Annotated in this window: 97 protein-coding genes, 7 tRNA genes, 1 pseudogene and 1 riboswitch (1 of these 106 running past the window's edge); of the genes and pseudogenes, 58 read left to right on the plus strand and 47 right to left on the minus strand. The window is 66.3% G+C overall.

What is annotated here, in order from left to right; all coding sequences use genetic code 11:
• The first annotated feature begins 57 nt into the window (after positions 1 to 57).
• From CVV68_RS08905 to CVV68_RS08915, 3 genes are all read left to right on the plus strand, one after another.
• On the plus strand, positions 58 to 780 hold the full coding sequence (locus CVV68_RS08905; RefSeq protein ID WP_110500661.1) for a transposase: 723 nt from the start codon (positions 58 to 60) through the stop codon (positions 778 to 780).
• A 64-nt stretch (positions 781 to 844) separates the two neighbouring features.
• Positions 845 to 1588, plus strand: a complete 744-nt coding sequence (locus CVV68_RS08910) for a DUF4192 family protein (protein WP_110500662.1) — start codon at positions 845 to 847, stop codon at positions 1586 to 1588.
• Positions 1589 to 1845: 257 nt separating this feature from the next.
• The gene (locus CVV68_RS08915) at positions 1846 to 3099 is read left to right on the plus strand and encodes an RNA polymerase sigma factor (protein ID WP_110500663.1); all 1254 of its coding nucleotides are present in this window, start codon (positions 1846 to 1848) and stop codon (positions 3097 to 3099) included.
• A 64-nt stretch (positions 3100 to 3163) separates the two neighbouring features.
• Here the strand turns inward: CVV68_RS08915 and CVV68_RS24590 are convergent, their stop codons facing one another.
• Positions 3164 to 3550, minus strand: a complete 387-nt coding sequence (locus CVV68_RS24590) for a helix-turn-helix domain-containing protein (protein WP_281268281.1) — start codon at positions 3548 to 3550, stop codon at positions 3164 to 3166.
• 247 nt (positions 3551 to 3797) lie between these two features.
• Positions 3798 to 4022 (minus strand): DUF7455 domain-containing protein, encoded by a 225-nt coding sequence (locus tag CVV68_RS08925; RefSeq protein ID WP_211320770.1) that lies wholly within the window; start codon positions 4020 to 4022, stop codon positions 3798 to 3800.
• A 228-nt stretch (positions 4023 to 4250) separates the two neighbouring features.
• Here CVV68_RS08925 and CVV68_RS08930 point away from each other — a divergent pair, with 228 nt between their 5' ends.
• Complete coding sequence (locus tag CVV68_RS08930) at positions 4251 to 6353, plus strand: DNA gyrase/topoisomerase IV subunit B (RefSeq protein ID WP_110500666.1); 2103 nt, start codon at positions 4251 to 4253, stop codon at positions 6351 to 6353.
• Between the two features lie 108 nt (positions 6354 to 6461).
• Here the strand turns inward: CVV68_RS08930 and CVV68_RS08935 are convergent, their stop codons facing one another.
• Together CVV68_RS08935 and CVV68_RS08940 are read right to left on the minus strand one after the other, a co-directional pair.
• Positions 6462 to 7412 carry a M56 family metallopeptidase gene (locus tag CVV68_RS08935; protein WP_110500667.1) on the minus strand — a complete coding sequence of 317 codons (951 nt, stop codon included), beginning with the start codon at positions 7410 to 7412 and terminating at the stop codon, positions 6462 to 6464.
• Between the two features lie 67 nt (positions 7413 to 7479).
• Positions 7480 to 7848, minus strand: coding sequence for a BlaI/MecI/CopY family transcriptional regulator (locus tag CVV68_RS08940; RefSeq protein ID WP_110500668.1), 369 nt, complete (start codon positions 7846 to 7848; stop codon positions 7480 to 7482).
• Between the two features lie 158 nt (positions 7849 to 8006).
• Between CVV68_RS08940 and CVV68_RS08945 the strand changes: the two genes are divergently transcribed.
• Genes CVV68_RS08945 through CVV68_RS08960 form a run of 4 tightly spaced genes read left to right on the plus strand, consistent with a single transcriptional unit; the run spans position 8007 to position 15295 of the window.
• On the plus strand, positions 8007 to 9611 hold the full coding sequence (locus CVV68_RS08945; protein ID WP_110500669.1) for a cytochrome ubiquinol oxidase subunit I: 1605 nt from the start codon (positions 8007 to 8009) through the stop codon (positions 9609 to 9611).
• Between the two features lie 58 nt (positions 9612 to 9669).
• Positions 9670 to 10737: a cytochrome d ubiquinol oxidase subunit II gene (cydB, locus tag CVV68_RS08950; protein ID WP_110500670.1), complete on the plus strand. Its 1068-nt coding sequence runs from the start codon at positions 9670 to 9672 to the stop codon at positions 10735 to 10737.
• Between the two features lies 1 nt (position 10738).
• Entirely contained in the window at positions 10739 to 14302 is a 3564-nt protein-coding gene (gene cydC / locus CVV68_RS08955) for a thiol reductant ABC exporter subunit CydC (protein ID WP_170133132.1), read from the plus strand.
• 9 nt (positions 14303 to 14311) lie between these two features.
• A complete protein-coding gene (locus CVV68_RS08960) occupies positions 14312 to 15295 on the plus strand; it encodes a GNAT family N-acetyltransferase (RefSeq protein ID WP_110500672.1) in 984 nt (327 codons plus the stop codon).
• Between the two features lie 4 nt (positions 15296 to 15299).
• Here the strand turns inward: CVV68_RS08960 and CVV68_RS08965 are convergent, their stop codons facing one another.
• Both CVV68_RS08965 and CVV68_RS08970 read right to left on the minus strand, forming a co-directional pair.
• The gene (locus CVV68_RS08965; RefSeq protein WP_110500673.1) at positions 15300 to 15818 is read right to left on the minus strand and encodes a DinB family protein; all 519 of its coding nucleotides are present in this window, start codon (positions 15816 to 15818) and stop codon (positions 15300 to 15302) included.
• Between the two features lie 339 nt (positions 15819 to 16157).
• A complete protein-coding gene (locus CVV68_RS08970) occupies positions 16158 to 18797 on the minus strand; it encodes a DNA gyrase/topoisomerase IV subunit A (protein ID WP_110500674.1) in 2640 nt (879 codons plus the stop codon).
• Between the two features lie 82 nt (positions 18798 to 18879).
• Here CVV68_RS08970 and CVV68_RS08975 point away from each other — a divergent pair, with 82 nt between their 5' ends.
• Genes CVV68_RS08975 through CVV68_RS08985 form a run of 3 tightly spaced genes read left to right on the plus strand, consistent with a single transcriptional unit; the run spans position 18880 to position 23568 of the window.
• Entirely contained in the window at positions 18880 to 21555 is a 2676-nt protein-coding gene (locus tag CVV68_RS08975) for a bifunctional acetate--CoA ligase family protein/GNAT family N-acetyltransferase (protein ID WP_110500675.1), read from the plus strand.
• A 40-nt stretch (positions 21556 to 21595) separates the two neighbouring features.
• Positions 21596 to 22270 carry a DUF5998 family protein gene (locus tag CVV68_RS08980; RefSeq protein ID WP_110500676.1) on the plus strand — a complete coding sequence of 225 codons (675 nt, stop codon included), beginning with the start codon at positions 21596 to 21598 and terminating at the stop codon, positions 22268 to 22270.
• A 5-nt stretch (positions 22271 to 22275) separates the two neighbouring features.
• Positions 22276 to 23568 (plus strand): alkaline phosphatase family protein, encoded by a 1293-nt coding sequence (locus CVV68_RS08985; protein WP_438502625.1) that lies wholly within the window; start codon positions 22276 to 22278, stop codon positions 23566 to 23568.
• A gap of 755 nt (positions 23569 to 24323) precedes the next feature.
• Here CVV68_RS08985 and sepH read toward each other — a convergent pair.
• Positions 24324 to 25757, minus strand: a complete 1434-nt coding sequence (sepH, locus tag CVV68_RS08990) for a septation protein SepH (RefSeq protein ID WP_110500677.1) — start codon at positions 25755 to 25757, stop codon at positions 24324 to 24326.
• A gap of 334 nt (positions 25758 to 26091) precedes the next feature.
• Here sepH and CVV68_RS08995 point away from each other — a divergent pair, with 334 nt between their 5' ends.
• Positions 26092 to 26391 carry a DUF4193 domain-containing protein gene (locus CVV68_RS08995; RefSeq protein WP_110500678.1) on the plus strand — a complete coding sequence of 100 codons (300 nt, stop codon included), beginning with the start codon at positions 26092 to 26094 and terminating at the stop codon, positions 26389 to 26391.
• A gap of 49 nt (positions 26392 to 26440) precedes the next feature.
• Here CVV68_RS08995 and CVV68_RS09000 read toward each other — a convergent pair whose 3' ends face one another.
• On the minus strand, positions 26441 to 26920 hold the full coding sequence (locus CVV68_RS09000) for a DUF3093 domain-containing protein (protein WP_110500679.1): 480 nt from the start codon (positions 26918 to 26920) through the stop codon (positions 26441 to 26443).
• A 95-nt stretch (positions 26921 to 27015) separates the two neighbouring features.
• Between CVV68_RS09000 and dut the strand changes: the two genes are divergently transcribed.
• The 4 genes from dut to CVV68_RS09020 all read left to right on the plus strand — a co-directional run bounded on the left by dut (position 27016) and on the right by CVV68_RS09020 (position 29450).
• Positions 27016 to 27534, plus strand: a complete 519-nt coding sequence (dut, locus tag CVV68_RS09005; protein WP_110500680.1) for a dUTP diphosphatase — start codon at positions 27016 to 27018, stop codon at positions 27532 to 27534.
• Positions 27535 to 27598: 64 nt separating this feature from the next.
• Complete coding sequence (locus CVV68_RS09010) at positions 27599 to 28372, plus strand: DUF3710 domain-containing protein (RefSeq protein WP_110500681.1); 774 nt, start codon at positions 27599 to 27601, stop codon at positions 28370 to 28372.
• 4 nt (positions 28373 to 28376) lie between these two features.
• Positions 28377 to 28712 carry a single stranded DNA-binding domain-containing protein gene (locus tag CVV68_RS09015; RefSeq protein WP_245933432.1) on the plus strand — a complete coding sequence of 112 codons (336 nt, stop codon included), beginning with the start codon at positions 28377 to 28379 and terminating at the stop codon, positions 28710 to 28712.
• The gene (locus tag CVV68_RS09020) at positions 28713 to 29450 is read left to right on the plus strand and encodes a DUF3159 domain-containing protein (protein WP_438502626.1); all 738 of its coding nucleotides are present in this window, start codon (positions 28713 to 28715) and stop codon (positions 29448 to 29450) included.
• Positions 29451 to 29458: 8 nt separating this feature from the next.
• Here CVV68_RS09020 and CVV68_RS09025 read toward each other — a convergent pair whose 3' ends face one another.
• Both CVV68_RS09025 and CVV68_RS09030 read right to left on the minus strand, forming a co-directional pair.
• Positions 29459 to 30166 carry a potassium channel family protein gene (locus CVV68_RS09025; RefSeq protein ID WP_110500682.1) on the minus strand — a complete coding sequence of 236 codons (708 nt, stop codon included), beginning with the start codon at positions 30164 to 30166 and terminating at the stop codon, positions 29459 to 29461.
• A 1-nt stretch (position 30167) separates the two neighbouring features.
• Entirely contained in the window at positions 30168 to 30839 is a 672-nt protein-coding gene (locus CVV68_RS09030) for a potassium channel family protein (RefSeq protein ID WP_110500683.1), read from the minus strand.
• 131 nt (positions 30840 to 30970) lie between these two features.
• Here CVV68_RS09030 and CVV68_RS09035 point away from each other — a divergent pair, with 131 nt between their 5' ends.
• The 8 genes from CVV68_RS09035 (at position 30971) to CVV68_RS09070 (ending at position 44401) form a co-directional block, all read left to right on the plus strand.
• Positions 30971 to 32977 (plus strand): APC family permease, encoded by a 2007-nt coding sequence (locus tag CVV68_RS09035; RefSeq protein ID WP_110500810.1) that lies wholly within the window; start codon positions 30971 to 30973, stop codon positions 32975 to 32977.
• A 12-nt stretch (positions 32978 to 32989) separates the two neighbouring features.
• Complete coding sequence (locus CVV68_RS09040; RefSeq protein ID WP_110500684.1) at positions 32990 to 34507, plus strand: class I SAM-dependent RNA methyltransferase; 1518 nt, start codon at positions 32990 to 32992, stop codon at positions 34505 to 34507.
• 8 nt (positions 34508 to 34515) lie between these two features.
• Entirely contained in the window at positions 34516 to 37107 is a 2592-nt protein-coding gene (locus tag CVV68_RS09045) for an HAD-IC family P-type ATPase (RefSeq protein WP_306415687.1), read from the plus strand.
• A gap of 68 nt (positions 37108 to 37175) precedes the next feature.
• Positions 37176 to 40004 (plus strand): aconitate hydratase, encoded by a 2829-nt coding sequence (locus CVV68_RS09050; protein WP_110500685.1) that lies wholly within the window; start codon positions 37176 to 37178, stop codon positions 40002 to 40004.
• Between the two features lie 179 nt (positions 40005 to 40183).
• Positions 40184 to 42175 carry a 1-deoxy-D-xylulose-5-phosphate synthase gene (dxs, locus tag CVV68_RS09055; protein ID WP_110500686.1) on the plus strand — a complete coding sequence of 664 codons (1992 nt, stop codon included), beginning with the start codon at positions 40184 to 40186 and terminating at the stop codon, positions 42173 to 42175.
• A gap of 44 nt (positions 42176 to 42219) precedes the next feature.
• On the plus strand, positions 42220 to 42771 hold the full coding sequence (locus CVV68_RS09060; protein WP_110500687.1) for a DUF402 domain-containing protein: 552 nt from the start codon (positions 42220 to 42222) through the stop codon (positions 42769 to 42771).
• Positions 42768 to 43394 carry a hypothetical protein gene (locus tag CVV68_RS09065; RefSeq protein ID WP_110500688.1) on the plus strand — a complete coding sequence of 209 codons (627 nt, stop codon included), beginning with the start codon at positions 42768 to 42770 and terminating at the stop codon, positions 43392 to 43394. The genes CVV68_RS09060 and CVV68_RS09065 overlap by 4 nt, the downstream gene beginning before the upstream one ends.
• Positions 43395 to 43423: 29 nt before the next feature.
• Positions 43424 to 44401 carry an aldo/keto reductase gene (locus CVV68_RS09070; RefSeq protein WP_110500689.1) on the plus strand — a complete coding sequence of 326 codons (978 nt, stop codon included), beginning with the start codon at positions 43424 to 43426 and terminating at the stop codon, positions 44399 to 44401.
• Positions 44402 to 44463: 62 nt separating this feature from the next.
• On the opposite strand, the gene CVV68_RS09075 is transcribed toward CVV68_RS09070, so the two are convergent.
• The 17 genes from CVV68_RS09075 to CVV68_RS09155 all read right to left on the minus strand — a co-directional run bounded on the left by CVV68_RS09075 (position 44464) and on the right by CVV68_RS09155 (position 64475).
• Positions 44464 to 44997 (minus strand): GNAT family N-acetyltransferase, encoded by a 534-nt coding sequence (locus tag CVV68_RS09075; protein WP_110500690.1) that lies wholly within the window; start codon positions 44995 to 44997, stop codon positions 44464 to 44466.
• Positions 44998 to 45079: 82 nt separating this feature from the next.
• Positions 45080 to 45901 (minus strand): SDR family oxidoreductase, encoded by an 822-nt coding sequence (locus CVV68_RS09080; RefSeq protein WP_110500691.1) that lies wholly within the window; start codon positions 45899 to 45901, stop codon positions 45080 to 45082.
• On the minus strand, positions 45898 to 47103 hold the full coding sequence (locus CVV68_RS09085; RefSeq protein ID WP_110500692.1) for an acyl-CoA dehydrogenase family protein: 1206 nt from the start codon (positions 47101 to 47103) through the stop codon (positions 45898 to 45900). The genes CVV68_RS09080 and CVV68_RS09085 overlap by 4 nt, the downstream gene beginning before the upstream one ends.
• Positions 47093 to 50206 (minus strand): 3-phosphoshikimate 1-carboxyvinyltransferase, encoded by a 3114-nt coding sequence (aroA, locus tag CVV68_RS09090; RefSeq protein ID WP_110500812.1) that lies wholly within the window; start codon positions 50204 to 50206, stop codon positions 47093 to 47095. Before aroA ends, CVV68_RS09085 begins: the two co-directional genes overlap by 11 nt.
• A 106-nt stretch (positions 50207 to 50312) precedes the next feature.
• Positions 50313 to 51905, minus strand: a complete 1593-nt coding sequence (locus CVV68_RS09095) for a Na+/H+ antiporter (protein ID WP_245933433.1) — start codon at positions 51903 to 51905, stop codon at positions 50313 to 50315.
• 77 nt (positions 51906 to 51982) lie between these two features.
• Positions 51983 to 53038, minus strand: coding sequence for an NAD(P)-dependent oxidoreductase (locus tag CVV68_RS09100; protein WP_245933434.1), 1056 nt, complete (start codon positions 53036 to 53038; stop codon positions 51983 to 51985).
• Between the two features lie 97 nt (positions 53039 to 53135).
• Positions 53136 to 53498 carry a TraR/DksA family transcriptional regulator gene (locus tag CVV68_RS09105; protein WP_110500694.1) on the minus strand — a complete coding sequence of 121 codons (363 nt, stop codon included), beginning with the start codon at positions 53496 to 53498 and terminating at the stop codon, positions 53136 to 53138.
• A gap of 56 nt (positions 53499 to 53554) precedes the next feature.
• A complete protein-coding gene (locus CVV68_RS09110) occupies positions 53555 to 54031 on the minus strand; it encodes a QcrA and Rieske domain-containing protein (RefSeq protein WP_110500695.1) in 477 nt (158 codons plus the stop codon).
• A gap of 111 nt (positions 54032 to 54142) precedes the next feature.
• On the minus strand, positions 54143 to 56284 hold the full coding sequence (locus tag CVV68_RS09115) for a 3-hydroxyacyl-CoA dehydrogenase NAD-binding domain-containing protein (protein WP_110500696.1): 2142 nt from the start codon (positions 56282 to 56284) through the stop codon (positions 54143 to 54145).
• Entirely contained in the window at positions 56281 to 57534 is a 1254-nt protein-coding gene (locus CVV68_RS09120) for a thiolase family protein (RefSeq protein WP_110500697.1), read from the minus strand. The genes CVV68_RS09115 and CVV68_RS09120 overlap by 4 nt, the downstream gene beginning before the upstream one ends.
• Before the next feature lie 365 nt (positions 57535 to 57899).
• The gene (locus CVV68_RS09125; RefSeq protein WP_110500698.1) at positions 57900 to 59324 is read right to left on the minus strand and encodes an HRDC domain-containing protein; all 1425 of its coding nucleotides are present in this window, start codon (positions 59322 to 59324) and stop codon (positions 57900 to 57902) included.
• A 59-nt stretch (positions 59325 to 59383) separates the two neighbouring features.
• The gene (locus CVV68_RS09130; protein WP_110500699.1) at positions 59384 to 59956 is read right to left on the minus strand and encodes a DUF3000 domain-containing protein; all 573 of its coding nucleotides are present in this window, start codon (positions 59954 to 59956) and stop codon (positions 59384 to 59386) included.
• A gap of 103 nt (positions 59957 to 60059) precedes the next feature.
• Positions 60060 to 61133, minus strand: coding sequence for a threonine aldolase family protein (locus tag CVV68_RS09135; protein WP_245933435.1), 1074 nt, complete (start codon positions 61131 to 61133; stop codon positions 60060 to 60062).
• A 10-nt stretch (positions 61134 to 61143) separates the two neighbouring features.
• Complete coding sequence (locus CVV68_RS09140; protein ID WP_110500701.1) at positions 61144 to 61944, minus strand: SDR family NAD(P)-dependent oxidoreductase; 801 nt, start codon at positions 61942 to 61944, stop codon at positions 61144 to 61146.
• Positions 61945 to 61962: 18 nt separating this feature from the next.
• Positions 61963 to 63348, minus strand: a complete 1386-nt coding sequence (locus tag CVV68_RS09145; protein ID WP_245933436.1) for a DUF6421 family protein — start codon at positions 63346 to 63348, stop codon at positions 61963 to 61965.
• Positions 63349 to 63543: 195 nt separating this feature from the next.
• Entirely contained in the window at positions 63544 to 63969 is a 426-nt protein-coding gene (gene msrB, locus CVV68_RS09150) for a peptide-methionine (R)-S-oxide reductase MsrB (RefSeq protein WP_110500702.1), read from the minus strand.
• Positions 63970 to 63983: 14 nt separating this feature from the next.
• Positions 63984 to 64475, minus strand: a complete 492-nt coding sequence (locus tag CVV68_RS09155) for a hypothetical protein (RefSeq protein WP_110500703.1) — start codon at positions 64473 to 64475, stop codon at positions 63984 to 63986.
• A gap of 123 nt (positions 64476 to 64598) precedes the next feature.
• On the opposite strand from CVV68_RS09155, the gene CVV68_RS09160 reads away from it, so the two are divergent.
• Positions 64599 to 65816: an alpha/beta hydrolase family protein gene (locus CVV68_RS09160; protein WP_110500704.1), complete on the plus strand. Its 1218-nt coding sequence runs from the start codon at positions 64599 to 64601 to the stop codon at positions 65814 to 65816.
• A 394-nt stretch (positions 65817 to 66210) separates the two neighbouring features.
• Here the strand turns inward: CVV68_RS09160 and ybaK are convergent, their stop codons facing one another.
• From ybaK to CVV68_RS09175, 3 genes are all read right to left on the minus strand, one after another.
• A complete protein-coding gene (gene ybaK / locus CVV68_RS09165; protein ID WP_110500705.1) occupies positions 66211 to 66711 on the minus strand; it encodes a Cys-tRNA(Pro) deacylase in 501 nt (166 codons plus the stop codon).
• A gap of 222 nt (positions 66712 to 66933) precedes the next feature.
• Positions 66934 to 67392 carry a SufE family protein gene (locus CVV68_RS09170; protein ID WP_110500706.1) on the minus strand — a complete coding sequence of 153 codons (459 nt, stop codon included), beginning with the start codon at positions 67390 to 67392 and terminating at the stop codon, positions 66934 to 66936.
• 121 nt (positions 67393 to 67513) lie between these two features.
• The gene (locus CVV68_RS09175; RefSeq protein ID WP_110500707.1) at positions 67514 to 68434 is read right to left on the minus strand and encodes a sulfurtransferase; all 921 of its coding nucleotides are present in this window, start codon (positions 68432 to 68434) and stop codon (positions 67514 to 67516) included.
• Between the two features lie 253 nt (positions 68435 to 68687).
• Between CVV68_RS09175 and zapE the strand changes: the two genes are divergently transcribed.
• Positions 68688 to 69770: a cell division protein ZapE gene (zapE, locus tag CVV68_RS09180; protein ID WP_110500708.1), complete on the plus strand. Its 1083-nt coding sequence runs from the start codon at positions 68688 to 68690 to the stop codon at positions 69768 to 69770.
• A 77-nt stretch (positions 69771 to 69847) separates the two neighbouring features.
• On the opposite strand, the gene CVV68_RS09185 is transcribed toward zapE, so the two are convergent.
• The gene (locus CVV68_RS09185) at positions 69848 to 70042 is read right to left on the minus strand and encodes an antitoxin (protein WP_110500709.1); all 195 of its coding nucleotides are present in this window, start codon (positions 70040 to 70042) and stop codon (positions 69848 to 69850) included.
• 82 nt (positions 70043 to 70124) lie between these two features.
• A complete protein-coding gene (locus tag CVV68_RS09190) occupies positions 70125 to 72284 on the minus strand; it encodes an MMPL family transporter (RefSeq protein ID WP_110500710.1) in 2160 nt (719 codons plus the stop codon).
• 32 nt (positions 72285 to 72316) lie between these two features.
• Between CVV68_RS09190 and CVV68_RS09195 the strand changes: the two genes are divergently transcribed.
• The gene (locus tag CVV68_RS09195; RefSeq protein ID WP_245933437.1) at positions 72317 to 72712 is read left to right on the plus strand and encodes a MarR family winged helix-turn-helix transcriptional regulator; all 396 of its coding nucleotides are present in this window, start codon (positions 72317 to 72319) and stop codon (positions 72710 to 72712) included.
• Between the two features lie 80 nt (positions 72713 to 72792).
• Here the strand turns inward: CVV68_RS09195 and CVV68_RS09200 are convergent.
• From CVV68_RS09200 to CVV68_RS09220, 5 genes are all read right to left on the minus strand, one after another.
• A tRNA-Val gene (locus CVV68_RS09200) sits at positions 72793 to 72864 on the minus strand.
• A gap of 67 nt (positions 72865 to 72931) precedes the next feature.
• Positions 72932 to 73004: transfer RNA gene (locus tag CVV68_RS09205), tRNA-Gly, on the minus strand.
• A 62-nt stretch (positions 73005 to 73066) separates the two neighbouring features.
• Positions 73067 to 73138: transfer RNA gene (locus CVV68_RS09210), tRNA-Val, on the minus strand.
• Positions 73139 to 73188: 50 nt separating this feature from the next.
• Positions 73189 to 73262 (minus strand) — tRNA-Cys (locus CVV68_RS09215).
• Positions 73263 to 73286: 24 nt separating this feature from the next.
• Positions 73287 to 73359, minus strand: a tRNA-Gly gene (locus CVV68_RS09220).
• 407 nt (positions 73360 to 73766) lie between these two features.
• Here CVV68_RS09220 and CVV68_RS09225 point away from each other — a divergent pair.
• The 15 genes from CVV68_RS09225 to hisF all read left to right on the plus strand — a co-directional run bounded on the left by CVV68_RS09225 (position 73767) and on the right by hisF (position 85797).
• Positions 73767 to 73838: transfer RNA gene (locus CVV68_RS09225), tRNA-Val, on the plus strand.
• A 125-nt stretch (positions 73839 to 73963) separates the two neighbouring features.
• Positions 73964 to 74806: a cytochrome gene (locus CVV68_RS09230; RefSeq protein ID WP_110500714.1), complete on the plus strand. Its 843-nt coding sequence runs from the start codon at positions 73964 to 73966 to the stop codon at positions 74804 to 74806.
• An 80-nt stretch (positions 74807 to 74886) separates the two neighbouring features.
• Positions 74887 to 75450, plus strand: coding sequence for a peptide deformylase (gene def / locus CVV68_RS09235; RefSeq protein WP_110500716.1), 564 nt, complete (start codon positions 74887 to 74889; stop codon positions 75448 to 75450).
• A complete protein-coding gene (locus CVV68_RS09240) occupies positions 75447 to 76367 on the plus strand; it encodes a methionyl-tRNA formyltransferase (protein ID WP_110500717.1) in 921 nt (306 codons plus the stop codon). The genes def and CVV68_RS09240 overlap by 4 nt, the downstream gene beginning before the upstream one ends.
• Positions 76364 to 77953: an RsmB/NOP family class I SAM-dependent RNA methyltransferase gene (locus CVV68_RS09245; protein WP_110500719.1), complete on the plus strand. Its 1590-nt coding sequence runs from the start codon at positions 76364 to 76366 to the stop codon at positions 77951 to 77953. The genes CVV68_RS09240 and CVV68_RS09245 overlap by 4 nt, the downstream gene beginning before the upstream one ends.
• A 21-nt stretch (positions 77954 to 77974) precedes the next feature.
• Positions 77975 to 78652, plus strand: a complete 678-nt coding sequence (gene rpe, locus CVV68_RS09250; protein WP_110500721.1) for a ribulose-phosphate 3-epimerase — start codon at positions 77975 to 77977, stop codon at positions 78650 to 78652.
• Between the two features lie 169 nt (positions 78653 to 78821).
• Positions 78822 to 78966: riboswitch (FMN riboswitch) on the plus strand.
• 108 nt (positions 78967 to 79074) lie between these two features.
• Entirely contained in the window at positions 79075 to 79854 is a 780-nt protein-coding gene (gene pnuC, locus CVV68_RS09255; RefSeq protein ID WP_110500723.1) for a nicotinamide riboside transporter PnuC, read from the plus strand.
• Entirely contained in the window at positions 79851 to 80954 is a 1104-nt protein-coding gene (ribD, locus tag CVV68_RS09260) for a bifunctional diaminohydroxyphosphoribosylaminopyrimidine deaminase/5-amino-6-(5-phosphoribosylamino)uracil reductase RibD (protein WP_110500725.1), read from the plus strand. The genes pnuC and ribD overlap by 4 nt, the downstream gene beginning before the upstream one ends.
• Positions 80955 to 80956: 2 nt before the next feature.
• Entirely contained in the window at positions 80957 to 81631 is a 675-nt protein-coding gene (locus CVV68_RS09265) for a riboflavin synthase (RefSeq protein ID WP_110500727.1), read from the plus strand.
• Positions 81628 to 82326 carry a 3,4-dihydroxy-2-butanone-4-phosphate synthase gene (ribB, locus tag CVV68_RS09270; protein WP_110500729.1) on the plus strand — a complete coding sequence of 233 codons (699 nt, stop codon included), beginning with the start codon at positions 81628 to 81630 and terminating at the stop codon, positions 82324 to 82326. The genes CVV68_RS09265 and ribB overlap by 4 nt, the downstream gene beginning before the upstream one ends.
• Positions 82319 to 83008, plus strand: a complete 690-nt coding sequence (gene ribA / locus CVV68_RS09275) for a GTP cyclohydrolase II (RefSeq protein WP_110500730.1) — start codon at positions 82319 to 82321, stop codon at positions 83006 to 83008. Before ribB ends, ribA begins: the two co-directional genes overlap by 8 nt.
• Complete coding sequence (gene ribH / locus CVV68_RS09280; RefSeq protein WP_110500731.1) at positions 83005 to 83493, plus strand: 6,7-dimethyl-8-ribityllumazine synthase; 489 nt, start codon at positions 83005 to 83007, stop codon at positions 83491 to 83493. The genes ribA and ribH overlap by 4 nt, the downstream gene beginning before the upstream one ends.
• Before the next feature lie 329 nt (positions 83494 to 83822).
• Positions 83823 to 84086 carry a phosphoribosyl-ATP diphosphatase gene (locus CVV68_RS09285; protein WP_110500732.1) on the plus strand — a complete coding sequence of 88 codons (264 nt, stop codon included), beginning with the start codon at positions 83823 to 83825 and terminating at the stop codon, positions 84084 to 84086.
• A gap of 82 nt (positions 84087 to 84168) precedes the next feature.
• Positions 84169 to 85014: an ATP phosphoribosyltransferase gene (gene hisG, locus CVV68_RS09290; RefSeq protein ID WP_110500733.1), complete on the plus strand. Its 846-nt coding sequence runs from the start codon at positions 84169 to 84171 to the stop codon at positions 85012 to 85014.
• A 12-nt stretch (positions 85015 to 85026) separates the two neighbouring features.
• A complete protein-coding gene (hisF, locus tag CVV68_RS09295; RefSeq protein ID WP_110500734.1) occupies positions 85027 to 85797 on the plus strand; it encodes an imidazole glycerol phosphate synthase subunit HisF in 771 nt (256 codons plus the stop codon).
• 102 nt (positions 85798 to 85899) lie between these two features.
• On the opposite strand, the gene CVV68_RS09300 is transcribed toward hisF, so the two are convergent.
• Positions 85900 to 86544, minus strand: a complete 645-nt coding sequence (locus tag CVV68_RS09300) for a TIGR03085 family metal-binding protein (RefSeq protein WP_110500735.1) — start codon at positions 86542 to 86544, stop codon at positions 85900 to 85902.
• 136 nt (positions 86545 to 86680) lie between these two features.
• Between CVV68_RS09300 and hisI the strand changes: the two genes are divergently transcribed.
• The 11 genes from hisI (at position 86681) to pyk (ending at position 102644) form a co-directional block, all read left to right on the plus strand.
• Entirely contained in the window at positions 86681 to 87121 is a 441-nt protein-coding gene (gene hisI / locus CVV68_RS09305) for a phosphoribosyl-AMP cyclohydrolase (protein ID WP_110500736.1), read from the plus strand.
• A 48-nt stretch (positions 87122 to 87169) separates the two neighbouring features.
• A complete protein-coding gene (locus tag CVV68_RS09310; RefSeq protein WP_110500737.1) occupies positions 87170 to 88855 on the plus strand; it encodes an anthranilate synthase component I in 1686 nt (561 codons plus the stop codon).
• On the plus strand, positions 88852 to 89448 hold the full coding sequence (locus CVV68_RS09315; RefSeq protein ID WP_110500738.1) for a Trp biosynthesis-associated membrane protein: 597 nt from the start codon (positions 88852 to 88854) through the stop codon (positions 89446 to 89448). Before CVV68_RS09310 ends, CVV68_RS09315 begins: the two co-directional genes overlap by 4 nt.
• A 95-nt stretch (positions 89449 to 89543) precedes the next feature.
• Positions 89544 to 89828, plus strand: a complete 285-nt coding sequence (locus CVV68_RS09320) for an HGxxPAAW family protein (RefSeq protein ID WP_110500739.1) — start codon at positions 89544 to 89546, stop codon at positions 89826 to 89828.
• A gap of 2 nt (positions 89829 to 89830) precedes the next feature.
• Positions 89831 to 90661 carry an indole-3-glycerol phosphate synthase TrpC gene (trpC, locus tag CVV68_RS09325; protein WP_110500740.1) on the plus strand — a complete coding sequence of 277 codons (831 nt, stop codon included), beginning with the start codon at positions 89831 to 89833 and terminating at the stop codon, positions 90659 to 90661.
• A 90-nt stretch (positions 90662 to 90751) separates the two neighbouring features.
• Entirely contained in the window at positions 90752 to 92185 is a 1434-nt protein-coding gene (gene trpB / locus CVV68_RS09330) for a tryptophan synthase subunit beta (protein ID WP_211320771.1), read from the plus strand.
• Entirely contained in the window at positions 92178 to 93035 is an 858-nt protein-coding gene (gene trpA / locus CVV68_RS09335) for a tryptophan synthase subunit alpha (RefSeq protein WP_110500742.1), read from the plus strand. Before trpB ends, trpA begins: the two co-directional genes overlap by 8 nt.
• A gap of 6 nt (positions 93036 to 93041) precedes the next feature.
• Positions 93042 to 94301 (plus strand): prolipoprotein diacylglyceryl transferase, encoded by a 1260-nt coding sequence (gene lgt / locus CVV68_RS09340; RefSeq protein ID WP_211320772.1) that lies wholly within the window; start codon positions 93042 to 93044, stop codon positions 94299 to 94301.
• Between the two features lie 703 nt (positions 94302 to 95004).
• Positions 95005 to 99642 carry a glutamate synthase large subunit gene (gene gltB / locus CVV68_RS09345; RefSeq protein WP_110500816.1) on the plus strand — a complete coding sequence of 1546 codons (4638 nt, stop codon included), beginning with the start codon at positions 95005 to 95007 and terminating at the stop codon, positions 99640 to 99642.
• Positions 99635 to 101089, plus strand: a complete 1455-nt coding sequence (locus tag CVV68_RS09350; RefSeq protein ID WP_110500743.1) for a glutamate synthase subunit beta — start codon at positions 99635 to 99637, stop codon at positions 101087 to 101089. The genes gltB and CVV68_RS09350 overlap by 8 nt, the downstream gene beginning before the upstream one ends.
• A 70-nt stretch (positions 101090 to 101159) precedes the next feature.
• Positions 101160 to 102644: a pyruvate kinase gene (gene pyk / locus CVV68_RS09355; RefSeq protein ID WP_110500744.1), complete on the plus strand. Its 1485-nt coding sequence runs from the start codon at positions 101160 to 101162 to the stop codon at positions 102642 to 102644.
• 163 nt (positions 102645 to 102807) lie between these two features.
• Here pyk and CVV68_RS09360 read toward each other — a convergent pair whose 3' ends face one another.
• Complete coding sequence (locus CVV68_RS09360; protein WP_110500745.1) at positions 102808 to 103407, minus strand: ANTAR domain-containing response regulator; 600 nt, start codon at positions 103405 to 103407, stop codon at positions 102808 to 102810.
• 187 nt (positions 103408 to 103594) lie between these two features.
• Here CVV68_RS09360 and CVV68_RS09365 point away from each other — a divergent pair.
• A tRNA-Leu gene (locus tag CVV68_RS09365) sits at positions 103595 to 103675 on the plus strand.
• A 487-nt stretch (positions 103676 to 104162) separates the two neighbouring features.
• Here CVV68_RS09365 and CVV68_RS09370 read toward each other — a convergent pair.
• From CVV68_RS09370 to CVV68_RS09385, 4 genes are all read right to left on the minus strand, one after another.
• Complete coding sequence (locus CVV68_RS09370) at positions 104163 to 104867, minus strand: GntR family transcriptional regulator (RefSeq protein WP_110500746.1); 705 nt, start codon at positions 104865 to 104867, stop codon at positions 104163 to 104165.
• Between the two features lie 65 nt (positions 104868 to 104932).
• Positions 104933 to 106084 carry a CaiB/BaiF CoA transferase family protein gene (locus tag CVV68_RS09375; RefSeq protein WP_110500747.1) on the minus strand — a complete coding sequence of 384 codons (1152 nt, stop codon included), beginning with the start codon at positions 106082 to 106084 and terminating at the stop codon, positions 104933 to 104935.
• Positions 106081 to 106953, minus strand: coding sequence for an HpcH/HpaI aldolase/citrate lyase family protein (locus tag CVV68_RS09380; protein ID WP_110500748.1), 873 nt, complete (start codon positions 106951 to 106953; stop codon positions 106081 to 106083). Before CVV68_RS09380 ends, CVV68_RS09375 begins: the two co-directional genes overlap by 4 nt.
• Positions 106950 to 107528 (minus strand): MaoC family dehydratase, encoded by a 579-nt coding sequence (locus CVV68_RS09385; protein WP_110500749.1) that lies wholly within the window; start codon positions 107526 to 107528, stop codon positions 106950 to 106952. Before CVV68_RS09385 ends, CVV68_RS09380 begins: the two co-directional genes overlap by 4 nt.
• Positions 107529 to 107750: 222 nt before the next feature.
• On the opposite strand from CVV68_RS09385, the gene CVV68_RS09390 reads away from it, so the two are divergent.
• Positions 107751 to 108914: an acyl-CoA dehydrogenase family protein gene (locus CVV68_RS09390; RefSeq protein ID WP_110500750.1), complete on the plus strand. Its 1164-nt coding sequence runs from the start codon at positions 107751 to 107753 to the stop codon at positions 108912 to 108914.
• A 667-nt stretch (positions 108915 to 109581) separates the two neighbouring features.
• A complete protein-coding gene (locus CVV68_RS09395; RefSeq protein ID WP_170133134.1) occupies positions 109582 to 110250 on the plus strand; it encodes a GntR family transcriptional regulator in 669 nt (222 codons plus the stop codon).
• Between the two features lie 120 nt (positions 110251 to 110370).
• Here the strand turns inward: CVV68_RS09395 and CVV68_RS09400 are convergent, their stop codons facing one another.
• Together CVV68_RS09400 and CVV68_RS24915 are read right to left on the minus strand one after the other, a co-directional pair.
• Positions 110371 to 110916 carry an acyl-CoA dehydrogenase family protein gene (locus tag CVV68_RS09400; RefSeq protein WP_110500752.1) on the minus strand — a complete coding sequence of 182 codons (546 nt, stop codon included), beginning with the start codon at positions 110914 to 110916 and terminating at the stop codon, positions 110371 to 110373.
• A 76-nt stretch (positions 110917 to 110992) separates the two neighbouring features.
• Positions 110993 to 111223 (minus strand): annotated as a pseudogene (locus CVV68_RS24915) (acyl-CoA dehydrogenase family protein); the annotation flags it as partial.
• 318 nt (positions 111224 to 111541) lie between these two features.
• On the opposite strand from CVV68_RS24915, the gene CVV68_RS23450 reads away from it, so the two are divergent.
• Entirely contained in the window at positions 111542 to 111700 is a 159-nt protein-coding gene (locus tag CVV68_RS23450; RefSeq protein ID WP_170133135.1) for a hypothetical protein, read from the plus strand.
• A 136-nt stretch (positions 111701 to 111836) separates the two neighbouring features.
• Here CVV68_RS23450 and CVV68_RS09410 read toward each other — a convergent pair whose 3' ends face one another.
• Together CVV68_RS09410 and CVV68_RS23145 are read right to left on the minus strand one after the other, a co-directional pair.
• Positions 111837 to 113363, minus strand: coding sequence for an APC family permease (locus tag CVV68_RS09410; protein ID WP_110500753.1), 1527 nt, complete (start codon positions 113361 to 113363; stop codon positions 111837 to 111839).
• 76 nt (positions 113364 to 113439) lie between these two features.
• Positions 113440 to 114396: an alcohol dehydrogenase catalytic domain-containing protein gene (locus tag CVV68_RS23145; RefSeq protein WP_245933449.1), complete on the minus strand. Its 957-nt coding sequence runs from the start codon at positions 114394 to 114396 to the stop codon at positions 113440 to 113442.
• Between the two features lie 126 nt (positions 114397 to 114522).
• Here CVV68_RS23145 and CVV68_RS09425 point away from each other — a divergent pair, with 126 nt between their 5' ends.
• Positions 114523 to 115343, plus strand: the 5' portion of a protein-coding gene (locus CVV68_RS09425; RefSeq protein WP_110500755.1) for a glutamine synthetase family protein. 523 nt of this gene lie beyond the right edge of the window; the window shows 821 of its 1344 coding nt (coding positions 1–821); the start codon lies at positions 114523 to 114525; its stop codon lies beyond the right edge, outside the window.

A 115343-nucleotide genomic window follows, 5' to 3' on the forward strand; every position in this document is an offset into this window, starting at 1 on the left:
CGGCCCCCACGCAGGACCTCCCGGAGGGGGAGGGGAAAGTCCGATGCCATTGATGCGGTGGCAGCAGCGCAGTCCGTCCTTGGTATCGAGGTCGCTTCCCTGCTCGAGCCCCGCGCCGATGGGGAGAGGAACGCCCTGCGGATACTGCTGGATGCCCGCCGGCTCATGGATCGCCAACGCACAGCTGACCGGCTGGCACTGACAGCGATTATCCGCACTACCGCGCTGGGTGTTGATGGCCGCCAGGCACTAACAGATGCCCAAATCCGTGCCATCGCTGCATGGCGGACACGCTCCCGGGACGATAGGGCCGACAAGGTCGCGCGGGAGGAAGCACGCCGGCTGGCCAGAGCAGTCCTTGCCTTTGCCACCGAGCTGGAAACTAACAGGACCCACATATCTGACATCGTCCAGGACATGGCGCCGGGCTTGATGGACTTGCCGGGGCTGGGCCCGGTCAGTTCAGCTGTCGTGCTCGTCGCCTACTCCCACCACGGAAGGATCCATTCCGAGGCAGCCTTCGCGGCCATCGCCGGAGTCAACCCCATCCCCGCCTCTTCGGGCAACACCATCCGGCACCGCCTCAACCGCCAAGGCGATCGGCAACTGAACAAGGCACTGCACACGATCGCCCGGACGCGTATGCAGTTCGACGCCGCAACGAAGGAATACGTTCAAAGGCGCACCGCTGAAGGTAAGACCCTCAGAGAGATCCGTCGGTGCCTCAAGCGATCTATTGCCCGGCAACTATTCAGGAAATTACAAACGCTTATGGCTTGACTCGAAGCATAGAAGGGTCAGGGGAAGCACGGTAGGGGGCAGCCCGCGGGAGCTTATTCCCGTGATGACGGCCGTCCAGGATCCAGGACGGGCTTCCAAGGTGGTGCAGGCTGCGGAATCGTTCCTGGCCAGGCTGGGGGAGCACGGGACTGCGGAAAATCAGCTCTGCGTGACGCTGGGGGCGTGGGAACGCGCACTGGCCCACTGGCCCGAACACCCCGACACGCCAATGTGCGGGTACCTGGTGGCCAGCCTGTGCAACACGCCCGTGCGCGACGCCGTCCTGGTGTCCCTGGCCACCACCCCCGAAATGTCGTTGGCAGGCATGGTGGGCACGGGCTACCTGCAGCCGGACACCCTGGCGCCCGCGGTTCCCCCGAACTGGTACGGGGGCAGCCAGGCCGCAGGCTACGACATCGAGGTCCTCGACGAGTCCGACGACGCCATCGCTGCGGCGGCGGAGCTCTTCGGCGACGTCCTGCTCGGCGGCAGCGCCGGGGACGGCCGGCCTTCGCGGGCGCCGAACTGGACCCGGATGGACCTGGCCGAGGAACTTCTGTTGTTCCTGACCGGCTCCGTGGATGGGCCGGGGAAGGCGCCCCTGCTTTGCATGTTGGGCTGGGTCCAGTGGTGCCGCGGACGGGGAACATGGGCAGGAATGTATTTCCAGGCCTCCCAGGAATTTATTCCCGGTTACAAGCTGGCCAACCTGCTGGAGCGGCTTCTGGATGTGGGTTACATCGCGGCGTGGGCCAAGGACCATGAGACCGCCTGGCCCGGCCAGCGGCGGCAGGGAGAAGCGGCCTGAAATGCGTTGGACGGCGGCGAAAACATGAGACAATAAGAGCCGAGACCCGGTTGGGTCCGTGTTTTGCGCGGCACTTCGTGTTGGTGGCTTCATGGAATACACCTTGTGCGTAACGGCGGGAACAATGCCGCTGCGTGGGGAGTTATACATGCAGACCCTCCAAGCGGACGTGATGCGTGAATGCAACACGGACTTGACAGGGTCATAGTGGTGTTGCCCGAAGGTGACTCCACAGACCGCCGCAAGAAAGGTTTTCTGTGTCTGCTACTTCCAAGAGCAAAGACTCCACAACAATCGAACTTAGAGATACCGCCGTCGCGCCGCTGACGCCGGCCCAGAAGCGGGCCTCTACCATCGCCGCCAAGAAGGCTGCCGCAGCCGGCGACGGCGCACCCGCAAAGGCGGCACCGAAGGCCCCCTCGGCCCGCCGAGCCAAGGCGGCCGCCCACGAGGAGCCGACGGAAGCCACAGCCGAAGATGACGATCCGGAAGCAGGCGCAGAGAAGCCTGAAAAGCCGGTGGCCACCGGCTCGGGCTTTGTGTACTCGGACTCCGACGACGACGACGCTCCCGTCCAGCAGGTCATGTCGGCCGGCGCCACGGCAGACCCCGTCAAGGACTACCTGAAGCAGATTGGCAAGGTCGCGCTGCTCAATGCCGCGCAGGAGGTGGACCTGGCCCTGCGCATCGAGGCTGGACTGTTTGCCAACGAGAAGCTTAATTCACCCGACGCCGAGAAGATGGACGTCCAGCTCAAGCGCGACTTGCAGCGCATTGTGCACGACGGCAAACGGGCCAAGAACCACCTGCTGGAAGCGAACCTGCGCCTCGTCGTCTCCCTGGCCAAGCGCTACACCGGCCGCGGCATGCTGTTCCTGGACCTGATCCAGGAAGGCAACCTGGGCCTGATTCGCGCCGTCGAGAAGTTCGACTACACCAAGGGTTTCAAGTTCTCCACCTATGCCACCTGGTGGATCCGCCAGGCCATTACCCGCGCCATGGCCGATCAGGCCCGCACCATCCGCATCCCCGTACACATGGTGGAAGTCATCAACAAGCTGGCCCGCGTTCAGCGGCAGATGCTTCAGGACCTGGGCCGCGAACCCACGCCGGAAGAGCTGGCCAAGGAACTGGACATGACGCCGGAAAAGGTTGTCGAGGTCCAAAAGTACGGCCGCGAGCCCATCTCGCTGCACACCCCGCTGGGTGAAGACGGCGACTCCGAGTTCGGGGACCTCATTGAAGACTCCGAAGCCGTGGTCCCCGCCGATGCCGTCTCCTTCACGCTCCTGCAGGAACAGCTGCATTCCGTGCTGGACACCCTGTCCGAGCGTGAGGCCGGCGTGGTGGCCATGAGGTTTGGCCTGACCGACGGCCAGCCGAAGACTTTAGATGAAATCGGCAAGGTTTATGGGGTCACCCGTGAGCGCATCCGCCAGATTGAGTCCAAGACCATGTCGAAGTTGCGGCACCCGTCGCGCTCACAGGTTTTGCGCGACTACTTGGACTGAGCCCCACTCGAAGCTGACCCGCAGCGGGTGCTGAAATCCTGACATTTTCAGCACTCGTTGCGGGTCACTTTTTTGTGAGGGGACGGGCGGCCACCCCGGTCCGGCTCGACACGCCAAGCTTGCGCATGATGGCGGAGACATGGACGCTGGCCGTCTTGGCACTGATGAACAGCCGCCCGCCTATTAGACGGTTGGTCAGCCCGCCGGCAACCAGGGCAAGCACCTGGCGTTCCCTGACCGTCAGTTCGTCGGTGTTGGGGCGCTGTCCCGGGCCGGCCAGTGCCAGCCCCGACTGCGTGGCAAAGTCGCGGCCCAACCGGGCCACCAGAGAGGCACCCAGTCCTTGTGCACCGGCGACTGCGGTGCCGAGCGCGGCGGCGTTCCGTTCCAGCGCCGCCGCGAGTTCGCGTTCGTTTTGCCGTGCCACGAGTAAAGCCATGAAGTCGTTCATCGCCGTTCCCTTTACGTGAAGGTCTTTGTCTGATGACTCCATCCTTCGCCGACCGGCCCGCAGGAACGTCGGGCAGTTGCCATATTTGTGGTGCCGGAACGGGCGCGCCAGGCACCTAAGGCACCTTAGGCCGAGGCGGGGGCAAGGTGCGGGGCAAGCGGGGCCGGGACCGGCGTCGTGCTTTCCATGGGCATAAAAATGAGGGCCCCGAAATGATCGGGACCCTCATGACAAACGTTCGTACATGTTAGTCGACGGAAACGGTGGCCTTCTCGTTGAGGCGGCTGGTCTCGTCCTGCCACTGGGAGGACATCGGCTTCAACGTCGCTTCCACGGAGCGGGCGTGGTGCCCGCAAAAGAGCAGTTCGCCCCCGGAGGATTCCAGCACCACCCGTACATAAGCTTGTGCGCCACAACGGTCGCAACGGTCCATCGTATTCAGCTCTCGGCTGGCAATGGCGGTGGTAGTCATCATGGCCTCCTTCATTAGTTCCTGTACTTCATACAACCACCTATCGGGCCGACTTCATGCCAGCCACGGTGCACTTTCGCTAACCGCGTAGCCTGGGCATGTGCGGCATGCCTGTCCGGGAAGGGGTCAATCACGCGTTAACCTTGAGTGGGCGCGCCTTCCCCCATACGGCGCACATCCGCACCAGTTACAGTCACAGTCCCAAGGAGCACGCCAGCCGTGGCACGAATGAATTCCGATTACAGCGCCCGTCACCTCTCCGTGCTGGAGGGGCTGGAGGCCGTTCGGAAGCGCCCCGGCATGTACATCGGCTCCACCGACTCCCGCGGACTCATGCACTGCCTGTGGGAGATCATTGACAACTCCGTGGATGAGGCTCTGGCCGGGTACGGGCAGAACATTCTGGTCATCCTGCACAGGGACACTTCCGTTGAAGTGCACGACGACGGCCGCGGCATCCCCGTGGACGTGGAGCCCAAGACCGGGCTCACCGGCCTGGAAGTGGTGCTGACCAAGCTCCACGCCGGTGGCAAGTTCGGCGGCACCTCCTACGCGGCATCGGGTGGCCTCCACGGCGTCGGTGCCAGCGTGGTGAACGCCCTGTCCGCCCGCATGGACGCCCAAGTGGACCGCGGCGGCAAGACGTACCAGATGAGCTTTCGGCGCGGCGAACCGGGCCACTTCAAGGACACCGGCAAGGCACTGAGCCCCGATGTGGGCTTTGAACCGTTCACGGAGAAGTCCAGCCTGGATATTGTCGGCAGCACCAAGCGCGGCGTGACCGGTACCCGGATCCGGTATTGGGCAGACCGTCAGATCTTCACGGCGGACGCCAAGTTCTCCTACGAGGAACTCGTCTCCCGAGCCCGCCAGACCTCCTTTCTGGTCCCGGGGCTGAAAATCACGGTCCGCGACGACCGCCGCCTGCCCGGCACACCTGGCGAGTTTGCCTCCCATGAAGAAGTGTTCCACCACGATGGCGGCCTCTCCGAGTTTGTGGACTTCCTGTCCATTGGCGGCTCAGTGACCGATATTTGGCGACTGCAGGGGCACGGCAGCTTCACCGAAACAGTGCCGGTGCTCAATGCCTCCGGCCACCTGGAGAGCACGGCCGTGGAGCGGGACTGTGAAGTGGACATTGCCCTGCGCTGGGGGGTGGGGTACGACACCACCATGCGCAGCTTTGTGAACATCATCGCCACGCCCAAGGGCGGACGCCACCAGGAAGGTTTTGAACAGGCGCTGCTGAAAACCTTCCGGAAGGTCGTTGAGGCCAACGCCCGCAAGCTCAAGGCCGGTAATGACAAAATTGAAAAGGACGACGTCATGGCCGGGCTGACCGCCGTGCTGACCGTCCGCCTGGCCGAACCGCAGTTCGAGGGCCAGACGAAGGAAATCCTGGGTACCCCCGCCGTCAAGGCCATTGTGGCCAAGGTGGTGGAAAAGGAACTCAAGGCCAAGCTGGAATCCACGGCGCGCGGCGAGAAGATCCAGGCGGCCACCCTGCTGGAAAAAGTCGTTTCGGAAATGAAGTCGCGCATCTCGGCGCGGGTGCACAAGGAAACCCAGCGCCGCAAGAACGCACTGGAGACGTCATCGCTGCCCACAAAGCTGGCCGACTGCCGCAGCAACGACGTCAAGAAGAGCGAACTGTTCATCGTTGAGGGTGACAGCGCCCTGGGCACGGCCAAGCTGGCCCGGTCCTCGGACTTCCAGGCGCTGCTGCCGATCCGCGGCAAGATCCTCAACGTCCAAAAGGCGTCAGTGGGCGACATGCTGGCCAACGCCGAGTGCGCCGCTCTCATCCAGGTGGTGGGCGCCGGCTCCGGCCGCAGCTTCGACCTGGAAGCGGCCCGGTACGGCAAGGTGATCCTCATGACGGATGCCGACGTTGACGGCGCCCACATCCGCACCCTGCTGCTGACGCTGTTCTTCCGGTACATGCGTCCCATGATCGACGCCGGAAACGTGTACGCGGCCGTCCCGCCCCTGCACCGGGTGGAAATCATCCATGCCGGCTCCAAGGCCAATGAGATGGTCTACACCTATTCGGAAAAGGAACTGCACGCGCTGCTGGCCAAGCTGGAAAAGTCGGGCAAAAGCTACAAGAAGCCGATCCAGCGCTACAAGGGCCTGGGCGAGATGGATGCCGAACAGCTGGCGGAAACCACCATGGACCCCCGCCACCGCATGCTGCGTCGGGTGACCAGCGCCGACGCCGACCGCGCCGAGCACACCTTCGAGCTGCTCATGGGGGCCGAGGTGGCCCCGCGCAAGGAGTTCATTGTGGCCGGCAGCGAACACCTGGACGCGGACCGCATCGACGCCTAGCGCCATACAAACGCTCTCTCACTTTCGGTGCCAAATTCAGAAACGCTCCCTCACGTGCTGAGGGAGCGTCGGAGGAAAGTGCCCCGAAGCTGAGAGCGTCGGAGCCGGTCAGGCGAAGATGCCCGGCACCAGCAGCAGCGCCGTCGGTGCGGCCAGCAGCAGCACCGCGGCGGCAATCACCACCGCCTGCGGACCGGGGCCCAGCGCCGGGGCCGGGGCGAGCAGCCTGCCCAGCCGGGCCGACGTCGTTGCCGGCGTGTCAATCTGCTCAGCTCCGCCGCCCACCAGAGACGCGGCGGGCAGCCGAGCCGGGCCGCTGGCCACCAGCGCGATGGCCGTGACCAGGGTGGACTTGCCCACGGAACGCAGGGCGACGTCGTCGGCCATGATCTCGATCAGGGAGGAGACTGCGCGCTGGGCCAGCTTCGAGGTGGGCAGCCAGGGCAGCGCCGACCGCCAGGCCGCAAAGGCCCACAACAGCAGGTGGTGGCGCTGCGCCAGGTGCGTCTGCTCGTGGAGGAGCACACCGCGCAGTTCCTCAGGGGAGAGGAGCGTCATGAGACCGTCGGAGAGCACCGTCACCGAGCGCGAGCCGCCGGGGAGGCAGTAGGCGACGGGGGCCTCGTGGTTGATGACCAGCGTGTCGGGGCGGTCGCTGGAGGGGGAGCTGAGCAGGTTCAGCAGGTCCCGGTGGCGGTTGCGCTGGCGGTTGATGCGGAAGTAGCTCAGCCACAGGGTAAACACCAGGTGTGCGGACAGCAGTGCGGCGGCGCTCAGGGCGAAGGCATGGACCAGGCCCAGCGTGTCCAGCGACTCCCGGCCGGTGACCACCCGCAGCAGCCCGTGCAGCCCGGATGCCAGGCTGTCGCCCAGCGGCACCAGGCCGTAGCAGAGCATGGCACCAATCATGGACAACCCGCCGGCCAGTGCTATCGACTGCCAGAGAACCATGGCGGCAAACGGTGCCCGCGCCGGCCATTTGGCGCGCGACAAGATAACGGGCACCGGCCACGCCAATGCGATGGCCAGGCCGGCAAGGATCCACGAGGTCCAGAACATAGTCCCAATTTACCGCCCGCCGCCGGTCCGCTGGGTCACGGGGGCCGGAGGACGGCGGCGAAGCCTGTTAGTCGCGGCCCAGCAGCTTGCGCAGGGTTTCCGCCTCGCCGTCGCTGACGGTGCCGATGAAGCGCGCCAGTACGGCTTCGCGGTCCGGCGCGGAGCCCAAGACTTCGAGCATGAGCTCGGCCGTGTGGTCGGCGCGGCTCGTCACGGCACGGTAGCGGTGCGGGCGGACGGAGCGTTCCCGCTCCACCAGGCCCTTCTTCTCCAGCCGGGACAGCACCGTAAGGACTGTGGTGACCGCCAGCGGGCGCGAATCAGCTTCCGTCGTCCGCTGTGAGAGCAGGTCCCGCAGTGTGTTGGCGGTGATGGCTTCGGGGTGTTCCCACAAAAGATCCATCACGGCCCGTTCCAGGTCCCCAAGTGTCGCCATGCAAGATCCTTCTTTAACAAGTTGTTCGAAAAGTAGTATGTCAAGTTCTAATGTACAGCTTTTGACAGCAATGTTCTACACAGGGTAGAACTTGTACTTCTACGGGTTGTAGAATTGGCTCCATCGGTGTGGCACAAGTCTTGAATTGAGGGAAGTTGATGGAAGCTCTGGACATTGCCAGGTGGCAGTTTGGGATCGTCACGGTCTACCACTTTTTGATGGTGCCGCTGACCATCGGGCTGGGGCTGCTGGTGGCCGTGCTGCAAACCTCTTGGCACCGCACCGGGAAGGAAGAGTACCTGCGCGCCACGAAGTTCTGGGGCAAACTGTTCCTGATCAACTTCATCATGGGCGTGGCCACGGGGATCGTCCAGGAATTCCAGTTCGGCATGGCCTGGAGCGAATACAGCCGCTTCGTGGGGGACGTCTTCGGCGCTCCGCTTGCCATGGAATCGCTGCTGGCGTTCTTCGTTGAATCCACGTTCCTGGGCCTGTGGATCTTCGGGTGGAAGAAGCTGCCCGCCAAGATCCACCTCGCCTGTCTTTGGATCGCCGTGTCCGGCTCCGTTGTCTCCGCCTACTTCATCCTGGTGGCCAATTCCTGGATGCAGCACCCCGTCGGCGTGCAGATAGTGGACGGCTACCCGCACATGGTCGATGCCTGGGCGGTCTTCACCAACAACACCGCGCTGGTGGCGTTCTTCCACACCATCACCGGCGCCCTTGCCGTGGCCGGCAGCTTCCTGCTCGGCATTTCCTGGTACCACCTGTGGAGGCGGCGCCACGACGGCATTGACACCGTCGACGCGACGGGGCGCGTGGTGGTCGGCGAATCGGACTCCATCCCCGGCAGGGACAAGAAGGACCACTCCCTGTGGATCAAGTCCCTGCGCTTTGGCGCCGTGGTGGCCATGATCGCCTTTGCCGGATCCGCAGTTTCCGGTGACTTGTCGGGCAAGCTCATGTTCGAGCAGCAGCCCATGAAGATGGCCGCCGCCGAGGCCGCCTGCCACGACGGCACCAGCTTCTCCATTCTGTCCATCGGCGACCTGAGCAGCCGCGACTGCTCCAAGGTGGTGGCCGTGATGGAGGTCCCCGGCATTCTGTCCTTCCTGGCGCACAGCGACTTCACCACCGACATCAAGGGCGTGAACACGCTTGTGCCCGAATACCAGGCCAAGTACGGCACCAACCTGCCGGACAATCCCATCTACGGGGACCGCGCAGGGCAGCCCATCAACTACGTGCCCGTCATGCCCGTCACCTACTGGGGATTCCGGATGATGATCGGTTTTGGTGGCCTGGCGGCCATGGCCGCGGCCGTGGCACTATGGGCCACCCGCAAGGGCACCGTCCCGCGGCCGCGGTGGCTCATGCGGCTGGCCCTGGTGGGCATCCTGGCCCCGTTTGGCGCGAACGCCGCTGGCTGGATCTTCACCGAAATGGGCCGGCAGCCGTTTGTGGTGGCGCCCAATCCGTCCATGTCCGGCATCGACCAGGTGTTCATGTTCACCGCTGCCGCCGTGTCCCCGGGTGTCTCGGCGGGGGAGATGATCTTCTCCCTGGTGGCCCTGGGCACCGTGTACGCCGTGTTGCTGGTGGTGGAGGTGGTGCTGCTGACCAAGTACGTCCGCGGCGGCGTGCCGTCCGCCATGCCCGAGCTTGGCCATCCAGGAGGCTCCGGCGGAAAGGACGAGGACGACGCCGGGACGCACCCCGACGGGGAGGGGGACGGGGACGATGTGCTTGCGTTTGCCTACTAGCGTCACCGCCCCTTCCCAATGGCTTTCACTATCCATGCCTGGAACTAAGGACTAAACGATGGATTTTCTTCCCACCCTGTGGTTTGTTCTCATTGCCGTGCTGTGGACCGGATACCTCTTCCTGGAGGGGTTCGACCTCGGCGTGGGCATGCTCATGAAGGTCTTTGCCCGGGACGAAAAGGAGCGGCGCCTGCTGCTGAACACCGTCGGCCCCGTCTGGGACGGCAACGAGGTCTGGCTGATCACCGCCGGCGGCGCCACCTTTGCGGCCTTCCCATTCTGGTACGCATCGCTCTTCTCCAGCCTGTACATCCCGCTGGTGTTTGTCCTGCTCGCACTGATCTTCCGGGCAGTGGCCTTTGAATACCGTGGCAAGGTCCACCGTGATTCGTGGCGCCGCACCTGGGACTGGGCCATCGCGATCGGTTCCTTCACGGCTGCGTTCGGCATCGGTGCCATGCTGGCCCTGACCACCACTGGCCTGCCGCTGAACACCAACGGCGACCGCGTGGGCGGGCCCTTTGCCTGGTTCACCTGGCCGGGCATGCTGGGCGGCGCGGCCGTGGTGGGCTTCTGCCTGATCCAGGCCTCGGCCTTCCTGGCCCTGAAGACCGACGGCGAGATCCGCCACCGTGCGCGCGCCGCGGTCCGCCGCTGGATGCCGCTTGGGCTGCTTCCGCTGGCCGCCTGGGCGATCCTGGTGTCCGCGCAAAACGGCAAGTGGTTCAGCTGGCTCCTGATTGCCCTGGCCGTCATTGGCGCGGTAGTGTCCTGGCTGGCCAACCGGGCTGGCCGCGAAGGCGTGAGCTTCCTGGCCATGGGCGGGTTCCTTCTGGCCGGCAGCGCCGCAATCTTCAGCGGCGTTTTCCCGGTTGTCCTGCCGTCAACGCTTGACGCCGCCTGGAATCTGACGGTGGCCAACGCGTCGTCGTCGCCCTACACGCTGGGGCTGATGTCCATCGTGGCGGCCGTGGGCCTGCCGCTGGTGCTGGCCTACCAGGCATGGACCTATTGGATCTTCCGCAAGCGCATCAGCGTGGCCCACCTGCCCGAACCGCATGACTTTGCCCCCGCCGTCGGGCTGGGGGAGACGGCGTCAGCCGGGTCAGCGGCAGGGGCGCTCTAGCATGGCCCGCCCCCAACTGCCCCCGGGAAAGAACACACGCACGGCCCTCGCCAGCCTGGCGGGGATGGCGGCACTGAAGGCCGTGGCACTGGTGCTGCTCATGGCTGCCCTGGCGCACGCACTGGCCCGCTGGGCTGGGGGCACCCAGCCCGACCTGGCACGGCTGGCCGTGCAGGGATCGTTGGGGGCAGTCCTCCTGGGGGCTGCGGCATGGGGCCAACAGGTCCTGGCCCGCCGGGCCGCCATGGGCACCAAGGAAGAACTGCGCGCCAAGCTCATGACACACCGGCTGGGCGGAGCTAAAGGGAGCGGGAACGGGAGCGCGGGCACGGGCGCGGACGGGATGCTGGCAAGCCGCGGCCTGGACGGACTGGACAGCTACTTCACCGCCTACCTGCCAGCCCTTGTCGGCTGCGCCGTCCTGCCCGCCGTGGTGGGGCTGCAAATCCTCCTCACCGACTGGGTCAGTGCGCTCATTGTGGCCCTGACCGTGCCGCTGGTGCCGGTATTCATGATCCTGATCGGCTTTCACACCCAGGACCGGGTGGAACTGGCCGCCCGCGGCCTCGACCGGCTCTCCAACCACCTGCTGGAGCTGGCCCGCGGCCTGCCCGTGCTGGTGGGCCTGCGCCGTGCCGGGGCGCAGCGCCAGGCACTTGCCGACGTCTCGGAGAAGTACCGCAAGTCCACCATGGCCACGCTGCGCACGGCATTCCTGTCCTCCATGGCACTGGAATTGATCAGCACCATCTCCGTGGCCCTCGTGGCGGTGTTCATTGGCGTCAGGCTCGTCGCCGGTGACATGACGCTCGAGGCGGGCCTGCTGGCCCTCATGCTGGCGCCGGAGTGCTTCCGGCCGCTGCGCGACGTCGGCGCCGCCCACCACGGCAGCGAGGACGGTGTGGAGGCCCTGCGCCGCGTCAATGAAATCCTTTACGCCGGAACAGGTGCCGTGCCTGCCGGGGCCGTGCCCGACGCCGCGACTGCCATGCCTGCCGGCGCACTGCGCGACGCCGCCTTGGGCGCTGGGGCAGGGCACGACGGCGGTGGTCCCGCCCTGCGCGCTGCCGCGCTGCACGCTGAAGCAGGGCACGACGCCGGAGTCCCCGTCCTGCGCGCCGCACGCCTTACCGTGGCGTACCCGGGGCGGAGGGAGCCGGCGCTGTCGGCCTTTACAGCCAGCATCCCCCGCGGCGGCGTCCTGGTTCTGGACGGCCCCAGCGGCACGGGCAAGTCCACGGCCCTGGCCGCCATGGCCGGGCTGCTGGGAGAAGCGGAGGTCGGCGGCGGGCTGCATCGTCCGGCGGCCGACGCCATCGTGTGGGTTCCGCAGCACCCCGTGTTCACGGAGGATACCGTGGCGGAAGAGGTGGCCCTCTATGCCGGGGGCCCGTCCGGCGTGCCGGTTCCCGCTGCCGCCGTTGCCGCCGCACTGTGGCGGGTCAACGCCGGACACTTGTCCGGGCGGTCGCCGCTGGACTGCAGCCCGGGTGAGCTGCGGCGCGTGGCCGTGGCCCGGGCCCTGGCCCGGATTGCCGGGGATCCCGCCGTGGAACTGGCCCTGCTGGACGAACCCACCGCCCACCTGGACCCGGTGTCTGCCCGGGCCGTCCAACAGGCGCTTGCGTCACTGCGCGGGACCGTGGCCCTGGTGGTGGCCACGCACGACCCCCTGCTCGCGACCCTGCTGCGCGGCCCGGAGATTGATCCTGCAGACATCATCGATCCCACCGATGCCGACCGGGCCCGGGCAGCCTCGCCCTTCGCGGCTGCAGCTGCCACTGCTTCAGCCCTGCCGGCGCCAGGCCAGTTGCCAGGTTCAGCGCCTGGTCTGACGCCCGGCCCTGCTCCCAAGCTGACATACGACTCAGCACCCGTGCGGTTTCAATGGCGGTGGCTGCGGCACCTGCCCTGGCGCTCCCCGCGTTTTGCGGCCGGGGTGCTGGTGTCCGTGCTCGCCACCTTGAGCGCCGCGGCGCTGTCCGGCATTTCCGGCTGGCTGATTGTATGGGCCGCAGCCCAGCCGCCCATCATGTACCTGATGGTGCTGATCGTGGGCGTGCGTGCCTTTGGCGTGGGCCGCTCCGTGCTGCGCTACAGCGAACGGCTGCTGACCCACGACGCGGTATTCCGCTGGGCCGCGGAACTGCGCCTGAAATTGTGGGACGCGCTGGGCTCCGACGTGCGGCACTGGGGACGGTTGACGCGCTCGGGCGGGTCGCTGGGCACGCTCATCTCCGATGTGGACGAACTCCGCGACGCCCTGCCGCGGGCCGTGGTCCCCATTCCGTCCGCCGTTTTGTCGTTCCTGGCCGTGCTTGCCGCGACGCTGTGGCTGGTGCCGCAGGCCGCCGGCGTCGTGGCGGTGCTTGGAGTGCTGGGGCTGCTGGTGCTGCCCGTGGCGGTTTACGCAGCGCAGCGCAAGGCCTCGGCGGCGGCGGCCGTACACCGTTCCTGGCTGGCCAGCCGGGCCACCACACTGTTTGCCGCCGCCGGACAACTGTCCGCCAACGGGGTGGGCGGGGTGCAGGCGCGCACGTTTGCCGCCCGGGACCTCACCGTCTCCGCGCCGCTGCGCCGGTTGGCCTGGGCCAACGGTCTGGGGCAATCGGCCGTTGCAGCCCTGACCTCCCTGGCCGCGGTCGCCGTGGCTGCCACCGCCATTGGCTCCGGGGCCGACCCCCGCGCCGCCGCCGTTGCCGCGCTGCTCATGCTGGCCCTGACGGAACCGCTGGGACAGTATGTGGAAGCGGTGGAGCAGTTGCCCGTGCTCGGTGCCATGCTGGCCCGGACCATGCCGATGCTGGACGGTGCGCCCGCCGGCATGGCGGACACGCCTGCCACCGGGGCCGAGCCTGCCGGCGGACCATGCGGCCCGCCCGTTACGTCACTGCGCGTCGACAACGTCACGGCACGGTACCCGGACGCTCCGGAACCGGTGTTTGAACGCATCAGCGGAGGCACCGAACAAGGCAGGTGGTGGACCGTCAGCGGGCCGTCCGGCTCGGGCAAGTCGACCCTGCTCGCCGTGCTGCTGGGGTTCCTGAAGCCGGAACGGGGCAGCTACACGCTCAATGACGCCCACGCCACCACGGCGTCGCTGCGGCAGCTGGCGTGGTGCCCGCAGGAGCCGTACCTGTTCAACTCCACCCTGCGCTCCAACCTCGCCCTGGCCCGTCCCGCAACGGACGCGCCAGCGGACACCGAGTTGGAGGACGCCCTGGAGACGGTGGGCCTGGGCCCCTGGTACCGTGGCCTGCCCGACGGACTGGGCACGCGCGTCGGCCCGGGCGGCCACCACCTGTCCGGCGGGCAGCGGACCCGGGTGTCGGTGGCCCGCACGCTCGTGGCGGGGGCCGCCGTCGTGCTTCTCGATGAGCCAACGGCGCATCTGGGCGTGGACGAGTCCGCGGAACTCGTCGCGGACCTTCGCGGGGCGCTCTCCGGCGCCGCCGTGGTCCTGGTGACGCACGACGGCGAACTTGCCGCGGGCGGCGATTCCCACCTGGTGCTTTCGGCCGGGAGCGGCCGGGAAGGCATGGTGCGGCGGGAAGCGGGCGTCTAGGCTGGGGAAATGCCACTTGCACCGGATGATTCCTTGCCCACTGCCGACGGACTGGTGTTCCGTCCCCTGGCGCCAACCGACCTGGAGGCGTGGCTGGCGCTGATTGTGCGGATTGCCGCGGCCGAGCGCGCTCACTGGCACGAGACCCGATCCGAACTGGCCGTGTTCTTTGAAGACACGGTCAATCCCGCGGCGGAGAACACCCTTGCCGGGGTTGAGAGTTCCGGTGCCTTGCGGGCGTTCGCCCGGGTGTCAAAGAACCCCTCGGGCACCAAGGCCGCAGTATTTGGCGGCGTCGACCCGCAATGGCAGCGCCGGGGGATCGGGGCAGCCGTGCTGGCCTGGCAGGAAGCCCGGGTCCGGGCCAGGTTCGCCGCCGACGGCGTCCCGAACCCGCTGGTGCGTACCTACACGGAGGAGGACAACCCGTCCCACACGGCACTGTTGCGCCAGGGTGGCTACTCGGTGACCCGGTACTACTCCGAGATGCTGCGTCCGCTGGCGGAAATTCCCGTGGTGCCGGCCCCCGCGGGCCTCCGCATCGAGCCGTTCACTCCTGACTTGGCCGAGGCCGTGCGGCTGGCCCACAACGAAGCCTTTGCCGACCACTGGGGCTCGGAGCCGCGCAGCGTCCAGCAGTGGGGATTCCTGCTCCGGAACGAGGACCTCAGGACCGACTGGTCGGCGGTGGCGCTCGACGACGCGACGGGCGCGGTGGCTGGTTACCAGCTCTCCATGTACGACCCCGAACGGTTTGACAGGGAGGGCCGGTGGGAAGGCTACACGGAGCTGCTGGGCGTGCGCCGGGCCTGGCGCGGCCGCGGGATTGCCCCTGCGCTGCTGGCCGACGCCATGGCCAGGTACAAGGCCGCGGGGATGGATCACGCGTGCCTGGACGTCGACACCGAAAACCCGACCGGCGCCCTGGGGCTGTACCAAGGCATGGGCTACCGGCCGCTGCGGCGCACGCTGGCGTGGGACAAGCTCCTTTAGCGCGTCAGGCGTCGACGTCGTGGAGGTGGTGGATCACGTCATGGAGGAAGTAGCCGGACAGGGTAAGCACGGTAAACTCCGCGCCGTTGCTGCGCAGCCCGCTGCGCCCCCACAGTTCCGGCGGGACCGACGCAAACGCCGATGCGGCGTCCTCGCCGTTTTGGACCAATTCACGGGACACCTGGTCCGGGTCCAGCGAGGCGTAATTGCCGTCCAAGGCGGCCCGGTCCTGGTCCCAGTTGGCAAAGGTGGGGAAGTCCTGCGACAGCATTAGCTCCAGCCGGCCGTCGAACACGTCAAAGACGTCCCGTACATGGGCGGCGTATTCCAGCACCGACCACGTGGAATCGTTCGGGCGGACTTCCGCATCCGCACGCTTCAGTGCCTGCTCCCAGCGCGGCAGGACGGCCGGAATGGTGGTGGCAACTGTGGCGGGTGTGGTGCTTGAGGCGCTGAAACCGCACTCGGGACACGGCTTTTCCAGCACCCATGTCCAGTCTTTTTCGTCGGGAATGATCGGCATGGGGCCAGTCTATGCCGCCTCGGCAGTGGGAGGGCGTGGGTGGGCCCACGCGCCCGAGGGGCCCGCCTCGGCAGTGGGAGGGCGTGGGTGGGCCCACGCGCCCGAGGGGCCCGCCTCGGCAGTGGGAGGGCGTGGGTGGGCCCACGCGCCCGAGGGGCCCGCCTCGGCAGTGGGAGGGCGTGGGTGGGCCCACGCGCCCGAGGGGCCCGCCTCGGCAGTGGGAGGGCGTGGGTGGGCCCACGCGCCCGAGGGGCCCGCCTCGGCAGTGGGAGGGCGTGGGTGGGCCCACGCGCCCGAGGGGCCCGCCTCGAGCTTGCGAGTGGTGGGAGGGCGTGGGGACTAGTCCGTGGGCAGCTCGAAAGCCTCCTGCATGGCCTCGGGGATGGGGGCGGAATCGGTGGACGGTGCCGGGAGCGCGGCCGCAGCGGCAGATTCCGGGGCAGCGGAGCGGGCGCCAGGCACGGGCGCGGGGCCGTCCGGGGCGCCGCCGTCAAGGCTGGGCCCCACCAGGTCGATGGCGGCGGACAGGGCCACGCCGGAGCCGTCCCGGTGGCCGTGCTCCACGGGCAGGGCACGCACCACGCCGGTGGCGGTGGACGCCTTGGCGGGTCCGTGGCCGGCCCAGGCGACGGTCAGCCTGTCCTCGCCCTTGAGGAACCTGTGTGCCCGGACGCCTCCGGTCGCACGTCCCTTCGCCGGGTACTCGGAGAGCGCGGTGACCTTGGCACTGCCCGACGGCGTGCCGGGCAGGGCGTCCTGCCCGCCGGCAACGGTGACCACCACAGCCTCGGTGTCGGTGGGGGAGACCGCGGTGAAGCTGAGCACGGCGTCGCCGGCGCCCAGCTTGATTCCGGCCATGCCCCCGGCCGTCCGGCCCTGCGGGCGGACACCTCCGGCGCTGTAGCGCAGCAGCTGGGCGCGCTGGGTGATGAACACCAGGTCGTCGCTGTCCGCGGCAACCGCGGCGCCCACCACCGTGTCCCTGGGCTTGAGGGAGATGTACTCCCATTCGTCCCGGTTCAGGGGATATTCGGGCGTGACCCGCTTGACCACTCCGGCAGCGGTGCCCACCGCAAAAGTGGCGTTCAGCGGGACAAAGCCCACCAGGCTCTCTCCCTTGCCCAGCGTGATGAACTCCTTGGCGGCAACGCCGCCGGCCAGGTTGGGCAGGGCGTTGGTGGGCGGCAGCACGGGCATATCCACCACCTGCAGCCGCAGCATCCGGCCCAGCGACGTCAGCGCGCCAATTTCGGACCGCGCAGTGCTTTTCAGCACGGAGGAGAAGACATCGTGCCGCCCGCGCGCGCCGGTATCCGCCAGCGGTTCGGCGTTGGAGGTGCGGGCGATCTGGCCGGAGGAGCTCAGCAGCACCCAGCAGGGGTCGTCGGCAATTTCCAGGGCCAGCGGCGCCAGACCGCCCTTGCCCGCCGGACCGCCCGCGGCCAGGGCCTTCGCGACAGACGGGGCCATGGCCTCCGATTCCAGCAGCACGGTGCGGCGCGGGGTGGCGTACTTGGCCGCCACTTCACCGAGTTCATCGGAAACGAGCTGGTGCAGCAGCTCCTTCGAGGCCAGGATCGCTTCGAGGGCCGCGATGTCGCGGTGGAGTTCGTCGCGCTCGGCTTCCAGTTCCACCATGGAGAAGCGGGTGAGCCGGCGCAGCTGCAGGTCCAGAATGTAGTTGGCCTGGATTTCGGAGAGGTCGTATATGGCCATGAGGCGTTCGCGCGCGGCTGCCACCTCGTCGGAGGTGCGGATGACCTGGATGACCTCGTCGATGTCCACGATGGCCAGCAGCATGCCCTCCACAAGGTGCAGGCGGTCCTGCTTTTTGCCCAGGCGGAACGCCGTGCGGCGGCGCACCACGTCGATGCGGTGGGCAAGGAAGACCTGCAGCAGCTCCACCAGGCCCAGGGTTTGCGGCTGCCCGTCGACGAGGCAGACGTTGTTGATGCCGAAGGAGTCCTCCATGGGCGTGTAGCGGTACAGCTGGGCCATGACGGCGGCCGGGTTGAAGCCGTTCTTGACCTCGATGACCAACCGCAGCCCGTGCTTGCGGTCAGTCAGGTCCACCAGGTCGGAGATGCCGACAAGTTTCTTGGCGTTGATGGCGTCCTTGATCTTTTCAACCACCTTCTCCGGTCCCACCAGGTACGGCAGTTCCGTGACCACGAGTCCCACCCGCCGGGGGGAGAGCTGCTCGACGGCGATCTTGGCGCGTGTTTTGAAGGAGCCCCGGCCCGTGGCGTAGGCGTCGCGGATGCCCGCCAGTCCCACAATCCGGCCGCCGGAGGGCAGGTCCGGGCCCGGCACGTACGCCATGATGTCCTCGAGGGTGGCGTCCGGGTTGGTGATCAGGTGCCGGGTCGCGGCGATGACTTCCCCGAGGTTGTGCGGTGCCATGTTGGTGGCCATGCCCACGGCGATGCCGCTGGCGCCATTGACCAAAAGGTTCGGGAAGGCCGCGGGCAGCACGGACGGCTGCGTCATCTCGTTGTCGTAGCTGGGTACAAAGTCCACCACGTCTTCGCCCAGGTTGCCCGTCAGCTCCAGGGCCGCGGCGGCCATCCGGGCCTCGGTGTAACGGGGGGCCGCCGGGCCGTCGTCGAGGGAGCCAAAGTTTCCGTGGCCGTCAATGAGCGGCAGGCGCAGGGAGAAGTCCTGGGCCATGCGCACCATGGTGTCGTAGATGGCTGTGTCGCCGTGCGGGTGAAGCTTGCCCATGACCTCGCCCACCACCCGGGCGCTCTTGACGTGGCCCTTTTCGGGGCGCAGGCCCATCTCGCTCATCATGTACAGGATGCGCCGCTGCACCGGCTTGAGTCCGTCGCGGGCATCCGGCAGCGCACGCGAATAAATCACCGAATAGGCGTACTCCAGGAAGGAGCCTTCCATTTCACTGGAAACATCAATCTCAACAATATTTTCGGTGAAGTTGCCGGTGGTGTCATCGTCTACAGGGGGTTGGCGCTTGGCCATGGCGGCGAGGGTTCCTATTCGTGTGGCGGGTATTGCAGCACGGCACAGCCCGTGAAGGCGAACATGTCGGTACAGTGATTCTATGGTGAAGCCAGAGCCCGCACCCGTATATCCGGCACATTGGGAGGCCGATGTCGTGCTGCGTGACGGCGGAACCGGGCATTTGAGGCCCATGACCCCCGCCGACGCCGACGCCGTGCAGGTCTTCCACATGGCGCAGTCGCAAAACTCCATCTACCTCCGCTTTTTCACCTACAAGTCCAAGCTGACGCCCAAGGAGCTGCGCCGCTTCACGGAACTGGACTACCGGGACAGGGTGGCTTTCGTCATCACCCACCGGGAACGGATCATTGGCATTGGCCGCTACGACCGCCTGGACAACCCCGCCGAGGCCGAGGTGGCCTTCAACGTCTCCGACGCCGACCAGGGCCGCGGACTGGGCTCCATTCTGCTCGAACACCTCGCCGCGGCAGCCCGCGAAAACGGGATCGACAGGTTCACCGCCGAGGTGCTGCCGGAAAACCGCAAGATGATGCAGGTCTTCTCCGAGGCCGGCTATGAGGTCCACCGCCACTTCGACGACGGGGTGGTCTCCCTGGCCTTCGACATCGACCCCACCGAGAAGTCCCGCGCCGTCATGGCGTCCCGGGAACACCGGGCCGAGGCGCGCAGCGTTGCCGCACTGGTGGCGCCGGCCTCCGTGGCAGTCATCGGCGCCAGCCGTGTGTGGGGGAGCATCGGCCGGCAGCTGCTCGAACACGTGGTGGAAGGTGGTTTTGCCGGGGCTGTCCACGCCGTCAACAAGGAGGCACTGGAGGTCTCCGGCATGATGCCCTACGCCTCCATTGCCGAGGTGCCCGGCCCCGTGGACCTGGCAGTCATCGCCGTCTCCTACGAACAGCTTGCCTCCGTTGTAGCCGAATGTGGTGACGCTGGAGTGAAGGGACTGGTCATTGCCACTTCGGGCTTTGCCGACGACGGCGCCGCCGGCCTGGTGCGGCAGAGGGCGCTGGTGCGCCTGGCCCGGGCGAACGGCATGCGGCTGGTGGGCCCTGCGTCGCTCGGACTGGCCAATACCGATCCGTCGGTCTCGCTGAACGCGTCCATGGCCCCGGAACTGCCCCTGCGCGGAGGGCTCGGCGTCTTTAGCCAGTCCGCCGCCCTGGGAGTGTCGCTGTATGCGTCGCTGAACCGCCGGGAGGTGGGACTCTCCACCGTGCTGTCCGCAGGCAATCGGGCCGATGTCTCCGGCAACGACCTCATGCAGTTCTGGGAGGACGACCCCAACACCACTGCCTGCGGGCTGTACCTGGAATCCATTGGCAACCCCCGCAAGTTTTCACGCATCTCCCGCCGCCTGGCCCGCAACAAGCCGGTGATCGTCGCAAAGTCAGACACCATGGGGCTGCGCCTGCCACCTGGCCACGCCGTTCGCACGACGCAGGCACCGTCGGGTGCCCTGGACGCCATGCTCCGCCAGTCCGGCGTTATCCGGGTCAACACCCTTGAGGAACTGGCCGACGTCGCACAGATTGTGACGGGCCAGCCGCTGCCCCGGGGGCCCGGCCTGGCCATCTTCAGCAACTCCCTGGCCATGGGCGCAGTGGTGGCGGACTCCGCCGAACAGCAGGGACTCACGGTCGCCGCCGTGGCGGCTAATCTGGTCCTGGACATCGGCCAGTCCCGGGCCCTGCCCCTGCTCAGGCGCACGGTCGGCGAGGCCCTGGCCCGATCCGGCGTCGACTCCGCCATTGTCACGCTGCTTCCCGTTGCCGGGCTCACCGTGGACAGCATTGCCGCAACGCTCATGGCCTGCTCCGAGGAGGCCGGCAAGCCGGTGGTGGCGGCATTTACCGGGATCGTGGACACCCGCATCCGCGTTGACCGCCAGCTGGCGGGCGGGCTGCCGTGCTACTCCAGCCCCGGCACCGCCGTGGCCGCCCTGGCCGCCGTGACCCGCTACGCGCAGTGGCTGACCACGGAAGCAACCAGCTTCGACCCGCCGGCCGGCGTGGACACGGAAGCGGTGGAGGGGTTGTTGGACCTCTGGTTGGAGGACGTCTCCGGGGCGGAACTGCTCACCCTGGACCCCGCCCGCACCCGCGAGCTGCTGGGACACTACGGCATCAGCGTGCTTGAGTCCGCCCCTTTCACCACCGATGACGAGGCGGTGGCCGCCGCAGGGAGGCTGGGGTGGCCAGTTGCCATCAAGACCCTGGACAACGCGCTGCGGCACCGCCTGGACCTGGGCGGGGTGCGCATCAACATCGAAAATGACGCGTCCCTGCGCCGAAACATCGCCCAAATGCGCAAGCTGCTCGAACCCTACGGGACAAGCAGCCTGGAGGTGCAGAGCATGGCGGAAGTGGGCCAGTCCTGCACGCTGCGCGCCATCGAGGACCCGCTGCTTGGCCCGGTGGTCTCCTTCGGCCTCTCCGGCGACGCCGTGAACCTGCTGGACGACTGGGCGCACCGTGTGCCCCCTCTGTCCACGGGTGACGCGGCGGAACTCGTCCGGTCCCCGCGGGCGGCCGTGAAGCTGTTTGGCTATGCGGGCCTGCCCGCCGGAAACGTGGCGGCGCTCGAGGACCTGGTGGCCCGCGTGGGGCTGCTCAAGGACGAGCACCCGGAAATTGCGTGGCTGGAATTCAACCCGGTGCTGGTGGGGCCCACACAGGTGAGCGTGATCGCCGTCGAGCTGCGCATTGGCAACCCGGCCCAGCGCACCGACAGCGCGCGGCGGGCCATGATCTCCTAGCCGGTTCGCAACGCCTGCCCCAAAGTGCGAAAATGGGGGAATGAACACCTTCGGCGCCGGAGCCCCGGCCAACACCACAGGCCGCGATCTCGCATCCACACTTCAGCGGGCGGGTTTTTACCCGCGGCTGGTGCAGGACGTGGTCAACGACGCAATGGACGGGCAGGAATGCCTGGCCCACCTGGTTCATCTGGAAACCCACTTTGACCGCACCGAGGTGCACAGGCACATCACCGTTCTGGTGCTGACGGAGGAAATGCTGGTCATTACCCACGTCGATGACCAACAGCTGGACGACGCCGGTGAACAGGTGGTGGCGCAGGTCTCCACCGAGTCCGTGCCCGTGGGCCAGATCCGCTCGGTGGTGCTCAGTTACATTTACGCCCAGCCGCAAGACTACAAGCCCTCCGATCCCGCCCGTGAACTCACCGTGGCCATTGCCTGGTCCGGCGGGCAGCGCGTGGACGTGGGCCCGGCGGCGTGCGGGGACCCCAGCTGCGACGCCGACCACGGCTACACGGGCACCATCGCCCAGGAGGACATCGCCCTGCGCATCAGCGCTGAGGCGGAGGGGCTGCAGGCCGTGGCGGACGCCAAGGCGTTTGCCCGCGCGCTGCGCGCCGTTAGCACCGCCTCGCCCATGCACACGGCGCCCCAGGCCTCCAAGTTCCCGGTGCTGGGCCAGCGTCTGGGCCGCAACCACTACCGGCGCTGACGGCTGTGACGCCATCTGACATCACCGAGGCCGACACAACCGAGCCCGAGATCACCGAGGCCGCAGCGGCGAACCCGCTGTCCCTGCCGAACCAGCCGCCGCTCCCCGCCGCACCCGCCTACGGGAGCAACACGATCGCGGACGTGCTCACGAGTGCCGCTGCGACCATGGGTGACGCGCGGTTCGCCAATGTCCTCAGGCTGCCGGCCGCCAAGCGGGTGGTGGTGGTGCTGGTGGACGGCTTGGGCAAGGCGCTGCTGAAACAAAAGGCCGGTCACGCCCCCTTCCTGCGCGGCGTCATGGCCGGTGACACCGGTGGCGAACATCCCCGAACCCTCCACGCGGCTTTCCCCAGCACCACGGCGACGTCCCTGGCCAGCCTGGGCACCGGCGTCGTGCCCGGGCAGCACGGCATGCTCGGCTACGACGTCCTGGACCCCGGCCAGGACAAGGTGGTGAACCTGCTGGGCAACTGGGACCCCGGTGTGGACCCGCTGCGCTGGCAGCCGTTCCCCACCGTGTTCGAACAGCTGGCCGGCCACCTGCCCACGGCCACCGTCAGCCTGCCCAAGTTTGAGCACTCGCCCATGACGCTGGCGGCCCTGCGCGGCAGCCGCTTTCTCGGCGCCACGTCCCCGCAGGCCCGCATTGAGCTCGCGGCCGAAATACTTGCCGCCCATCCGGAGCTGCTCCTGTACCTGTACTGGAGCGAGCTGGACAAGGCCGGGCACGGGCACGGCGCCGATTCAGCCCAGTGGGAGCACCAGCTGGAGGAGCTCGATGCCGCCATGGGGCGCCTCGCCGCCACCGTCCCCGCGGACACCTTGATTCTGCTGACAGCCGACCACGGCATGGTGGATGTGCCCCGTTCCGCCCGCATCGACTATTCCCAATTCCCCGAGCTGGTGGCCGGCGTCCGCCACACCGCGGGGGAGCCTCGCATGGTCCACCTGTACCTGGAGCCCGACGCCGGGACCCCCGTCCGTGACGCCCTGGTGGCTGCGTGGCTGGACCGGTTTGGGACCAAGGCGTGGGTGCTCACCCGTGAACAGGCCGTGAACGCGGGCTGGTTTGGCGAGGTGCGCACCGAAGCGGCCGGACGGATTGGCGACGTGCTGGTCGTGGCCCGGGAGTCCGTCGCGTTTTACGACCTGCGGCGGGTGCGCCCGCAGGCCATCGACGTGGTGGGCCAGCACGGCTCCATCACGAAGGCTGAACGCGAGGTCCCGCTGCTGCGCATCCCGGTTTCTGCGCGTCCCGCCAATGCCCGCGGCGCGAAGGCCGGACAGCGGGGATAGCGCACCGTTGTCCGCCGGTGCGGGAGCAGCGTTGTGAAATACGAAAATTGTGCCTTTCACCCCGGCCCCAGTTACGGCAGCGACGTGGATGGCCGACCATCTCGAAGTCGCTATCCATGGTTCTGACGTGATGCAGGCGTTTTGCTTGGCCACGGTTGGCAGGTTCGCCGCCTGGTGGGCGTGCCGTGAAGCCGTCAGGGTGTGCGGCAGGGGGCATTGTGGTCATTCGCTGCCGTTGCGGGCACCCCTGGTGGTTGCGGGGGGTGGTTACCACCATTCGCGCACGGTGTACCGGGGGCGAATGACCACGGCTGCCCCCTGGTTCCAAAAAGAACGGCGTCTGATCGTTTTCTGGTCCGGATCCGGCGCCAATGGGGGGGTGTGGAACCAAGCCGGGGCCCCGTCATCACGACCGCTGCCTGGATAGCCATCTATCTCCCATCCCAGCAGGCCCCGGCACACGAGCATTACCGACAACCGGGAAGGGGCCGCCCCGGGTCCCGGGCTGCGGTTGAGCTGGTGTTAGCCGCGGCAGATGCGTTTCGGCTGGTGTCAGCCACCAAAAGGTCGTTGTAACTACCGATTCAACGTCCAACACCAGCCCCAACGTCAGCACACCCCGGAAGCCGCTGAGGCTGCCCCGGTGCGGTGCGGTGCGGTGCGGTGCGGTGCGGTGCGGTGCGTCGTGGTGTGCGGTGCCAGAGATGCGGTGCCCGACTGGTGGACAGCCCCTTGGCCCAAATTTCGGCTGTGGGTCAGTCGCCCTTCGTGCCGAACACGATCTCGTCCCAGCTGGGAACGCTTGAGCGCTTGGGCTTGCCGGAGGCCTTCCGTTCCAGGCGGGCGGCGACTTCACTGTCCGAGGGGCCCGGTTCTGCCGACTCTGTGGCGGGCTGCTGGGCGGCGGGTGCCTGCGGTGCGGCCGTATCCACACCGTGTTCGCGGGCGCTGCGGCGCAGGGACGGCGCCCCGGAGACGGTGATCTCACGGGTATCGGTGCTGACTTCGCCAACGCCCACGGCGTGCTGATCCTCATCGTCGCCGTGCAGCTTTGGTGCCAGCGACAGGAACGGGATGGCGCGCAGCCGGCTCCTGCCATGGGCGGCCCCCGTGACCGGCAGCCCGTTCGAGGCATCCGCGGTGGGGGCGTCAACGGCGTCGTCAGTGTCCTGTTCGGGCTCCCCGTCGGCAAGGCCGTCGGGGGCTTCCCCCGCGTCCGGGCCTTCGGTGCCGGGGTGGTCCTGCCCGTCGCGGGGGTGCGCGGCGGGAACGTGGGTGCCGAGCATGGCGGCGAGTTCGTCGTCGCCGTCCTCGTCAAGGCCCAGGCGCTGCCCGCGGCGCGAACGCAGCATGTCCAGCAGGCCTCCGCCCGCATTTTCTTCCCCGGAGTCGCCGTCTGCCCCGGCGTCCTCGTCGTTATCTGCCCCGGTGCCCTCGGCGTTAATGGAAGCGACCGAAGCAGTAGCGGGCGCCCCGTCACCGGTTTCCTCGTCGGAGGTATCGGCTTCAAAGTCAAAGGGGCGGTCCGCGACGGCGCTGAGCCGGCGCTCCGGCACGGGGCCGTCCACTGGCTCCATCTCACTGAGCTGCTGCGCCCAGCGGTTCGCGTTGTGGAGGGACTTTCGTCCCGTGTGGAAGGTCCACCGGGCGGGGGCCGGCTCGCCAATGCTGCTCGCGGCCCATTCATTGCCGGGTTCAAAATCCGCGGTTACGGTCCAGGTGCCGTCATGGACGCGCCAAGCGTCCCAGCGGAGCGTGCGGGGGTCGATCCCAAAGGCTGCCAGGCGGTGCATGACCATCTCGCCGAGGGTGGCCGGGTTGTCGCCAAAGGCCGAACGGTAGCCGTCGCTGGCGGGCGTTGCGGTGGATACCTCCACCTTGCGCGCCATCTGGGCCACGTGCTCGCGCTCGGCCAGCACCGGGCCTTCGTAGCGGCGGACCTGCTCCAACGACATTCCGGAGTGCTCGGCCACGTCGGCAGCGGTGGCGCCGCCACGGATCTGCGCCTGGATCTCGCGTGGGGACATCCTGGCCGGCGTCCCTCCACCCGGCGACGCCCTGCGGGCCGAACGGGTGGTTGCCATGCGCAGTGCTTCATCAATGGGCAGCAGGTAAATTTCGCCGCCGGGTCCACTGAGTAGCAGGTGTCCGCCATCGTCATGCACACCTACCAAACGTAGATCCGCCATGCTGCCCTCCAAAGTCGACTGGTTTCACTTCGAAACTGTGCCACCGAACGCAGGATTTTCCTACTACCCGGGCAGGCGTGGCGTGAATGCTTCACAAAATCATGTCAGGTTTTTTGTGCGGCAGTTGCGCGCTGCGGGGGACGCCACCCGGATGCGCTACGCCCACCGCGAACGCGGGCATATTTGGTCCCGGCCCTGACGTTCCCACCTTAGGGTGATTGGCAGTGTTTGGAGCTGGGGATCCGGGCACAATGCATGCCATCCCCCCGGCAAGGGTATGGCTGCAACGGTATGACTGCATGGGCATGACGAACGGGAATTGGTGAGGGAAAAAATGGCCACGGATTACGACGCGCCGCGCAAGAACGACGACGAACGTGACGGCAATGTGCTCGAAACACTGGAGGTACGGCCTTCCGGGCAGTCCGCAACAGTCATCGACCTGGACGAGGCGGAGCTGGCGGACAGCTATGAGCTCCCCGGTGGTGACCTGTCCGGGGAGGAACTGGCCGTGGAGGTGCTCCCGGCGCAGGCAGATGAATTTACCTGTTCATCCTGTTTCCTGGTCAGGCACCGCTCCCAGCTGGCCCGTGAAAACGACGGCCTGATGTATTGCCGGGACTGCGAGGGCTAGCACCCTGCGGTTCCCGCGGACGGTCCGGGCCGGCGAGCCGTGGTTGCAGCTACCTGCGTGCCGCGCCCAGGGCGGCTGCCAGGCGCTCGGGGTTGCGGGTGGAGGTGAGCCAGTAAGGCGTGGTGTCCTGCGGGTCGGTGATTTCGACCTTGACCACCGGCTGGATCCAGCCCCGGATGCACAGGTACGCCAGACCGTTGAGCCTGGTGCCGCGCTGGGCCGTCGCGTCGTCCCCAAGATAGGGCGTGACCTCGCCGACGTATTCGCGCTCGATCACGGCCCGGCCCACCCGCAGGGTGCCCGCCGTCACCTCGATCTTCGGGGTCCACAGCACCAGCACCACCGTCTGCAAAACCAGCAGGCCGGCAAAGGCCAGGTAGCCGGCCAGCGGGCTGATGGGGATGAAGATCAGGATGCCGGCCGCTGAAAGGCCGAGCACAATCACCCAGACGCCGAGATTGGGCCACAATTTTTCGGTGTACGTCGCTGTGGACAGGGGGGTGGCGCTGGCGGCCGGGATGGAAGACATGACCCCAGCTTTTCACCTTTTGGGCAGTATTTCACCTTCGCCGCGGTCCCCTCCCGTGGGAATGGGTGCCGTTGTTCGGGATAGAGTGAGTTGTTGTGACCAATCAGACCAATACCACATCAGCAGGCCACGGTGGGGCTCCGTCCCTGACGGTGCAGCTGCACATGCTCGACGACGGCATCGCCGCGCCGTCCTACGCCCACCCCGGCGACGCGGGTGCCGATCTGAGGAGCAGGATCGACGTCGTGCTGGCCCCGGGTGAGCGCGCGCTCGTCCCCACCGGTACCTCCATCGCCCTGCCTTCCGGCTTCGTGGCCCTGGTCCACCCGCGGTCGGGCCTGGCCACCAAGCACGGCTTGACCATTGTCAACAGCCCGGGCACCGTGGACGCGGGATACCGCGGGGAAATTTCGGTGACGCTTCTCAATACCGATTCCCACCACCCCATCTCCCTGTCGCGGGGCGATAGAATTGCGCAAATGGTGATCCAGCGCGTTGAGCACGCAACGTTTGAGGTGGTGGACCAGTTGCCGGACTCGGTGCGCGGAACAGGCGGGTTTGGTTCCACGGGCGGCTTTGGGCCAGCTGCCGGTGCCGGCACGGCGGGCCTGTAGAAAATCGGCCTGGAGAAACTGTAGAAAACGTTCCGTTCCAACATTCACAAGGAGTTTCCACCCCATGGCTTTTGGGTTCGGCAAGAAAAAGAAGAATGACGGCACCAGTGCCGATGAGCAGGGGAATACCGCGGACAACGGCACTATGTCGGAGGAAAACGGGATGTTGGCACTGCCGCCGGACCCGTCCGACACCGTCTACGACCGTGCCGTCCATGGCCCCCTCGATGCCGATGAGGTGTCCGGCACCGACGGCTACGTGGATCTGGGGGCCCTCCTGGTGACCCCGCGCGAGGGACTGGCGCTGCGCCTTGAAGTTGAGGAAAGCACCTCCCGGGTGATCGCGGTGACCCTGGACCTGAACGGATCCAGCCTGCAGCTGCAGGCCTTTGCCGCGTCCCGCTCCGAGAAGCTCTGGCGCGACATCCGCGAACAAATCGGCTTGTCGGTGGGGTCCCAGGGCGGGGAGATTGAGATCCTCGACGGCACCTTTGGCAAGGAAGTGCTCGCCAAGGTTCCGGCCCAGGCCTCTGACGGCAGCAGCGGCTACCGGGTGGCCCGCTTCATTGGCGTGGATGGCCCCCGCTGGTTCCTGCGCGGCGTGCTCGGCGGCGATGCCGCCCTGAATCCGGACGCGGCGCAGGAATTGGAAGACCTGTTCAGGGGAGTGGTGGTGGTGCGCGGGGAGACCCCGCTGCCGCCCCGCGACCTGTTGGTGCTGCGCCTGCCCAAGGATGCCGCGGCCAGCCCGGACGGTGTGGTGCCCGGCGACCACGCCACCACCGCCCAGGGCGGCGAACCGTTCCGCCGCGGCCCGGAAATCACGGCGATCGGCTAGCCACGTGCCCATTGAACAGGGTGCCTGGCCCGCGCCAGTGCCCATCAACGAGCTGCCCCTGCGCGGCCGGGCGGTGAGCAGCGGCGTGATCGACGCCGTGACCATCCAGCCGGCGTCGGCCTCCCCGGAATTCACGGCGATTCTCACGGACAGGGAGTTCCACCGGGTGGCCAGCGACGGCGGCAGCCACCGGCTGCGCCTGGTTTGGCTGGGACGACGCCGGGTCCCCGGCATTGTGGTGGGCACCCGCCTGCGCATTGAGGGCATGGTGTCCCTCCGGGACGGCCTGCCCACCATCTACAATCCACGCTACGAGATCATTGGAACGCAGGAGAGCTAGTTGGCCCAGCACACCCCCGAAGAAGACGCAGCCGAAGGAACATCGGCCTCCGCAGCCAAGCCGGTGTCGGAGAACGTCCAGCCCCCGGGAACGTTCGCCGGCCTGGCCCAGGAGATGGCGGAAAAATCCACCCTGGTACGCAAGGAAAACGGCGAAATCGACCTGCTGGCGGCAGCCGGCGGCATCCGTGGCATCGCAGAGAGCGTAGTTCCCGGGCTGGTGTTCCTGACGGTGTTCACCATCACCGGAAACCTCAGCTGGTCGCTGGGCGGCGCCGTTGCCTTTGCTGTCGTGTTCCTGGCGTTCCGGCTGGCACAGCGCACGCCGCTCACCCAGGCGCTGGCAGGGATCGCCGGTGTGGCGCTGTCCGCTTTCCTGGCCCTGAAAACGGGTAAGGCGGAGAACTTCTACACCATCGGCTTCTTCACCAATGCCGGCTACATCGCGGCCATGGTGGTCTCCATCGCCGTGCGCTGGCCCGTGCTTGGCCTGCTGTTCGGCTACGCCCGCAACGAGGGCGTGCAGTGGCGCAGGAAGCCCGAGCGGCTGCGCGCCTACCGGGTGGCAACCTGGATCATTGTTGGCGTGATGGCTGCCCGCCTGGCCGTCCAGCTGCCCCTGTATTTCGCCGGTGCGGTCGACGCGCTTGGTGCCATGCGCCTGATCATGGGCGTGCCGCTGTACGCCTTCGGCGTCTGGGTGGCGTGGCTGGTCAGCCGCCCCGTAAAGGCGGACTGAAGGCCCTCCTACTGGCCGTCTCCCAACTGCCCGCGGGCGCCAGCCCGGCCCGCGCCGCCGTCGTTCGACAGCAGTGCCCGCAGGTCATCCTCGGCGGCGATGGTGGAGATGAAAAACAGTTCGTCGCCCGCCTCCATGACGTCGTCGCCGCTTGGCGTGATGGGTGCCTCGTCGCGCAGGATGGCCACGAGTGTGGCGTCCTGCGGCCAGCTGACGGCCCCCACCGTCAGGCCGATGATGTGTGATTCCGCCGGCACCGTGAACTCCACGAGGGAGGCCACCCCGGTCTGGAGGGTCAGCAGGCGCACCAGGTCGCCGATCTCCACGGCCTCCTCCACCAGGGCGGTCATCAGGCGCGGCGTGTTGACGGCAACGTCCACGCCCCAGGAGTCGTCGAACATCCAGTCGTTCTTGGGGTTGTTCACCCGCCCCACGGTGCGGCCCACGCCAAATTCGGTCTTGGCCAGCAGCGACACCACCAGGTTGACCTTGTCGTCGCCGGTGGCGGAAACAACCACGTCGGCATTTTCCAGCTTTGCTTCGCGCAGCGTGCTGATCTCGCAGGCGTCGCCCACCAGCCAGCGGGCACCGCGCAGTCCACTCTTGCCGATGACCTCCGGCTTGGGGTCGATCAGCAGCAGCTCGTGGCCGTGGGAAAGCAGTTCCCGGGCAATGGAGCAGCCAACGCTGCCGGCCCCGACAATGACAACCAGCACCTTAGATCTCCTTTACTGGCGCGGCGGCTAAAAGACGGGCCACCTCGGCCGTGTCCTTGCCCTGCACCATGGCATGGACAGTGTCGCCCTGCTGGTAGCTTGTGTCCGGGCCCGGCAGCATGCCCTCGCCAAAGCGGGTCAGGTACGCGACGCGCAGCGTCGCGGCGTTTTCAATGTCCACAATGTGACGCCCAATCCACGCCGGGTGCAGCGCCAATTCGGTCAGGATCAGCCGGCCGGACGGCTCTCGGAAGTCGCCCTTGATGGCGGACTCGGGCAGGATCCGCCGCAGCACCTGGTCCGCGCTCCAGCGCACGGCCGCCACCGTGGGAATGCCCAGGCGCTGGTAGATCTCCGCCCGTCCGGGATCGTAAATGCGGGCCACCACGTGTTCGACATGGAAGGTCTCGCGCGCCACCCGGGTGGCCAGGATGTTGGAGTTGTCCCCGCTGGAAACGGCCGCGAAGGCGTACGCGTTTTCAATGTCCGCCTGGCGCAGCGTGTCCTGGTCAAAGCCGACGCCGGTGACCTTGCGTCCGCCGAATCCCGTCCGCAGGCGCCTGAACGCGCGTTCGTTCTGGTCGATGATGGCCACCGAATGGCCGGAATCTTCCAACGTGTGCGCCAAGGTGGCGCCAACCCGCCCGCAGCCCATGATCACAAAATGTGCCATCGATGCTCCTCGTGATGATTATGGGCACTGCAACGCAGTGCGGCTACCAATCTGACGCCATTGGAGGCCGCCGGTCAAGTCCGGTTCGGCCAACGTCATCCAAGGGAAGTCTGCCACGTGTGCGGGCCATCATGACTTTAGCCCCGCGAGCGACTAGCGTTACCCGCGTGCTGAACTTCTTCAACGCGTTCAAGCGGGTCCTTGTCGGGCGCCCCTTTCGCAACGACAAACTCGCCCACACGCTGCTGCCCAAACGCATCGCGCTGCCCGTTTTTGCCTCGGATGCCTTGTCCTCGGTGGCCTACGCGCCGGATGAAATCCTGCTCACCCTGGCCCTGGCTGGCGTTGCCTCGGTGGCGCTGGCGCCCTGGGTCGGCATTGCAGTCATGGTGGTCCTGCTCACAGTGGTCGCGTCGTACCGGCAAAACGTGCACGCCTACCCGTCCGGCGGTGGGGACTATGAGATCGCCACCGTCAACCTGGGCAGGACCGCCGGGCTGACGGTGGCTTCGGCCCTGATGGTCGACTACGTCCTCACGGTGGCCGTGTCCATGTCGTCGGCCGCAAACTACCTGGCCACGGCCGTGCCCGGCTGGCACGGCACCCAGACCGCGGTCGCCGTCGTCGGGGTCATTGTGCTGGCGCTGGTGAACCTGCGCGGCATCCGCGAAGCCGGCAGCGTGTTTGCCGTGCCCACCTACATCTTCATGTTCTGCATCTTCGCCATGACGGCGGCCGGCCTTTTCCAGGCGGCTACCGGCACGCTGGGCCGGGCGCCGTCCGCCGGCTTTGAGATCATCCCCGACGCGGCCTTCAGCCAGGGCCTGACGGGGCTGGCCGGGGCGTTCCTGCTCCTGCGCGCCTTCTCCTCCGGGGCCGCCGCACTGACCGGTGTCGAGGCCATCAGCAACGGCGTCCCCAACTTCCGCAAGCCCAAGAGCAAGAATGCCGCCACGACGCTGCTGCTGCTCGGCGCCATGGCCGCCGGCATGATGGCCGGCATCTTGTTCCTGGCCAATGCCACGGGCGTGCACATCGTGGCGGACCCTGCCACGGAATTCCTGCAAAACGGCCATCCGCTGCCGGCAGGGTATGTGCAGAATCCATCCATCAGCCAGATCGCCGGGACCATCTTTGGTGCCGGATCCATCCCGTTCTTCATCATCGTCGCCGCCACCGGCGTCATCCTGGTGTTCGCCTCCAACACCGCCTTCAACGGCTTCCCCGTACTGGCCTCCATCCTGGCCCGTGACGGCTACCTGCCCCGGCAGCTGCGCACCCGCGGGGACCGGCTGGCCTTCAGCAACGGCGTGATCCTGCTGGCCGTCGGGGCGCTGGTGCTGATCGTCGCCTTCAACGCGGACGTGACGCGGCTGATCCAGCTGTACATTGTTGGCGTGTTCATCTCCTTCACGGCCAGCCAGCTGGGCATGGTCCGGCACTGGACGCGGGAGCTTGGCGTGGTCAAGGACAAGTCCATCCGCTTCCGCATGATGCGCTCCCGCGTGATCAACTCCTTGGGATTCTGCATGACCCTGACGGTGCTGTTGATTGTGCTGGTCACCAAGTTTGAGCAGGGGGCCTGGATCGCGCTGCTGGCCATGGCCGTGTTGTTTGCCATCATGTGGAGCATCCGGGCGCACTACGACAACGTCGCGGCCGAACTCGCCGTGGAGGCCGACTCCTCCACGCGCGCCCTGCCGGCCCGCATCCACGCGGTGATCCTGGTCTCCCACGTGCGCAAGCCGGTCATGCGCGCCCTGGCGTTTGCCCGCGCGTCGCGCCCGTCATCGCTGGAGGCCATCACTGTCGATTTGGACCCGGCGGAGACCGAAGCCACCATCGCGGATTGGGACAGGCTCGCGATCCCGGTACCGTTGACAGTGTTGGCGAGTCCCTACCGGGAAACGCTGATGCCGTTGATCAACCACATCAGGGCCATGCGCCGGGATTCCCCGCGGGACCTGATTGTGGTGTACATCCCCGAATACGTGGTGGGCAAATGGTGGGAACAGCTGGTGCACAACCAGACGGCCCTGCGCATTAAGACGCGGCTGCATTTTGAACCGGGCGTGGTGGTGGCCAGTGTGCCCTGGCAGCTGAAGTCCTCCACCGACGCGAAAAAGTACCAAGACTAGGATCACACGTACATGAGCGAGCCCCGCACCAGCCCCGCCAGCCCCAATGGCACTGGCACCGATGGTACCGGCCTTGACGGCACTGTTCCCAACGGCACAGGCCTTGACGGCACAGGCCTTGACGGCGCAGGCCGGCTTACCGTCACCGTGGGGCCGGTGGCGCACGGCGGCCACTGCGTTGCCCGGCATGAGGGCCGGGTCATCTTTGTCCGCCACGCCATTCCCGGCGAGACAGTGGAGATCACCCTGACCGAGCACGACGACGACGCCAAGTTTTGGCGCGCCGACGTCACCGCCGTGGTAGTGCCGTCCCCCGACCGGGTGCCCCACTTTTGGCTGGAGGCGGATGCCCTGAGGGCTGCCGCCCGCGGTGCCGCGCCCATCGGCGGCGCCGAGTTCGGCCACATTTCCCGTCCCGGACAGCTGGCGTTGAAGACCGCCGTCGTCCGGGAACAGCTCGAACGCCTGGGCGGGCTGTCCGCCGAAAGGATCGACGCGCTGTTCAGCGCCGGTGTCGAAGACGTTGACGCCGACGGCACGGCGGCCCAGCGGGCCGGGTTCGGCTGGCGGACCCGCGTGGGCTTTGCCGTCACGTCCGCCGGCAAGCTGGGCATGCACGCCCACCGCTCCCACGATGTGCTGCCCGTCCAGGAAATGCCGCTGGCCCTGCCCGCCGTCGACGAGCTGCGGCTGTGGGAACTGGACTTCACCGGAATCGACCGTGTTGAGGTCGCCGCGCCCGCCAACGGCTCCGGTGTCCTGGTGCTGCTGGCGCCGGTCCACGGGCTGGGGGAGAAGGCCGCCGGGCATGCGCTCAAGCGGGTATCGCGGGCCCTGGCCGGGCGTGAGGTGCCGCCGTCCGTGGCCCGCTGGAACCCGGAAAACGGGGAGATCGCGGTCATCAATGGGCGCGGCTGGGTTAAGGAAACCACCGAAGACCACGAGTTCCGGGTCACCGGCGACGGCTTCTGGCAGATCCACCGCAAGGCGCCAAAGGTGCTCACCGACGCCGCCTTGGGCGCGCTGCTGGGCGGCGGCTACCTGAACGACGGCACAGACGTCGCCGACCTGTACGCCGGGGCCGGGCTGTTCACGGCGCCCCTGGCCGACGCGGTGGGACCCGACGGCAGCGTGCTGTCCGTCGAAGGATCCCCCGGCACCAGCCGCGACGCCAGAAAGAACCTGCACACAGCCGAACAGGTGGAAATCCTGCAGGGCCGCGTGGAGAAGATTCTGGGCACGCAGTCCCGGGCATCGCAGTCCGCAGCCGGACAGCGGCGCCGCTTCGACGCCGTCGTGCTTGACCCGCCGCGTGCCGGAGCCGGCAAGTCCGTGGTGCGGGCACTTGCCGCCACCAAGCCGAACGCCATCGCCTACGTCTCCTGCGACCCGGCGGCATTTGCGCGGGACGTGAAGTATTTTGCCAATGCCGGCTGGCAGGTGGAAAAGCTGCGCGCCTTTGACCTGTACCCCCACACCCACCACGTGGAAACGGTGGCGCTGCTTATCCCCGCCGCCAGGAAGAACTAGGGGCGTACTTGAGCGGCAAGGCCCCGCAGTCCCGGCCGGTACGGGATCCGGCCAAGGCGCGGGACCTGACGCGCAACAAGCCCAAGGGCACGGTCCTGGCGGAACGGCGCGACGAACACCGGCGCGCCGCCCTGGCGCAGGCGCGGGCCGGGCTGGCGCCCGTGGACCAGGCAATGCTGGAACGGCGCGGACTGGATGCGGCACAGGTTCGGGAGCGCCGGTCCGCCGAGCTCACGAACGCGGTGTCGCATGAAAGCAGCCGCAGCATTTGGGCCATTTTCCGCTCCAACGTGTTCACGCTCTTCAACGCCGTCCTGGGCAGCGCGCTGGTGCTGGTGCTGCTGGTGGGGGACCCGCGTGACGCCTTGTTCGGCTTCATCGTGCTGGCCAACGCCGCCATCGGCGTCGTGCAGGAATACCGTGCCAAGCGCACCCTGGACAGGCTGGCGGTGCTGCACGCGCCCAAGGCCCTGGTGCGCCGGGACGGTGCCGACCACGAGGTGGCCGTGGCCGATGTCCTGTATGACGATGTCCTTCTGCTGCGCACCGGCGACCAAATCCCCGCCGACGCCATAGTTTTCTCCGCCGAGTCCCTTGAAGTGGACGAGTCACTCCTGACGGGGGAGTCGGACCCGGTCATCAAGGAGGCCGGGGACACGGCCCTGTCCGGCTCGGCCGTCGTGGCCGGACACGGCGCCGCCCGCGTGCACCGGGTTGGCCCCGACTCCTACGCCAGCGCCCTGACGGCCGAGGCCAGGCGCTTCTCGCTGGTCAACTCCGAAATCCGCAACTCCATCAACCGGATCATTCTCTACATCGCCTGGGCCCTGATCCCCATCATCGCGCTGGTGGTCAACGGCCAGATGTACGCCAACGGCGGCTGGGCTGAATCCATCGCCAGCGGCAGGTGGCGCACCGCCGTGGTCAGCGCGGTTGCCAGCATCGTGGCCATGATCCCCGAAGGCCTGGTGCTGCTGACCAGCATTTCCTTTGGCATGGCCGCCGTGAAGCTGGCCAGGCGTCAGGTCCTGGTCCAGGAACTTCCAGCCGTGGAGGGGCTGGCCCGAGTGGACATGGTGTGCCTGGACAAGACCGGCACACTAACTCAGGGCCGCATGGAACTTGCCGGCACCACCATGTTTGACCCCGTTCCCGGGTGGGAGCGCGTTCTCGCCTGGTGCGCGGCACACCCCAACGCCAATGCGACGGCGGCGGCGCTCGCCACGGACTTCACCCGCACCCCTTCCGTGGAACCGGACCACGTGGTCCCTTTCAGCAGCGCCCGCAAGTTCAGTGCGGCCACGTTCAGTGCGGACCCGTCTGGCGCATCCGCGGGGGAGCCGCACGGCACATGGGTGCTCGGCGCACCCGACGTGGTGCTGGCGGGCGGCGCCGGCGGTACGTTTGCAAAGGACGCACTGGCGGCGTCACACGAGGCGGCAGGGCAGGGGCTGCGCGCCCTGGTGCTGGCGCACCGTCCGGCGTCGGCCCCCCAGGACGGGGACTTTGACCTGTCCGGACCCGCACCCGTTGCACTGCTCGTTTTCCGTGAACAGGTCCGCCCCGACGCGGCCGCCACGCTGGCGTATTTCCGGGAGCAGGGGGTGGAGTTGAAGATCATCTCAGGCGACAACCCCCGCACCGTGGCCGCCGTGGCCCGGGACGTCGGCTTTGAGTTTTCCGGAGACGGCTACGACGCCCGCGCGCTGCCGGCGGAACTGGACGCGATGGCGGAAGTGCTGGAGTGTCAAAGCGTGCTGGGCCGGGTGACGCCGGAACAGAAAAAGTCCATTGTGCTGGCGCTTCAGGCCCGCGGCCATGTGGTGGCCATGACCGGCGACGGCGTCAATGACGCACTGGCCCTCAAGCATGCCGACATTGGGATCGCCATGGGCAGCGGCGCCGCGGCCACCAAGGCGGTCTCGCGCCTGGTGCTGCTGGACGGTCAGTTTTCCCACCTGCCGTCCGTGGTGGCTGAAGGACGGCGGGTGATCGCCAATGTGGAGCGCGTGGCGAACCTGTTCCTGAGCAAGACTGCCTACGCCGTCATTATCTCCATCACGATTGGGATACTGCTGTGGCGCTACCCTTTCCTGCCGCGGCAGTTGTCGATCGTCAGTTCCCTGACCATTGGCATTCCCGCGTTTTTCCTGGCCCTGCTGCCCAACGCCAGGCGCTACCAGCCTGGATTCCTGCGCCGGGCCCTGATGTTTTCCGTGCCCGCGGGGGCCATCATGGCAGCCTGCATCATGGCCGTGTACTCCTTTGCGCGGGCGCTCCCCGACCCGGCGCTGACGCCGGTCCAGGCCACCACCTCGGCGCAGACGGCCACCACCCTGACGGTGCTCCTGGTGGCTTTGTGGGTGCTCGGGGCGCTGGCCCGCCCGTTCGACTTCTGGCGCGCACTGCTCGTGGCGGCCTTGGTGGCAGGGCTGGCGCTGGTGATGATCGTGCCGTTTGCCCGGAACTTCTTTGCCCTCGACATCCCGGCGGGGCCCTTGCTGGCGGTTACGATGGGCGTAACAGCAACAGGGTGTCTGGCGGTCGAACTGCTGTACCGCTTTCTCAAGAAGCGCGGCGCGGTCTCCGAACGCGAGTAAGGCAAGCCTAACTGGCATCCCGTCCCCGGCGTGACCAAGATAAAAGCAGTGGCGAGAGGAGTCCATCCATGACTAATGTGGACAGTTTCGGTTCCAAAGGCGTACTTAATGTTGCCGGCACCGAATATGAGATTTTCCGGCTGAATTCGGTTGAAGGCGCTAAGCGCCTTCCGTTCAGCCTCAAGGTATTGCTGGAGAACCTCCTGCGCACCGAAGATGGTGCCAATATCACAGCCGACCACGTGCGCGCACTGGCCGGATGGGATCCGAATGCGGAGCCCGACACCGAAATCCAGTTCACGCCCGCACGCGTCATCATGCAGGACTTCACCGGTGTTCCCTGCATCGTTGACCTGGCGACCATGCGCGAGGCCGTCAAGGAACTGGGCGGGGACCCCACCCGCGTCAACCCGCTGGCCCCGGCCGAGATGGTCATTGACCACTCCGTGCAGATTGACGTTTTTGGCAACTCCGGCGCGATTGAGCGCAACATGGACATCGAATACCAGCGCAACGGGGAGCGTTACCAGTTCCTGCGTTGGGGCCAGACCGCCTTTGAGGACTTCAAGGTTGTTCCCCCGGGCATGGGCATTGTCCACCAGGTCAACATCGAGTACCTGGCACGCACCGTGATGACCCGTACGGTCGACGGGGTGCTGCGCGCCTACCCGGACACCCTGGTCGGAACCGACTCCCACACCACCATGGTCAACGGCCTGGGCGTGCTGGGCTGGGGCGTTGGCGGCATCGAGGCCGAGGCCGCCATGCTGGGCCAGCCCGTCTCCATGCTGATCCCGCGCGTTGTGGGCTTCAAGTTGACCGGCTCCATCCCGGCCGGCGCGACCGCCACCGACGTGGTCCTGACCATCACGGAGAAGCTGCGCGCCCACGGCGTCGTCGGCAAGTTCGTGGAATTCTATGGCGAGGGCGTGGCCGGAGTGCCGCTGGCCAACCGCGCCACCATCGGCAACATGAGCCCGGAGTTCGGCTCCACGGCTGCCATGTTCCCGATCGACGACGTGACCCTGGACTACCTGCGCCTGACCGGCCGTAGCGACGAGCAGGTGGCCCTCGTGGAGGCTTACTCCAAAGAGCAGGGCCTGTGGCACGACCCCAGCGTGGAGATCCAGTTCTCCGAATACCTCGAACTTGACCTCTCTACGGTGGTTCCCTCGATCTCTGGACCGAAGCGGCCGCAGGACCGCATTGAGCTGAGCAACTCCAAGGCACAGTTCCGCTCCGACCTGTTGAACTACGTTGCCGGTGATGCGAACGCCGAAGGCAACACGGTGGATGAGTCCCTGGAGGAATCCTTCCCGGCCTCCGACGCCCCCTCCTTCACGCACCCGGGCAGCCACCAGCATGACACCGAGCGCACAGTGGTTTCCGCTGCCGCCGGGGCCAACGGCCGCCCGTCGGCCCCGATCCATGTGAAGAACGAATCCGGTGTTGAGTTTGAGCTCGACCACGGTGCCGTCTCCATCGCCTCGATCACCTCCTGCACCAACACGTCCAACCCGTCGGTCATGCTGGCAGCAGCAGTGCTGGCCCGCAACGCCGTCGACAAGGGCCTGGTTTCCAAGCCCTGGGTCAAGACGTCCGTCGCACCCGGCTCGAAGGTTGTCACCGACTACTACGAAAAGTCCGGACTCGTTCCGTACCTGGAGAAGCTCGGCTTCTTCACCGTCGGCTACGGCTGCGCCACCTGCATCGGCAACTCCGGACCGCTGGACACCGAGATTTCCCAGGCCATCGCGGACAACGACCTCTCCGTCACGGCAGTCCTCTCGGGCAACCGCAACTTTGAGGGCCGCATCAACCCGGATGTGAAGATGAACTACCTGGCGTCCCCGCCGCTGGTCATCGCCTACGCCCTGGCCGGCAGCATGGACTTCGACTTTGAGGCCGACGCCCTGGGCCAGGACGACGACGGCAGGGACGTGTTCCTGGCGGACATCTGGCCGAACCCGGTGGAAGTCCAGGAAGTGATGGACGCCTCGATCGACCGCGAGATGTTCACCAACTCCTACGCAACCATTTTCGACGGCGATGACCGCTGGAAGTCGCTGGAGACCCCCGAGGGCAACACTTTCGAGTGGGATCCCAAGTCCACCTACGTGCGCAAGCCACCGTACTTTGACGGCATGAAGGCGGAAGCTGATCCCGTGGAGGATATTGCCGGTGCCCGCGTGCTGCTCATGTTGGGCGATTCGGTCACGACCGACCACATCAGCCCGGCAGGCTCCTTCAAGTCCGATACCCCCGCGGGCCAGTACCTGCTCGCCAACGGCGTGGAACGCAAGGACTTCAACTCCTACGGCTCACGCCGCGGCAACCACGAGGTCATGATTCGCGGCACCTTCGCGAACATCCGCATCCGCAACCAGCTCCTGGACAACGTCGAGGGCGGCTTTACCCGCGACTTCACCCTCGACGGCGGGCCGCAGGCCTACGTCTACGACGCCTCCATCAACTACCAGGACGCCGGCACGCCGCTGGTGGTCCTGGCAGGCAAGGAATACGGCTCCGGCTCATCCCGCGACTGGGCCGCCAAGGGCACTGCGCTTTTGGGCGTGAAGGCGGTCGTGGCTGAAAGCTACGAGCGCATCCACCGTTCCAACCTGATCGGCATGGGCGTGCTCCCGTTGCAGTACCCGGCCGGTCAAAACGCCGAGTCCCTGGGCCTGAGCGGCACCGAGACGTTCTCCGTCGAGGGCGTGACTGAGCTGAACAACGGCACCACTCCCAAGACGCTCAAGGTCACGGCCACCGCGGAAGACGGCAAGAGCACCAGCTTCGACGCCGTGCTGCGCATCGACACGCCGGGCGAGGCGGACTACTACCGCAACGGCGGCATCCTGCAGTACGTCCTGCGCCAGATCACCGCAGTCTCTTAGCAGCCGCGCATCAGGCTTTGATGTGCTTTCCGACACCGATCCCGCATTCTGACACCGGTATCCCGGGCTCAGAATGCGGGATCGGTGTCATTAAAGCACCGCACCGGATGCGGCCCGCGCGCACAGCCGCACGTGACGCGATATTGTTAGACGTTGAGAGTTGACCCAGGGAGGTACCATTGGGACTTTTGGAAACCATCACGCATCCGCGGGATCTGAGCAGGCTCAGCGACACCCAAATGGTGGAGCTCGCGCAGGAAATCAGGGACTTTCTGATCAGCAACGTCTCCCAGACCGGCGGGCACCTCGGCCCCAACCTGGGCGTCGTGGAGCTGACGCTGGCCATCCACCGCGTCTTTGACTCCCCCCGCGACTCCTTTGTCTTTGACACCGGGCACCAGTCCTACGTCCACAAGCTGCTCACGGGGCGGCAGGACTTCTCCACGCTCCGCCAACAGGGCGGCATGTCCGGCTACCCCTGCCGCGCCGAATCCGAGCACGACATCGTCGAATCGTCGCACGCATCCTCCTCCCTGTCCTGGGCCGACGGCATCTCCCGGGCCCGCAAGCTCAACGGCGAAGGCGAGCGGTACGTCGTCGCGGTCATTGGCGACGGCGCCCTGACCGGCGGCATGACCTGGGAAGCGCTGAACAACATTGCCGCCGACAAGGACCGCCGCGTCGTGATCGTGGTCAACGACAACGGCCGCTCCTATGCCCCCACCGTGGGCGGGCTGGCCGACCACCTGGCGTCGCTGCGCCCTGCCATTGACCACGTGCGCACCCACCGCAAGTACGAGGCCTCCATGGACTGGGGCAAGAAGCGGCTCCAGGAAGGCAACGCTGCCGGCCAGTTCCTGTACAAAGGGCTGCACGCCGCCAAGAAGGGCATCAAGGACTGGTGGGCGCCGCAGGGTCTCTTTGACGACCTTGGGCTGAAGTACGTCGGGCCGGTGGACGGCCACGATGAAAAGGCCATGGAGGCCGCCCTGACCGCCGCGAAGAACTACGGTGGCCCCGTCATTGTCCACGCGTTCACCGAAAAGGGCCGCGGCTACGCACCAGCCCGCGCCCACGAGGCCGACCAGTTCCACGCCGTCGGAATCATCGACCCCGAGACCGGCGCGTCCGTTGAGGCGGCGGGCGGCACGTCCTGGACTGGCGTCTTTGGCGAGGAGATCGCCAAAATCGCCGACGAACGCGCGGACATTGTGGGCATCACCGGCGCGATGCTGATCCCCGTGGGCCTGGCGAAAATGGCCGACAGGCACCCCCGGCGTGTCATCGATGTCGGCATCGCCGAACAGCACGCACTCACCATGGCCGCGGGCATGGCCTTTGGCGGGCTGCACCCCGTGGTGGCCATGTACGCTACCTTCCTCAACCGCGGCTTTGACCAGCTGCTCATGGATGTGGCCCTGCACAAGGCCGGCGTCACCGTGGTCCTGGACCGCGCCGGCGTGACCGGGCCTGACGGCGCCAGCCACCACGGCATGTGGGACTTGTCCATGCTTCAAATAGTGCCCGGCCTGCACCTGGCCGCCCCCCGCGACGCACAGCGCCTGCGGGAGGAATTGCGCGAGGCCGTCGCCATCTCCGACGCGCCCACGGTGGTGCGCTATTCCAAGGGCAAGGTGGGGCCGGAGGTGAAGGCCATCGAACGACTGGCCGACGGCGTCGACGTCCTTTCGCGCACGGACCACGACATGCCCGGAACCGGCGACGACCCGGAAACCGATGTGCTGATCGTCAGCGTCGGTGCCATGAGCGAGATGGCCCTGGACATTGCCGGACGCATCAGTGCCCAGGGCATCACATCCACGGTGGTTGATCCGCGCTGGGTCCTGCCCGTGCCGCGCTCCATCATCTCGCTGGCATCCCGCCACCGCATTGTCATTGTGATCGAGGACGGCGTACGCGCCGGCGGCGTGGGTTCGCGGATCCGCCAGGAGTTGCGGGGCGCCGGCGTTGACACCGCCCTGAACGAAGTGGGCCTGCCGGTGGAATTCCTGGACCACGGCTCGCGCGGGGAAGTGCTCGAACGCGTGGGCCTCACAGCCCAGCGGGTGGCCCAGGACGTGGTGGAGCAGGTGCTGGGCACGAAGGTGCCGTTTGCCCGCCCGCTGGCCGGCCAGCCCGCGCCACGCACCGGACAGCTGCCCATCCTGTGACGGATTTGTACCAGGAAACACCGCACAGGCAAACGCAGCCGGAGGTGCGGCCGGCCACGGCACCTGCCCCCGGCGATCTCGTGGTTGCCCGCAACCGCAAGTACGACGGCACGGCCCATTGGGTGGTGCCCGGGCGCTATCTGGGTTCCGACAACCACGGGCACTGGATCTTCCAGGGGACGGGAGAGTTCATCTCCCGACCCGGTGCCGCACTCTACACGGGGTCGGACGCCGTCATGCTCGTCCCGCACGCCGGTGACTGGGTTGCGACGTTCTACGACGACACCCACCCGGACGGCGTCGAGCTCTACATTGACCTGGCCTGCGAACTGTCCTGGAACCGGATCCGGCCAGCCGTGGTTGAATGCCACCTGGTCGACATGGACCTGGACGTGGTCCGCACCAAGGACCGCGGCCTGTACGTGGACGATGAAGAAGAATTCGCCGAACACCGCGTGGAAATGAATTACCCGGCCGGGCTGTGCACCCGCATGGAATCGGCCACCGCCGCCCTGATGGACGCCGTTGCGGCCCGCCAGGCGCCCTTCGACGGCCGTGACGCGGCCTGGTTCACCCTGGGAAGGACACTGCCATGAACGATACCGAGGGACTGCCGGAGTTCACCGCCGATGCCAACATTGTGCGCATGTACAGGACGGACGACGCCGGTGCGATGGTTTTCCGTGAAGCGTGGGTGGACGCGGGGGAGGGCGCGGAAGAGGAAACTTGGTTCGTGGTCAATCATGGCACCGTGGGCCACCAGAGCACGTCCAAGGAAGCGCCCGTGGACACCGCGGAGGAGGCGTTGGGCATGTTGGCCGCATTTAAGGAGCAGTGCCTGGCGGACGGCTACGCCGAACTGTCCCGGGAGGAACAATTTGCCGTGGTGGCACAGTTCGCCATGAAAAGCGCACGCGTCACCGACCGTGACAAGTACCTGGAGGAAAAGGCGCGTGAGGCGCTCACCGCGCACCTGGCCTGGCGCGGCAGCGGAGTGGTTGAAAGGACCGAGTTTGTCAATGGCCCGCACAGCACCGGCAAGCTTAACATTTACATCCTGGCCCCCGACGCCGCCCGGGCTGTGGCCAACATCAAGGTGTGCGTTCGCGAGGAAAAGCTGGACTTCACCAAGCTAAGCGTTGGCGTGGCCCCCGCCAACGACCTCGGCGCCATCAGGGCCAAGCACTCCCCGAACGGTGCCACCGCGTTTGTCCTCTAGCCGGCGCCGGCATTCGATAGGGTGGAACCATGACTGAATTCCGCCAACTGGGCGCCTCCGGACTGACCGTTTCCACCGTGGGGCTCGGTTGCAACAACCTGGGCCGCAGCGGCACCGCGACCGAATCGCAGGAGGGGAGCAACGCCGTCGTGCATGCCGCCCTGGAGGCGGGATTTACACTCTTTGACGTCGCGGACAGCTACGGCAAAACCGCCGGGCTCAGCGAAACCATCCTGGGCAAGGCGCTGGGTGCCGAACGGGCCAACGTAATTGTTGCGACGAAGTTCGGCATGGACGCCTCCGGCGCCAACGGCGTGGACTGGGGCCGGCGCGGCTCGCGGAAGTACATCATCCAGTCAGTGGAGGCGTCGCTGCGGCGGCTGGGCACCGACTTCATCGACCTGTACCAGTTCCACACTCCGGACCCCCACACCCCGATCGCCGAGACCATCAGCGCCATGGACGAGCTCATCCGGGCCGGCAAGGTGCGCTACATCGGCCACTCCAACATGGCGGGCTGGCAGGTGGCCGAGGCCGAGTTCACGGCCCGCGCGCTGGGCTCCAACCGCTTTGTTTCCAGCCAGAACCACTACAACCTGCTGGACCGCCGGGTGGAGCTGGAAGTGGTGCCGGCGGCGGAGGCCTACGGCCTGGGCATGCTGCCTTACTTTCCGCTGGCCAATGGCCTGCTCACTGGCAAGTACAGCTCCGGAAAGGCACCGGTTGGGAGCCGGCTGACGCACACCCGCCAAAGCCTGATGACTGACGCCGACTTCGGGCAGCTGGCGGCATTCGGGAACTTCGCCGCCGAACGGGGGCTCACCGAGCAGGAGGTGGCGTTCTCTTGGCTGGCCGCGCAGCCGTCGGTGGCCAGCGTCATCGCCGGGGCCACCAGGCCCGAGCAGATCAGGCAGAATGCGGCGTCAGCCTCGTGGCGGCCCACGGCGGCGGACCTTGCCACGCTGGATGAAATCTTCCCCCGGACGCCAAAGGTTGCCTTGTTCTAGCCGCCCGCACTCATACGACGCCCCCTCAGCTTCGGGGGTATTTTGCGAATCGTTCCTGCAGCTCAGTCGTGCAGGATGCTTTGGAACAGAATGTGGTCCTGCCAGCGGCCGTTAATCTGGATGTAGCTCACGGCTGTGCCGATCTCCTTGAACCCGCTGCGGGCCAGCACTTTCCGCGACCCGGCGTTGTGCACCAGCGTGCCGGCCTGCAGGCGGTGCAGACCCAACTCCGTGGCAAAAGTGCGGACAAAACCCACGGCTGCCGTCGCCAGCCCGCGGGCCTGATAGTCCCGCGCAATCCAGTAGCCGACGTGTCCGTTCTGGAATGCGCCGTGGACAACGTCGGTGAGGGAAATACAGCCGATCACTTCGGCGCCGTCGAACAGGGCCCAGAAGAAGCTGCGCCCGGCAGCCTGTTCGGCAACAGACGCGGTGAGACGCTCCCGCTGCCCGTCGGAGGTGTAAAACCGGTCCGGCCGGACCGGCTCCCACGGCTGCAGGTAGTCACGGTTCCTGACATGGGCACGGGCCAGCGCGGCGGCGTCGCACACGTCAAGGTGCCGGATGGAGGTGGTTTCGTGCAGGACAACGGTCATGGATCCCAGCGTACGGGAACGCGGGCTTTACCGGCCCCGCCCGTCGGTCAGCCGCTCGGCCGGTCCGGGGCCAGCTCGGCACCTACCCGCGGGTGGGCCGCTCCGGCAGCCGTAGCGGATCCGTGACGTCGTGGTAGTAAGGGGCGGCTGCCACCGTCATCCCGCCGTCCACCACCAGGGTCTGGCCGGTCATATAGGCGGAATTGGGGGAGAGCAGGAATTCGATGGCGTTGGCCATATCCGCAACGGTGCCGGGCCGCCCCAGCGGTATGGTTTCCAGAACCCGCTCGATCGGTGCCATCCCCGGCATCGCATAAAAATACTCCAGCGAGTCGGACTGGATGAGCCCGCCGTTGACCCCGTTGACGTTGATGCCATAGCCCGCAAACTCCACCGCCATGTAGCGGATGAACGATTCCACGGCCGCCTTGTAGGAGCCGAGCACGGCATAGCTGGCGAATCCGCGCATGCTGCCGTAGCTGGTCACGGCCACGATCCGCCCGCCGTCGTCCATCAGTTTCACGGCTTCCTGTGCGCCCAGGACAAACGGGCGCACGTTCATGGCGTAGGAACGGTCCAGGTGGTGGATCTTGAGGTCCACGATCTTCTTGAACGCCGAGGCGGCGGCGTTGTTGACGAAGTAGTCCAGACGGCCGTATTCGGCGGCCACCGCATCGAACAATCCCGCGATGCCGGCGGGGTCCTCCACATCGGCCTTGACTGAAATGGCCCGCCCTCCCAGCCGGCGTGCCTCGGCGACAACGCCGTCCGCCAGGTCCGCATTCTCCCGGTAATTGACGACGACGGCCGCCCCCTCCGCGGCCAGGGCCAGCGCCAGGTGCCTGCCGATCCCGCGCGAGGAGCCGGTGATCAGGGCAATTTTTCCGTCGTATTTTCCGCTCACGCGCCTGCCTCTTCCTTCGCGGCCGCCCGGTCAAGGAGGTCCTTGGCGATGACCGCTTTTTGGATTTCGTTGGTGCCTTCCTCAAAGCGCTGGGCCCGCGCGTCCCGGTAGACCCGCTCAATGGCCTCGGATTTCCAATATCCCAGACCCCCGTGGACCTGCAGTGCCTTGTCCGTGACCCGCGTCAGCATGTCGACGGCCGTCAGCTTCGCCATGGAGGACAGGGCCGGCGCCTCCCCGGAGCCCGCTTCCCACTCGGCGGCGGCATGCATGACCAGGGCCCTGGCAGCCTGAATGTCGGCGGCATTTTCGGCCAGCATGAATGCAATGGCCTGCCGGGAGGCAATTGGCTTGCCAAAGGTGACGCGCCGCCGGGCATACCCCACTGCCAGTTCCTGCGCCCGCTCGGCCAGGCCCACGCAGCTCATGGCCACGGATATCCGGCTCGGTGTCAGGAACCCGCCCAGGGCAATTGCGAGCCCGTCGCCCTCTTCGCCGAGGCGGCGGTCAACCGGCACCGGCGTGTCAACGAACGTCAGCCGGGCGTGGTCGGTGCCGCGGACCCCCATTGTGTTGGAGGTGTCCTCGACGGTGGCGCCGGGGGAGTTGCGGGCCACGAGCAGGCCCACCGTGCCGTCCCTGCCCGAGCTGCCCTCAAGCCGGGCAAACAGCAGCCAGTAGTCGCAGTGCACGCCAAAGGTGATCAGGTGCTTGGTGCCGTTGAGCAGGTACACGTCCCCCACGCGGCGGACCGTGGAGGAAATGTCCGCCCCGGTCCCATTCAACGGCTCCGTCAGCGTAAAGGCCACGGTGATGTTCCCCGCAACCGACGGCAGCACGTAGCGTGCGCGCTGTTCGGCGGTGGCATGCGGGTTCATGGAGCGCCACGTGCCGTTGACCACGTGGACAATCATCCGAATCGACGCGTGCGACCGCGAAAACACCTCCATCAGCCCCATCCACTGCGTGAACGAGAGGCCAGCCCCGCCCAGTTCCCGGGGGGCCGCCAGCCCCAGGAAACCGCGCTCTCGCAGCTCCGTACGCAGCGCCGCAGGCACGCTGCCCGTGGATTCGATGACGCGAGCCCACTCTTCGCCGGGCCCCTCGACCCACGCGGTCACGTCGGCAAGCAGCCGTTCATAAGTGCCGGCGTCGACGGCGGTGCCCCGGCCGTCCAGGCCGGCCGGCTTGTCAACGGCCATCGTTGCCCTCCCCGTTTCCCGTCGGGGCGCCAGTGATGCCCGACGCCGGACCTTGCGGCGGCGGCAGCCCTGACCATTGGTGGGGGGTGAGTTGGGCGGCTCGTTCGCGCAGCACGAATTTTTGCACCTTGCCGACAATGTTGCGCGGGATGGCGTCCACGAGTTCCAGCCGTTCGGGCCAATAGTGCTTGCTGACGCCGTGGGCCTGGAGGAACGCCTGCATCCCGGCGAAGTCCAGGTCGGCGCCGGGGGCCAGCTTGGCGAAGACGCATGCACGCTCGCCCAACCGGGGGTCGGGCATGGCCACAATGGCGGCCTCGTCGATGGCCGGGTGCGTGTGCAGCAGCTGTTCGATCTCGTAGACGGGCAGTTTTTCGCCGCCGCGGTTGATGATGTCCTTGACCCGGCCGGTGATGCGCAGGTAGCCGTCGTCGTCCAGGGTGGCCAGGTCCCCGGTGCGGTACCAGCCGTCGGCGGTGAACGTTTCGTTGTCGGTCCCGGGCTGGTCAAGGTACCCGTCAAAGACGGTGGCGCTGGAGATTTCCAGGTTGCCGTCGGCGCCGGGCGGCAGCAGCCGTCCGTCGTCGTCGATGATGCGCAGGCGGACGCCCGGCAGCGCCCGCCCGTCGGTGCCCCAGGCCTTCGCCGGCGGGTCGTAGGGGGCGGACAAGGTGGCCAGGCCGGTCTCGGTGGTGCCAAACGCGCCGCAGACGGCGCTCCCCAGCACGCGGGTGGCCCGTTCGGCCAGGGCGCGGGGCACGGCGGCGCCGGTCACGACGAACGTCTTCAGGTGTTCCGGGGCCGGGGCGCCGCCCTCGACCGCGTGCACCAGGTCGGTCAGAAACGGCGTGGCAGCCTGGACAAAGGTGCCCTCCCAGCTGTGGAGCACCTCCAGGGCACGGCCGGGGTCCCACACGCTTTGGACGATTTGCGGGGCGCCCAGCGCAAAGGCCAGCCACATGCCGTACAGGAAGCCCGTCTGGTGGGCCAGCGGGGACGGGATGTAGATGGTCTCGCTTCCGTCCAGGCCAAGCTGGGCGGCCTGCAGCACGGCGGCGCGAGACAGCCGGCGGTGGGTGTGGACCACACCCTTGGGCGGTCCGGAGGTGCCGGAGGTCAGCAGCAGCTGGGCGGCGTCGTCGGGCCGGGGCGCCCGGGCGTCAATCGCGGCCCGGTCCACGGTGACGGCCGCGCGCGCCTGGTGCCAGGCATGCCACTGCACGGGGCCGGGGGCGTCCGTGCCGTGCGGCATCAGCCGGGCCGTGCCGGGGGTGCCGTGGACCACAAAAACGTGTTCGACCAGGATGCCGGCCAGGGCCGGGTCCCGCCCGGAAGCAGCAGCCTCCAGCAGCGCGGCAGTTTCCACGGAGTGCTGGCGCCCGCGGAAGTTGTCGGCCACGATTAGGACCCTGGCCCCGGATCGCTGCAGGGCATACGCCACTTCGCGGTCCCTGAAAATCGGCATGAGCGGACAGATGACGGCCCCGATCCGCATGGCCGCGGCGGCAATCACCACAAACTGGCGCCAGTTGGGCAGCTGTACCGCAATCCGTTCCGCGTGTTCGACCCCGAGCGCGAGGAACAGGGCCGCGGCCCGGTCGACGTCGGTGTCCAGCGCCTGCCAGCTTAGGTGCGGGGCCATGTCCCAGCGGGCGTCGACGACGGCGAGGGCGTGCGGTTTCTCCGAGGCCCACTTGCGGATCCAGTCAGAACTGGTGAGCAGCCCGGCGGCGTCGGCCTGGGCGAGGGAATCGGCGGCGGCCAACTGTTCGGCCAAGGCCGCAGTGTGGTGTTCGCGTGCCGGGCCGGGCTCGACTTCCATGTCCAGCCCCAGGGTCTGCATGGCATTCAGGAACATCGGGTAGGAGATGCGGTAGGCGTTCGGATAGGTCAGCAGGGACCGCCCTTCCGCTGCGGTGGCGGCGACGGCCAGCGACATCAGCACCCGGTGGTCGTTGAAGGACGACAGTCGGGCGCTGGCCAACCGGGGCACACCGCGGACCCGCAGGTCGGTGCCGTCAAAGTCCAGGTCTGCACCCATGGAGTTTAGCTGCAGCATGGCCACCACGCGGTCCGACTCCTTCAACCGCACGTGCTCCACGTGGTGAAACACGCTTTCACCGTCGGCAAGGGACGTCATGACGGAGAGGACCGGCAGCATGTCGGGCACCGTGCGGCAGTCCACCTCCACCGGACCCAGCCGCCTGCCGTTGTGGCGCACGCGCACACAGTCGGCACCGGCGTCGTACATCATGGGAAGCCCCATCGCCGCGACGATGTCCAGCAGCTCGGACTCGGGGTGGTCGGCGCTGTGGGAACTGGTCTGGCGCAGTCCTCGCAGCAGGATGTCGGCCGGATGCAGCCCGGCGACGGCCAGGCCAAAGGCGGCCGAGCCGATGTCCGGCGGCAGGGTCAGGTCCACGGCGCGCGCACGCTGGTTGGGCGGGATGCGGAACTGCTGCCAGTCGGCGGAGACGTCCACCTCCAGGCCGAACTGGCGCATCATGCGCACCGTCAGTTCCACATAAGTGCGTTCGTTCAGCGGCCCGTCCACGACCACCGTGGTCCCGTCGAGGGCGAACGGGGCGGTCAGGATGAGCCCGGAGACCCATTGGGACAGGGTGCCGGCGATGTGCACCACGCCACCGGTGGGCCGGCGCGCCTTGACCGTGATGGGCGGGCAGTCAGTGGGTGAATGCGCCTCCACACCCATTTGGCGCAGCCCGGCCAGCAGCGGGCCAATGGGCCGGTGCGCGAAGTACTTCTGGCCGGTGACGCTCACGTCCCGGTCGGCGAGGGCTGCCAGGCCGGCCAGAAAGTACAAGGTGGAGCCGGAACTGCCAGCCGACACCGAACCGGTGCGGGAATGGTACGGCCCGCCGTGGACGATGAAGGTGTCCCCGTCCACCTCGATGCCAGTGCCGAGGGACCGCAGCGCGGAGACGGTGTACTGGACATGCCGGGCGTCGCTGAGGCCGTGGATTCGGCTGGTGCCGGGCGCCAGCGAGGCCAGGATCAGCGCGCGGTGGGCGTGGTATTTCGAATTGGGGACGAGAACGGCTCCGCGGACAAGGTCGGTGGTTCCCACGACTGACAAATGCACAATTCGCACCCGATTCCCATTGACAAGGTCTCTGCGTCCGCCCGCACGGGGCTCTGCTGCCAGCCTACGCGCTGACGGCGGGAATGGGCAGGGCGGCTTTACTTAGCTAGTCCGGCACCAACATGGTGCGTAAATCCAGGCGATGCAGCACCCGGTCGGCAGCCACCGTGTCCGATCCGGTTTCGCCGCGTGCGGTCACCATTTCCGCTCGGGCTGCGTCCAGGGCCAGCGACTGGACGGTGATGGCCCAGCCCCTGAACTCGGAGCGTTCCTCCTTGACCGCGTCAGTGGGTGTGCCCGACAGCTCAGTATGGAGCTGCAGCAGCCGCCTCTTGACCCATTCGATTCTCTTCTCATCCACGCCGTCGAGGAGATCGGAAGCCTGCACGGCAGCCATGGCCGCTTCCTCGGCCCGGGAAGCGAGATCCTGCTCAATCTGCCTTTGCGTTTCCGGCGATTCCGCCAGGCCAAGCCGATTCATCAGCCACGGCAGGGTCAACCCCGGCAGAACCAGGGTACTCAGAAGTACGGCCACGGCCAACAGGACTATCTGCCCGCGGCCGGGGAACGGGGAGCCGTCAGCCAACGTCGACGGAATCGCCAGCGCGAGCGCCAACGTTGCCAAGCCCCGCATGCCGCACCAGGTGAGCACCACGACGTCCTTCGCGTTCGACGGCGGCGCGTTTGCCCCGCGGCGCTGGCTCGGCAGCACCAGTAGTGCCAGCCAGGCGGCGCGGACGGCAAAGCAGAGCACACAGATCAGTACCGCTGGCCAGATCAGCGCCCCAATATTCGTCTGCTGACCTTCGATGACCTGGCGGACTTCCAAGCCCACCAGACCAAAGGCGATGCCTGTCACCATCAGCTCCACCACGTCCCAGAAGGCGTTGACTGTGACCCTCTCCTGCGCGGCATCTGCGCGGCCGCCGCGCCTGATCTCCAAGGCCACAACGACGACGGCAACGACGCCCGACGCATGCACGGAATCCGCCGCTATGTACACCGCGAACGGGACCACAAGGGTAACCGCGCTGTGCCCGATGGGGTTGGTGACAAAATCGGTCAGTTTCCTGGTCACCCAGCCGGCGGCCAAGCCGATGGCTGCCGCGCCGACGGCACCGAGCAGAAAAGAAACGATGATGCCGGGCCCCACGTCCTGGCCGGCCACGGCAGCGGCGAGGGCAGTCTGGAAAATGACGATGGCGGTGGCGTCGTTAAACAACCCCTCGCTTTGCAGGACACCGCTGAGCCGGCGCGGCATCCGGACCTTCCCGGCGATGGACTCGACGGCTACCGGATCAGGCGGCGCCACCATGGCGCCGAGTGCAATGGCCGCCGGTATTCCAATTCCGGGCACCAACAGCCAAGCGGCCCCAGCCACCGTCGCCGTCGTCACCACCACCAGTGCAACCGCCAACAACACGATGCTCCGCCAGCGAACCCGGAACACGGACCATGATGACTTCAACGCGGTGGCGAAAAGCAGCGGTGGCAAAAAGAGCGGCAGAATCAGCTCTGGCTCGATTTTGACCTGCGGGAACCCGGGGATAAATGCCGCACCGGCAGAAAGAATGATCATCAGCACTGGATACGGCAGGCGGATGCGGTCCCCGAGGCCAACCATGAGGACAGTCGCCAGCATCAATCCAACAACCACTGCCAAGGTTCCCACTGCCAACACCACCGCCTTTTCGTTCATCAGAGACTAAAAACAGCGTAGTCGTGAATTCCAGACGCGTCAGCGTCGGCAAGGCATGCTTTGGCGGCGCCCCCGTCTCAGTAGCCGGCGTCTGCGTCGACCAGGCCCTGCAGCGGCTCGCCGGCACCCCAGCGACGCACGTTCTCCCGCACCCGCGCTGCAATGAGCGGCCGGACCATCTCTTCCGTGTCAGCGGTGTGCGGGGTAATGATGGCGTTCGGCTCCATCCACAGCGCGTGGCCCTGCGGAAGTGGTTCCGGATCGGTGACGTCGAGACCGGCGCCGGCCAGGGCGCCCGAAGCGAGTGCTTCCACCAGCGCGTCCGTTACCACCAGCCCGCCACGGGCAATATTGATCAAAACGCATTCGGGTTTCATGTGCGCCAGTTCGCGGGCACCAATCAGCCCCTTCGTCTCGGCGGTGAGCGCCGCAGCCAGCACCACAACATCAGCTCCCGCCAGCTCATCAGCCAGAGCATGGTCCGGTTCGGCATCCGTTTCCTCTGGGCCCATGCGCCTGCCAAGGGACGGCAGGGAGATGGTGTGGTCCGCGCCCGGGACCGGGCTGCTGCCGCGCCGCAGCACCGTGATGTGGGTTTCAAATACCTTGAACAGCCGAATAATCTCCTGCGCGATCCCGCCGGCTCCAAGTATCACCACGTGCATCCCAAAGAGTGACGTTCCCCGTTCTTCTCCCCAGCCCGTGGCCCGGATGCTCTCCGGAAGCCGCCGCAACAGCGCCAGGGCAAGTGCCAGCGCATGTTCCGCCACCGGGCGGGCAAACGCACCCTTGGCACTGGTCCACTGCAACTTCGGATGGCTGCCGAACGTGGTGCTGTAAAGCTCGACGCCGGCCGACGGAAGCTGAATCCAGCCGATGCCGGGATGGCTGTCCAGCAGCGCCGTAAGTTCCCGCGCATCGATCCGGCTGCTGAGAATGAGACCCGTCGTGGCTTCGGACAACGGTTCCAGCGTTCCCCCGCCGGCCATCACCGCTCCGGCCAGGTTGTCGTCCGGTCGCGGAAGTATCGCCAGTCTCGGCCCTGCCGCACCGCCTCCCGGCGAACCCGTCGTCGAGCCTTCCGTCGTCGGATTTGCCGTCACCGTCGGATTTGCCGGAGTCGAACTCTTCATTGGGGCGCCCTTTCATCTGCCTGCGTAGATCCACCAGAATATCGGTCTGCCGGCGAACCGTTGGACCGGGACCGGCCAAGACGGCCGGGTGCCGCCATCAGTGCCCGCGCGCCCGAATCCCGGCACATCCCACGCAGTGCCTCGCCTGCGGCCGGACCTCGAGCCGTTCGACCGGAACCGGTTGTCCGCAACGTTCACAAATACCGAAAGTTCCGTGCGCCAGGCGCGCCTGCGCGTCCTGCAACTCAATCAGTTGGGCTTTAACGCCCGCCAGCAGGGCAACGGCCCGCTCCCGTTCCAAGGTCACGGTGGAACCTTCGGGGTCATGTTCATCGTCTGCCGGCGTATCGCGGTGGGCGAGCGTCACTTCACGGATTTCACCGCTCAGCCTCGCGAGCTGTCCACGCGCATGTTCTACGCGCGCGGCCAATAGCTCCCGGAACAGCTCGTCATTAGGCATCCCTCAGGCTACCGCCATCGCGACGCTGGCGTCGGGGCGCCACTGATGGCAGCCGGTCAGACGCTCACGGTGATCCATTCACCGTCGACGGCGGCGGCAAATCGGGGCAGCGACTTCTTGGCGGGGCCGGAGACCACTGTCCCGTCGGTGCCCTTGAACAGCGAACCGTGGCACGGACACTTAAAGTCCGCCCCGTCCGGGGCCACCTGGCAGCCGGCATGCGTGCACACGTCGCTGTAGGCCAACACCGTGGTGGCATCGGGGCGAAAGACCACCACGTTGACACCGTTGGCAGTTCCGGCGGCGCTGGCGCCCACGGCCACGTCGGCGAGCTTGCCCACCCGCGCTGGCGTTCCCGTGGTGGGGATGGGTTGCGGCGCGGCCACCTTTTTGGAGGCCGGCGAAGCTGCCGGCACGCACCCGGACAGCGCCAGGGCACAAGCGCCGCCGGAGACGGCCGTGGTGGCCCGGAGGACGTTGCGGCGGCTGGGGGAGGACACAGGGGAGGACACAGGGGAAGACGCACGAGTCATGGGGTTATTCCTATCAGCCAAGACTGGGTGTTGGCCAAGAGCGACGGCGCCGGCTGCGCACCCAAGGTGCGCAGCCGGCGTCGTGCTGTGGTCCGGAAGGGGAACGGAATGCTAGGCGGTGTGGAAGCGCCTGCCGTTGACCCGCTCCGAGGCGCCCGTCCGGTCCAGATACGGTGTGATGCCGCCCAGGTGCATGGGCCAGCCGGCGCCGAGGATCATGCACAGGTCGATGTCCTCCGGCCCGGCAACCACCCCCTCGGCCAGCATGAGGCCGATCTCCTCCGTCAGGGCGTCCTGGGTCTTGCGCAGCAGTTCCTCGCCCGTGGAGGGCGAGCTGCCGAAGGTGAGCAGCGCCAGGGTATCGGCCGGAACGGACTGCGAGCCGTCCTCCGCCGTCTCCCACAGGCCCTTCCTGCCTGCGTCGATCAGTGCCTGCAGGTTCGCCGAGACGGCAATCCGTTCGCCGAAGGCCTCGTGCATGGACTCGGTCACGTGCTGTGCCACCGGCAGGCCCACCATGGCAAGCAGGGTGAACGGCGTCATGGGCAGGCCCATGGGACGCAGCGCATTGTCCGCAGTGTGCGCATCGGTGCCCTCGTCAAAGGCCGCGAAGACCTCGCCCATGAGGCGCAGCAGCACCCGGTTCACGACAAACGCTGCGGCGTCCTTGACCAGCACGGCCGTCTTTCGCAGCGACTTGGCGGTGGCAAAGGCGGTGGCGAGGACGGCGTCGTCGGTCTTGGGCGCCCGGACGATCTCCAGCAGCGGCATGACGGCCACGGGGTTGAAGAAGTGGAAGCCCACCAGCCGCTCGGGGTGTTTCAGGTCCTCGGCCATGGCCGTCACGGACAGCGAGGAGGTGTTGGTGGCCAGGATGCACTCCGGCGAGACGATGGCCTCGACTTCGGCAAACACCTGCTTCTTGACAGTGAGCTCCTCAAACACGGCCTCGATGACGAAGTCGGCGTCGGCGAACGCCTCCTTGGACACGGAGCCGGTGACGAGGGCCCTGGTGCGGTTCGCCGCGTCCGGGCTGATGCGGCCCTTGGCCAGCAGCTTGTCCACTTCGCCATGCACGTAGGCAACGCCCTTGTCCACGCGGGCAGCATCGATGTCGGTCATGACGACGGGCACCAAGAGCAGCCGGGCAAATAGCAGCGCGAACTGCCCGGCCATCAATCCCGCGCCCACCACGCCCACCTTGGTGACGGGGCGGGCCAGCTTGGCATCGGGTGCGCCGGCGGGGCGCTTGCCGCGCTTTTGCACCAGGTCCAGGAATGCATAGACGGTGTCCTTGAACTGCGGCGTCATCATCAGGTCCGCCAGCGCCTGGTCCTCCGCTGCGAAGGATTCAGCCTTGGTCCAGGTCTTGCCCTTTTCCAGCAGTTCGATCACGCGTGCCGGGGCAGGGGCGGCGTTGGAGGTCTTGGCCTCCACAAACGCCTTGGCTTGCTCGACGGCGGCATCCCAGGCCGCGCTGTTCTCCCCGCTGAGCGGTTCGTCGACGGCGTTTGGCCGGCTGACGCTTTCGGCGCCGGCCAGCACGCGGGCTGCCCAGTTCAGGGACTGCTCCACGAAGTCGGCCGGTTCAAAGAGGGCATCGGCGATGCCGAGCTTGAAGGCGGCCGGGCCGCTGAGTGTGCGGTTGTTGGACAGGGAGTTTTCGATCATGACCTTCACGGCGTTGGCCGGGCCGATCAGCCGGGGGAGCAGGTACACGCCGCCCCAGCCGGGAACAAGGCCCAGGAACGCCTCCGGCAGCCCGAGGGCGCCGGCGCCGGTGGACACCGTGCGGTAGTTGGCGTTCAGCGCGATCTCCAGCCCGCCGCCGAGCGCCAGGCCGTTGATGAACACAAAGCTGGGCACGCCTAGCTCGTTCAGCGTGGAGTACACATCGTGGCCCAGTCGGGCCATATGGAGCCCGGCGTCCCTGTCCTTGAGGCCATTGACGGCGGACAGGTCCGCCCCGGCCGCCAGGAAGAACGGCTTGCCGGTGACGCCGACACCGGCGATCTCCCCGCGCGCCGCCCGGTCCCGCTGGGCTTCGAGCACGGTGCCCAGTTCCACGAGCGTGTTGGGCCCGAGGGTGCTGGGGCGCCGGTGGTCCAGGCCGTTGTCCAGGGTGATCAGGGCAAAGGTGCCGGCACTGGGTGCGCCGTCCACGCCGGGCAGGGCGACGTCCTGCACATATGAATGCGTCACCACCTCATCGGGAAACAGGTCCGTGAGCTGCGAGAAGTCCTGGGCGCTCATGCTGCGCTCCCTTCGGTGGTTGTCGATGAAGCGGCCGAACCAGGGCGGCTGGGGATCCAGTGCGGGTTTTCCCAGATGACGGTGGCGCCCATGCCCAGGCCGATGCACATGGTGGTGATGCCGTACCGCACCGACGGGTCCTCCTCGAACTGGCGGGCCAACTGGTTCATGAGCCGGACTCCGGAGGAGGCCAGCGGGTGGCCCACGGCGATGGCTCCGCCGTAGCGGTTGACGCGGGGGTCGTTGTCGGCGATGCCGAAGTGGTCCAGGAAACTGAGCACCTGCACGGCGAAGGCCTCGTTGATTTCAAACAGGCCGATGTCCCCGATGGTCAGTCCGGCCAGTCGCAGCGCCTTTTCGGTGGCGGGGACGGGGCCGATTCCCATGACTTCGGGCTCCACGCCGGCAAAGGCGTACTGGACCAGGCGCATTTTCACCGGCAGCCCGAGCTCCTCGGCAGCGTCGGCAGAAGCCAGGAGTGCCACCGTCGCGCCGTCGTTCAGTCCCGCGGCATTGCCCGCCGAGACGCGGCCGTGGGCGCGGAACGGGGTGCGTAGCACGGCCAGGTCCTCCAAGGTGGTGCCCGGCCGCGGAGGCTCGTCCACCGTGTTGACCGTCCAGCCGGCACCGGGTTTCATGGTGGCCACGGGCACCAGATCCGGCTGGATCGCTCCGTTCGCACTGGCTGCGGCAAACTTGGCCTGGCTGGCCACTGCGTACGCGTCAGTGCGGTCCTTCGTGATGGCAGGGAAGCGGTCGTGCAGGTTTTCGGCCGTGTTGCCCATGTTCAGGGCGGCCGGGTCAACAATGCGCTCGCTCATGAAGCGGGGGTTGGGATCCGCGCCGGAACCCATGGGGTGGTGTCCCATGTGCTCCACGCCGCCGGCAATCACGACGTCGTAGGCGCCAAAGCCGATGCCCGAGGCCGTGGTGGTCACTGCCGTCATGGCGCCCGCGCACATGCGGTCGATGGCAAAACCCGGCACAGATTTGGGCAGTCCGGCAAGGAGAGCGGCGGTGCGCCCGATGGTCAGGCCCTGGTCACCGGTCTGGGTGGTGGCGGCGATCGCCACTTCGTCGATGCGTTCCGCCGGGAGCTGCGGGTTGCGGCGCATCAGTTCACGAATGCACTTGACCACCAGATCGTCGGCGCGGGTGGAGGCGTAAATGCCCAACTCCGAGGCACGTCCGAACGGGGTGCGGACTCCGTCGACAAAGACAACGTCCCTAATCTGCCGATTTTGGCTCACCTGTTACTCCTTCAAGCATTCAAGACTGCGGCTGGTTCAACAGCAGAGTGCGCCGCTGGGGCTGCAATCACTGTGTCACACATCATGTTACTCATGAGTAACATGCGCGCCAAATCGGCCCGGACGCACGATGCCGGTCGTCCCCTCCCGGCGAAAATGCCACCCACAGCCGCCCTACCCAACGCTGCATCACCTTTGGTCGAATAATCGAGGACGCTGTATCACCTTTGGTCGCCAAAACGGCGACGCCGCACCACCTCCGGTTGTTAACACCTCAACGCCGCAGCGCAGGTGATACGGGGTCGGCCAAAAAGCGGCCAGAGGTGATACGGCGTTGGTCGAGGTGGGGGGGCGACGGGTCGGTGTCAGGCGTCGTCGTCGTGCTTGGGCTTCTTGGCTTCCTTGGGCTCCAAGGGGTCCGGATGGGCCATGGCCCTGGCAAGCAGCGGCGCGGTCTTCTCCACCTGCCAGGGGCGGGCGCCGAGCTCTGCCAGTGCCTGGGCCACGGATTCCTCGGTGATGACTGCCGGAGGGCGCCAGCAGATGCGGCGCAGGTGGTCCGGGGTCAGAAGGTTCTCCGCGGGAATGTTCAGCAGCTCCGCGAGTTCGTTTAGCCGGGGCCTGGCGGTGGCCAGGCGCGCGGCGGCCTCCATATCGCGGTCGGCCCAGATGCGCGGGGGCGGCGGGGCGTTGCTGGAGACCTGCAGGGGCGGCAGATCCGTGCCGGCCTTGGCCGTCTGCAGTGCATGCAGCCACTTGGGGGCGTCCCGCTTGGCGGCGCGGCCGTGGAAGCCGGCCAGGTTCAGCAGTGCGGGCACCGTGGTGGGCATGGCCTTGGCCGCGGCAATGATGGCTGAATCCGGGATCAGCCGGCTGGGCGCAATGTCACGGTGTTCTGCCAGCTTGTCCCGCGTGTACCAGAGCTCGCGGACGGCGGCGAGCTGCACCCTGTTGCGGATGGAATGCGAGCCGGAGGTCCGCCGCCACGGGTCAACCCGGGGTGCCGGCACGCCGGCATCAATGAGGTGCTGGAACTCCTGGGCTGCATAGTCCAGCTTGCCGTCGGCCGCCAGCAGGGCCACCAGCTCGTCCTCCAACTCTGCCAGGACCTCCACATCGAGGGCGGCGTAACGCAGCCACGGCTCGGGGAGGGGCCGCCGGGACCAGTCCGCGGCGGAGTGCTCCTTGGCCAGATGGTAGCCCAGCAGCGATTCAACGACGGCGCCCAGGCCAACGCGCGGCAGGCCGGCTAGGCGTGCGGCCAGTTCCGTGTCAAAGAGCTTGTCCGGCCACATGCCGACCTCGGCCAGGCAGGGCAGGTCCTGGCTGGCCGCGTGGAGGATCCACTCAACGCCGCGCAGGGCCTCGTCGATGATCTTGAGGTCCTCGAAAGCCTCCGGGTCAATGAGCCATGTGCCGGCATCCTCGCGGCGGATCTGCACCAGGAACGCGCGCTGGCCGTAGCGGAATCCGGAGGCCCGTTCGGTGTCCACCGCGGCCGGACCGTGGCCCGCGGCCAGGGCGGCGGCGCAGCGTTTGAGCGCCGGCACGGTGGAAACGACCTCCGGGACGCCTTCGCGCGGCATGTCCAGCTCCACGAGCTCCGGCAGGTCGCCGAGCTCCACCCGGACGCCGTCGACCACCACGGACGTTAAGGGCGCCTCGACCAGATCTGTGGAGTGCGGCCCTGTGGAGTGCGGCTGTGCACCGGCCGGGCCCGCGGGATTCCTCAACTCGGGGGACTTCTGACTCCGGGCGCGGCTGTGTGATGTGGTGACAGGTTCAATCATGATGCCTCCAGTCTAGCGAACGCCCTGTAATGGCAGGGCCTGCGGACGGCGGGCAACCGTCAGCGCCTCCTGCGCTGGGGCAGGAGGGTCACGCCGTCGGGCACCGGTGGCAGCCCGGCGAAGGTGCACACCATGTGCGACCAGGCCTCCAAATGTGCCTGCATGCCCGTGCCGGACGGCGTCCAGGAGGCGCGCAGTTCAATGTCGACCGAATCGTTGCGCGCGGCCAGCGTACCGTAGCTTTCAGACAGGATGCGCGTGGCAGTGCCGCCGGCGGCCCGGTGCTCGGCCCCGTGTTCATCCAGCGCTTCAACGAGCCAGGCCCAGGCCACGTTGCCCAGCAATCCGTCGTTGCCGATGTCAGCTTCCAGGGCGGCCCTGATGTATGTCACGATCCGAAAAGTGCCTTCCCACAGGGATGAGCCGTTGGGATCGTGCAACAGGATGAACCGTCCCGTGGCCACTTCCTCGCCGTCCACCATGACCTCGGCACCCAGGGCCACACCGTACGGGGCCAGCCGGGACGGGGCAGGGATCTCCTCAAGGCTGAGTTCAGGGCGGCTGCGGGCGGCACGCAGGGACGCCAGGGCGGCCTGGAAATCGTCGGGAAGCTGCGGTTGTGCGCTCACCATGGCAGATTATGACGTCCACGGCCCAATTTGTCGCAGGCGCGCCGCTGCGCTGCTCCCGGGCGTACAGCAGTGCGCGGCCGGGCGCCTGCGCTAGACGACTGCGCTAGGCGCCGACTTCTTCCCGGATGGCCGCCACGAATGCGTCGATGTCGGCCTCGGTGGTGTCGAAGGAGCACATCCAGCGCACTTCGCGGGCGGCCTCGTTCCAGTCGTAGAAGCGGAACCTGCTGCGCAGCCGGTCCGCCACGCCGTCCGGCAGCACGGCGAAGATGCCGTTGGACTCGGTGGCCTGCGTGGGCTGCACCCCGGGGATTGCGTCGACGGCGGCACGCAGCCTGGCGGCCATGGCGTTGGCGTGCCCGGCCGATTTCAGCCACAGTCCGTCGGCCAGCAGGGCCAGCAGCTGGGCGGAAATGAAGCGCATTTTGGAGGCCAGCTGCATGTTCATCTTGCGCAGGTAGATCAGCCCGTCCGCGGCCTCGGGATTAAGCGCCACCACGGCCTCGCCGAACATGATGCCGTTCTTCGTACCGCCAAAGGACAGGATGTCCACGCCGGCGTCGGAGGTGAACTCACGCACCGGCAAGTCCAGGAAGGCGGCGGCGTTGGCCAGCCGGGCGCCGTCCATGTGGACCTTCATCCCCAGGGAGTGGGCGTGGTCGCAGATGGCCCTGACCTCGGCGGGCGTGTAACAGGTGCCCAGTTCGGTGGTCTGGGTGATGGAGACGGCCAGCGGCTGGGCGCGGTGCTCGTCGCCAAAGCCCCACGCCTCCTTGTCGATCAGCTCCGGCGTCAGCTTGCCGTTGTCGGTGGGCACGGAGAGCAGCTTCATGCCGCCCACGCGCTCGGGCGCGCCGTTTTCGTCGCAGTTGATGTGGGCCGTCGAGGCGCAGACCACCGCGCCCCAGCGCGGCAGCAGCGACTGCAGGGCCGTGACGTTGGCGCCCGTGCCGTTGAAGACCGGAAAAACATCCACGGCGCGCCCAAACAGCTCCGCCATGACCTCATGCAGGCGTGCGGTGTACACGTCCTCGCCGTAGGAAACCTGGTGGCCCTCGTTCGCTGCGGCCAACGCGGCCAGCACCTCCGGGTGGATGCCTGAGTAGTTGTCCGAGGCAAAGCTGCGCACGGCCGGGTCGTGGAGCCGGGCGGGGGAGGAAACGGTGTCAGTGGTCACTGCAAACCTTCTAGTTGAGTTCGATGCGGGCGCCATTGAGCTGCGCCGCAGGAGTGGAAAAGAGCCCCACCACAGTTTGCCCCAAGTCGGCAACGTCGGTGAAACCGGGAAACTTTCGTTCAGGGGAGGCGGCGCGCATGGCGTCGTCCACGAGGGCCTTCACCACCAGCACGACGGCGGCCGGCCCGTCGCCGTCAGCCCCGGTTGTCGCCGGGGTTGCGCCCGTGGCCGCTTCCGCCGGAGCCAGGCTGGCGGAGGCCAGCAGCTCCCGGGCGGCGGCGTCGATCACGCCGTATGCGTCCAGCCCCGCCGCCAGCGCCATCACCCAGGTTTCGGCGGCGGCCTTGATGGCGGCGTAGTTGGCGTTACCGAGGGTGGGCGCAGTGACCGACGTGGAGGAGACGATGGCGATGCGGCCGGCGGCGGAGGCGGCAATGTCGTCGTAAAACGCGCGGCTCGTGTTGCGCAGGGTGGTGAGCACGGAGCGGTGCAAAAAGTCCCAGTCCGTGTCCGACTGCGCGGCGAGGCCCTTGCCGCCTCGCCAGCCGCCCACCAGGTGGACCAGCCCGCCAACGGCGCCATGGTCGCGGTGGATGGTATCCGCCAGGCCGGCGACGGCCGCAGGGTCCGCGAGGTCGCACTCGAGGGGCACGGCACCGCCGGTGAGGTCAGCCGCCGCCCCGATGCGGCCGGCGTCGGACCCCACGGTGAGCACGCGGAAGCCGGCGGACACCAGCGCAGCGGCAACGGCGATGCCGGCGGCGCTGCTGCCGCCGGCCACGAGCACCAGCGGTGCGGGAGTTTGGGTCATGCCACCAACAGTACCCACCTATGCTTCGCTGGCGCCCGTGATGCCGGACGTTGATTCAATGACACCGCGCATCTTCTTCGAGAGGGCCTCGTAAAACATGGACAGCGGGAATTCGTCGTCCATGACCTGGTCCGTGACCTCGCGCAGCGGGGCCGTCAGCGGCAGTGCATCCGGGCCCTTCGCCCAAATGGAGGCCGGGTTCGGGGTCAGGGTGCCGGAAACCAGTCCGTAGGCGGCGAGCCAGTGGGCCAGCTTGGGCCTGTCGATTGAGCGCCAGTACAGCTCCTCAATCTCGTGCCCCAGCGCGATCACGACGTCCGGGATCTCGGCCCAGTCGATGGTCAGCTTGGTATCCGTCCAGTGCAGCACGTGGTGCTGGTGAAGCCAGGCGAAGAGCAGCTGCCCGCCGAGGCCGTCGTAGTTGCGCACCCGGGTTCCGGTGATGGCGAAGCGGAAGATCCGGTCAAAGATCACAGCGTACTGAACCAGCTTGGCGTGCTGGCGCGCCTCGGGGGAGGCAGTTTCGTCACGCTCCACGGCCACGGATTCGCGGTACGCGGTCAGGTCGCAGCGCAGTTCCTCCAGCGAGTACAGGAAGAACGGCATGCGCTGCTTGATCATGAACGGGTCAAAGGGCAGGTCGCCGCGCATGTGCGTGCGGTCGTGGATCAGGTCCCACATGACGAACGTTTCCTGCGTCAGCGCCTGGCTGTCCAGAAGTTCGACGGCGTCCGCCGGCAGGTCCAGCCGGGTCACCTGTGCGGCCTCCCGGACCACGCGGCGGAAGCGCGCGGCCTCACGGTCCTGGAAGATGGCGCCCCATGTGAAGGAGGGGGTCTCGCGGACGGCCACGCTTTCCGGGAACAGCACGGCGGAGTTGCTGTCGTAGCCGGGAGTGAAGTCGATGAAGCGCAGCGGCACGAACAGCTTGTTGGAATAGTTGCCGGCTTCCAGCTCGCCAATAAACTCCGGCCAGATGACCTCGACCAGCACGGCCTCCACGAAGCGGGAGGTGGAACCGTTTTGAGTGTACATGGGGAAAACCACCAGGTGGCCCAGGCCGTCAACCCTGTGCTCCTGGGGATTGAAGGCCAGCAGGGAGTCCAGGAAGTCCGGCACGCCCAGGCCTGCGTCGGCCCACTTGGTGAAGTCCGTCACGGCGAGGCGCAGGTAGTTGGCGTCATGCGGGAAGTGCGGGGCCAGGGCGTCGATGGACTCCGTAATGGCGCCAATGAGTTCCCTGGCGCCGGCGTGGTCCTCGGGGTTCGGGACGGAGCCGTCCTTGGCCTGAATTTCCTGCAGGGTGGTGGCAGCCTGCTTCAGTGCCAGCCACGCCGGGTTTGTGGCGAGGGCCGCGTACTTGGTTTCGGATGCGATGGCGGGTGCTTCCACGGTCATGCTCATGGCGTTCCATCCTTTGCTGCGCTCTTTGGTGCGCTGTTTTTGCTGCGCTGTGGGAATTTTTTCGAGCGTACCAATGGAACAGAAAAACTTATGTTTCTTATTGCCAAGCATTAGAACCTCGAGTGCTTAGCGGCACAAAAAAGCGGCGCGGCCCAAGCAGTGGATGTGCTCGGGGGCGCCGCCGTGAGGCTGTGCCTAATCGGCCTGCCGATCCTGCTTTAGCCGCAGGGAAACCGAGTTGATGCAAAAGCGCTGGTCGGTGGGGGTCTCATAGCCCTCGCCTTCAAAAAGATGGCCCAAGTGCGAATCGCAGGCCGCGCAGCGGACTTCAACCCGCTTCATGCCCATGGAAGTGTCATGCAGGTACCGCACGGTTCCGTCGGCCAGCGGCGCATAGAACGACGGCCAGCCACAGTGTGAGGAGAACTTTTCCCGTGAGGTGAACAGTTCGGCCCCGCAGGCCCGGCACTCGTACACCCCTTCCTGCATGGAGTCCCAGTACTCGCCGGTGAACGGCCGTTCGGTGCCGGCCTGGCGCAACACCGCGAACTCCTCGGGTGTCAGTTCCTGCTTCCACTGCTCGTCGGTCTTGACTACGGATGGTGCAACAAATTCACTCATACTGTCCTCAACGCTCAGGAGTCGCCAATAAATCCCGACCCGGCGTACAAGTGCAGCACCGGCAGCCCCAGCTTGCGCTGTGCCTGGTGTGCCCAGTCCTGCCGGAACGTGTCCGCCACTGCGTGCGGGCGGGTGACCACCACGGCTTGGCGGGCGCCGGAGTCGGTGACCTGGTCAACCAGGGAGGCAACGGCGTCGCCCTCGGCAACTCGTCCGGTGGCCTTGGCACCGGCAGCCAGGAGTACGGCCAGCGACACCGACAGCGTCTCCTCGGCTGCAGCGCGTACCGTTTCCGTGTCCGGCTTATCCCGGAACTCGCGCAATGCGGCCGGCAGGTCCAGCATGGTCAGCTGGTCAATGACGTCCACCAGCAAATTCCGCCTCGTGTCCGCAGGCACCAGCAGCACCAGCTCAACGTCGTCCTCCGGGCTGTAGAGGTCGGTGATGTTTTCGGCATCGCCGGCACCCAGGGGTTCTTCGGTCAGAATAATGATCGCGTCGCTCATGGCACCAGCTTAGGCGGACACGGGGCGAAATCGGGCCCCGTGTCCGAAATGTTGCCCGTGAATGTTCGCCGCGGGCCGGTGCGCCGCTCGACCCGCCCGCCGGCACATGGGCAGAATGGGGACATGGCATCTTCTGTGCAGCAGTCCAACACCTGGCTCAAATGGGGCTTGCTGGGGGCCGGGGCCGCGGGCGCCGCCGCCGTCTCCGTCGTCACGGCCACCTCGGCGCTGGCCGCCTATTTTGCCCGCCGGGTGGTCACCCCGGAAAAGGCCCGGATCGACGACGTCTCCATCCTGGCCGTCATCCACCACGGCCCGGAGCTGCAGGTGGTGCTCGCCGCCACGCCTGACACCACCGTGGAAGGCCGCTACGCGATTTATTTTGACGACGGACGCGCCCATGCAGTGATCGGCGGCATCGTCGCCTATGTGCCGCGCGAAGGCAGCATCACGCGGGAGGTGCTGGCCGTGGTGGGCGGGGACCTGCGTACCGCCACGCGGGGCTTTTGGTCCGGCAGCATTTACGCGCACCCGCAGGAGCTGGGCCTGGAAAGCGAGGACGTCACCCTGGAACTGCCCGACGGCCCCGCACCGGCCTGGCTGGTCCGGGCGCCGAACGCGGTGGCCACCTGGGCCATCGTGGTCCACGGGCGGGGAGCCACCCGCAGCGAGGGCCTGCGCGCCGTCCCTGCCGCGCACCTGCTGGGCATGAATGCCCTGCTCATTTCCTACCGGAACGACGGCGATGCCCCCGCAGCAGCGGACCGCCGGTATGGGCTGGGGGTCACCGAGTGGCGGGACGTGGAGGCGGCGATTGACTACGCCGTGGCCCACGGAGCCAAGGATGTGGTGCTGTTTGGCTACTCCATGGGGGGCGCCATCAGCCTGCAAGCCGCCGACCTTGCCCGCAACCGCAGGCATATCCTGGCCATGGTCTTGGACGGGCCCGTCATTAACTGGGTCAACGTCCTGGCGCACCAGGCCCAGCTCAACCGCATTCCGGACTACGTGGGCAGGTACGGCCAACTCATGCTCAGCCACCCCCTGGGCCGTCGCATCACGGGGCTGGCGGCTCCCGTGGACCTCAAGAGCATGGACTGGGTGGCGCGCGCCGTGGAACTGCGCACACCCACCCTGGTCCTGCACAGCATCGACGACGACTTTGTGCCCTACGAGCCCACCGCGGAACTGGCCAGGCGGAATCCCGAAATGGTCACGTTTGAGCCGTTCAGCAAGGCCCGGCACACTAAGGAATGGAACGTCGATCCCGACCGCTGGGAGAACGCCGTCGAAACCTGGCTGCGCCCGCGCGTGGGGCGGTACGGCCTGCCGAGGGAGTGATTCCCCACGGTGCGCGCCACGACATGAGGGGCTGGTCCCCACGCCCTCCCAACGCTCGCAATCCACTGACGCTCCCACTGCTCGCAATCCCCAGCCGCTCCCACTGCTCGCAATCCCCAGCCGCTCCCACTGCTCGCAAGCTCGCAGCGGGGCCCTCGTGGCAGCGGGGCCCCCGCAGCGGGGCCCTCGCGTCAGTGGCCCCCCGCGTCGGGTCCCTCGGGCGCGTGGGCCCATCCGCACCGCGCCATACACGACTCCGTCGGTCTGTCCGCCGCGGCGCCCAAGAGAAACCGCAGAGGCTCCAAATACACGGCGCTCTGGCGCCGCGTACTTGGAGAAGCGGTTGAACGCACGCCGCCAGCCCCTCATGCCGCTCCGGACGCCGCGCCGCGCGTTACGCCTCGTGCCGGATGTGGGCCGTTGTTGCCTGCGTCAGTGCGATGAGGTCGGCGGGGGAAAGTTCCACGTCGAATCCGCGGCGCCCGCCGGAGACATAGATGGTTTCGAACAGGAGGGCGGACTCGTCCAGGACGGCGGGGGAGTGCCGGCGCTGGCCCAGGGGCGAGATGCCGCCCAGGACATAGCCGGTGCGCCGTTGCGCCGTGGCGGGATCGGCCATGGCAGCCTTCTTCCGGCCCAGCGCGTGGGCCAACGCCTTCAGGTCGAGGGTGCCGTTGACGGGCACCACCGCCACTGTAAGGGCGCCGTCGACGTCGGCCATCAGCGTCTTGAAGACCCGTTCCGGCGGGACACCCAGGACTTCAGCTGCCTCCCATCCAAAACTGGCGGCAGAAGGGTCGTGGGCGTAAACGTGGGCAGTAAACGGCACGCCCGCCGCGGTCAGTGCGGCCATGGCGGGTGTGCTGGCGGTCGCGGCGGACTTGTTCTTTCCCATTCGCCCATTATTGCAGCGACAAGGCACGCGCTTCCGGCCCGTTTTAGGGCTTTGGGGGTCGAGGGAAGCGGGATGGTGCCGATTTCGTGGAAACGGAGCACGGGCCAAATTGAAAAGACAGCACCTGCGGGTTGGGAGCTGCCATTTGAATTAAAAAGACAGCACCTGCGGGTCCGCGGGGCGGACACCCGCAGGTGCTGTCTTTTCAATGCCGGCGCCCCGCTAGGACGCGGGGCGGAGACCGCCGGCGATCTTGCGCTTGACGCGGCCCAGCATGGCGGACATGCCGCGCATGCGCAGCGGCGAAATCGCCCGTGTGAGGCCCAGCAATTCCGGCATGTCATCCGGCACTGCCAGGATCTCCTCCGCCGTCAGCCCGTCCAGTCCCTCGAAGAGGACGGAGGCGAAGCCGCGGGTGGTGGGCGCCTCCGGGGGTGCCTGGAAGAACAGTCGGACGACGTCCCCGTGGTCACTCTTTTCCGCCTCAACGGTCAGGAACAGCGGCGATTGGCATTCCACCACCTGTTCCAGCAGTTCGGGGTGGGACGTTAAACGTTCCGGCAGGGCCGGCAGCGAGCGGGAAAATTCCAGCAGGAGTATCAAGCGGTCACGCTCTTCAAGTTCCTGGAAATCATTGACGATCTCTGCCAGCGCCGGCGGAAGTGCTTGTGTAGTAGTCATCACCTAAAGCGTACGTTTCTTTTCTGTCAATGGTCCAGCGGGAGGGCGTGGATGGGCCCACGCGCCCGGGGGCCCCAACGATGGCTCGCACAGCGAGCCATCGTTGGGGAGGGTGTGGGGATTAGTTGGCGCCGGGCAGTTCGCCGCGCCCGGTGCCCTTGGCGATCGGCACGCGGACACTGTTGCCCCACTCGGTCCAGGAGCCGTCGTAGTTGCGGACGGTGTCGAAGCCGAGCAGGTACTTTAGCGCGAACCAGGTGTGGCTGGAGCGTTCGCCGATGCGGCAGTACGCCACGACGTCATCACCGGCCTTCAGGCCCGCCTCGCCCAAGTACAGGGCCTCGAGCTCTTCGCGGCTGCGGTAGGTTCCGTCAGTGTCGGCGGCGCGGCCCCAGGGAATGGACGCCGCGGTGGGGATGTGGCCGCCACGCAGCGTGCCTTCCTGCGGGTAGGCGGCCATGTGGGTGCGTTTGCCGGAGTACTCCTCGGGGGAGCGGACGTCGATGAGCGGCTTGCCCAGGTGCGCCAGGACGTCCTCCTTGTAGGCGCGGATCGGTGCGTCGTTGCGTTCCACGACGGGGTAGTCCGCGGCGGGCGTGACGGCGGTTGCCTCCGTGGTCAGTTCGCGACCCTCGGCAATCCACTTGTCTCGGCCGCCGTCGAGCAGGCGGACGTCCTGGTGGCCGAACAAGGTGAACACCCACAGGGCATAGGCTGCCCACCAATTGGACTTGTCGCCGTACACCACGACGGTCGTGTCGCGGGAGATGCCCTTGGCGGCGGCGAGCAGCGCAAAAGCGGCGCCGTCGATGTAGTCGCGGGTGACGTCGTCGTTCAGGTCCGTGTGCCAGTCAATCTTGACGGCGCCGGGAATGTGTCCGGTTTCATACAGCAGTACGTCCTCGTCGGATTCGACCACCACCAGGTTGCCGTCCCGCGTGGCGTCGCCGGCCAGCGCCGTGGCGAGCCACTCGGTGGAAACCAGCCGCTCGGGGTGTGCGTAGGACGCAAACTTTTCGTTCGTTTCAACTGCAACAGGCATGATGCCCCTTCCGTAGAGAGCTCGCACCAGGCGCCACCGGGAAATTCCGGGACAGTCCGTGGGGCGAGGGCGGGATTTGGCGGCCGCAGCTTTCGTGGCGGCGGCCTGTCCTCTCCTTTACAGTAACCACGGCATGGCGGGGATTACTCCCTTCGCGTTAACGTGGCGCAATATCCAAGTGGGTATTCTTGAAGGGGCCCGCAGCGGGGCACCGATGCAAGCACACAATTCCTGCAATGAACGGAAAAGATCCTTGGTACACGTTGAGCAACTTTCCACCCGACGCCCGGCAGTGTCGGTGGAGGACCTGCTAAAGGGATTTGTCCCGTCGCCGCGTTTTGGTGAGGTCTCCTTCGGCAGCTACCGCCCGGATCCGTCGCAGCCGTCGCAGGCCGAAGCCGTGCGGGAGCTTGAAGACTTTGGCTCACACGTGGCCGCCACGCCCGCATCCGGCCTGCGCCGGCTCTTTGGCGGCAAGGCCAAGAAGACCGACTCCCGCGCCGGCATCTACCTTGACGGCGGCTTCGGCGTGGGCAAGACCCACCTGCTGTCGTCCCTGTGGCACCAGGTGGAGGGCCCCAAGGCCATCGGAACGTTTGTTGAATACACGAACCTGGTGGGGGCGCTTTCCTTCCGCAAGACGGTTGAGGCGCTCAGCAGTTACAAGCTGGTCTGCATCGACGAATTTGAGCTGGACGATCCGGGCGACACCGTCCTGATGTCCCGTCTCATGCGTGAACTGGCCGACGCCGGAGTGAAGCTGGCGGCCACGTCCAACACCCTGCCGGGTGCCCTGGGTGACGGCCGTTTCGCTGCGGTTGACTTCCAGCGTGAGATCCAGGTGCTGGCGGACCAGTTCGAAATCCTGCACATTGACGGTGAGGACTTCCGCCACCGTGGACTGCCCACGCCGCCCCAGCCGGTGCTCAACAGTGACCTGGACGCCACCATGCGCCGGGAGTTTGCCGGCAAAACCGTGGCCGTGGACGATTTTGGCACCCTGGTGGACCATCTGGCCGGGGTGCATCCCTCCCGGTACCGGCAGCTGCTGGACGGGATTGACGCCGTCGTCTGGAGAAATGTGCACACCATCACCGAACAGTCGGTGGCCCTGCGCTTTGTGGTGCTGGCGGACCGCCTGTATGACAGGGACGTGCCGATCCTCGGCAGCGGCGCCCCGCTGGATACCCTGTTCACCCCCGAAATGATGGCCGGCGGCTATCAAAAAAAGTACTTCCGTGCGGTCTCCCGCCTGACGGCGCTGGCCCGCGAAGCCCAGGAGGCTCCGGCTGCGGACATTGCCCCGGTACCGCAGCCGGCGGGCCGGGACGCTTAAAAGCAAAAGGCGCCGGTGCCGCCTCACGGCGGGACCGGCGCCTCCTTTGACGCTAATTCATGGGCGAAGGGGCGGGATTAATTCGCGGCCTGGCCGTGGCCATCCACGTAGTCCGAAGCGGACTGCTGGACGCCGTCGACCTTATCCTTGAACTTGCCACCGGTCTTGTCGTCGACAAAGTCGCCAGCCTTCTCGATGCCGTCCTTGATCTGGTCTTGGTGTCCGCCGATCAGTCCCTCAGCCTTGCCCTTGATATCGTCAAAAATAGACAATAGGCACCTCCCTTCACTCGTGGGGCCATTGGCGCCCCAACTTCTAAAGAGCCTAGTGGCCGCCCGCGAGATGTCAACGGTTTTACGCTGGTGGCTTCAGTGCTGCGGCACCGCCTCTGCTGGCGGCCGCGCGTCCCAGCCGCGAAGGCCCCCACATGTGCCGACCGATATCGTAGCTCAGCGACGGCACCAGCATCGAGCGGACCACCACGGTGTCCAGCAGCACGCCGAATGCGACAATGAACGCCAGCTGGGCCAGGAACAGGAGCGGGATCACCCCGAGGGCCGCGAAAGTCGCCGCCAAAACCACGCCGGCTGAGGTGATCACACTGCCCGTTTTGCCCAGCCCGCGCAGCACTCCCGCACGCGTGCCCATGACCAGCGACTCCTCGCGCACCCGGGTCATGAGGAAGATGTTGTAGTCCACGCCCAGCGCCACCAGGAAAACGAAGCCAAAAAGTGGGACGGTGGCATCGGCGCCGGGGAATTTGAACACGTGGTTGCACACCATTGCGGAGATGCCCAAGGCGGCGGCATAGGAAAGCACCACCGAGCCGATCAGCACCAGCGGAGCCACCACGGAGCGCAGCAGCAGCATGGGCACCAGCAGGATCACGGCCAGCACCAGCGGCGCAATCTTTACCAGGTCGCTTTGGGCCGTGACGTTGGTGTCGAGGGCGATGGCCGTCACCCCACCCACGAGCACGCCGGGATCCGTAGCGGGCAGGTCCTCCCGCAGCCTTTTTATCACCTGTTCCGCCGCGGCCGAGTCGGCCTGGTCTTTCAACGTTGCATTGATCATGACGCGCCCGTCCTTCACCACTGCCATGGAATTGGCGCCCGGGCGCGAATCTCCTGAGTAGATGCCCGCCGCGGCAATGCCATCCTGACTTTCGACGGCGGAGACCACCTGCACCCGCCTGCCCGCATCCGCGATGATCACCACGGGGCTGCCGCTGCCGGCGTCGAAGTGAAGGGCCAAGGCCTTTTGGCCGTCGACGGCGTTGCTTTGGGCCAGGATGACCTCATTCTGGGAGACGCCGTTCGCCTGCAGTTGCAGGACCCCTGTGCCGGCGGCCAGCAGCAGCACCAGGGTCACCACCCAGGTGGCCCGGGGCCGCCGGGCGATGACCAGGCCAACCCGGCGCCACAGCCCGGTGACCCCAAAAAGCCCCCTTTCGACGTCGTCCAGGGCGGCGGCGTCCGGTGCGGGAGCAGCCGTCAGGGCATGCTTGTGGGCATGCTCCACCTTGGGCCCGAACGGCCAGAAGGCGACGCGGCCAAAGACGGCCAGCAGCGCAGGGAGGCAGGTCAAGGCCGCCAGCAGCGAGAAGAAGATGCCGATCGCGGCAATCGGGCCCAGGCTGCGGTTGGAGTTCAAGTCCGAGAACAACAGGCACAGCAGGGCCAGGATGACAATTGTTCCGGACGCTGCGATCGGCTCCCACGCGCCACGCAGGGCGCGGCCGAGTGCCGCCCACCTGGAGTCGACCTGGTGCAGGGCCTCACGGAAGCGGGCCACCAGCAGCAGCGAATAGTCGGTGGCGGCCCCAATGACCAGGATGCCCTGGCTTTGCCCGCTGAGCTTGATCCAGTCCCAGCTGGCCAGGTAGTAGACCACCAGAATGGACGCGCAGAGAGCAACGACCGAGGTGAACAACACGAGCACCGGCAGCACCACGGACCGGTAAACCACCAGCAGGATGAGGAAGACGGCCAGCAGCGCCACGAGCAGCAACACGCCGTCGATGCCGGAGAAGGCATTTACCAGATCTGCGGTCAGGCCTGCCGGGCCGGTGACGTAGCCGGCCAGCCCGGCAGGCGCATGGGCGGCAAGGACATCCCGAAGCCCGCCCACCACGGCATTCAGCTCGCCCGTGTCGGCCACCGGAACAAGGAATTCCACGGCACGCCCGTCCTTCGAAGGAATGGGGCCGGCGACGGCGCTCGTTTCCGGCGGTACCGGCTTCGCCACGCCGGGGACCGCGGACAGCCATTCCGAAAGGGCCGCGATCCCGCCGAGCTGCTGCTCCGTCAGGGGCTGTTCGGCGGTCAGCAACACCACGGCCGGGATGGTGGTGGCATCCACAAAGCGCAGCTGCCAATCCCGCACCGCGGTGGATTCGGCGCTGGCAGGCAGGAAGCTGGCCTGGTCGTTGCTGGAGACGTCGGAGATCTTACCGAAGGTGGGGCCGCCGGCGCCGGCGAGCAACAGCCAGAGGACGATGAGCACGGCGGGCACTGCACGGCCTGCACCGCACCGACCTGAACGCCTTGGGACTCCTTGTCCGTCCGGATGCTGCCGGCCATGCCATGACGCCTGGAAAGCTGGGGGAGGCGTTGAACCTGAGCTCCCCGGCCACCACGGCCCTGGTGGACCGGCTGGAGCGTTCGGGGCATGTCAACCGCGAACGCAGCCAAACCGACCGCCGGCAGGTGGAACTTGCCATGACCGGGCAAGCCCGTTCGGTGGGGCGGGCCCTGTTCGGACCGCTGGCCGTTCATTTGGGTGCCGCGCTCGAGGGGTACACCGATGTGGAGCTTGAGCTGGTTACCCGGTTCCTGGAGGACATGACGGCGGCCACGGCGGCTGCCCGGGATGCGGCGGGAGTGCGGCATTCCGGCCCGAAGCCGGACACGGAGAAAGCCCAGGGGGATGTGAACCTTTAGTGAGAAGGGATTCGGCGTCAGTTTGTGGATAGGGAGTTAAGAACAAAAAGACACCCCGTGAAGGATGCCAATTTGCAAGGTGGGCGATACTGGGATCGAACCAGCGACCTCTTCCGTGTCAGGGAAGCGCGCTACCGCTGCGCCAATCGCCCAAGCTGTGAAACTATACAAAACTACCGGAACCCTTAAGGATTCCGGCAGTTTCATACTTTAAATCCGAGTGGTCGACGAGATTCGAACTCGCGACATCCACCTTGGCAAGGTGGTGCTCTACCAGCTGAGCTACGACCACATTCTACTGCTGTTTCCCACTATTTGTTTTTCCTGCGTTGAACGAACCGTGAAGTTCATTCGTGGGCGATACTGGGATCGAACCAGTGACCTCTTCCGTGTCAGGGAAGCGCGCTACCGCTGCGCCAATCGCCCAAAGGCATCTCGCTACAATCTACAGCAAAATACTTCTGGTTCAGCCAAAATGGAGGTGGGAACGGGATTCGAACCCGTGTACACGGCTTTGCAGGCCGTTGCCTCGCCTCTCGGCCACCCCACCGTGAGTGTTGAACGGTGTCCTGCGAGCGGTTGACGAGATTCGAACTCGCGACATCCACCTTGGCAAGGTGGTGCTCTACCAGCTGAGCTACAACCGCATAAGCATCATTTTCCCAGCCGGTGCGTTTCCGCTTCGGTAGTCCGTGTTGCTGCGGTGAAAACAATACCCGAGCCTTTTCCCAAACGCCAAATCGGGGCGGAGTCCCGGGGTCGCTCCGTGCTGGCGGCGGGCCTGGATCGCCGCATTGGCGCGGAAGTTTCGCCGGCGGAATGAATTACAGACATGTCATTCCGATGGGGTTCCGGGGCTTTTTGGCATTCGTTGGAGGGCTTTTGGCCCATCGGGCGGCTGTGGTGCTGGTCACGGATGTGGTGGAACCGCCGGACGCCAGCCACAGCAGCGGCGCTGCCGGGTCGATTATGAACGCGTGGAAGTTTGGGCTATTCTTTTGAACGCACCAAGGAAAGCGTCTGGGTCGGGTTCAACGATTCGGCTTATGCCTTTGGGCGATTGGCGCAGTGGTAGCGCGTTCCGTTCACACCGGAGAGGTCACTGGTTCGAACCCAGTATCGCCCACCCATAAAAAGCCCCGTCAGCCGTTTTGTTTCGGCACGGGGCTTTTTGCTGCCCGGCCGCCCCTGTTATCCACAGTTGGGTGCCCGCGGCCTGCACGGTGTCGGGGGAAGTGAAATAGTGGAGCCATGACTGCACCGGCATTGGCACACAGCACTGAACTTGGACGCATGTACGCCCGCTCCCTCACGGATCCGCCCAAGGTCCCCTCCATCACCACGGTGATCGGCCAGCAGTCAGCAAGCCTGGACGGCTGGATTGGCTACATGGCAGCAAGCGCTGTGGCCAAGCACCCGGATCTGGGGGCCGCCGTCGGCAATCCGGGCCAACTGCGCACCGTGGTGCGGGACAGCTCCAATGCGGCCGAACAATACCGTGACGCCGCCGCGATGCGCGGGGACCGTGTCCACCACTACTGCGAGCAGGTGGCCCTGCGGGCGCTGGGCCGGCCCCACCAAATGCCCGAAGCCCGGGCCGCGCTGGCTGAAAGGGGCGAGGAAAACTTTGCCGTCCGCTTCGACGCCTGGTGGGACGACTACAAGGTCCAGCCGCTGGCCCCGGAGATCACGGTGTGGAATGAAACCCTTGGCTACGCCGGCACCCTGGACCTGGTGGCCACCATCGGGGGCAAGCTGTGCATCATCGACTACAAGACCAAAGGCACCGACCGCAACGGCCAGGTCAAGGGCCTGGACGCCAAGGTGGTCATGCAGCTGGTGGCGGGAATGAAAGCCGAGGAATCCGTCGTCGACGAATCCGCCGGCAGCTGGGAGGCGTGGAAATACGGCCAGGACCCCGTCCTCCTGGGCGTGGCCATTGGCGAAACGGAGGTCCGCACGCTGCGTGCCAACCCGGCAGTGCTCAAGGCGCACTGGTACAAGTTCGCGTCCCTGCGCCGCGTGTGGCAAACCTCCCTGGAGGCAGCCGAAGCCGGGGCGCCGCTGCTGCCCATTGCGCCGCCTGCCGGCTGACGAACGCCAACTAGACTGGATGCCGGAGCTGTCCAGCAGCCGGCAACGGCACGCACCAAACCAAAGTGAGGTCCCCACCCATGGCCATCTTGAGCATTCGCATCATCGGCGACCCCGTCCTGCGGACCAAAGCCTCGGAAGTGAAGGAGTTTGGCCCTGAGTTGGCCAGGCTGATCGACGACATGGCCGCGACCATGGCCGACGTCCGCGGCGCAGGACTGGCAGCACCACAGATCGGCGTCAACAAGCGCATCTTCACCTACGCGGTGGACGGCCATGAAGGACACGTCATCAACCCCGTGATCGCCGCCAGCGACGACTTCGCGCCCGACGAACCGGAAGGCTGCCTGTCCGTTCCCGGCCTCGGCTTCAGCGTCCGCCGCCACCGCTGGGTGCGGATCACCGGCGTCGACAAGAACGGCGAACCCCTGGACATGGAGGCCTCCGGCATGCTGGCGAAATGCTTCCAGCATGAAACCGACCACCTGGACGGGAAGCTGTACGTGGACCGTCTCGAAGGCGAGGACCGCAAAACCGCGCTCCGCGCGATCCGCACGGCCAACTACCACAACGTCACGGCACAAACCCTCTCCAAGCGTGCCCGCACTGTCGGCTCCGCGTTCGGCGCAGGCGCGGCCGGATGAGGGTCCTTTTTGCCGGCACTCCCGCCGTCGCCCTGCCTTCCCTTGAGGCGCTCCTGGCCGCCGGGCATGAGATCGTCGCCGTCCTGACCCGTCCGGACGCCCCGCTTGGACGCAAAAGGGTCCACACGCCGTCGCCGGTGGCAGCGCGCGCCGCTGACCTGGGCCTGCCCGTCATTAAGGCGGACAAGGTTGACACTGCGGCCCAGGAAGCCATTGCGGCCGCGCGCCCGCAGGTGGCTGCGATAGTGGCCTACGGCGCCATTGTGCCGGAGCCGGCACTGTCCATTCCGGAACACGGCTGGATCAACCTGCACTTTTCACTCCTGCCGGCGTGGCGCGGCGCGGCCCCCGTGCAGCACGCGGTCATTCACGGCGACGGGGTCACCGGCGCGTCCACGTTCCTGCTGGAAAAGGGCCTGGACACCGGACCTGTGTACGGCACCATGACGGAGCCCATCCGCCCCGCCGACACCAGCGGGGAACTGCTGGAACGGCTGTCGCACAGCGGCGCCGTACTCCTTGTCCAGACCATTGATGGGCTGGCCGCCGGGCGGCTGGCCGGCGTGCCGCAGCAGGGCGAGGTTTCCCTTGCCCCGAAGCTGACGCTGGAGGACGGCCACGTGAACTGGCAGGATCCAGCGTTGGCCATCGACCGCAGGGTCCGTGGCGTCACCGCCGAGCCGGGCGCATGGACGCAGCTGTTTGGCCAACGCTTCAAACTCGGACCCGTCACGCTGCGCCCCGACGTCAACGCGCTGGCCCCCGCACAGCTGCGCGTGGAGCCGAAGGCCGTGCTGGTGGGCACCGGCTCCCACGCCGTGGAACTGGCCATCGTGCAGCCGGCCGGCAAAAAACTGATGAAGGCAACAGACTGGGCCCGCGGCCTGGCCAACAAGGAAGACGTGGTGTTTGAATGACCAGCGAGCAAGGCGGGTCTGCAGGCCGGTCCAACCAGGGCGCCGGCCGGTCCAACCAGGGCGGCCAGGGGAACCCGGCGAACCAAGGCGGCGTCCGGCGTCGTGACGACGCGGGGCGTGAGCGCAACCGCGGCACCACGCGCAACCGCACGGTGTCGGCCCCCGGGGAGCGCACCCGCGCCGCCGACCCCGCACGGCTGGTGGCCTTTGAAGTGCTCCGGGCTGTGTCCAGTGACGACGCCTATGCGAACCTGGTGCTGCCGGCCCGCATCCGGAACCACCACCTGGACCGCAGGGACGCCGGCTTTGCCACCGAGCTTGCCTACGGTGCACTGCGGGCCCAGGGCACCTATGACGCCATCCTGTCCCGCTGCGTCGACCGCCCCATCACCGAGCTGGACCCCGCCATCCTCGACGCCCTGCGCATTGGGGTCCACCAGCTGGTGGCCATGCGGGTCCCGGCACACGCCGCCCTGGACCAAACGGTGGGACTGGCCCGCGCCGTCATCGGTGCCGGCCCGTCCGCGCTGATCAATGCCGTGCTGCGCAAGGTGGCCGCCAGGGACCTGCCCGAGTGGCTCACGGAATTGACTGCCGGACTCACTGACGAGGTAAAGATTGCCTCAATCACCTACTCCCACCCCGAATGGATTGTCCGCTCACTGCGCCAGGCACTCGTCGCCCACGGCCGCGACGTCGCCGAAATCACCGCATTGCTGGAGGCGGACAACGCGGCCCCGGTGGTGAACCTCGTGGCACTGCCTGGAATCGGCAGCCTGGAAGAGGCCTTCGACGCCGGATTCACGCCCGGTCCGCTGGTCATCGACTCGGCGCTGTCCTCCGGCGGCGACCTGGGCCGGCTCTCCACCGTCCGCGAGGGCACGGTCAGGGTCCAGGACGTCGGCTCCCAGCTCGTGGCCCGGGCCCTGGCCGGCACCGAACTAAAGTCCGGGCGCGATGGTGTCGAGGAACGCTGGCTGGACATGTGTGCCGGGCCCGGCGGCAAGGCCGCCCTGCTGGCGGCCCTCGCCGCTGAAAAGGGTGCCTGGATCCTGGCCAACGAGCCGACGCCGCACCGTGCCAAACTGGTGGCCCAGGCCCTGGCCGCCGTCCCGGAGGACACCTGGACGGTGCGCACGGGCGACGGCCGCGACATTGGCCGGGACCACCCGGCGTCGTTCGACAGGATCCTGGTGGACGCCCCCTGCACAGGACTTGGCGCCCTGCGCCGCCGGCCCGAATCCCGCTGGCGCCGCCAGCTCTCCGACGTCGTCGAACTGGGGCCGCTGCAGCGCGAACTGCTCAACTCCGCCCTGGACGCCGTCAAGCCCGGGGGAGTGGTGGCGTATGTGACCTGTTCCCCGCACGTGGCGGAAACCATCGCCGTGGTGGACGACGCCCTGCGCAGGCGCGATGACCTGGAACTGCTCGACGCCGGTGCAGCCCTGGATGCCGCCAGCCTCACCGGGGACCTCGGCGCCGGGAACAAGAACTCGCCCGTGGACACGAACCGGATGACGGCCCAGCTGTGGCCCCACCTCCACCAGACCGACGCCATGTTCCTTGCCCTTATCCGCAAGCTCTGAAGTTACCGAAAGGCAGGCACCATGCCCAGCTCACCACTGAAGTGCTGCATCAACCCCAGCATCCTCTCCGCCGACTTCGTCAACCTCGAGGCGGAACTGGCCCGCATCGGCAACGCCGACGCCGTGCACGTCGATGTCATGGACAACCACTTTGTGCCAAACCTCACCCTCGGCCTGCCGGTGGTGGAACGGCTGCAAAAGGTCAGTCCCGTGCCGCTGGACGCGCACCTGATGATTGCCAATGTTGACCGCTGGGCACCGCAGTTTGCCGACGCCGGTCTGGCCTCGGTCACTTTCCACGTCGAGGCGTCCGACGCCCCCATCAAGCTCGCCCGCGAACTGCGCGCCCGGGGCGCCAAGGCCGGCATGGCACTGCGCCCGGCCACCCCGGTGGAACCGTACCTTGACATGCTGGGCGAGCTGGACATGTTGCTGATCATGACCGTTGAGCCCGGCTTTGGCGGGCAGGCCTTCCTGGACGTCGTGCTGCCCAAGATCCGCCGGGCCCGCGCTGCCATCGACGGTTCCGGCGTGGACGTGGCCATCCAGGTGGACGGCGGCATCACCGAAGAAACCATCACCCGCGCCGCAGCGGCCGGGGCCAACGTCTTTGTGGCCGGCTCGGCCGTGTACGGCAGGCCGTCGCCGGCGGACGCCATCGAGTCGCTGCGCGCGAAGGGACAGCTGGCGTTCGGCTGAGTCCGCCGGGAATGCAATCGGGCCCGCCTGCGTTGGCCCCGATAACGGTAACAATGCCGCTCAGATTTTTCTCCGCGGCCAAAGCTGCCATAATGAAGGAGACGTCCGCCACGGTGGACGCCACTGAAAATTAGCAACACCAAGAATTTGCAACACTAAACGCAATATCAACGTGCTCCGGGGTCGGTGTAATTCCGAACCGGCGGTTATAGTCCGCGACCCGCGCGCAGCAGGCTGGAAACAGCAGGCCGCGCACGGTTGATCTGGTGAAATTCCAGTACCGACAGTTAAAGTCTGGATGGGAGAAGCACGAACACTTTTGGCCGCCGGGTCAGGGGTGCCACAGTCCATGGCGCACCTGCAAGGGCGCCAAATCTGTACGTTACCCCCGGAGCCATCGCGGTTCGAAAGGGTAGGTAAGCGTGGACTTTCTGCGATGGCTCTTTGACGCCAAGTACGAATTCGCCGGCGGCGGTTTCCTGCTGTGGCGAGAAGTCATAGGCAATCTTTTTGGGCTCGCCAGCGCCCTCGGCGGCATGCGCCGTAAAATCTGGGCATGGCCGGTCGGCATTGTCGGCAACGCGCTCCTGTTCACGGTCTTCATGGGCTCCGTCTTCGACTCGCCCGTTTACGCAAACCTGCTGGGCCAGGCCGGACGCCAAATCATGTTCATCGCCGTCTCGGTGTACGGTTGGCAGCGCTGGCGCCAATCACGGATCCTGAAGTCCGACGGCGGAGGCTCCCCGGGCGCGGCTGTCGCGCCCCGCTGGGCCGGGGTCCGGACGCGGTGGCTGCTGGTTGCCGCCATGGTGGCCGGTACCGCGCTCCTCACTCCTGCCTTCCGGGCACTGGGTTCCTACGAACCCGTCTGGGCGGACGCGTGGATCTTCATGGGTTCCCTGCTGGCAACTTATGGCATGGCCAAGGGGTGGGTGGAGTTCTGGCTCATCTGGGTGGCCGTGGACATCGTGGGCGTGCCGCTGCTCTTCAGCGCCGGTTACTACGCCTCCGCCTTCATGTATATCTTCTACGGGGCGTTCACCCTGGCCGGCTTCTTCGTCTGGTGGCGGGTGGGGCGCACTGCCGCTGCCGCTGCCGCTGCCGCGACTGTGTCCGTCGACGCGGCGTTTCCCGACATCAGCGTACGCACCACCGTCCCCGGCGCCGTGACGGACACCAGCAGAAATGAGGCCAGGCAATGAGTCCCACCACGGACCGCAATCTTGAATTCGATGCCTTCAGCGATGCCGTCATCGTCGCCATGGAGACCGCCCTGGCCGCGGCGCGGCAGGGCGTGCGCGGCGCCAACCCGTTGGTGGGGGCCGTCATCATCGACGCCGACGGCACGGTCCTGGCGATCGGCCGGCATCTCGGTGCCGGCACGCCCCACGCCGAGGCCGACGCCATCAACTCGCTGCGCGGCACCCGCCGGGACCTGTCGGCGGCCACCATGGTGGTCACGCTCGAACCGTGCGACCACCAGGGCCGCACCGCGCCCTGCTCGCAGGCCATCATCGACGCGGGAATCGGCAACGTGGTCTACGCCGTCGACGACCCCCATGCCCAGGCAGCCGGAGGGGCGGACAGGCTCCGCCTCGAAGGCATCAACGTCCGCTCCGGGCTCATGGACACGGAGGCGCTGGACATGAACAGGCAGTGGTTTGCGGCCGTGAAGGCCGGGCGGCCGTTTGTCACGGCCCGGCTGGCCCAAACCGTGGACAGCCGCATCGCCGCCGCCGACGGCACCAGCCAGTGGATCACTTCCCCCGAATCCCGGCAGGACTCGCACACGCTGCGCGGCCGGGTGGACGCGATTGTGGTCGGCACCGGCACAGTCATGGCGGACAATCCCCGGCTGACGGCCCGCGGCCCCGATGGCAGCGAATCCGCGCACCAGCCGCTGCGCGTCGTCATGGGGCTTCGGGAGGTCGCGGCGGATGCCGCCGTGCGCCACCGCCAGGACCCCGGGTTCCTGCAGCTGCACACGCACGATCCCGCCGTCGTCGTGCGCGAACTGCACAGCCGCGGCGTGGGGCACCTCATGATCGAGGGCGGCTCCAAAATCAGTGCCGCCTTCCTCGCAGCAGGGCTGGTGGACGAGCTGATCGTTTACCTGGCTCCCACGCTCCTTGGCTCGGGCATTCCGGCGCTGAACGACCTCGGCATCGGCACCCTCGCCCAGGCCCAGCAATGGGAATGGGACGCCACCACCACCGGGCCCGTGGAACGGCTGGGTCCGGACCTCAAGCTCACCCTCATGCCGGCAAAGGCGCCGGCCACGACCAACGCAGAAGGACACTAGAGATGTTTACCGGAATTATTGAAGGCCGCGGCACCGTGGTCCGGCTGGACACACACGCGGATTCGGACAGTGCGACGCTGGTGCTGGACACTTCATCGGCGGGCGGGACCGCCGTCGGCCTCGGGCTGGGCGGCTCCATCGCCGTGAACGGCGTGTGCCTGACCGCCGTGCGGATCGACGGCGCCACCGTGGAGGTGGACGTCATGGGCGAGACACTGCAGCGGACCACCACCGGCACACTTGCCGGCGGCGGCACGGTCAACCTGGAGCGCTGCGTCCCTGCCGGGGGGCGCCTGGACGGGCATGTGGTCCAGGGGCACGTCGACGGCGTGGGCGCGCTCCTGGAACGGGAAAACCAGGGTAATTGGGACCGGCTGCGTTTCTCCGTGCCCTTCCCGCTGTCCCGCTACATCGCCGAAAAAGGTTCCATTGCCGTAGACGGCGTGTCCCTCACCGTCACGGCGGTGAGCGCGGCGCAGGAAGCGCAGCAGTGGTTTGAAGTGGGGCTGATCCCCGTCACGCTCGCCAACACCGGGCTCGGCGAAAAACCCGTGGGCGGGCAGGTGAACCTGGAAGTGGACGTGCTGGCCAAATACGCCGAACGCCTGCTGCAGTTTGCCGTCCCGGTCCCCGCTGCCACCAGCGCCAACGCCACCGCCGGGGAGACTCAGCCATGAGCGCCCTGACCAACCCGGACACGCTTCTGGACCCCGTGGAGGCCGCCATCACGGCCATCGCCGCCGGCCAGGCCGTGCTAGTGGTGGACGACGAAAACCGTGAAAACGAAGGCGACATCATCTTCGCCGCCCAGCACAGCACCCCGGCGCTGATGGGCTGGACCATCCGGCACAGCTCCGGCGTCATCTGCGTCCCCATGGACGATGCCCGCGCCAACGCCCTGGAGCTGCCGCCCATGGTGGTGCACAACCAGGACGCCAAGGGCACCGCCTACACGGTCAGCTGCGACGCGGCACAGGGAGTCTCCACGGGCATCAGCGCCACGGACCGGTCGCTGACCGCCACCATCCTCGCCGATCCCGCGTCGCGGTCCGACGCCGTTACCCGGCCCGGCCACATGTTCCCCCTGCGCGCCGTGCCCGGGGGTGTGCGGCAGCGGCCCGGCCACACGGAAGCCTCCGTGGAACTGTGCAGGCTGGCCGGCTGCGAGCCGGTTGCGATCATCGCCGAAGTGGTGGACGACGTCGGCCAAATGGTCAGGCTCGCCGGTCTGCGTGAGTTCGCCGATGCCAACGCTCTGGTGTTGATCTCCATCGCCGACCTCGTGGCCCACCTCAACGCCACCGGCCGCGCCGGCCGTCCCGCCACGGGCCCCGGCGACGTTGCGGCAGCCGCGGGAGCCGGCCATGAGTGAGGCCGCGGCAGCTCGCCCTGCCAGCGTTCCAGACTCAATTGTTACGGGTGGGCCCATCGTGAAATTGCCCACACCATTTGGTGTGTTCCAGGCGCAGGCATGGGTTGATTCCGCCACCGGAGCCGAACACCTGAGCCTGAGCGCAGCCGGCGGTCTCGAAGGCCGGGCAGGGGCAGCCCCGCTGGTCCGCCTGCATTCGGAGTGCCTGACCGGCGACGTATTTGGCTCGTTCCGCTGCGACTGCGGCGAGCAGCTGGATTACGCGCTGGAAATGATCCACCGCCAGGGCGGCTCGCTGGTCTACCTTCGCGGCCACGAAGGCCGCGGGATCGGGCTGGTCAACAAGATGCGCGCCTACAGCCTGCAGGAGGGCGGGGCCGACACCGTGGAAGCCAATGAACAGCTGGGCCTGCCCGTGGACAGCCGGGACTACGCCGCCGCCGCCGGCATCCTCCACTCGCTGGGGCTTGCCAGCATCCGGCTGTTGAGTAACAATCCGCTGAAATCGGCCGACCTCTCCCGGCACGGCATCACTGTCACACAGATCGTGCCCACACAGGTGCCGGCCCGCGCCGAAAATCTCCGCTATCTGGAAACCAAGCGCGACCGGATGCACCACACCCTTGACGTCACCACCCCCACAGCAACACACCACACCCCATTGGAAGGACCCACCACATGAGCGGCCACGGAGCACCCAGCATCGGATTTGCCGGCGCGCAAAAGTCACAGGCAGCCAAGCTGAAGGTGGCGATCATCGCCGCCAGCTGGCACACCGAAATCATGGAGGGCCTGCTGGCCGGGGCATTGCGGGGCGCCGCCGACGCCGGCATCGAGAACCCCACCGTCATCCGTGTCCCCGGCAGCTTTGAACTGCCCGTGGCCGCGGCGCGGCTGGCACCGGACTACGACGCCGTCGTCGCCCTCGGCGTCGTGATCCGCGGTGGCACCCCACACTTCGACTACGTGTGCCAGGCCGCGACCATGGGCCTGACCGACGTCAGCGTGCGCACCGGCAAGCCCGTCGGATTCGGCGTGCTCACCTGCGACACCGAACAGCAGGGCCTGGATCGCGCCGGGCTTCCCGGCTCCATCGAGGACAAAGGTCATGAAGCCACGACGGCGGCCCTGGCAACCGCCGTGACCCTCGCCAACGTCGGCGTCTAGCGACCGCCAGCCGACGCGCCCGCGAGGTAGGGGCTGGTCCCCACGTCCTCCCAACGCTCGCAATCCCCTGACGCTCCCACTGCTCGCAAGCTCGCAGGGGGGCCCTCGCGTCAGTGGCCCCCGGACGCGTGGGCCCACCGGAAGGTGTCATTATCTCGAACCAGCAGATTCGTGGTGGCGGCCGTGGACGGGACCTTGATGATTTCGGCAGGCCCAACCACCAAGCACCGGGTAAACGCCACCCATTCAGCGTGTTGACAATTTCACATGCCGGACAATGCCCGCCATGAAATCCTTGAACCCGGCCCCAACCCAGTACGCTGGAGACCGTGAAGACCTTCGAATCCCTATATGAAGAGCTGAGTGAGAAAGCCGCAGCCCGGCCCACCGGCTCCCGCACCGTCGCCGAATTGGAATCCGGCATTCACGGCATCGGCAAGAAAGTGGTGGAGGAGGCCGCCGAGGTGTGGATGGCCGCCGAATATGAGTCGGATGAGGCCTGCGCCGAGGAGATTTCCCAGCTGTTCTACCACCTTCAGGTCATGATGATCGCCAAAGGTTTGACCCTTCAGGACGTTTACAAGCATCTCTAGCCACCTGCCGTGGCTGCTTATCCCTGAACCGGCACCATCACCTGGTGCACTCCTTTGCTGAACCGACCTGAAAGAGAATCCCATGCTTAGAGTTGCCGTCCCGAACAAGGGTGCCCTGTCCGAAGCCGCCTCCGCCATGCTGGCCGAAGCGGGCTACCGCCAGCGGCGCGACAGCCGCGAACTGGTCATGGTGGACCCCGAAAACAATGTTGAATTCTTCTTCCTGCGCCCCCGCGACATTGCGGTGTACGTTGGTGCCGGCACGCTCGACGTCGGCATCACCGGCCGGGACCTGCTGATGGACGCACAGGTGGACGCCGACGAGCTGCTGCCGCTGGGCTTCGCCGTCTCCACGTTCCGCTTTGCCGGTCCCGTGGGCCACTTCAGCACCGCCGCAGAGCTCGAAGGCAAGCGCCTGGCCACCAGCTACGACGGACTGCTGCGCGAATACCTCGCCGAACTGGGCATCAAGGCCAAGGTGGTCCGGCTTGACGGCGCCGTGGAATCCTCCGTGCGCCTCGGCGTGGCGGACGCCATTGCCGACGTCGTCGAGACCGGCAGCACACTCAAGGCCGCCGGCATGGAAATTTTCGGCGAACCGATCCTGAATTCCGAGGCCCTGCTCATCGGCCGCCGCGGCGTGACCCCGCCTCCCGGCGTAGAGGTGTTGATCCGCCGCCTGCACAGCGTCCTGGTGGCCCGCCAGTATGTCCTGCTCGACTACGACGTGCCAAAGACGCTGATGGAAAAGGCCACCGCGCTGACCCCCGGACTGGAATCGCCCACGGTGTCCCCGCTGCGCGACTCTGACTGGGTAGCCGTCCGTTCCATGGTCTCCGCCAAGGACACCAACCGGATCATGGACGAGCTGTACGAGCTGGGCGCCCGCGCCATCCTGGTCAGCAGCATCCACGCCTGCCGCATCTAGAAGGGTGTTGTCATGAGTGTTGCCATCCGAGTCATTCCCTGCCTGGACGTCGATGCCGGCCGCGTGGTCAAGGGCGTCAAGTTCCAAAACCTGCGCGACGCCGGCGACCCGGTGGAACTGGCCCAGCGCTACGACCGTGCCGGCGCCGACGAACTCACCTTCCTGGACGTCACCGCGTCTTCCGGCAACCGGGAGACCACCTTTGACGTCGTGTCCCGCACGGCCGAGCAGGTGTTCATCCCGCTGACCGTGGGCGGTGGGGTCCGTGAGGTCGCCGACGTCGACAAGCTGCTGCGCTGCGGCGCTGACAAGGCGTCCATCAACACCGCCGCCATCGCCCGCCCCGACGTCATCGATGAGATCACGCGGCGCTTTGGCTCGCAGGTCCTGGTGCTCAGCGTTGACGCGCGGCGTACCCGGGAGGGGCACACGCCGTCGGGCTTTGAGGTCACCACCCACGGCGGGCGCAAGGGCACGGGCATCGACGCAGTTGAGTGGGCCCGTGAAGCCGCCGACCGAGGCGTGGGGGAGATCCTGCTCAATTCGATCGACGCCGACGGAACCAAGGAAGGGTTCGATCTTGAGCTCATCCGCCTGGTCCGCGCCGCCGTGCACGTGCCGATCATCGCATCCGGCGGGGCCGGTGCGCCCGAACACTTCCCTCCGGCCGTGGCGGCGGGCGCTAACGCTGTTCTGGCGGCGTCAATCTTCCACTTCGGCCCGGACAACGCGATTGCTGACGTCAAGAAGGCCATCCGCGACGCCGGCTACGAAGTCCGCTAGCCCCGCCACCATGGACGCTCCCTCACCGTCAGCCACACCAGCCGGCGATTGCTGAGGGAGCGTTTTGATTTGGCACCCGAAAGTGGGGGAGCGCCGGTGGGGCTACAGACCTACGGGCGCCGTGCGCAGCAGTGCGACGGCGTCGGCCTGGCCCTCAAAGGAGACCAAGGCCTGGCCGGTGCGGCCGTTGGCATGCATGAGGAGCTCGCCGGGTTCGCCAATAATGGCCACTGAGACCGGTGCGCGCTTGGCCACGTGGCGCAGCCCTGCCGGGTTGACCAGCACAATGCCCAGGTCGACGCTGCGGTAAAGAATGGCGGCACGCTTGACCAATTCGGCCCACAGTGCACGGGAGTATCCGGGGTCCAGGGCGCGGGGCGCCCAGCGGTCGGTGGCGCGGCGGACGTCCTCGGTATGGATAAAAAATTCAACGAGGTTTGCGCTGTGGTCGACCGCGCGCAGGGCGAACGGGGAAAGCCTCGGCGGGCCGCTGCGGAATTTCTCCACGAGCTCGGCGAAGGGCTCCGGAGTCGAAGCCGCTGCGGCCAGCCTGGCTGTTGCCTTCTCCGAAACCTTATTCCACGGCTTGACGACCAGGCCCAGCCCCACCTTCGGGCTGTGCTCGCGCAGATAGAGGTGTGCAGCCAGTTCCTGGGTCCGCCATCCGGCACACAGTGTAGGCGCTCCGGGACCGGCGGCCAGCAGGGTCTCAGCGAGGACTTCACGGGATGGTTCAACAAATTGCATCACTTGTGAAATTAGCATGTATTGGCCACCAGTGGCACCAGGAACCGCCGTAAGGATGCGCCATGTTCACCAATGTGCCGCACGGAAGCCGTGGGCGGGGCGTCGGGAAACTTTTCTGGCACTAGAATTGACGGTGATGCCGCACATCCCAGAACCCCAGCCCGTGTCCGTCCCACCTGCCGGCAGCCGCTCCGCGGCGCCGGCCGGACAGGGCGCCGCAGCCCTGCCGGAAGAGGTCGCGGCGCTGTTGAAGCGTGATGCCGCCGGACTGGTGGCCGCCGTCGTCCAGCAGTTCGACAGCGGCGAGGTGCTGATGCTTGGCTGGATGGACGACGAAGCCTTGCGGCGGACCCTGACCACCGGCCGGGTGACGTTCTGGTCGCGGTCCCGCCGTGAGTATTGGCGCAAGGGTGACACCTCCGGACATGTCCAGTTCGTCAAGTCCGTGGCCGTCGACTGCGACGGTGACGCCCTGCTGGTCACGGTCGACCAGGTTGGCGCCGCCTGCCACACGGGCACCCGGACCTGCTTCGAGGGCCGCGGGCTGGCAGCAGTGGTCGGCCACCGCGGCGCATAGGGCCACAGACCTCCACCCGCCCGCTTGATTACGAAAGTGCGTTCAAACATGGAAGATCTTGGCGTCATCAGCCCCACGCTCGACGAGTTCCGTGAGCTCGCCCGCACCCGCCGGGTGGTCCCCGTCCGCCTGAAGGTGCTGGTGGATGCGCAAACGCCGATCGGCCTTTACCGCACTTTGGCTGCCGGGGCGCCCGGAACGTTCCTGATGGAGTCGGCAGCCGCCGGCGGCGTCTGGTCCCGCTACTCCTTCATCGGCGTGAAGTCGGGCGCCACGCTCACCACCAACGACGGCGAGGCCCACTGGCAGGGCGAGCCCCCCGTGGGCGTACCCCTGGGCGGGAATCCCGTGGCTGCCATGGAGGCGACGTTGAAGCTGCTGGCGACCGAACGTTTTGCGGACCTGCCGCCGTTCACCTCCGGTTTGGTCGGCTTTGTGGGCTGGGAATCGGTGCGGCACTGGGAAAAGCTGCCCTCTCCGCCGGAGGACGACCTGCTCCTGCCCGAGCTGGCCTTGAACCTTATCTCCGACATGGCCGTCCATGACAACGCCGAGGGCACGGTGCTGTTGATTGCCAATGCCATCAATGTCAATGGCACGAACGACAATGTGGACAGGGCCTGGCAAGACGCCGTGACACGGGTCCGCGGCATGGTGGAGCAGCTGCGCACGCCGGTGGCTCAGCCCATGTCCGTCATGGACGTACCGGAGGCCTCCTTTGCGGACAGTGTCCGGGAACGCTGGAACCGCAATGAATATCTGAACGCCATTGACCGCGGCAAGGAAGCGATTGTCGACGGCGAAGTGTTCCAGGTGGTTGTCTCCCGGCGCTTTGAAATGGAATGCCGGGCCTCCGCCCTGGACGTGTACCGGGTGCTGCGCAACACGAATCCCAGCCCGTACATGTACCTGTACAGCTTTGAGGACGCCCACGGGAAGCCGTATTCGATCGTCGGTTCCTCTCCCGAGGCGCTGGTGAGCGTAATGGGTGACGAGGTCATCACGCACCCCATTGCCGGATCGCGGCCGCGTGGCAGGACAGTCGAGGAGGACAAGTTCCTGGCCCGGGACCTGCTGGCCGATGCCAAGGAACGCTCCGAGCACCTGATGCTTGTGGACCTCTCCCGCAACGACCTCTCCAAGGTGTGCGAGCCCGGCACGGTGGACGTGACGCAGTTCATGGAGGTGGAGCGCTTCAGCCACATCATGCACCTTGTCTCGACCGTGGTCGGCAGGCTGAGTCCGGACAGGAACGCCTACGACGTCCTGGCCGCCACCTTCCCTGCCGGCACCCTTTCGGGCGCCCCCAAACCCCGGGCGCTGCGGCTCCTGGACGAACTTGAACCGCACCGCCGCGGCATCTATGGCGGCGTGGTGGGCTACCTTGACTTTGCCGGAGACATGGACATGGCCATCACGATTCGCTCCGCCCTGCTGCTGGACGGCAAGGCCTATGTCCAGGCCGGCGGCGGCATTGTGGCGGACTCCGTTAACGAAACCGAAGCCCAGGAAACCGTCAACAAGGCCGCAGCGCCGTTGCGTGCCGTCCATGCGGCCGCGTCCCTTCGGGCGCTGGGGGAGGTCGCAGGGGAGGTCACAGGGGACGTCACCGCGGAGGTCGCCGTGGAGGTCGCAGGGGACGTCACAGCGGACGTCTCCGCGGACGTCGCGGCGGCACCCCCAGAAGAACCCGCTGCGGAACCCGCCGCCGATCTCACCGGGAGCCCGTCATGAGTGCAAAGCCCACCGTCCCCGCGTGGAAGCGCAAGTCAACGCTGATCCTGGTGGCCGTCCTCGCGGCGCTGGCAGTCTTTGGCACTACCACGCAAACCTGGATTCACGTGTCCTTCGCACAGGGACAGGTGCAGCAGGCCAATCTCAACATCCCCGGCAGCAAGGCGGCCATCGCCGTCTCCGCCCTTGCCCTCGTGGCGCTGGCCGGGGCACTGGCCACGAGCATCGCCGGCCGGGTCTCGCGGATCATCACCAGCGCCATCGTCCTGTTGGGCGCGGTGGGGATCATCGCCGTCGTGCTGGGGCTGCTGGCGGATCCCTCCGCGGCCGCCATGGCCGAGGTGGGCAAGGCCACCGGCGTCGTGGGCGTGGCCAGCAACGCGACCACCACGTGGTTCCCGGTGGCCGCCGTGGCAGCGTCCGCCGTGCTCGCCGCCGCTGCCGCCCTCATCCTGTGGGCGGGCCGGGGCTGGAACGTGCGCACCAAGTACGACGCCGCCCCCTCCTCCGCGTCGCAGGCCGCCGCCAGCGGGCCGATCGACGAGATTGACAGCTGGGACCAGCTCAGCCGCGGCGACGATCCCACGGCCTAGAACGGGCAGAAGTCGCCTGCGCGGCGGGGTTTCGGCTTCCGCAGGCATCTAATGGCAGAATGTATTGCAGTATCCGCATCAAAGGGAGATTTACCATGAGCAACAAGTCGGCCACCTCGTCCGCAACCGTCAGTGTGCCAGAACCTATTGACCACAGCGTCGAGCTCGGCCACGGCAACAGCCCGGCTGCATGGACGTGCGTCACGGTCATGCTGGTCGGCACCATCGTCGGATGCGTCGCGTTCCTCATTGGCGAAAGCGCCACCCTCCTGTTCTGGATCGGTGTGGGCATCATTGCCGTGGGATTGATCGTCGGCATCGCCATGAAGTCCGCCGGATACGGCGTGGGCGGAAACAAGCTGAAGAACACCGGCCACTGACAGTGAGTGTTTTGCAGGACATCATTGCGGGCGTCAGGGAAGACCTTGACGCCCGCAGGCAGGCTGTGGGCCTCGAGGAACTGAAGGTGCGCGCCGCTGCAGCGGCCCCGGCACTGGACGCCTACGCCGCCCTGGGCGGGACTTCGGCGCTCCGAGCCGATCTTCGCGTCATCGCCGAGGTCAAGCGCCGCAGCCCGTCCAAGGGCGACCTGGCCGGCATTGCCGATCCGGCAGCGCTGGCACGCCAGTATGCCGATGGCGGGGCCTCCGTGATCAGCGTCCTGACCGAGGAACGCCGTTTCAGCGGTTCCCTGGCTGATCTGGACGCCGTGCGCGCAGCCGTTGACATCCCCGTGCTGCGCAAGGACTTCACCTGCGATCCCTACATGATTTGGGAGGCCCGGGCCCACGGCGCCGATCTGGTCCTGCTCATTGTGGCGGCGCTGGGCGACGATGAACTGCGCGAATACCTGGCGCTTACGCACGAACTGGGCATGAACGCTGTCGTGGAAACCCACACCGCCGGGGAACTTGCCCGGGCCGTTGCCGTGGACGCAAAAATCATCGGCATCAACGTGCGCAACCTTAAAACCCTTGACGTGGACCGGGGCACCTTCGCCGCCCTGGCCGGGAACATTCCCGCCGGGTCCGTGGTGATTGCCGAGTCGGGGGTCCGCGATGCACAGGACGTCCGGCACTACGCCGGGCACGGCGCCAACGCCATCCTGGTGGGCGAGGCCCTTGTCAGGGACGCCGCGCCGCTGGAACGGATCGCCGAATTCAAGGAAGCCGGCGCAGAGGCGATCAAGGGCCGGATCCCCAGCCCGCGATAGGACGCCGCTTCCACCGGCGCTGCATGGCCGTGACCGGCTTCGACCACGACTTATTCGAACCAATCAACTACGGACAGGACGGTGGAACTGATGGCCCATGAGCCCACAGCTTCGACATCTGGACCTGCTGGCATGGACGATCCCGCAGCGGCGTTCCTGGCCGGCGGGCGCGGACCCGCGGAAGGCTCCCCGGAGCACTCCCTGCGCCACGCGCCGGGGCCATACTTCGGCAGCTACGGCGGACGCTGGATGCCCGAGTCCCTCATCGCCGCCCTGGAAGAGCTTGAAGAGACCTTTGAAAAGGCCAAGATCGATCCGGAGTTCCTGGCAGAAGTGGCCGAGCTGAACAAGAACTACTCGGGGCGGCCGTCGCTGTTGACGGAGGCCAAGCGCTTCAGCGAGCACGCAGGGGGCGCCCGGGTCTTCCTCAAGCGGGAGGACCTGAACCACACCGGTTCGCACAAGATCAACAACGTGCTGGGCCAGGCACTGCTGGCCAAGCGCATGGGCAAGACGCGCATCATCGCCGAAACCGGTGCAGGCCAGCACGGCGTGGCCAGTGCCACCGCCGCGGCGCTGCTGGGCCTGGAGTGCGTGGTCTACATGGGGGCCGAGGACTGCCGCCGGCAGGCCCTGAACGTGGCGCGCATGCAGTTGCTCGGTGCCACGGTGGTGCCCGTGACGAACGGTTCCCAGACCCTCAAGGACGCCATCAACGACGCCCTGCGCGACTGGGTGGCGAATGTCGAGACCACCCATTACGTGCTCGGGACGGTCTCCGGTGCCCACCCGTTCCCCGCTATGGTGCGCTTCTTCCACGAGGTCATTGGCGAGGAGGCCCGCGGGCAGATCCTAGACCAGGTCGGACGCCTCCCGGACGCACTGTGTGCCTGCATCGGCGGCGGATCCAATGCCATTGGGCTGTTCCACAGCTTCCTGGACGACCCGTCCGTGAAGATCTACGGCTTTGAGGCCGGCGGCGACGGCGTCAACACCGGCCGGCATGCCGCCACCATCACACTGGGCCGCCCCGGCGTGCTGCACGGCGCCCGCTCCTATTTGATGCAGGACGAGGACGGCCAGACCATCGAGTCCCACTCCATCTCGGCCGGCCTGGACTATCCGGGCGTCGGGCCCGAGCACGCCTACCTGGCGGACATCGGCAGGGTCACCTACGAGCCCATCACCGACGTCGAGGCCATGGACGCCTTCAAGCTGCTGAGCCAGACCGAGGGAATCATCCCGGCCATCGAGTCCGCCCACGCACTGGCCGGCGCCATCAAGGTGGGCCAGCGGCTCACGGCTGAGGCCGCTGCGCTCAAGGGGGCAACGCCGTCGGACACGGTCATTATTGTCAACCTCTCCGGCCGCGGCGACAAGGACGTGGAAACGGCCGCGGAGTGGTTCGGCATGCTGGATGAGGACGGCCATGTCAGGGGCACCACCTTGTCCACGCGGCACGCCAAGGGCGCCGCACGGTCCGCGGGCGCCGACGAGAACGCAGAGGATGCCACCCATGAGTGAAACAACCACGCCGGCCGCCGTCGGCGCCCCGGCCATTGCGAGCAAGTCTGCCGCCGCCATCGACCGCGCCAAGGCAGCGGGACGCAAGGCCCTCATCGCCTACCTGCCTGCGGGCTTCCCCGACAGGCAGACGGCCATTGACGCAGCCATTGCCGTGGCCCGCAACGGCGCCGACATCATTGAAATCGGCATCCCGTACTCGGACCCGGTCATGGACGGCCCCGTCATCCAGGCAGCCACCACGCAGGCCCTGGCCAACGGCTTCCGCGTTGCCGACGTGTTCGACATTGTCGCCGCCGTCACCGCGGAAACCGACGCTGCCGTGCTGGTCATGACCTATTGGAACCCAGTGCTCCGCATGGGCGTCGACGAATTTTCCCGCCGTCTGGCCGAGGCCGGGGGAGCGGGGCTCATCACCCCAGACCTCATCCCGGACGAGGCCGCCGAATGGTTTGCCGCCTCGGACAAGTACGGGCTGGACCGCGTGTTCCTCGTCGCGCCGTCATCCACGCCGGAGCGCGTGGCCATGACGGTGCAGGCCACCCGCGGGTTTGTCTACGCCGTCTCCATCATGGGCGTCACGGGTGCGCGCAGCTCCGTCTCCAGCGCCGCCGAGGCCGTGGTGGCCGCAGCGCACGCCGCAGGCGCCGAACGTGCCTGCGTCGGCCTGGGCGTATCCAGGCCGGAGCACGTGCGTGAAATCGCCGCCTATGCCGACGGCGTCATTGTGGGCACCGCGCTGGTCGCGGCACTGCGCGACGGCGGTGTGCCCGCCGTGGGCGCGCTGGCCAAGGAACTCAGCGGCGGCTTCGAACCGGCTGCCGCCACACCCTCCAGCACGGGAGCATAAACGCCAGTGATTTCCACCGCCGTTACCCAGTCCCTGGCCTCCACGGCCGCCGCCTCCATTCCGGCGCCGGCCTGGTCGGGCTTCGATCTTGGCCCGCTACGCATCCACGCCTATGCACTGTGCATTTTGCTGGGCATCGTGGCGGCGATCTGGCTGACAAGCCGCCGGTGGAACCGCCGCGGCGGCCCGGAGGGCTCCATCTGGGACATCGCCATCTGGGCCATTCCGTTCGGCATCATCGGCGGCCGGCTCTACCATGTGTTTTCCTCCCCGGATGCGTACTTCGGCCCGGGCTACAACGGCACCGGCAACCTCTGGCTGATTCCGCAGATATGGCTGGGCGGCCTGGGCATCTGGGGCGCCGTGGTACTCGGCGTCATCGGCGCCTGGATCGGCTGCCGGCGGGCCGGAGTGAAGATTTCCGCTTTCATCGATGCCGCCGCACCGGGCATCCTGCTGGCCCAGGGCATTGGCCGCTGGGGGAACTACTTCAACCAGGAACTGTTCGGCGGTCCCACCACGCTGCCGTGGGGCCTGCACGTGGATCCGCAGTTTGTGCCGGACGGCTTCAGCCCGGACACGCTTTTCCACCCCACCTTCCTGTACGAGTGCGTGTGGGACGTGCTCGGCGTGGTGGCGCTGCTCCTCATCGACAGGCACTTCCGGATGCGCCGCGGCCGCCTGTTCCTGATGTACGCCATGATCTACACCGCCGGCCGGGTATGGATTGAATTGCTGCGCATCGACGCGGCCGAGCACATCACGTTCTTCGGCATCACCACCCGCCTGAACGTGTGGACCAGCATCTTCGTTTTCGCGGCAGCCCTGGTGGTGTTCCTGGTTCTGACGTTTGTGCGGCGCCAGACTGTCTCAGATTCCGTGTTCCTGCCCGGCCGCGGACCCTCCACGGAGGTCCAGCCGTCCTCGGCGGGCACCACTGCCCAGGATACGGACGACGCCGTTCCTTCCGCCACGCCGGCGGGCGGCGGTGACGCCGTGGGATCGCCCGGGTCTGATCCCGTCCGCAGTGTGCGTACTTCCAACGGGAATGCCGCCCAGGACTCTGCTGCCGGTGAATCCAGCGCCAGGGACACGGCTACCAGGGACGCTGCCGGGGACACGGGAGCCAGGCACGCCGTGCCCAAGCCTGCCGAGGCCGGTTCCCCGGCGGCCAGGAACGGCAGGAACGGCCTGGAAAGTGACGCGGTTGCGGATCCCAGCAAGGAAACAGCGGCACCTGACGAGACCGGCAAGTCCGGCTCCTAACAACGTGCGCCGCTAACGCGGATGCAGCTAAGAACATGGCGGCCCTGGATCACCAGGGCCGCCATTTCCATGCCCTGCGGCGCTGAGGGCCCCGGGCCTGAGTTTGCTGGTTGACGAGCTGGTTCGCACCGGTCGTGCAGCTCCTGTGGCTTGGCTGGACCGGTGGTGCAGTTCCTGTGGCTTGACTTGCGCCAAGGTCGCGGGTTCTGCACCATCGGTGCCTGCGTCGGCTTGGGCCGTGCTTGTCCGCCTGCGGCAACGGTCCGCCCGCACGCCATCCCCGCGACTGGTGCCAACCCACGGGGGCGGCGTATCTTCTGCGGCATCCCGCGAGTTGGCCACGGCTTTAGAGAGGGTCTCAGCGAAAAGGGATCCCGTGGCCGGTGGGTCGCCTCCTCGGTCCAGGCGCATGTTACCGAAATTACTACTGATCATGCATATGTGTTCATGATGCAAGATGGATGTATTCACCACCATTTGTTTCCCTATATAGTGAAAATCGCCGCGCACACCGGGTCGGAATACTGCCGGGCCCATTTGTGCAATTGCACCATGGAACAACCTTCCGGATGTGCTGACACAGTGTTCGGCCGCGAAACACCACGGTTACAAACTAGATCTGCTTCCCGGGGAATCCGCCCCGGTCGCCAAGGGCCATCGTCGTCCCCACTCACCGCTCGACCAGGGGAAGGACTTCACCGTCATGACTCGCACTTCACAGCAGCCCGCCGAGCGGGTGCTTTCGCCCTTCACGCGCTTCGCCGCCCTGCCGGAACAGTCCGGGCTGTACCGCCCTGAGACAGAAAAGGATGCCTGCGGGTTGGCCATCGTGGCCACCCTGCGCGGCACCCCCGGCCACGACATCGTCCAGAACGCCCTGACGGCACTGCGCAACCTTGAGCACCGCGGCGCCGTCGGCGCCGACGAGGGAACCGGCGACGGCGCCGGGATCCTGGTGCAGGTCCCTGACGAATTCTTCCGGGCCGTCACGGGCCTTGAGCTGCCGCCGGCGGGGGACTACGCCGTCGGAACCGCATTCCTGCCCACTGAACCCAAGGAACAGGCAGCCACCCGTGCAGGCATTGAGGCGCTGGCCGAGCGTGAGGGCCTGGACGTGCTCGGCTGGCGCGAGGTGCCCGTTGTCGCCGACCTGGTGGGCCCGAGCGCGCGGGCCTGCATGCCGCACTTCAGCCAGTTGTTCGTTGCACAGCGTGACGCCGCTGCGGAAACGGAGCCGGGGGCCGCGAAGAGCGAGGCCAGCCTCCTCGATGCCAAGGCGTTCCGGCTGCGCAAGCGTGCCCAGCACAAGTTCGGCGTGTACTTCCCGTCGCTGTCCTCCAAGACCATCGTCTACAAGGGCATGCTGACCACGGCCCAGGTGGAGCCGTTCTACCCGGACCTTTCCGATGAACGCTTCAAGACACTGCTGGCCGTGGTGCACTCGCGCTTCTCCACCAACACCTTCCCGTCGTGGCCGCTGGCCCAGCCGTTCAGGACCATCGCCCACAACGGCGAAATCAACACGGTCAAGGGGAACCGGAACTGGATGCGCGCCCGGCAGTCCACGCTGTCCCACCCGCTGCTGGGCGACGCCCCGGAGGAACTGTTCCCGATCTGCACCCCCGGCGCCTCCGACTCCGCCTCCTTTGACGAGGTGGCCGAACTGCTGTGGCTCTCCGGACGTCCCATTACCGAGGCCGTCATGATGATGATCCCGGAAGCCTGGGAAAACCACGCGACGATGGACCCGGACCGCAAGGCGTTCTATGAATACCACTCCCTCATGATGGAGCCGTGGGACGGGCCGGCGGCGGTCTCGTTCACCGATGGCACCCAGGTGGGCGCCACGCTGGACCGCAACGGGCTGCGCCCCTGCCGGTACTGGGTGACCGACGACGGACTGGTCGTCTTCGCCTCCGAGGTGGGCGTGCTGGACATCGCCCCGGAAAGGATCGTGGAAAAGGGGCGCGTTGCGCCCGGAAAGATGTTCGTGGTGGACACCGAAAACGGCCGCCTCATCCGCGACGAGGAGATCAAGAACCAGCTCGCCGCGGCGAACCCCTGGGCCGCATGGGTGAAGGAAAACACCATCCGCCTGGCCGAGCTGCCGGAGCGCGAGCACGTGGTGCACACCGCTGCCTCAATCGTCCACCGCCAGCGTACCTTCGGCTACACCACCGAGGAGCTGAAGATCCTGCTCGGCCCCATGGCCCAGACCGGCGGCGAGCCGCTGGGCGCCATGGGCACCGACACTCCCGTGGCCGTGCTGTCCAAGCGCCCGCGCCTGCTCTTTGACTACTTTGTGCAGTCCTTCGCCCAGGTCACCAACCCGCCGCTGGACTCCATCCGCGAGGAGCTTGTCACCTCCCTGAACACGGCGATCGGCCCGCAGGGCAATCTGCTCTCCCGCGCCAAGGTCAGGATGCCGCAGCTGGCGCTGACCTTTCCCGTGATCAACAACGACGAGCTGGCAAAGATCGCCAACCTGGAAAGCCCCGCCAACGCGGACGGCACCGGCGGGGAGCGCATCGCCATGAAGGTGCGCGGGCTGTACAAGTTCGACGGCGGCGAGGCTGCCCTGCGCGCCCGACTCACCGAGATCTGTGAGCAGGTGTCCGGCGCCATCAACCGGGGCGTGCAGTACGTGGTCCTCTCCGACCGCGACTCCTCGGCAGCCTGGGCGCCCATCCCGTCGCTGCTGCTCCTCAGTGCCGTCCACCACCACCTGCTGCGCAGTTCCAACCGCACCAAGGTCTCCTTGGTGGTGGAGGCCGGCGACGTTCGCGAGGTCCACCATGTGGCCGTGCTGATCGGCTACGGAGCGGCGGCCGTCAACCCGTACCTGGCCATGGAATCCGTCGAGGAGCTGGTCCGCAACGGCGACATCGCGGGGGTCAGCGCAGGCCAGGCCGTTTACAACCTGATCAAGGGCCTGGGCAAGGGCGTCCTGAAGATCATGTCCAAGATGGGCATTTCCACCGTGGCGTCCTACTGCGGCGCGCAGACCTTTGAGGCGCTGGGGCTTTCGCAGGAACTGGTCAACGAATACTTCACCGGCACGGTCTCCCAGCTCGGCGGCGTCGGCCTGGACGTCATCGCCGCCGAGGTCGGTGCCCGGCACACGCAGGCGTATCCGGTCGACGGCGTCGATGTTCCGCACCAGCCGCTGGCCGGCGGCGGCGAGTACCAGTGGCGCCGCGACGGCGAGCCGCACCTGTTCAACCCGGACACCGTGTTCCGCCTGCAGCACGCCACGCGGGAACGCCGCTACGACATCTTCAAGAAATACACGCAGGGCATCGACGACCAGGCCAGCAACCTCATGACGTTCCGGGGGCTGCTGAAGTTCAAGGACGGCGTGCGCCCGCCGGTTCCGCTGGAGGAAGTGGAGCCGGTCAGCAGCATCGTGAAACGGTTCTCCACCGGAGCCATGAGCTACGGTTCCATCTCCCAGGAGGCGCACGAGACCTTGGCCATCGCCATGAACCGCCTTGGCGCCAAGTCCAACACCGGCGAGGGTGGCGAAGATGTGGACCGCCTGCTGGACCCGGAACGCCGCTCCGCCATCAAGCAGGTGGCCTCCGGCCGCTTCGGCGTCACCAGCCTCTACCTGACCAACGCGACAGACATCCAGATCAAAATGGCCCAGGGCGCCAAGCCCGGCGAGGGCGGCCAGCTCATGGCCAAAAAGGTGTACCCGTGGATTGCCGAGACGCGGCACTCCACACCCGGCGTCGGGCTCATCTCCCCGCCCCCGCACCACGACATCTACTCGATCGAGGACCTGGCGCAGCTGATCTACGACCTCAAGCGCGCCAACCCGGAAGCCCGTGTCCATGTGAAGCTGGTCTCCGAGATGGGGATTGGCACGGTGGCCTCCGGCGTGACCAAGGCCAAGGCCGACGTCGTGCTGGTGTCCGGGCACGACGGCGGCACTGGCGCCAGCCCGCTGAACTCGCTCAAGCATGCCGGCATGCCGTGGGAGCTTGGACTGGCGGAGACGCAGCAGACGCTGCGTCTGAACGGGCTGCGCGACCGCGTGGTGGTGCAGGTGGACGGGCAGCTGAAAACCGGGCGCGACGTGGTGGTGGCCGCGCTGCTGGGAGCCGAGGAATACGGTTTCGCCACGGCACCGCTGGTGGTGTCCGGCTGCGTCATGATGCGCGTGTGCCACTTGGACACCTGCCCGGTGGGCGTCGCCACGCAAAACCCGGAGCTGCGCCGGCGATTTAGCGGCAAGCCCGAATTTGTGGTGAACTTCTTTGAATTCCTGGCGCAGGAGGTCCGCGAGATTCTGGCGGAACTTGGCTTCCGGACGCTGGAGGAGGCCATCGGCCAGGGCGGCGTGCTGGACACCCTGGACGCCGTGAACCACTGGAAGACCGCGGGCCTGGATCTTTCGCCCATCATTTCCGACGCCGGCGTTCCCGCAGCGGTGCCGGTGCGCAGCCTGACCACGCAGAACCATGAGCTGGAGAAGCACTTTGACCAGCAACTGGTGGCCATGAGCGCCGAGGCCCTGGCGGACCGGGCGCCCGTGCGCATCAGCGTCCCGGTGGTCAACACGGACCGCTCCGTGGGCACGATGCTGGGCTGGCACGTTACGAAGACGTTTGGCATCGACGTGCTGGGGCCGGACACCATCGACGTCACGCTGACAGGCCAGGCGGGGCAGTCGCTGGGCGCGTTCCTGCCGGCCGGCATCACGCTGAGGCTGTACGGCGACGCCAACGACTACGTGGGCAAGGGGCTCTCCGGCGGGCGCATCACGGTCCAGCCCGACCGCGCCAACCCGTTCACGGCGGAAGAGAACGTGATTGCCGGCAATGTGATCGGCTACGGCGCCACGAGCGGGGAGATGTTCCTGCGCGGCCAGGTGGGCGAACGCTTCCTGGTCCGCAACTCCGGCGCCATTGCAGTGGTGGAGGGAATTGGCGACCACGGCTGCGAGTACATGACCGGTGGGCAGGCACTGATCATTGGGCCCACCGGGCGCAACTTTGGCGCCGGGATGTCCGGCGGCACCGCCTATGTCCTGGACCTTCAGGCCAGCAACGTCAACAAGGCGGCGCTGGACTCGGGGGAACTGCAGCTCCTGGCGCCCGACGCCGGCGACGCGGACATTGTGCACGCACTCCTGGTGAAGCACCGGAACGAGACGGGTTCGGTGGTGGCAGCCGCACTGCTGGCCGACTTCCCCGCGACGCTGGCCCGCCTGACGAAGGCACTGCCGCGGGACTACGCAGCAGTTTTGGAAACCCGCCTGGCAGCAGCCGGGCTTGGGGAGGACCCCGACGGCGACACCGTCTGGCAGAAAATTTTGGAGGTTACCGGTGGCTGATCCCCGCGGTTTTTTGAAGAATCGGGAACGCATCACGCAAACGCGCAGGCCCGTCCCGGTCCGCATCATGGACTGGAAGGAAGTGTACGAGTCCCAGGAAAAGGGCGTGCTGCGGGCGCAGGCCGGCCGCTGCATGGACTGCGGTGTGCCGTTCTGCCACCAGGGCTGTCCGCTGGGCAACCTCATCCCGGAGTGGAACGACCTCACGTGGCGGGACAAGGGCCAGGAGGCCATTGAGCGGCTGCACTCCACCAACAACTTCCCGGAATTCACCGGCCGGCTCTGCCCGGCACCGTGTGAGACCGCGTGCGTGCTGGGCATCAACCAGCCGGCCGTCACCATCAAGCAGGTGGAGGTCTCCATCATTGACGAGGCGTTCGCCCAGGACTGGGTCCACCCGCTGCCGCCGGCGCGGCTCACGGGCAAGACCGTCGCCGTCGTAGGTTCCGGCCCCGCCGGCATGGCCGTGGCGCAGCAGCTCACGCGCACGGGGCACACTGTCGCGGTGTACGAACGTGACGACAGGATTGGCGGGCTGCTGCGGTACGGCATTCCGGACTTCAAGCTGGAGAAGGACACGCTGGACCGCCGGCTGGAGCAAATGGCGGCCGAAGGCACCCGCTTCCGCACCGGCGTCGAGGTGGGCAAAGACATTGGGTGGGAGGAATTGCGCAGGCGCTACGACGCCGTCGTGGTGTGCACGGGTGCCACGGTGCCGCGGGACCTGCCCATTCCGGGCCGTGCGCTTAAAGGCGTGCACTTTGCCATGGACTACCTGGTGCAGTCCAACAAGGTGGTGGCCGGCGACGTGGTTGGTCAGCAGATCGATGCCCACGGCAAGCACGTGGTGATCCTCGGCGGCGGCGACACCGGGGCGGACTGCCTGGGTACGGCACACCGGCAGCAGGCGGCGTCGGTGACCACGCTGGCCATTGGCAGGCAGCCGCCGCCGGAGCGCACCTCCGCCCAACCGTGGCCGACGTTCCCGAACCTGTTTGAGGTGGCCAGCGCGCATGAGGAAGGCGGGGAGCGCACGTTCCTGGCCTCCAGTGTGGAATTCCTCGGTGAAAATGGCGTGCTGACCGGGCTGAAGATTGCCGAGACCGAGTATGTGGACGGGCGGCGCGTGCCCAGGGAAGGCACCGAGCGGACCATTCCGGCGGATCTGGTCCTGCTCTCGCTGGGCTTCACCGGCCCGGAGACGGCGGAATTGACGCACCAGCTGCCCGTTGAGTTGGACGCCCGCTCCAACGTGGGCCGGGACGGCTATTACATGACGAGCCGGACGGGTGTGTTCGCGGCCGGCGACGCCGGGCGCGGTCAGTCGCTGATTGTGTGGGCCATTGCCGAAGGGCGGGCCTGTGCCGCGGCGGTTGACAAGTTCCTGATGGGGGAGACTTTCCTTCCCGCCCCAGTCTCACCCAGTGATTCGGCTATCGGTGTTTAGCGGCTAACCACTAGGCTGGAACCAGGGACCAAAGATTTCCACTGACAAACCACACCAATAGGCAGGTAAATTGAGACGCGCAAAAATTGTGGCCACATTCGGGCCGGCCATCGCCAGTTATGAGAACACCCTGGCCGTGCTCGATGCCGGCGTCAATGTAGCCCGCATGAACATGAGCCATGGCGACTACACCGTGCACCAGAGCACGTACGAAAACGTGCGCAAGGCCGCCGCGGAACTGCACAAGACGGTGGCCATCATGGCCGATCTGCAGGGGCCCAAGATCCGTCTGGGCCGGTTCGCGAACGGCACGGGCTACGACCTGGCGGTGGGCGATGTCTTCACCATCACCACCGAGGACGTCCCCGGCACCAAGGACATCTGCTCCACCACGCTGAAGTCGCTGACCGAAGACGTCCAGGTGGGCGACACCATGCTCATCGACGACGGCAAGGTTTCCGTGCGCGCTACCGCCGTCGACAAAGTCAAGGTGGTCACCGTGGTGACCGTCCCCGGCAAGGTGTCCAACAACAAGGGCATCAACCTGCCCGGTGTCGCAGTCAACGTGCCCGCCCTGAGCGAAAAGGACGAGTCGGACCTGCGCTGGGCGCTGGAGTGCGGCGTTGACATGGTGGCCCTGTCCTTCGTCCGCGACGCTTCGGACATCAAGCGCGTCCACGAGATCATGGACGAGGCCGGGCGCCGCGTTCCGGTGATCGCCAAGATTGAGAAGCCGCAGGCGGTGGACCACCTCGAAGCCATCGTGGATGCCTTTGACGCGATCATGGTGGCCCGTGGCGACCTGGGCGTGGAGCTCCCGCTCGAAGACGTGCCGCTGGTGCAGAAGCGCTGCGTTGAAATGGCACGCCGCTGGGCCAAGCCCGTCATCGTGGCGACGCAGGTGCTGGAATCCATGATTGAAAACCCGCGCCCCACGCGCGCCGAGGCCTCGGACTGCGCCAATGCCGTGCTCGACGGCGCCGATGCAGTCATGCTCTCCGGCGAGACCAGTGTTGGCGCGTTCCCGATCGAGACGGTCAAGACGATGGCGCGCATCATCGAGGCCACCGAAAAGGACGGCCTCAAGCGCATCCCGACGCTCGGCTCCGAGCCGAAGACCCGCGGCGGCGTCATCACGGCGGCGGCCGTGCAGATCGCCGACCAGCTCGACGCGAAGTACATCGCCACGTTCACGCAGTCCGGTGACTCGGCGCGCCGGCTCTCCCGCCTGCGCCCGGCCAAGCAGGTCTTTGCCTTCACCCCGGTGGAGCAGGTCCGCAACCAGCTGGCGCTGACCTGGGGCATTGAGCCCGTCCTGGTGCCCATGGTGGCCCACACCGACGCCATGACCGAACAGGTTGACCGCACGCTGCTGGAGAAGGGCCTGGTTTCCGAAGGCGAATTGGTGGTCATCGCCGCCGGGTCCCCTCCCGGACAGGCCGGTTCCACGAACCTGGTCAAGGTCCACAAGGTGGGCGACCTCGCCGACATCGGCCGGGGCCCGGACGGCCAGCCGTTGAACAAGGAAAAGGTTGGCCCCTGGCCGACCGCTTAACACCCTGTCCCAACTGAGACGCACTTGTTGCTGAATTCGAGCTTGTTTTCAGCAACAAGTGCGTCTTAGTTTTTAACGCAACCATGTTAAAAGCTCGACGCCGGCACCCTGGGTGGGTGCCGGCGTCGAGCTTTAAGCAGTGGAAAAGCCTCTCGAGGCCCTGCTAGTTGACCTGGTTGATGATGGTTTCGGCGACCTCGCGCATGCTCAGGCGGCGGTCCATGGAGGTCTTTTGGATCCAGCGGAACGCTTCCGGCTCGGTCAGGCCCATCTTGGTGGTGAGCAGGCTCTTGGCGCGCTCTACGAGCTTGCGGGTGGCGAACTGCTCCTGGAGGTCGGAAACCTCATTTTCCAGGGCCTTGATTTCCTCGTGGCGGGACAGTGCGATTTCAAGTGCCGGGATGAGGTCGGCGGGGGTGAAGGGCTTGACGACGTAGGCCATGGCGCCGGCGTCGCGGGCACGCTCGACGAGTTCCTTCTGGCTGAACGCTGTCAGCAGGACGACGGGCGCGATGCGGGCCTTGACGATTTGTTCGGCGGCGGTGATGCCGTCCATGACGGGCATCTTGACGTCCATCAGGACCAGGTCGGGCTTGAGTTCCTTGGCAAGCTGCACAGCCTTTTCACCGTTGTCGGCCTCGCCAACCACGTCATAGCCCTCGCCGCGCAGGATCTCCATGATGTCCAGCCGGATCAAGGTCTCATCCTCAGCGACAATGACGCGGCGTGCAGGGGTGGTGGTGGATTCCGATTGTTCGGACACTAAGGGCTCCTTGGAAGCTGTTGGTGCGGGTTCGGACACGTGATTCCGAAGCCGGGGCGCGCGGGTGGCACTGGTTCTACAAAACAGCCTATCTGCATGTAGAGTTGTTTCGCGCACTCGTTCGTCAAGCGATTCACGAACGGGCGCGTGATCTTTGTAACGGAGTCCATTCGGGCCCATTGCATAGGCCCGAGTGGCGGAATGGCAGACGCGCTGCACTCAAAATGCAGTATCGAGAGGTGTGTGGGTTCGAGTCCCACCTCGGGCACCGTATTACCGCAGGTCAGAACGTTTCAAGCGCTTAACTGACGTTGATTTTGTCAACGGATATAAGCAGCGGGCCGGATGAATATCCAGTCCTGACTTTACGGTTGTACAGTGTTAATTCCGTTCTCGTCATGGGGCCGATTTTACGTACACCTGTTCATGGTTCGTCTGAAGCTAGACGACGTGAGTATTTACGCGATCAGCCCGCTGAACTTCGAGACCTCTGGTCTAACTGCTTTGATGATGCCCCTGACAATGTCGCTCTCGTACTGCGTGGCGCGCTGTATCAGCTGTGGAATTCAAGGAAATTCCGGTGCCTGGAAACTTTTAAGTCCGGGGGAGCGGGCAGGTCCCTGCTATGTGATGCGTCGGAGATGTGGGTGGTCGCTCGCGCACCCCATTACAGGTTTTGGCCCTTAACGGTCGGGGTCGGGGCGAAAAACGACAGGCTAAGCACAAAGTCGGTTAGAGGGCCACAGTCACCTGAGTCAGGCAGACTGCGCAGCGGCGTCTGCCTCGGACCCCTTGGCCATGCGTTCATCAAAGTGCTGCGCCAGCAGCTCGCCGGCATGCGCAATGTGCGCCTGCATGGCAGTGCGGGCCCGTTCCGGGTCTTTTGCGCGGATCCCTTCCAGCACATCGGCATGGTCGTCCACGGTGGCCTGCGGCCAGCCGTGGATCGTTGAGTAAAACTGCCGCGGTACATAGCGCGTAATCAGCCCCAGCGCCCACACGATCTTGCGGGAATCGGCTAGCAGGTTGATTTCGCGGTGGAATGCGTGGTTCTTCTCTTCAAGGAGCGCATGGTCGTTACGTTTGGCGGCCGCAATCATCTCGTGGTGCAGTGCATCGAGTTCGGCTATTTCTTCGCCACCGGCAATAACTGCCGAGCGGGCTGCCAATTCGCCGCCGATCAGCGCCTGGACCTGGAACAGGTCGCGGATGTCCTTGCCTGTAAGCGAGGCGACGAGGAACCCTTGGCGAGGGACCAAATCAAGGAATCCTTCCACGCGCAAGGTCTGCAAAGCCTCGCGGGCCGGCGTGGTGGAGATGCCCAGAGCCTCCCCGATGACCTCCGGGCGGACCGGTGCGCCGGGGTGAAACTCACCGGACATGATGAGGCCCCGGACGTAGGCCGATGCTTCATCGCTCAGTTGCGGGCGGGCCCGTAGCTGCGGTTTGCGGCTGATCATGGTCGGCCATCACTTTCTGCTGAATGTTCAGTCTCCAAAATACTGCATGTAAGCGCTAACTTCGGTCAGTTGGGCAGGGTGGCCAGGCCCAATTCTGCAAGGATCTTGTCCGTGTGCTCACCGAGTGCCGGAACTGGGTCCATTCGGAAGTCTGCCTCCCGGGAGGAGACGGGTGGGATCAAGCTGCGCAGCGGACCAACGGGCGAGTCAACATTGCGCCAGCGGTTCCGGGCGGCGAGCTGGGGGTGGGCCGCAAACTCATGCATGTCCCGCAGCTGGGCGTTGGCGATGCTCGCCGCATCGAGGCGGGCCAAAACATCTGCGGTCGGGAGCACAGTCAGGACGGAGTTGATCTTCTCATGCAGGAGCGGCCGGTTGAGGACCCTCAGAGCGGTGCCGGCAAACAGGGGATCGGTGGACAACTCGGGCTGCTGAAGGACCGTGTCGCAGAACGTAGCCCATTCCCGTTCATTCTGGACGCTGAAGAAGACCGTTCCGTCACTGGCCCCAAATGGCCCGTAGGGGGCGATCGTCGCGTGCTCGGCACCACTGCGTGGCTGTTGTGTGCCACCGTATTCGGCATAAAAGTAGGGCTGGCCCATCCATTCGCCGAGGGCTTCGAGCATGGAGATTTCCAGTACGTCGCCGCGCCCTGTGCTGCCACGCTGGATGAGGGAGGTGAGGATGCCGGAATACGTGTACATCCCGGCGCAGATGTCCGCAATGGACACCCCGACCTTTGCCGGTGACTCCGGTGTGCCGGTGACGCTGAGCAAACCCGCCTCGCACTGGACTAGGAGGTCGTAGGCCTTTTTCTGTTCATAGGATCCACCATGGCCGTAGCCGGAGATGGATGCGTGAATGAGGCGGGGATTCAAGGCCAGTGCGTCATCGGCGCCCAGGCCCAGGCGTTCGACGGCGCCCGGGGCCAGGTTTTGGACCAAGACGTCAGCTTCTGAGACCAGCTTCCTTAAAACCACCAGTCCGTGCTCTGACTTCAAGTCCAGGACGATGCTTTCCTTGCTCCGGTTGAGCCAGACGAAATAGCTGGCCATGCCGTGGACCTTGGTGTCATAGCCGCGGGCGAAGTCGCCCGTATCCCGTTCCACCTTGATGACGCGCGCGCCCAAATCCGCGAGTTGTCTCGTGGCGAACGGTGCCGCCACAGCCTGTTCCAGGGATACTACGGTAAGTCCCGCCAAAGGCAATGCGCTCATGATTGTTCCGCTCCTGCTCGTACTAGAATCCGTTTGGCCCGTTCGGTCACGGGGCGGTCAATCATTTGTCCGTCCACTTGGGCGGCTCCGCCCTCGGCGCCGATCACTGAGTGCGCCCACTCGACTTCCTCGGCCGTTGGGGCAAAGGCCTCATGAACAGCGCCCAGCTGGGCGGGGTGGATGCACAGCTTGCCGCCGAATCCGAAGCCGCGACCCAGGGAAGCGGAACCGGCCACCTTGACGGTGTCCTTAATGTCTGTCGTAGGGGAGTCCCATGGAGCCGCTATCCCCGCCGCGCGGGAGGCAACCACCAGCTGCGATCGCGCATGGTCCAAGAACCGGTCGCTGTCCCCGGCATCGATGTCCAAGGCAAAGTCGATGGCTCCGAAGGCCAGCCTTGTGACGCCGGAAACTCTTGCCAGCTCAAGGGCATTGACCAGGCCAGTCGCAGATTCGACCAACGGAATCAATGCGAGGCCGGCCGGCAGGTCCGCTGACAGCCCATGCAGCCGGACGGGGTCTTCGGCTTTGGGCACCATGATGCCCAGAAGGCCATGGCCGGAAGTCTGCGCCAGGGCAAGCAAAGCGGCTCTTTCTGCGCTATGGCGTGGGGAATCTATCGGGTTTACCCGCACCAGTGCACGTAACCGGGTATCTTCATCGTCGGTTGCTGCGAGGGCGGCAAGTGCAGCTGACAGGGCCGCCTCTTTGGCAGCTGGGGCGACAGCATCCTCAAGGTCAATGATGACGACGTCGGGACCGGCAGCCGCCGCTTTGGCGAACCTTTCGGGCCTGTCGCCGGGGACGAACAACGCAGTAACGGCACGGGTGGCAATCTCAGTGCCGGTGGCCAGGACGTCCAGACTCACTGAAAGTCCTCGACGTTCGGAAGCGTTGATTCGTCCGGCCGGGCACCTTCCACAGATGGCAGGTACCCCTCTCGGTAGACCATGAACGTGCGGCGGTAGCTGATCACGATGATGCCGTCCTGGTTGAATCCCTCTGTGGCCACCGTGACCAGGCCCAGGGTGGGACGTGACTTGGACTCCCGAACGGCAAGGACTTTGGAACGCGCATAGATGGTGTCGCCTTCGAAGACGGGCTTTGGCATCCGGACTTCATCCCAGCCCATGTTGGCAAATACGTTCATGGACAGGTCGATCGTGGACTGTCCGGTGACCAGTGCCAGCGTGAAAGTGGAGTTGACCAGGGGCAGGCCAAACTCGGTACTCTTCGCGAAGTTGGCGTCAACATGGGTCTTGGCGACATTCTGCGTCATCAGGGTGAAGTTCTGGTTGTCTGCCTGGGTGACCGTCTTACCAAACGGGTGGTAGTAGATGTCTCCCACCGAGAAATCCTCAAACAGGCGCCCTGTCCAACCAGGCACCACCTGCGTTGCCGTGTCTGTCTGTACGCTCGCGTTCCGTTCGCTTCCCGCCGTCATCGCCGCTCCTTGCGTTCATTGGAAGGTGTCCGATGAAGTCGGCACAACTCCTTCAAATATATTCTGTATCCATGCCAGCATCTCGCGGAAGATCCCTGATGTCAACAGTTAAAACGCACATATAGACCATGAAAATTCGCTAGATCAGACTCTTGCAACAGTAGAATATATTATGTATTATTTGGCTAAAGAGTGTCGAACACGACCGTCAAAGGAGCCACAATGGCAACCACAAACGCCCGACTTGAAGAGATCCGCGAACAAACCCGTGCCCTGTGCGCACAGTTCCCGGGGGATTACTGGCAAGAGGCGGACCGCAACCGAAGTTACCCGCAGGAGTTCGTGGACACCCTTACGGAGGCGGGCTTGCTCTCCGCACTGATCCCCACGGAGTTTGGCGGGCTCGGACTCGGTCTCACCGAGGCCAGCGTCATCATGGAAGAGATCAACAAGTCAGGTGGGCACTCTGCCGCCTGCCACGCGCAGATGTACACCATGGGCGCGGTGCTCCGTCATGGAACCGAACAGCAAAAACATGACTACCTGCCACAGATCGCCGCCGGGAAGCTGCGTTTGCAAGCATTCTCCATCACAGAGGAGAAGGCTGGCTCGGACACCACCAGCATCGAGACGGAGGCGGTGCGGGACGGGGATGATTTCATTATCACCGGCCACAAGAACTGGACCAGTCGGATCGAAGATTCGGACCTCGCACTGGTGCTGGCCCGCACCTCGGCCAAGGGAGAGGACAAGACAAGCGGCCTGACACTGTTCCTCGTGGACCTCCGTCAGGTCCGTTCCGAACAACCGGACGCCCTGAAGATCGTTCCCGTTCGCACAATGTTCAACTACGCCACGAACCAGGTGTTCTACCGAGGCATGCGGGTCCCGTCCTCCGCCGTCGTGGGGCAGGTAGACAAAGGCTTCCGTTACGTGATCGACGGTTGGAACGCAGAGCGAATCCTACTTGCCGCTGAAGCAATTGGTGACGGCTACTGGTTCACAACGACAGCCACCAACTATGCCAACAACCGGGAAGTCTTTGGACGCAAGATCGGCGCCAACCAGGGTGTGCAGTTCCCCATAGTCGATGCGTACATGAAGGTCCGTGCCGCGGACATGATGCGCTATGAAGCCGCTCGGCTCTTCGACGCAGGCGAACCGTGTGGAGCCGAAGCCAACATGGCCAAGCATCTCTCTTCGGAAGCAAGCTGGGCCGCCGCGAACATTTGCCTCGACACGCACGGAGGCTACGGCTTCGTGGATGCCTACGACGTCGAACGGAAATTCCGCGAGACACGCATGTACCAGGTTGCCCCCGTCAACAACAACCTGATCAAGGCGTTCATCGGCACCAAGGTCCTCGGCCTGCCACGGTCGTACTAAGCTCCGACGGGCCAATGCCCAAAAAAGAGGTCTGCCATGCAGCACTTCATCGAGCCGTCCCCAGAAATACGGCTGGCGGCCAGTGTCATTCTTTTGCGCCCCGGAGCGATGGGCGTCGAGGCGTTTGTTCAGCATCAGGCGTCGACCATGGACTTCGCCGCCGGAATGGTCGTCTCCCCAGGTGGCAAGACCGATTCAGGGGACCGGTGCGGCGATACGGACGGCGAGCACCCACCCGACGCCGTCATCCAGCACGCCGCGGCCTGGCACTCAACGGACATCGGACACGGAGGCGACGACCCCGCGCGTTGTGGCAGGGACCTTGCTGTGCGCTGCGCGACGGGAAATGCAAGAAGAAACGGGACTCCTGCCCCCAGCCGTATCATTTCGACCATGCGCCAACTGGGTCACCGATCCCGGACGTCCAAAGCGTTTCGACACCTACTTCTACCTGGCCCTTTCCGGAGTCAGGGAAGAACCCCGGCAGCAGACGACGTACCGCCAAAATTTTTGGAGGTCGGGCTATAGGCGGCGGTAGCCCAATGGACGCGGTGTGCAATCTATTTCGTGCACCCACGATCGGCGTGTTCACGGTATAGTATTCGAATACGGTATACGTAAATTCGATTATTGTTACGAGTCTGTACGCTAGAGCGAGGAGGTGCAAGTGGAAATCAAAAAGATTGCCATTGACAGGGTGACGCTGGCTGATGCTGCCTATGCCCAGATTGCCGGGGGGGTCCTCTCGCAAGACCTGCGGCCGGGAACGCGGTTGCTTATGGACGAGCTCGCCGAAGCGCTGGGCATCAGCCGCACGCCCGTGCGTGAGGCGCTGCATCGCCTTGAAATGGAACGGGTGATTGAACCCCACGGCCGCAGGGGGTACGTGGTGCGTGAGTTGAGCGACTCCGAGTTGGACAAACAGTATGAAGGGCGTGCTGCAATCGAGCCCTATGTCCTTGCCGAGGTTGCGCGCCGCGGTGGCTCTGCAGCGGCTTTCTTGCGGCATGCGTTCGAGGAGCTGGTCGAGTTACCTCAGACAACGGCAATGGAGGTGTTTCAGGTCAATAAGGCGATTCACCGTGCTACGGTTGAGGCCCTTGACAACGAGTTCTTGCTGCGTATGTTCGACGTCAACTGGCAAACCGGAATCGGTATTCGTGTCTGGGCAGATATCCTTGAGAAGGGCCAAGCCGTCAATTTCGCGGATAGCCACCGCTCCTTGGTTGAAGCTGCCGAGTCCGGCGATGCTGACCTTGCCCGTCGAGTTGTCCAGGAGCACATCTATGCAGGCCGCGGCCTCCATCCGCTGCACGGGCCGCACTCGGCTCTGTAACCTTTCAGGAAGGGCAACGGGAGCGTGTGGCATTTTCCATTGCGAGTAGCAGACGCGGCGTTGACGTCCTTTGGTCCGAGAGTGGAAGGCCGAGTCCTTTGGTGGCAATGAAGGACTCGATCATTTAGTTGTCGACCGGGGTACCTGAAAAATGCGTGTCTCACGGAATATGCGTTCGATGTCGTACTTGTCGACAAAGCCATGGCTGCCGTGCGTATCCCGGGCAGCGTTGGCCGCCTGGTGGCAGCTGGCTTCCAAGGCCAATTGCTCGACCAAGTTGGCTTCGGTGCCGAATGGCTGTACGGTGTCGAAAATCCAGGCCGCTTTGAAGCACATCAAGTCTGTGGCTCGAATCGTCATGTATGCGTCGGCAATGGGAAATCGTACACTCTGGTTGTAACCGATCTCGCGGCCGAAGACTTCGCGGCCGTTGGCCGGCTCCGGGGCGTGATGAGTCAACCAATGCCAGTAGTGCACGGCCGCCGAAACCAGAAGAATACGCTCGGCGTTCAAAGCTTCGAGCACGTTGCGGACGCCGATGTCCACCTCGGCAATGTGGGCCGAGGCCGACATCCGCATGCTGGGGTAGTGGATTTGGTTCGTTGAGTGGTTGAACATGGTGCGGGCGTTGATGACCTCGCGAGTAACCGTTTGCCCCGCGCGCACCTGGCGCAGGCCTATCAGGGTCAGGACTATCCCCTGGGCGTGCTCGGCCTACCTTGATCGAGATTCGGGTCGTGACCAGCACCAGGTCCGTCTCGTCAACGTGACTCGTCCAGTTCTTGTGGCCGGTGATGAAGAGATCATCCCCATCCCGCACCGCCTCCGACTCAATGCTGGTGGGGTTTGAACCGGCGGTATCCTCGGTGACGGAAAAGGCGTCCGGTCGAAGTCGGCCAGATGCGATCTCGGGCTGGTTGGCAAACTTATACGCAACGCTGCCATGTGGAAGAACAGCTCCCATTGCATGCATCAGTGCATGACAGGTTTCAGAATGGCCTGCGAAGAGGTTGATTTCCTTCAGGATAAGACTGGCTTCCGTTAGCCCGTAACCCACCCCTCCGTACTCGGTGGCCAAGGACCTCCGGGACCTGGTTCGGGCGCTGGCCTTGCTGGCCTGGGAACTTGCACACCGTGTAGCCTCCCGGGCCGGCAGCGCTGGCCTGACCGAGTTCTCAGCGTTGCGCCAGAACTCATGGCCGCTGCCGCTCGCACCGACACCTCGCAGGCGGAAAAATCCATTCCTTCCACTGTCATCTAAGGTCTCGCCGGATATTGCAAGATCCTATGGGTGCCCGGCCTGACGGTCCGCTACGTTCCGAGCAGGTTCCATGCCGCCATTTCCGGTTGGTCGGAAGCCACCATGGCCGACAACACCCAAATCCTGGTTCCCCTCACGCACGGGGCCGCCGAAGCAGTACGCCCGGGGCTGAAGAACCGTGCAGCGTGAAAGGCATTGGGCCTGGACGGGTCCGTCGCTTTCGGCCGTGCGCCGTCATCGACGGCCATGCGCGTCTGGCCGCCCCGCTCGTGGGGAAGGTAATCCCGCGGCGGAGGCCGTTCTTCCCCCGCCGCGGTGGTTTGCGTTAGGAGACAAATTCCTTGACCAACTCGTCGTCGTTGTTCTTCCTGTGCTCCAGCCAGAAGCCGTAGCCCAGCGCCACTACAAAGACTACGAACGGCAGAGCCGCCAGAGCCCACCCTGTGAAGTTCATCTCCCAGGGCTGTCCGTCGGTGCCAGCAGTTCCACTGATAAGGCCGAACCGTGAGAGCAACAGGTACTCTGCGATCACAATGGACACCAAACCCAGCAGCGGTGCTACGAGCGTATTCCAGAGCCGGGTATCCGCTCGGGTCTCGCGGAAGAAGCGGATGACGGCCAGGCACACCAGGCCCTGAATGAATGTCAGCCCTAGGATTGCCGTGATGGCGAACCAGTAGAAGAGCGTCACCACGGGGTCCAGGCCAGCCAGGGCGAAAGCCACGATCGTGATCACGCCAATCGCAGTCTGCAGCACGGAGGCACGCACGGGCGTCTTGAAACGGCCAGTGGTGCCGAGCTTGGCGGGCAGCAGGCCGGAACGGCCCATGGCGAAGAAGTAGCGTGTTGCCGAGTTGTGGAACGCCAGGACGCCCGCGAACAGACTGGTGATGAGCAGCCAGCTCATGAGTTCTGGCATCCACGGGCCCACATAGGTGCCGGCCACAGAGAAGAGCAGCTGCGCCGGGTTCGCCAGAGGCGTTCCGTCGAGCGTGGTCAACGCGAGCGTCTTTTTTACGATGTCCGCAGAACCGGCGCCGGAGATGATGGCGAAGGAGGTCAGGGCAAAAATGAGTGTGATGATGATGACGGCCGCATAGGTGGCGCGGGGGACAGTCTTCTTCGGGTTGCGGCTTTCCTCGCCGTAGATGGCGGTGGCCTCGAATCCGATGAAGCCGGCGAAAGCGAAGGCAAAAGCAACTCCGGGAGCGCCCTTGAAGATTTCGGTGGGGCTGAACGAAGCCGCAATGTTCAGCCCGCCCGGCCCCCCGCCATGAAACAACACGGCCAGGCCGGTGATGATCATGGAGAGAAGTTCCAAGGACAGGAGCACGCCCAGGACCTTGGCCCCGAGGTTCACATTGAGGATGCCAAACACCTGAACGATGGCCAAGGCCACCAGACACCAGAACCACCATGGCATCGAGAAGCCAATGGAGGCCATCTTTGCCGAGACGGTCGCACCTAGAAAGCCGTAGATGGCGGTCTGGACAAGGCAGTAGGAGAGCACCGAGACAAAGGCGGAGGCAACGCCCCAAGGGGCCCCGAGGCCACGGCCGACGTACGCGAAAAACGCGCCGGCATGCGTAACATGGTGACTCATGGTGGCGTAGCCGACGGCAAAGAACAGCAGCATGATCCCGGCAATCAAGAACGCCCCTGGGGCGGCGGCGCCGTTGCCTAGGACGATCGTGCTCGGGACCAGGCCGGTCATCCCTGCAATGGGTGCGGCCGCAGCGACGACAAAGAAGCAAATTTCGGTTACACCCATGGAGTTGCGGTGCAACTGATTCTCTGGCGTTGAGTCGGTGCCGGGGCTGCTAACAGCCACGGTTTCTTCCGGTGGAGTCATGGTGATGCACTTCCTTGTGTTTATGCCGATTGGTTGGTGTTGAATAAGAGGTTGGGACGCCGACCTGCGGTGCGGGTTAGTTCGCGATGAGGACAGCGCGGCCTTTGATCTTGCCGGAGCGCAGCAAATCGTGCGCCTCCTGTGCCTGGTAAAGGGGGAGCGTCTGGATGCTGTGTTGCAGCTTGTGGCCGCGGGCGAAGTCGAGGAGCTCTCTAAGGTCCTCGAGGCTTCCCCAGATGCTCGTGGTCAGTACCGTCTCACTAGGGACCGCGCCGACGCCGAAGGGGATTCGTCCACCCCAAAGTCCGACGACGACGATGATCCCCTGCCGGTCTATGGCTGCCGCGGCAGCGGCGAGGGTGGCGTCGGCGCCCACGAAGTCGATGACGGCGTCGTACTTACCGTGCAGTTCGTTGCTGTTGCATGTCACGTCCGCCCCGAGTTCTGCGGCCACGGTGAGTTTTTCGGCGCTGGTATCCACGACCGTCAGCTCGACGTCGGCCAGGGCCTTGAGAAACTGTATGGCAAATTGACCCAGCCCGCCGGCGCCGATGACTACTGCCCGGGAGCCGGGCCGTAGCAGATGGGGCAGTGCCCGCTTGACGGCGCGGAACGCCGTGAGTCCGCCGCATGCCAGCGGCGCCGTCGTAGCGGGGTCCATGTCGCCGATGGGCAGCAGGTACTCCCGTCGGGGCACTTTCATATATTGGCTGTAGCCACCGTCTGAAACGACGCCGGCCTCCCGGCCGTTGGGGCAGATCATTTCCAATCCGGCCGAGCACTGGCGGCACTCGGCGCGCCCACAACCCCATGGCGCATAAAGCAGGACCCGGCCGAGTTCGGGGTGTTCGCCCACAACTTCGTGGCCAAGGACGATCGGGTATGGTCCACCGAAGTCGCCGTCGGCAACATGCAGGTCCGAGTGGCAGACACCACAGGCTAGAACTTTTATGACTTCCTCCCCGGCCAACTGGGCTACTGGGATGTCGCGTTCGACGACCTCCAGCTGTGCGTGGGGTTTTGATGCAAGCACTGTGATCAAGTCAATCTCCGTTGTTTTGCCATGGGTGGTTGATTGTTGGCCGGGTATGACATAGATTACACCTATCGGATACCAAATACGGAATATCAAATTTATAGTTTTTTGAATCGAGGAACCATGGAAGCCAAACCGTTGGCGATCCCTGCCACACTGGACGATTGCGCTCGGATTGCCCGCGAGAACGGGGTTCATACTGTCGAGTGCTTTTTTGTCGATACGTGGGGCATGCCGCGAGGAAAGATGCTCCCGATCGAGCAGTTCCTGACGGGTTCAGGCTTTTGCATCGCTCGAGTGGCCTACTCATGGGACACCCGCAGCGACATCCATCCCACGCCTTGGGCGCAGCTGGACAGCGAATTTCCGGACATGCATGCAGTGCCGGACCTGGACACCTTCCGAGTTGCCGGCTGGACCGAGGGTCTGGCCACTGTCATGTGCGATATGGAAGATCCCAAGACCCATGAGCGCATCGCGATGGATGCCCGTGGGAGGGTTAAGGAGACCCTTAAGGAATTCGAGGCCTTGGGCTACACGGTCAAGCTGGCAACCGAGCTGGAGTTCCACCTGTTCACCAGTGACTGGAAGCCCATATCAGACAAGTCCTACTGTTACTCCCTGGATCGGGCCGAGGAACTGGAACCCGTGGTCGGAGCGATCCGTGCCGCCCTGACGGCCTCAGGCATTACGGTCGAGGCCAGCAATATTGAGTATGGGCAATCCCAGGTCGAGATCAACCTAAAATATGGCGACGCGATCACGATGCTGGACAACACCATCCTCTTCCGGCACATCGTGCGCCAAGTTGCCCGCCAACACGGCTACAACGCCACGTTCATGGCCAAGCCCATCAACGGGGGCGCCGGCAGCGGCATGCACGTTCATCAGAGCCTGTGCGATTTGGACGGTAACAATGTCTTTGCCGCCCAGGACACATCCGA

It is taken from the genome of Arthrobacter livingstonensis, assembly GCF_003219815.1.
Taxonomy (GTDB): domain Bacteria; phylum Actinomycetota; class Actinomycetes; order Actinomycetales; family Micrococcaceae; genus Specibacter; species Specibacter livingstonensis.

Excerpts from the sequence above, each read along its gene's own strand:
- CVV68_RS09140 (WP_110500701.1), bottom strand. The coding sequence starts at position 61,944 with ATGACCCAAACTCCCGCACCGCTGGTGCTCGTGGCCGGCGGCAGCAGC.
- cydC (WP_170133132.1), top strand. The coding sequence starts at position 10,739 with ATGGCCCGCCCCCAACTGCCCCCGGGAAAGAACACACGCACGGCCCTC.
- CVV68_RS09385 (WP_110500749.1), bottom strand. The coding sequence starts at position 107,528 with ATGACGGCGGGAAGCGAACGGAACGCGAGCGTACAGACAGACACGGCA.
- CVV68_RS09125 (WP_110500698.1), bottom strand. The coding sequence starts at position 59,324 with ATGATTGAACCTGTCACCACATCACACAGCCGCGCCCGGAGTCAGAAG.
- CVV68_RS08975 (WP_110500675.1), top strand. The coding sequence starts at position 18,880 with ATGGTGAAGCCAGAGCCCGCACCCGTATATCCGGCACATTGGGAGGCC.
- CVV68_RS09075 (WP_110500690.1), bottom strand. The coding sequence starts at position 44,997 with ATGACCGTTGTCCTGCACGAAACCACCTCCATCCGGCACCTTGACGTG.
- hisI (WP_110500736.1), top strand. The coding sequence starts at position 86,681 with ATGCCGCACATCCCAGAACCCCAGCCCGTGTCCGTCCCACCTGCCGGC.
- def (WP_110500716.1), top strand. The coding sequence starts at position 74,887 with ATGGCCATCTTGAGCATTCGCATCATCGGCGACCCCGTCCTGCGGACC.
- CVV68_RS09085 (WP_110500692.1), bottom strand. The coding sequence starts at position 47,103 with ATGGCCGTTGACAAGCCGGCCGGCCTGGACGGCCGGGGCACCGCCGTC.
- rpe (WP_110500721.1), top strand. The coding sequence starts at position 77,975 with ATGCCCAGCTCACCACTGAAGTGCTGCATCAACCCCAGCATCCTCTCC.
- hisG (WP_110500733.1), top strand. The coding sequence starts at position 84,169 with ATGCTTAGAGTTGCCGTCCCGAACAAGGGTGCCCTGTCCGAAGCCGCC.
- CVV68_RS08940 (WP_110500668.1), bottom strand. The coding sequence starts at position 7,848 with ATGGCGACACTTGGGGACCTGGAACGGGCCGTGATGGATCTTTTGTGG.
- CVV68_RS09410 (WP_110500753.1), bottom strand. The coding sequence starts at position 113,363 with ATGACTCCACCGGAAGAAACCGTGGCTGTTAGCAGCCCCGGCACCGAC.
- CVV68_RS08995 (WP_110500678.1), top strand. The coding sequence starts at position 26,092 with ATGGCCACGGATTACGACGCGCCGCGCAAGAACGACGACGAACGTGAC.
- CVV68_RS09145 (WP_245933436.1), bottom strand. The coding sequence starts at position 63,348 with ATGAGCATGACCGTGGAAGCACCCGCCATCGCATCCGAAACCAAGTAC.
- CVV68_RS09230 (WP_110500714.1), top strand. The coding sequence starts at position 73,964 with ATGACTGCACCGGCATTGGCACACAGCACTGAACTTGGACGCATGTAC.
- trpB (WP_211320771.1), top strand. The coding sequence starts at position 90,752 with ATGGCCCATGAGCCCACAGCTTCGACATCTGGACCTGCTGGCATGGAC.
- CVV68_RS09155 (WP_110500703.1), bottom strand. The coding sequence starts at position 64,475 with ATGAGCGACGCGATCATTATTCTGACCGAAGAACCCCTGGGTGCCGGC.
- CVV68_RS08965 (WP_110500673.1), bottom strand. The coding sequence starts at position 15,818 with ATGCCGATCATTCCCGACGAAAAAGACTGGACATGGGTGCTGGAAAAG.
- msrB (WP_110500702.1), bottom strand. The coding sequence starts at position 63,969 with ATGAGTGAATTTGTTGCACCATCCGTAGTCAAGACCGACGAGCAGTGG.
- CVV68_RS09320 (WP_110500739.1), top strand. The coding sequence starts at position 89,544 with ATGAGCAACAAGTCGGCCACCTCGTCCGCAACCGTCAGTGTGCCAGAA.
- sepH (WP_110500677.1), bottom strand. The coding sequence starts at position 25,757 with ATGGCGGATCTACGTTTGGTAGGTGTGCATGACGATGGCGGACACCTG.
- CVV68_RS09375 (WP_110500747.1), bottom strand. The coding sequence starts at position 106,084 with ATGAGCGCATTGCCTTTGGCGGGACTTACCGTAGTATCCCTGGAACAG.
- CVV68_RS09300 (WP_110500735.1), bottom strand. The coding sequence starts at position 86,544 with ATGCAATTTGTTGAACCATCCCGTGAAGTCCTCGCTGAGACCCTGCTG.
- CVV68_RS09310 (WP_110500737.1), top strand. The coding sequence starts at position 87,170 with ATGGAAGATCTTGGCGTCATCAGCCCCACGCTCGACGAGTTCCGTGAG.
- ribB (WP_110500729.1), top strand. The coding sequence starts at position 81,628 with ATGAGCGCCCTGACCAACCCGGACACGCTTCTGGACCCCGTGGAGGCC.
- CVV68_RS09110 (WP_110500695.1), bottom strand. The coding sequence starts at position 54,031 with ATGACTCGTGCGTCTTCCCCTGTGTCCTCCCCTGTGTCCTCCCCCAGC.
- CVV68_RS08945 (WP_110500669.1), top strand. The coding sequence starts at position 8,007 with ATGGAAGCTCTGGACATTGCCAGGTGGCAGTTTGGGATCGTCACGGTC.
- CVV68_RS09030 (WP_110500683.1), bottom strand. The coding sequence starts at position 30,839 with ATGGCACATTTTGTGATCATGGGCTGCGGGCGGGTTGGCGCCACCTTG.
- CVV68_RS09000 (WP_110500679.1), bottom strand. The coding sequence starts at position 26,920 with ATGTCTTCCATCCCGGCCGCCAGCGCCACCCCCCTGTCCACAGCGACG.
- CVV68_RS08935 (WP_110500667.1), bottom strand. The coding sequence starts at position 7,412 with ATGTTCTGGACCTCGTGGATCCTTGCCGGCCTGGCCATCGCATTGGCG.
- CVV68_RS09035 (WP_110500810.1), top strand. The coding sequence starts at position 30,971 with ATGACTTTAGCCCCGCGAGCGACTAGCGTTACCCGCGTGCTGAACTTC.
- ybaK (WP_110500705.1), bottom strand. The coding sequence starts at position 66,711 with ATGGGAAAGAACAAGTCCGCCGCGACCGCCAGCACACCCGCCATGGCC.
- CVV68_RS09160 (WP_110500704.1), top strand. The coding sequence starts at position 64,599 with ATGGCATCTTCTGTGCAGCAGTCCAACACCTGGCTCAAATGGGGCTTG.
- gltB (WP_110500816.1), top strand. The coding sequence starts at position 95,005 with ATGACTCGCACTTCACAGCAGCCCGCCGAGCGGGTGCTTTCGCCCTTC.
- CVV68_RS09095 (WP_245933433.1), bottom strand. The coding sequence starts at position 51,905 with ATGAACGAAAAGGCGGTGGTGTTGGCAGTGGGAACCTTGGCAGTGGTT.
- CVV68_RS24590 (WP_281268281.1), bottom strand. The coding sequence starts at position 3,550 with ATGAACGACTTCATGGCTTTACTCGTGGCACGGCAAAACGAACGCGAA.
- CVV68_RS09390 (WP_110500750.1), top strand. The coding sequence starts at position 107,751 with ATGGCAACCACAAACGCCCGACTTGAAGAGATCCGCGAACAAACCCGT.
- CVV68_RS09050 (WP_110500685.1), top strand. The coding sequence starts at position 37,176 with ATGACTAATGTGGACAGTTTCGGTTCCAAAGGCGTACTTAATGTTGCC.
- hisF (WP_110500734.1), top strand. The coding sequence starts at position 85,027 with ATGAGTGTTGCCATCCGAGTCATTCCCTGCCTGGACGTCGATGCCGGC.
- CVV68_RS09240 (WP_110500717.1), top strand. The coding sequence starts at position 75,447 with ATGAGGGTCCTTTTTGCCGGCACTCCCGCCGTCGCCCTGCCTTCCCTT.
- CVV68_RS09100 (WP_245933434.1), bottom strand. The coding sequence starts at position 53,038 with ATGAAGAGTTCGACTCCGGCAAATCCGACGGTGACGGCAAATCCGACG.
- CVV68_RS09070 (WP_110500689.1), top strand. The coding sequence starts at position 43,424 with ATGACTGAATTCCGCCAACTGGGCGCCTCCGGACTGACCGTTTCCACC.
- CVV68_RS09245 (WP_110500719.1), top strand. The coding sequence starts at position 76,364 with ATGACCAGCGAGCAAGGCGGGTCTGCAGGCCGGTCCAACCAGGGCGCC.
- CVV68_RS09130 (WP_110500699.1), bottom strand. The coding sequence starts at position 59,956 with ATGGTGAGCGCACAACCGCAGCTTCCCGACGATTTCCAGGCCGCCCTG.
- ribA (WP_110500730.1), top strand. The coding sequence starts at position 82,319 with ATGAGTGAGGCCGCGGCAGCTCGCCCTGCCAGCGTTCCAGACTCAATT.
- CVV68_RS09265 (WP_110500727.1), top strand. The coding sequence starts at position 80,957 with ATGTTTACCGGAATTATTGAAGGCCGCGGCACCGTGGTCCGGCTGGAC.
- CVV68_RS09175 (WP_110500707.1), bottom strand. The coding sequence starts at position 68,434 with ATGCCTGTTGCAGTTGAAACGAACGAAAAGTTTGCGTCCTACGCACAC.
- CVV68_RS09010 (WP_110500681.1), top strand. The coding sequence starts at position 27,599 with ATGGCTTTTGGGTTCGGCAAGAAAAAGAAGAATGACGGCACCAGTGCC.
- CVV68_RS08910 (WP_110500662.1), top strand. The coding sequence starts at position 845 with ATGACGGCCGTCCAGGATCCAGGACGGGCTTCCAAGGTGGTGCAGGCT.
- CVV68_RS09040 (WP_110500684.1), top strand. The coding sequence starts at position 32,990 with ATGAGCGAGCCCCGCACCAGCCCCGCCAGCCCCAATGGCACTGGCACC.
- CVV68_RS09170 (WP_110500706.1), bottom strand. The coding sequence starts at position 67,392 with ATGACTACTACACAAGCACTTCCGCCGGCGCTGGCAGAGATCGTCAAT.
- trpA (WP_110500742.1), top strand. The coding sequence starts at position 92,178 with ATGAGTGAAACAACCACGCCGGCCGCCGTCGGCGCCCCGGCCATTGCG.
- ribH (WP_110500731.1), top strand. The coding sequence starts at position 83,005 with ATGAGCGGCCACGGAGCACCCAGCATCGGATTTGCCGGCGCGCAAAAG.
- CVV68_RS08925 (WP_211320770.1), bottom strand. The coding sequence starts at position 4,022 with ATGACTACCACCGCCATTGCCAGCCGAGAGCTGAATACGATGGACCGT.
- CVV68_RS09065 (WP_110500688.1), top strand. The coding sequence starts at position 42,768 with ATGAACGATACCGAGGGACTGCCGGAGTTCACCGCCGATGCCAACATT.
- CVV68_RS09370 (WP_110500746.1), bottom strand. The coding sequence starts at position 104,867 with ATGATCAGCCGCAAACCGCAGCTACGGGCCCGCCCGCAACTGAGCGAT.
- cydB (WP_110500670.1), top strand. The coding sequence starts at position 9,670 with ATGGATTTTCTTCCCACCCTGTGGTTTGTTCTCATTGCCGTGCTGTGG.
- CVV68_RS08960 (WP_110500672.1), top strand. The coding sequence starts at position 14,312 with ATGCCACTTGCACCGGATGATTCCTTGCCCACTGCCGACGGACTGGTG.
- ribD (WP_110500725.1), top strand. The coding sequence starts at position 79,851 with ATGAGTCCCACCACGGACCGCAATCTTGAATTCGATGCCTTCAGCGAT.
- CVV68_RS08970 (WP_110500674.1), bottom strand. The coding sequence starts at position 18,797 with ATGGCCAAGCGCCAACCCCCTGTAGACGATGACACCACCGGCAACTTC.
- CVV68_RS08930 (WP_110500666.1), top strand. The coding sequence starts at position 4,251 with ATGAATTCCGATTACAGCGCCCGTCACCTCTCCGTGCTGGAGGGGCTG.
- CVV68_RS09315 (WP_110500738.1), top strand. The coding sequence starts at position 88,852 with ATGAGTGCAAAGCCCACCGTCCCCGCGTGGAAGCGCAAGTCAACGCTG.
- CVV68_RS08980 (WP_110500676.1), top strand. The coding sequence starts at position 21,596 with ATGAACACCTTCGGCGCCGGAGCCCCGGCCAACACCACAGGCCGCGAT.
- CVV68_RS09105 (WP_110500694.1), bottom strand. The coding sequence starts at position 53,498 with ATGCCTAATGACGAGCTGTTCCGGGAGCTATTGGCCGCGCGCGTAGAA.
- CVV68_RS09115 (WP_110500696.1), bottom strand. The coding sequence starts at position 56,284 with ATGAGCGCCCAGGACTTCTCGCAGCTCACGGACCTGTTTCCCGATGAG.